Genomic DNA, 108,251 nt, shown 5'->3' on the forward strand with positions numbered 1-108,251 from the left:
GTGCTCTTCCGATCTCGCCGCACCGGCGCGCTGGTCCTCGCCGTCGCCGGGCTCGTCTCGGCGGCGAGCCCCGCGGTCGTGCCGGGCGCCATCGGCAGCGCGAGCGCGGGCACGTCCGCCTTCCTGCTCGTCGGGGCGGCTGCCCTCGCCGGCCCGGTGCTGGTGGGGTGGACCTTCGGGCGGATCCCGTCGCTGCGCGGCGCCGCCGCGTGGCTCGCGCTCGCCAACACACGGGGCTTCGCGCGGCGCCTGACCACGGCCGTCGTCCCCCTGGCCCTCGCCCTGACGGCGGGCACCGCGCAGACCACGGTCGACAGCACGATCGCCCGGGCCGCCACGACCCAGCTCGCCGACGGCCTGCGCGGCGACCTCGTCGTGCCCGTGGACCCGACTGGCTCGTCGGCCGCGCTCCGAGCCGTCCCGGGCGTCACGGCGACCGCCACGTCGGCGTCGGTGCAGGCCTCCGTCCGCACGGACTCCGACGAGGACGTCCCCGCGCTCGAGGCCCTGTCCTGGGAACCGGTCCGGATCCGCGTCGTCGACGGGCTGGTCGACCCCGGCGTCGTCGCGGGATCGCTGACCGGCCTCGACCGGCCCGGCACCGTCTCGGTCAGCCGCGACGCCGCGCTCGAGGTGGGTGGGCTCGGCAGCACGGTCGCCGTCCGGTATGGCGACGACCCGTCGGCACCCACCACCTCGGCCACGGTCGTGGCGGTGCACGATCGCGGGCTGGGCCTCGGCGACTACCTCGTCGGGCCGGCCACCGCCCGCGCCAACGACCTCACCCCGTCGGTCGACGCCGTCCTGCTGCGGGTCGCACCCGGCTCGGAGCGGTCCGTCACCGAGGCGGTCGGCGCCGTCACGCCCGAGACCTATGCCGGTCGTGCCGCCGACGGCGGCGGCGCCCAGCGTCTCTCCACGGCGCTCCTGCTCGCGCTGCTGGGCTTCGTCGTGCTGGCGGCGGCGAACACGCTGGTCATGACCACGGCCCGCCGACGCGACGAGCTCACCCTGCTGGGACGCACCGGCACGACCCGGCGTCAGCTGCTGGCCATGTCGGCGATCGAGGCCGCGATCACGGGGGTCACCGCCTGGGCGATCGGCACGGCGGCGGTCCTCCCCGCCGTGCTCGGCGTCAGCGCCGGCCTCCTGGGCGCGGTGCTGCCACCGGTGGATCTCCCGGCATACGGCCTGATCAGCCTGGTCGTCCTCCTGGTGCCGATGGTCACGGTGCTGCCCTCGGTGCTCCTCGCCACCCGCCCCGGCGTCCGGGGCGGACGTATCGTGGTGGCATGAGGACCGTGATCCGCTTCCTGCGCAGGCGTCCCGCCGTCGAGCCGCTGTGGCGCGAGGCGGTCGGTGGCGTCATCCGCGACGAACGTCACGACCAGGGTCAGCGCATCGTCGACCTGGCCGAGCGAGCCGGCATCGCGCCGCAGTACCTCTCCGAGATCGAGCGGGGCCGCAAGGACCCGTCCTCGGAGGTGCTGGGCGCGGTCGCCGGGGCGCTCGACCTCACGGTCGGCGAGGTGGCGTCCCGCGCGGCGAGCACCATGAGCCGCGCGCCGTCTGCCGGCCCGTTCTGCCTCGCGGCCTGATCAGTCGGGCGTCCGCGCCATGACGAGGGCGTCCACCACGCCGTAGTCCAGCGCGCCCTGCGCCGTCAGGATGAGGTCCCGCTCGGTGTCCTCGCGGATCTGCTCGCGCGACCGCCCGGTGTGCAGGGCGAGGATCTCCTCGAGCATCGTTCGCACGCGGGCGATCTCGTCCGCCTCGAGGATGAGGTCGGGCACCGCGCCACGTCCCTCGCCGGCCGGCGCGTGGATCACGACGCGGCCGTGGGGGAGGATCGAGCGGTGCCCGGCGGCGCCGCCCGCGAGGAGCACGGCCGCCGTCGACGCGGCCTGGCCGACGCACGTGGTGTGCACCGCCGGCCGGACGTACTGCATCGCGTCGTAGATCGCGAGCATCGCCGGGATCGAGCCGCCGGGGGAGTTGATGTAGAGGTCCACCGGTCGGTCCGGGCTGTCGGACTCGAGGTGGATCAGCTGCGCGATGACGGCGTTGGCGACGCCGTCGTCGATCCCGGTGCCGAGATAGATGATCCGCTCGCCCAGCAGCCGGGAGTAGATGTCGACGGTGCGCTCGCCCTGGTTGGTCCGGGTGGTGACGTAGGGGATCGTGTAGCTGCTCATCGCCGCTCACCTGCCTGCCGGGCACCGACGGCACCAGCGCCGACCAGACCGGGACCCTCGAGACCGACCGGCCGTCGCGTGGCCGGCAGCACCTGCTCGATCGAGGTCACGACGTGGTCGACGAAGCCGTAGTCCAGCGCGGCCTGCGCGTCGAACCACCGGTCGCGCCGCGAGTCCCGCTCGACGGTCTCGACGTCCTGCCCGGTGTCCTCCGCGACGAGGGCGATCACGGTGTCGCGCGTGTGCCGCAGGTCGTCGGCCTGGATGGCGATGTCCATGGCCGTCCCGCCGATCCCCGCCGACCCCTGGTGCAGCAGGACCTTGGAGTGTGGCATGGCATAGCGCCGACCGCGCGTGCCGGAGCTGAGCAGGAACTGACCTGCGCTGTAGGCCATCCCGACGTTGACGGTCACCACGTCGCACGGGATCGCGCGCATGCAGTCGCGGATGGCGAGCATGCCCGGCACCGACCCTCCGGGGGAGTTGATGAGCAGCCGTATGTCGGCGGCCGGGTCCTCCGCGGCGAGCAGCACGAGGCCGTTGCACAGGCGGTTGGCGTTCCAGTCCTCGAGGGGCTCCCCGAGGAGCAGGGTGCGGCGGTCGAAGAGGCGGCGGTAGAGGTCTTCGTCGAGGGTGCGCCCGGCGGGCGGGGATTCGGTGGTCATGCGTCCACGGTGCGCCCGCCCGGGAGGCGGTCGCCTCAGATGCTGCCGAGGGCAGCGCTGCCCTGAGCAGCGCGGTCGAAGGCGGACAGGTCGCCCTCGATGGTGGCGCACACCTGGGCCCCCTCGTAGAGCTGGTGCACGATCGCGCCCCGCTGCTCGGACCCGGTCAGGTCGGTGAGCAGCGCTCGCATCCAGGCCTTCTCCTCGCGCACGACGTCGGCCGCCGCTCCGGCGTGGTCCCCGAGCTCGGCCCACGCGTTGACGAACGCGCAGCCGCGGCGGTGGGTGCTCGCGCGCTCGCGGGCGATGGCGAACACCTCGGCGACCCTGTCGTCAGGGTCCGTGATGCCGTCCAGGCCCTCGAGCAGGTGGGTCTGCCAGTCGTGCGCCCGCCCGGCGAGATAGGCCGCGACGAGCCCGTCCTTGGACCCGAACCGTTGGTAGAGCGTGCGTTTCGTCGTCTCCGCCTCCTCGCACACCAGGTCGACGCCCGTGGCGGTGATGCCCCGCTCGTAGAAGAGGCGGCTGCCGGCGTCGAGGATCCGTCGCCCCACGGCGGTCGTCTCGGGGGCGGGCATGACGGGGCGTCGCAGCGGGTCCATGGCCGCTCCTCTCGATGTCGGTGCACTGACAGTATACCGACCGGTATGTTTACCTGCGGGCATGACAAAGGTTCTCCTCGGTGCCGCGTTCGTCGTGTGCTGGAGCTCGGGTTTCGTCGGTGCGGCGCTCGCCGCCGGCTCGGCCGCGCCCGCACCCCTGCTCGCGTGGCGCTACCTGATCACCGCGTTGCTCCTGGTGGCGGTCGTGGCCCCGACCCGCACGCGGCTGACCCGCGCGCGGCTGACCCGCACCGAGCTGTGGCAGCAGGCCACGCTGGGGCTGCTCGCCCACGTCGTCTTCCTGGGCGGGGTCTTCGGCGCCGCGGCGGCGGGCGTGGATGCGGGCACGACCGCTCTGGTGTGCGCCCTGCAGCCGATGCTGGTGGCCGTCGCGGGGCAGCTGGCCTGGGGAGATCGTCTGGGGGCAGGTGGCTGGGCCGCCCTGACGCTGGGCCTGGCGGCGGTCGCGCTGACCACGGGTGGGGCTGCGCTCGCGGGTGGTGGTGCCGCGCTGCTCCTGCCGGTCGCCAGCGTGCTCGGCCTGTCGGGGTCGGCCCTGCTCGAGCGGCGGTGGCGACCACGGACGGGCATCCTGCCGTCGCTGACGGCACAGGTCGTCCTGGCCGCGGGGGCGTTCACGGCATACGCGCTGGCCACCACCGGTCTGAGGGTGGAGGTCGACGGTCGTCTCCTGGTCGCGCTGGCCTGGCTCGTGGTGCTGTCGGGGCTGGGTGGCTATGCCTCGTATGTCGCCTGCCTGCGGCAGCTCGGGGCCACCGCCACCAGCACCCTGCTCTATCTCACGCCGCCCGTCACGGCGGTGTGGGCCTGGCTGATGCTCGGCGAGGTGCTGTCGGCGCAGCAGGTGGGCGGTCTGGCCCTGAGCCTGCTCGCCGTCGGGCTGGCGGTGCCGGGGTGGCGCGTGTGGTCACGCGCGGGGGCGCGTGCGGCGGCACGGCCAGGGCCTGCACCGGCCGACCCTCGTGGGCCGAGCGCATGATGCCCTGCCAGATCGGCCCGGGGATGCGAAAGGCCTGCGCCCGCACCGTGCGTGCCCGCCCGGTCGCGTCGTGCAGGGTCGGGTAGGTCCAGTCGCGGCGGTTCTCGTCGGGGGTGCCCGCCCACACGGACGTGGCGTAGTCCGGGGTGGCGCCGGTGAACCACGTCTCGTTGTCCTCGTCGGTGCCGGTCTTGCCGATGGCGGGGCGGCCCAGCTGGACGGCGCGGCCGGTCCCCTCGGTCATGACGGACGTGAAGACGTCGGCGGCCTGGTCGGCGACCCGCTCGTCGAGGACGCGGCGGCACCCCGCCTGGCGCAGGTCCAGCGGCGTGCCGTCGCTGCCGGTGACGGACTCGATCGGGGTGGCGGGGCAGGAGATGCCACGGTTGGCGACGGCGGCATACATCTGCGCCATGGTCGTGGGGCTCGCGTCCGCACCGAGCAGGATGATCGGCGCCACGGACGACAGGGGTCGTCCGTCGGTGGCGGTGCGGTCGGCGCCGGTGGACGTGTGCATACCCATGGCGAGCGCGGTGTCGCGAATCCGGCACGTGCCGATCTCGGACGCGAGGGCGACGAAGGCCGTGTTGACCGACTGAGCCGTCGCCTCGCGCAGGCTCAGCTGCGGGGCGTCGGACTCGCCCTCGGCGTTCTTGACCGGCCAGCCGGCGGGCCCGACCGAGCAGCCTGGCTGGAAGTCGTGCGGGTACCACCGGCTGTGCTCCGGGCGGATGCCGGTGATGACGTGGTCGGGGGACAGCCCCTGGCGGACGGCCTCCACGACGGCGAAGAGCTTCATCGTCGAGCCGACGCTGAACCCGCCCGACCCGCCGTGCCGGAAGTCGGTCGCCCAGTTCACCTGCGTCGCACCGGGTTCAGTGCGCCCTGACCTGCCGTAGCGCGCCGACTGCACCATGGACCGCACCTTGCCCGTGCGGGTCTCGAGCGTGACGGCGGCGGCGCCATACCGGGGGTAGTCCCGGGCCGTGATGGTCTCGGCCATCGCTGTGGTCGCCGAGGACTGCAGCCGCGGATCGAGCGTCGTGACGATACGAAGACCGCCGGTGCGGACCCGGCCCTCCCGCTCCTGCGGGGTCCGGCCGAGGGCCGGCTGCTCGCGCAACCAGCTCAGGACGTAGTCGCACCAGAAGGGATAGGGGGAGGCCGCGCAGCTGTTGCGTGGCGGCGCGGCACGGACGACACCGAGCGGTGCTGCGCGAGCGCTCCGCAGCCCGGCGGCGTCGAGGTAGCCGTAGCGATGCATCTCGCCGAGCACCGTGTTGCGGCGGGCCAGCGCCGCACGCGGGTTGTGGACCGGGTCGTTGGCGCCGGGCTGCTGCACCACCCCGGCGAGGGTCGCGGCCTGGGGGACGGTCAACCGTGCCGCGGTCGTGCCGAAGTAGTGCCGCGCGGCCGCTTCGACGCCGTACGCGCCGTCGCCGAAGTACGCGAGGTTGAGGTAGTTCTGCAGGATCTGGTCCTTGCTCAGCCGGCGCTCGACGGCGACGGCGTACTTCAGCTCCTGGACCTTGCGGGCCGCGCTGACCTCCGTGGCAGCCCGGGCGGCGGCCTGGTCCCCGCGACGCCGGGCCGCGGTCTCGAGGGTGACCTTGACGTACTGCTGCGTGAGGGTGGACGCACCCCGGGCCGTTCCGCCCATCGCGGCCCCGGCCACGGCCGAGCCGATGCCCTCGAGGTCGACGCCTCCGTGCTCGTAGAAGCGGTGGTCCTCGATCGCCACCTGCGCGTGACGCATCGCCGGGGCGACGGCGGTGAGCGGCACGACGATGCGGTTCTCGTTGTAGAGCGTGGCGATCACGGTCCGGCCGTCGGCGGCGAGGAGCTGGGACTGCTGGTCGGGGACGACGGACGTGAGCTCGGAGGGGAGGGCGTCGTAGAGCTCGGTGCCCGACCTCGCCACGGTGCCCAGCCCGGCCAGGGGCGGTATGACGAGACCCGCCGCCAGCACCCCCATCACGAGGGAGGTGGTCACGAACGCCGCCAGGAGGCGCGTCACCGTCAGCGCCGTCATGACCCGCCCCTGCCTCATCGTGCCGCGCCCACGTCGAGCAGGAACCGCTCCAGGACCGGGCCCGCAGTGTGCGCGCCTCCCGCCCCGTCCTCGACGAAGACGGCGACGGCCAGGTCGCCCTGGACCGCCACCATCCAGGCGTGCGTGCGCGGTGGTGCCTCGCTGCCGTACTCCGCCGTCCCCGTCTTGGACAGCACAGGCGCGCCGGGGACGTCCGCGAGGAGCCGGCCGCTGCCCTCGGTCGTGGTGCGGCGCATCAGGTCTTGCAGCGCGGACGCCTCCGTCTCGGTCAGGGGGTGCCGCGGTGCGTCGCCCGCGGGGTCCGGCGCATCCAGGACCAGGCGGGGCCGCACGACGCGGCCGGCGGCGACGCTCGCGACCACGGTGGCCATGCCGAGCGGGGTGGTCTGCACCTTGCCCTGACCGATGAGGGAGGCGGCGTGCTCGGTGCCGACCGCCTCGCGGGGCACGGACCCGAGCGACGCGGGCACGCCCAGTGCCGGATCGGTCCCCAGGCCCAGGGCGACCGCGGCATCGGCGAGGCTCTGCTGGGTCGCCTTGTCCCGCAACGAGATCAGGCTGGTGTTGCACGAGCTGGCGAACGCCGTGCGCAGGCTGATGTCGCCGAGACGGTCGGCCGGGTAGTCGTCGTAGTTCTTGAAGCTGCGTCCGTCGACGGTGGCCCGCTGGGAGCACGGTGTCGTGGTCTCGGGGGTGACCCCGGCCCGCAGCAGGGCGAGCGCAGTGGCGACCTTGAAGGTCGAGCCGGGGGCATAGAGCCCCAGCGTCGCGGTCGGCGCGCCTTTGCTGCCGGGGCCCGTCGCGACGGCGCGCACCTCGCCCGTCGACGGTTGTATGGCGACCACGGCGGCCGCCGGGTCGACGTCGGCGAGGGCACGCTCGGCCGCCAGCTGGGCGGTGGCGTCGAGCGTGGTGCGCAGCGGCCGGCCCGGCTCGGGCTTCACCGTGTGCAGCGGCTCGGTGACGCCGTTCTCGTGGACGCGCTCGATCTCGTAGCCCGCGCGGCCCCGCAGCTCGGCGTCCCGCTTGGCCTGCAGGCCGTCGAGACCCACCAGGTCCCCGGCGGAGACGGCAACCTGAGAACCCTGCGAACCCTGCGAACCCTGCGAACCCTGGAGACTCTGTGAGTGCTGCACGACCTCCGCCGTCGCCGGACCCACCCGGCCGATGATCGTCGAGGCGAATCCCGGCGTGGGAGCGAGCGGTCGGGTCTCCTTGATGGTGCTGGCGCCGGGGATCGTGGACAGGTCGGTGCCGTCGCCGCCCTCGGGGTCCTGGCCGACGCGCAGCACCAGCGCCTCGACGAAGGCCTGCGGGCCGGCGGCCGTCACGCGTCCGGCATACGGCTCAGGGTCGATCCCGACGGCGGCCGCGAGCCGGCGGGCGGACGAGGCCGCCTCTGCCGCGGGGACCTTCGCGCGATCGATGCCCACGCGGAGCACCGGCCGGTCGACCACGAGGGGCTGCCCTCCGGCGCCGAGGACCTCGCCGCGTGGAGCAGCCAGCCGCAACGCCCGCACGCGTTGGCGGGCGTCCAGCCCCAGCACCACCGCCGACGGGGTCCACCGCACCCGCCAGCCGTCGTCGGTGCGGACGACGGGCACGGTCGCGACATAGCTCCACGGGGGCAGTCCGTCGCGGATCTGCCACGTGTATCGCACCTGCGCATCCAGGCGCGTGACGCCGTCGCCGACGGGCCTCTCGACGCTCACGACGGCGACGCCGGGGCGGCGGTCGCCGAGGCCGGCCAGGATCAGCGGCGTCTCGCTGGCGGCCCGGTCCCGGCTGTCGCGGGTGAGGCTCTCCGTCTCGACCTGGCCGGTCGCCATCCCCGCGGCGAAGCGCTCCACGGCGTCGCGGGCTCGGTCCTGCTCCGACGGCAGGATCGTCGAGCACGCGGAGAGGGCTGCCACGGAGGCTGTCAGGGCGCCCAGCGCGAGGCCGGCCGCCCTGGTCGCGGCCGATCGGTGGTCGAGCCTCGTCATGACGTCCCCCTGGGTTGCTGGCCGGCCCCCGAGCTGGGTGGTGGTCAGGCCATCAGCGCACCAGGTGGCGAGGCATCAGGTCCAATAGGGCTATCAATCGTTATCGATAGCCAAGTAGTCTGGATCCGTGGACCTGGTGCGGCACCTGCGGTACTTCGTGGCCGTCGCGGACGAGCTGCACTTCTCGCGCGCCGCCGACCGCCTGGGCATCGCTCAGCCCCCGCTGAGCCAGGCCATCCGCCGCCTCGAGGACGAGCTCCAGGTCACGCTCTTTCGCCGGACCTCGCGCTCGGTGCGGCTGACCCCGGAGGGCGCCGCCCTCGTGCCTCGGGCGCACGCCATCCTGGAGGCGCTCGACGAGCTCCGAGAGGTCGTCGGCGCCACGCCGGGGCAGCCCGACCGGCTTCGCGTGGCACTGCCGCCGGGGATTCCCTCAGACCTGCTGGTGCCGGCGCTCGAGGATCTCGCCGGGAGGGTGGGCGCCCCCGTCGATCCGGTCATCGCGGCGGCCCCAGACCGGGCGCGGGCCCTCGACAGCGGTGAGGTCGACGCGGCGGTGCTGCCACCCGGATCCCCCGCGTCCGGCCCGCCGCCGAGCCGGAGCGTGGCGCGACTCGGCGTGACCGGGCTGAGGCACGTCGACGCCGTGGCCCACCCGAGTGACCTGCGTGACCTGCCCGTCGCCCTCGACCCCGAGGACGTGGCGACCCAGCACGGCAAGCGGCTGCTCGAGCTGCTGGACCGCTTCGGGCTGCCCGCGGAGAGCGTCGACGTCTCGCTCGACCACGCCACCGCCACGACCCGGGCCCGTCTCGGCACGCTGCACCTGATCACGACGCGGCTGACGGCCGACGACGCTGGGGTGATCTGGTGCCCGCTGAGCGGTGATCAGATGGTCCGGACGAGCGTGTTGCGGTGCGGGGCACCGTGGTTGCACCCGGTCGCGACCGACGAGGTGGCCCGGTGGTGGGCGGACCTGGCCGGTCAGGACTCCCTGGCGGACACCACCACCGTCGTCGAGCGCGGGCAGTGGGGGATCTGATGACCATCGAGCAGCAGGTCCGGAGCGCGTTCGACGCCGTGCAGGTCGACGGGTCGGTCACCGCTGTGGACCTCACGACCGGGGCCGGCGTCGACGTGGACGCGTCGACGCCCCGCCCCCTCGCGTCGGTCGCGAAGCTGCCCCTCGTCTGGGTGCTGCTGACGCTGCACCACGAGGGGGAGCTCGACGCCTCGACGGCGCTCGTCCTCGACCCGGCCCACCGCACGATCGGACCGGTCGGCACCGGCCGCCTCCGCGACCCCATCACGATGAGTGCCCGCGACGCTGCGTACTACGCGATGTCCTTGAGCGACAACGGCGCCGCGGACGCGATCTGGGACTTCGTCGGCGCTGAGCGGGTGCAGGAGACCCTCGCCCGGCTGGGCCTCCCGGACCTGCGGCTGCGCGCGCCGATGCGACGGATCTTCGAGCTCCTCGAGGACCAGCGCCGTCGCGAGCGGCTCGACGACGCGGCGCTGCTGCGGACGGATCCGCGGACCCTGGACCCGCTCGACCCCGCACGCGTCAGCAGCGGCACGACCGCGGCGCTCACGCGCTTCCTGGCCGAGATGCATGGCCGCGCGGCCGGCGGGTCGCAGGCCGACCGCGAGGTCGTCGACCTCATGGGGGCCCAGCTGGTCCGCAACCGCCTCGCCTCGGGCTTCCCGGCTGCGGACCTCGACGTGCGAGGCAAGACGGGGACCCTGCTCGCCGTGCGCCACGAGGTCGGCTACGTCACCTATCCGGACGGGCGGGCGTACGCCGCGTCGGTCCTCACCTTTTCCCGGAGCCTGCAGATCCACCACCGCGTCGACGCGGTGATCGGCGAGGTGGCGCGGGCGGCGGTGCTCCACCTGCGTCGGTGAGGTGCGCCCCGCCGAACCGCGCGGCGACCTGGCGCAGGGCGGCGGCCAGCTCTGGGGGCTGGACGTCATACAGCTGGGTGTCGAAGGTGACGTAGAGGCCGGCCACCCCGGCCCAGGACCAGGCGCCGACGACGGGCCGGCAGCGGCCGTCGGTGAGGTCCTCGACCACGGACCCGCCGGGCGCCCAGCGCGCCACCAGCGTGGCCGGGAGCTCGAGCACGGCGCTGCCGACGCACGGCCACTGCGCGGCGGTGTCGCCCCGGGAGGGCGGGTCGAGACGGGTATCGCCAGGGCCTCCCTGGCGGTCGACGCGGCGACCTACGGTGGAGGACGTGAATCCCAAGGACGACATCCGCGACTTCCTCGCCACCCGGCGGGCCCGGCTCACGCCCGACCAGGCGGGGCTGCCGATCTACGGCGCCAACCGGCGCGTGACGGGCCTACGACGCGAGGAGGTGGCGCTGCTCGCGGGGATCAGCGTCGAGTACTACACGCGCCTCGAGCGGGGCAACGTCGGATCCGTGTCGGAGAGCGTCCTCGAGGGCGTCGCGCACGCCCTGCAGCTCGACGAGGCCGAGCGCGACCACCTCTATCGCCTCGTGCGAACGGCCAGCACCCGCAAGCCCTCTCGGCGCACGACCAGCCGCACGCGGGTGCGCCCCACCATCCAGCGGATGCTCGACCTCATGCCGGCGCCGGCCTACCTGCGCAACGGGCGGTTCGACGTGCTCGCCGCCAACGCGATCGGACGGGCGCTCTACAGCCCCCTGTATGACGAGAGCGACCACCCCAACAGCGCGCGGTTCGCGTTCCTGAATCCCGCTGCGGCGGAGTTCTTCACGGACTACGACAAGGTGCTGGACGACTCGGTCGCCTTCCTGCGGGTCGAGGCCGGGCGCGACCCCTACGACAAGGACCTGCAGGACCTGATCGGCGAGCTGTCCACGCGCAGCGAGCGATTCAGGCAGCGGTGGGCCTCGCACGACGTGCGCTACCACCGCAGGGGGAGCAAGCGCCTGCACCACCCGCTCGTCGGGGACCTGACCCTCGACTTCGAGTCCTTCGAGCTGCCGGGCGACGCCGGGCAGCGGCTCAACGTCTACACCGCGCCGCCGGACTCGCCGACCGCCGAGGCGCTCGCGCTGCTCGCGAGCTGGTCCACCCCGGCGGCCGGCTCGCTCACCGAGCCGCGGCCGCGGCCGCGTCGGGCCTAGACCTCGTCCATGCCTGGCAGCACCGCAACCGCCCGGGCCAGCGTGGACACGATCGACGTGCGCGCAGCCCGGCCCTCCGGGCTCGGGGTGAGGGGATAGACGTGCACGAGCCCCTCCCGCTCGTGGAGGTCGACCTCGACGCCCGCCTCGCGCGCCCGGGCGACCAGCACCCGTGCGTCGGGCCACAGGATGTCCCGGGTGCCGACATACAGGCTGATCGGGCCCAGCCCCGCGAGGTCCGCCGCGATCGGGCTGACCAGCGGGTCGTCGAAGGGCAGCCCGTCGCGCCATAGGTCGATGTGGACGCGCGTGCCCTCGCGACCGAGCCAGGGGTCGCGGGGGAGCACCGCGTCGATCTCGGGGTTCGTCAGCGACAGGTCCAGGGCGGGGGCGATCAGGAGCGTCCGCGGCAGGATCCGAGCATCCCTGTCCCGCAGCAGGATCGCCGCCGACAGCGCGATCTGGCCACCGGCGGAGTCGCCCGCGAGCGCGGTGGTGCCCCAGCGCTCCTGGCTGCGCAGGACCAGGTCGGCGAAGCCCGGCACCACCTGCGCCGCGGTCCCGTAGGGCACGAGCGGATAGATCGGCACGGTCACCGCCACCTGCGCCTCGGCGGCCACCTGCGCGGTGAGCTCCCAGTGCTGGCGGGCGATCTCGCCGTACCACCCGCCGCCGTGGGCGTAGACGACGCCGCCCACCGGCTCGCCGGACCGCGGACGGATCGTGTAGACCGGCCAGCCGTCGACCCGCTCCACGTCGATGCGAACGTCCTTGCGCAGCAGGCGCGGTGGGCCATAGGCCTGAGGCCGGGTGGTCACCTCCGCCAGGCGCCGCCGGGCGCCCTGCTCGGTGAGGAACGGCCGGTTGGCGCGCATCGCGCGCAGGAGGAGCGGCACGACGGTCCGGGACATCAGCGACGGCATGTCCTCACCGTATGCCGAACCTCCTGCGCGGTGGCGGGATCTCAGTCCCCCAGGCGGCGATAGGTGCGGACGGACAGGGGCAGGAAGGCCGCCGTCAGCAGCGCCGGCCACACCACCGCGAGCACCATGGCGTGCTCCGTGGCCCAGGTCGAGCCGACGATCGTGGAGGCGCCGCACAGCTCGCGCACCGCCGTGACGGTGGCCGACAGGGGGTTGAGCTCGGCGACCAGCCCCAGCCAGGTCGGCATGGTGGTCGGGTCGACGTACGCGGTGGACAGCATGCTGATCGGCCACACGAGGATCTGCACGGCGGCGACCGACTCGGGGCCACGGGCCGTGAGCCCACCGTAGATCCCGACCCAGAGCAGGCCGATGCGCAGCCACAGCAGCAGGACCGCCGCGACGGCCAGGCCGGCGAAGGATCCGGGGCGCCAGCCCAGCGCGAGCCCGCCGAGGACCACGAGCGCGAGACCGATCACCGAGGCCGCCACGTCCGCCAGGCCGCGTCCGCCGAGCACCGACAGGGCGCGGATCGGCAAGGAGCGCAACCGATCCGTGACGGACGTCGCCGCGTCGCCGGCCACCGCGATCATGGTCGTCTCCAGGCCGAAGAGCATCGTGACCGCAAGGATCCCGGGCACCGCGAGCTGCAGGTAGGAGCGGGTTCCGCCGGCGATGGCGCCCCCGAGCAGCCCGGTCATGAGCAGCAGGACCAGCAGCGGGAAGGCGGCGGTCAGGAGGAAGGCCCCGGGCTGGGCGCGCCAGTGGCGGGCGGTGCGCCCGGCCAGCAGGGTGGACTCGTGGACGAGGCTGGTCATGCCGTCACCTCCGTCGCGGTGAGGGTGAGATAGACGTCCTCGAGGCTCGGTTCGCGCAGCTCCATCCTGGGTTCGCCCGCCAGGCGCCGGATCTCGCCGATGGTGCCGGCCGCGACGACCCGCCCCTGGCGCAGGATGACGACGTCGTCGGCGAGGGCGTCGGCCTCCTCGAGGTGCTGCGTCGTGAGCAGGATCGTCGTGCCCGCGTCGGCGAGGGCGCGCAGGTCGTGCCACAGGTCGCGCCGGGCCCGCGGGTCGAGGCCGGTGCTGGGCTCGTCGACGAAGAGCACGGTGGGGTCGTCCACCAGGGCCGCCGCGAGGTCGAGCTTGCGACGCATCCCGCCGGAGTAGGTCCGCACCGGCCGGCCCGCCGCGTCGCTCAGGCCGAACCGCTCGAGCAGCTCGCCGGCGCGGGCGGTCGCCGACGCCTTGTCCCGGCCGCGGAGCCGGGCGAAGAGCACGAGGTTGTCCCTGCCGCTGAGTCTTTCGTCGACCGAGGCGGCCTGTCCGACCAGGGCCGTGTGCCGGCGGACGGCGTCCGGCTGGGTCACCACGTCGTGCCCGGCGATGCTGGCGATGCCCGACGTCGGCCTGGTGAGGGTGCTGAGCATGCGCACCAGCGTCGTCTTGCCGGCGCCGTTGTGGCCGAGGAGGGCGCACACGCGCCCTCGCCGGACCGTGAGGGTCACGCCGTCGACCACGGCGGTTCCGTCATACGTCCTGGTCAGGTCCTGCGTGCAGATGGTGGGATCCATGGCTGCCGACCACTCCTTCGTACGTTGTACGTTTATCGTACAACGTACGAACACCATGGGCTGCCAGGATGTTCCCCATGCCCAGGAAGGCCACCCGCCCCGGAGACCCCACAGCCCTGCTCGCGCTCCTGTGGGCGTCCGACCAGCCCCCGGGGCGGGGCGCGACCTCGGTGCCGGCGATCACCGACGCGGCCCTGGCGATCGCGGACGAGAGCGGCCTCGACGCCGTCACGATGCGCAGCGTCGCCGACCGGCTGGGCGTGGGTGCGATGACGCTCTACGGCTACGTGCCCGGACGGGCCGAGCTCGTGGAGCTGATGGTCGACCGCCTGGCGGCGCGGACGTATGCCGGGCAGCGCGCGCCCGCCGACGTCGGCGACTGGCGCGAGGCGGCGCGACACATCGCTCGTCGCACCTACGAGCACGCGCTGGCCCACCCGTGGTCGGTCGACGTCACGCCCGCGCGTCCCGTGCTGGGGCCCGGGGTCCTCGTGAAGTACGACCAGGAGCTGGCGGCCCTGGACGGGATCGGGCTGAGCGACGTCGCCATGGATCGGCTGCTCTCCTCGATCACGAATCTCGCCGCGGGTGCTGCCCGCTGGCAGATCGGCATGCAGCGCACGCGCGCGGCCAGCGGCCTGACCGACGAGCAGTGGTGGGAGCGCATGGGCCCCGCGCTCGCGGAGGCCATGGGTGACCTGCGGGTCCCGGTGGCCGACCGGGTGGGCTCGGCGGCGGCCAATGCCGGCGACCCCACGGGCTCGCTCACGTTCGCGCTCGAGGCGCTGCTCGACGGGGTGGCCCAGCAGCTCCCGCGTTGACCGGTCTGGGGCGACCCGAGATCGGGGCTGCTTCTGGTGGTCATGACCACCAGGAGTGGCCCCGATCTGCCGGTGCAGGGTCGTCGCCTGCACGGAGCCGGTGACGGTGGAGCCGGGGGCGGCGCGACGCGATCGAGGGCGCTGGTAGGTTGCTAGCATGACAGCGAGCCGTACGACGAAGAGCCAGTTCAACGTCTACCTGCCCCCCGAGCTGGTGCGTGAGGTCAAGCACCACGCGATCGACGACGGCGTCAGCCTGAGCCGGCTCGTGGAGGCCGCGCTGCGCGAGCACCTGTCCTGGCACACCGGGTCCGACTCGGGCTCCTCCGCGGGGGGCTCCGGCCCCGGGGCCGGACGCCCGGCGTACGCCTGATGACCTCCGAGAGCCTCTGGCGGGACCCGGACTTCGTCCGCTACTGGGCGTCCCGCGCGGTGTCCATGCTGGGCTCGGCGATCACCTACGTCGCCCTGCCGGTGCTCGTCTATCGCCTCACCGGGTCGGCGACCTGGACGGGCGTGGTGACCGCGATGGACACGCTGCCCTTCGTGTTCTTCGGGCTGCTCGGAGGGGCCCTCGGGGACCGGCTCGACCGGCGCGCGCTCATGGTCGGCGCCGACGTCGTGGCGGCGCTCGCCATCGGCTCGATCGTCGTCGCCCACCTGCTCGGGAACCTGTCGATCGCGCACCTGCTCGTGGCGGCCTTCGTGTCCGCTTCTGCCGCAACGATCTTCGACGGCGCCAACTGGGGTGCCCTGCCGACGCTGGTGGGGTGGGCGCGGCTGCCGGAGGCGAACGCCAAGGTCTACGGCACCGTGTCGGTCTTCGACGCGGCCGGTCCAGCGGTCGTCGGTCTGCTGCTCGCCGTGGTCGAGCCCGGCACGCTGCTGATCGTCGACGCCGCCAGCTTCGCTGCGAGCGCCCTGCTGATCCGGGGCATCTCGCGCGCGCTGTCACCGTCACGGCCCGGTGGCCGGGTGGGGGCGCGCCAGCTCGGCCGCGACGTGGGGGAGGGGCTGGCCTACCCGGCCCGCCATCCTCTGCTGCGGCCCATGACGATCGTCGCGATCTTCGGATCCGCCGGTGCCGCAAGCATCCTCGCCGTGACGGTGGTGTGGTGCGACCGGGTGCTCGGCATCGGGACGTCGGGGTGGAGGTTCGGACTCCTGTATGCCGCATGGGGGCTCGGCGCGCTCCTGTCGTCCTTCGTGCTGGCCCGGGCCATGGGCGCGCTCGGCGCCATCCGGCTGACGCGGCGCCTGCTCCCCGTGGTGACGCTGCTGGCCCTCGTGCTCGCGTCGGTCGACCGGTTCGCGCTCGCGGTGCCGATCCTGCTGTCCTACGTGGGGATCCACACGCTGCAGTACACCTCGGTCGTGACCTGGCGGCAGCAGGTGATCCCCGACGAGCTCCTGTCCCGCGTCTCGAGCGCGGCACGGCTGATCGGCTGGGGAGCGGCGGCGTCGGTTGGCGCCCTCGTGGCCGGCCCGGTCGCCCAGCACTGGGGCGTGCGGACCGCGATCCTCCTCGCGGCGAGCCTGCACGCCTGCGGCGCCGCCCTCACGTGGGTGCCGGCACTGCGGCGGGCCGAGCCGGCGAGCAGCGCGACGCCGGCCTAGGCACGACACCGGCCGGGCCGGTCTGCTCGGCTCGTTCGTCGCGTGCGGGCCCAGGCGCCTGGCATCCGTGCGCTGGGAGCTCACAAAAGTGCGGATCGGGGCGTCCTCGGCGGGCGTTCGTGCGCTGGGAGCTCACAAAAGTGCGGCGCGGGGCTCCCTCGGCGGACGTTCGCGCGCTGGGAGCTCACAAAAGTGCGGTTCGGGACGGCCTCGGCGAGCGTTCGTGCGCTGGGGGCTCACGAACGCCGCGTCCGCGCCCGCCGGCACGTGGCAAAGGTGCGTCCGCAGCTCAGCCTGACCCGCCGACGCCGCGTGGGCTCACGTGTCCGCTCGGCTCCGTCCCAGAGCTTCGGGTTCTAGGCCGTTGGTCCGACCCGATCCGAGAGGAGCTCGACCACCCGTCGCGCGACGGGCTTGAGCATCGCCGACCCGTGCACGAACGCCACGATCCGTCGTTCCGGGGTGGGGGACACCAGGGGTCGTGCCACGGCGCCCGGCGGCAGCGTCGTCGCCGCCAGTCGCGCCATGACGGCGATCCCGAGCCCGGCGGCCACGAACGCGACGGCGCCGTGGTGGTCTCCGGCATACGCCACGAACCGCGGGCGGATGCCGCACGAGCTGGCTGCCATCCGCACGACCCGGCCGCAGGTCGTGTCGCCGGGGTCGTTGTCGATCCAGGGCACGTCGCCCAGCTCCCCGAAGCGGATCTCGTCCTGCTGGGCGAGCGGGTGGTCGCGGGGGAGGACGACGACGTACGGCTCGGTGGTGAGGACCTGGCGCTCGTAGCCCGTCATCGAGGTGGGCGGCTCGTCGAGGAACTCGCTGCGGATGTCGATGTCCGCGGACACGACCTCCGTGGTCTCGACCTCGTTGAGCCGGAACGTGAACTGCACGTCGGGGAACTCTTGGAGCACCGCCGCCGCGACGCCGGGGAGCCACTCCTCGGCCGCGGACGCGAAGGACGAGACGGAGAGGGAGTCGGTGCGCCCCTCGCGCAGGTCCTCGATGACCCCGTCGAGGCGGGTCAGGCTGCCGATGAGATCGTCGCTGCGCGAGGCGAGCTCGAGGCCGACGGGGGTGGGGGCGATGCCGCGGCCGTTGCGCTCGACGAGGGTCAGCCGCGTCTCGCGCTGCAGGGTGGCGAGGTGCTGGCTGACGGCTGACGGGGTGTAGCCGAGGTGCTGCGCGGCGGCGTTGACCGACCCGCTCGCGACCACGGCGCGAAAGACCCTGAGGCGGTTGACGTCGACCATTCCACGAACATACAGCAACACTGCACGGTCGTGAAGAAACGTTCGCTTGTGCTAAGGGGTTGAGCGGGCGACCGTTGATGACATGAACACCATGACCAGCCGCTATCCCGACGACCGTGACCTCGCCCGCGTGCAGCAGGAGCTCGACGTCCTGCGGGTGCCCGTGGCGGCGGAGTACTCACGTCAGGCGCCGTCCGCACGTCTACCTGACATGAGGCCCACCGCTCCTGCCCGCGACGTGATCGACCGGTCCCGGGCCGGCCGCCCCTCCCACGGCACCCGCGCCTCCAGCAGCACGCGCCGGCCCTCCTGGGTGGCGCGACTGCTGCACCACGGCGTCGTCCCGCCTACGGGCTGCTGAGGTGACCGGCGGGCAGCTCGTCCACACGCAGGCCGGACGCGGAGAGGGCCGTGCACCCCGCGGGGGTGAGCTCGACCGAGCGACGGTGCGATCGACGCTCGAGCCAGCCGAGATCCAAGGCGTGCTGCGCGAATCCGTCCGCCGCCAGGCCCGCCACGTGCTCGCGCCGCTCGGTCCAGTCCAGGCACGGACGCACCAGCGGACGCCGGGCCGCCGCGGGGCACTCGACGCCGACGCCGTCCAGCCAGGCGCGACCGACGTTGGTGAGCTCCCAGTCGTCCGAGACGATCTCGAGCCGCAGCCACTCGTCCGTGAGCCACACCCCGAGGCGGCCCGCGAGGTGCCGGTAGCACGTGCGGCCGGCCTGCAGCTCGGCGTCCACGCGCTGCCCGCTCAGCGACGCGGTCGCGGGTCGCACGCGCGGGCTCAGCGCGGCGAGCGCCTCGACGGCGTCGGCCACCTGGGCGTCCCGCAGGCGCACGTAGCGGTGCCGCCCCTGCCGCAGCTCCGACACCAGTCCCGCCGCAACGAGCTGGTCGACGTGCGCCGAGGCCGTCGACCGGGCCACCCCGGCGTGGGACGCGAGCTCGCCTGCGGTCCAGGCTCGCCCGTCCAGCAGCGCCAACACCATCGAGGCCCGCGACTCGTCGGCCAGGGCCCGCGTGACGAGGGCGAGGTCGGGGTGGGCGGGCGTCGTCATACGGCCCATCGAAGCACCGCGACCGTGCGCCCGGCACTGAACCGTCGACCGACCACCCTGGACGCGAGAGCGTCCGTCACCGACCCGAGGGAGATGATCAGACCGTGACCGCACCGACCATCGAGACGACGCGCGACCAGGCCAACGAGCCCCGCGTCCTGCTCGCCGCCGCCGCGACCGTCGTCCTGTGGGCGTCGTCGTTCATCGTGATCCGATATGCCGGGCCGCACTACGACGCGGGGTCGATGGCTCTGCTGCGCATGCTCGTCGGCAGCGTCGTGCTCGGCCTCATCGCCGCCCGCTCGGGGATCCGTTGGCCCCCAAGGAGATCCGTGCCGCTGGTGATCGCGTGGGGTGTCGGGTGGTTCTGCCTCTATCTCCTCGCGCTCAACGTCGCCGAGCAGACCGTCGACGCGGGGACCGCCGCGATGATCGTCAACCTCGCGCCGCTGATGGTCGTGGTGTTCGCGGGACTCTTTCTCGGAGAAGGGTTTCCGCGCGGGCTGCTGATCGGCGCGCCCGTGTCCTTCCTCGGCGTGGTGCTGATCGGCCTGCAGTCCTCCGGCGGCCACCTCGCGATCACGGGACTGCTGCTGGCGCTCGCCGCGGCCGTCCTCTATGCCGGCGCCACGCTGGTGCAGAAGCACCTGATGCGCACCGTCGACTCCACGACCCTCACCTGGCTCGGGGCGACCGCCGGCGCCGTGGCGCTGCTGCCCTGGTCGGGACGACTGGCCCACGACCTCGTGACGGCACCCCTTGGCGCGACCCTGAGCATCGTCTACATGGGTGTGCTGCCAACGGCTTTCGCGTTCACGACCTGGGCCTACGTGCTGATGCGGACCTCCGCCGGGCGCACCTCGGCCACCACGTATGTCGTCCCGGCCGTCGCCATCGTGCTGTCCTGGCTGCTGCTGGGCGAGGCCCCGACGCCCGTGATGCTGCTCGGCGGCGCACTGTGCCTGCTCGGCGTCGCGATCACGCGGATGATGCGGCGCTGACGGGGTCGTCCTGTCGCCATACGTCCGCCAGGGCCAGGGCCCCGAGGCTGATGCCGTCCCGCAGCCGACCCTCGGCGATCAGTCCGCGGACCTCGTCGCGGGTGAACCACCGCGTCGCGTCGACCTCCGGTTCGTCCTCGTCCTGTCCCTCGCCCTGCCGGACGAACGCCGCCAGCACCACGGCAACCGACCCCGCGAACACCCCTGTGTCCGGATAGATCTCGCCGAGCTCGGCCTCGAGCGAGGCCACCATGCCGGTCTCCTCGGCGAGCTCGCGCAAGGCGGCCTCGGCCGGGGAGGCGTCGTCGGGATCAACCATGCCGCGCGGGATCTCCCACAGCCGCACCCCTGGCGCGGGCCGCTGCTGGTCGACCAGGAGGACCCGCGGCTGGTCCCCGTCGCGGCGGACGCACACGCAGGCCGCACCGGTGAGACGGCGGTCCTCGTCTCCGAGCTGCAGGCGCAGGTTGGGCCGCGTCCAGCCGTCCGTCTCGCGGGTCGCGGCCTGGACCTGCCAGCCGCCGTGCCGCTCGTCCTCCCAGAGCGTGCTCCAGTCCAGCTGCTCGCTGGGCGGGGACGTGCGCTGCCAGTCGTCGCGGGTCACGGGGCCTCCTTGGTGCGCAGGTGGGTCAGGTGGGCAGCGTCTCACCTGGCCGAGCCCCTGCGGGGACTTGCGACCCTGGCGCCCGAGGCACGCGACTGCTAACGTCGACGCATGGCTAACGATCGTTCGCTACCCACGCGGGAGCGCCTGCTCGCGGCGGCCCTGGAGCGCTTCTCGCGCGACGGCTGGGGTGGGACGTCGATCCGCGACCTGGCCCGCGACGTCGGGATCCGCGAGAGCTCGGTCTACAAGCACTTCGGGTCCAAGCAGGAGCTCTTCGACGCCCTGCTCGAGCGCGCTGACGCCCGCCTGGCCACGGTCGCGAGCGGGCTGGGCGTCGTCGTCGACTCACCTCCGGCCGCCGTGCCCGCCTATGTCGGCATCACGGAGCAGCGGCTGGTCGAGGTCGCCGACGGCTTCTTCACGGCGGTGCTGCACGATGCTGAGCTCGCGGCTCTCCGCCGGTTGTTCGTCGTCAACCAGTACCGCGACCCCGAGATCGGCCGCCGCCTGCGGGACTACTGGATCGGCAGGCCGGTGGCCTTCCAGAGCGCGGTGTTCACCGAGCTGATCTCCACGGGCGAGCTCCGTCCCGGCCTCGACCCCGAGATGGTCGCGCTGTCGTTCTTCGGCCCTGTCCTCGCGCTGATCCAGCTGGCCGAGACCGGTGAGGCGGACGAGCAGCGCGCGCGGGCGATGCTCGCCGCGCACGTCCGGCACTTCCGGTCGACCCATCTGCGGGAGAGCTGATGCGCCGCTACGGGATCGTCGTCCGGTGGGTCTTCGCCACGGTCTTCCTCGGCGGCGGCGTCGCCCACCTGGTCCAGGGGCGTGCGGCACCCGAGGGCTATGCCGTCTACGGATCGACAGCCCTGTGGCGCCCCCTGGAGGACCTGTGGGAGGGCTTCGTCATGCCGCACATCGCCGGGCTGACGCTGGTGCTGGCGGCCTGGGAGGTGGGGGTGGGCGTGTGCCTCCTGCTGGGTGGACGCAGCACTCGGGTGGCTGTCGTCGCCATCCTCGGCTTCTTCGCCTTCCTCCTTGTTCTCGGCTACGGCTGGCCCGCCGCGAGCCCTGTCGAGGACATCCTCAAGAACAGGGCGTTCACCGTGGTCATGGCGGGGATGCTCCTGCCCGTCCTCGCGCAGGCCGATCCTCCAAGCGCGTTCACCAGGTGGGGAGGTCGCCGTCGCCGGGCGTGACGCGCAGGTCGCTCTCGTCGATGGGCGCGTCGTTGATCGAGGCTTCGCGCCGCCGCATGTAGCCCAGCTCGTCGAACTCCCACAGCTCGTTGCCGTACGCCCGCCACCACTGCCCGTCGACGTCGCGCCACTCGTACTGGAAGCGCACCGCGATCCGGTCGTCCGTGAACGCCCAGAGGTTCTTGCGGAGGCGGTAGTCGAGCTCCCGCTCCCACTTGCGGGTGAGGAACGCGATGACCTCCTCGCGGCCGTGCAGGTGCTCGTCGCGGTTCCGCCATGCGGTGTCGACGGTGTAGGCGCCGGCGACCCGCTCGGGGTCTCGCGTGTTCCACGCATCCTCTGCGGCCTGCACCTTGCGCAGAGCGGTCTCGCGGGTGAACGGCGGGACGGGCTGGCGGGGTTCCATGGGGACCTCCACGGGGAGACGGGGTGTCCCGGCTCACGCTATCGCCCCGGGGCCCGACATCCGGCCCTGATGTGGACCCTGTCCCGTCACCGGCGGCTGACGACGAGGTAACGCTCGTCGGCGACCTCCTTGCCCCAGTAGACGGCGTCGGGGAGGTGCTGGACGGTGGCCTCCGCCCGGACGGACCTGACGATCCGCACCGTCTCGTCAGCGGTGAGGCCGGCGCCCGTCGTCCAGCTCCCCTCGACCAGGACGACCGCTCCGCCGGGGCGCAGCAGAGCCACCCAGCGTGCGAGGGCTGCGACGGGATCCGGCAGTGCCCACAGGACGTGACGGCACAGGACCACGTCATACGCACCGCGTGTCAGGGAAGGTGCCGCGGCGTCCCCCACGACGAAGGTCGCCTCCGGCACCTTGGTCCTCGCCCGCTCGATCATGGCGGGGGAAAGGTCCAGGCCGTCGACGTCGTACCCCTCGTCCATGAGGAGGCGTGACAGGGTGCCCGTGCCGCACCCGATGTCGGCGATCCGCGCTGGCGCCGGTGGCAGCACCGACAGCAGCAGGTCCCGCCAGGCCGCCCGCGTCGTCTCGTCGCGCAACCCGTGATCCGGCTCGTCGTCGAAGGTCTCGGCCTTCCCGTCCCACTGCTCGCTGGTCATGCCGACAACCTAGTGACCACGACCGACAACGCCCCGAACCCCCCGTTGCGTATCACCGGTGATACGCTCGTGGCATGGACAGCGTCACGGTGAGGGACCTGCGCAACCGCAGCGCCGACGTGCTGTCTCGCGTCGTGCGGGGCGAGAGCCTGACCGTGACGCGCGACGGCGAACCGGTCGCTACCGTCGCGCCTCTGCCACGCCGGCGTCTGACCGCGACGGAGCTGGTGCGGCGACGGCAAGCCCTTCCGCACGTCGACGCCCGGTCGCTGCAGGCCGACATCGACGCGCTCCTGGACCCCAGCCTGTGAGCGGAACCGACCCGCGCGGAGTCCTGGACACCTCCGCGGTCATCGACCTGGCTTCGCTGGACCCCGCGTCCCTGCCGGACGAGCCGGTCATCACCGCGATCACGCTCGCGGAGCTGTCGGTCGGACCGCTCGTCGCGCGCACCTCGGAGCAGCGGGCAGCGCGTCAGGCACACCTGCAGCAGGCCGAGGCGGACTTCGACCCACTGCCCTTCGATGCATCCGCGGCGAGAGCGTTCGGTCGGATCGCGGCGAGTCTGCGGTCTGCCGGGCGCAAGCCCTCGGCCAGGGCCTACGACGCCCTGATCGCCGCCACCGCGCTGGCCAGCGGCCTGCCCGTCTACACGGCCAACCCAGCCGACTTCGAGGCGATCGAGGGGCTCGACGTGCGCGTGGTGAAGCGGCACCTGGATTGATCGGCGCGTCGCGGCGTCGGTGCTTTCATGACCGTATGACGACCCGGCCGCTCGACGAGGTGACGGTCGGCATCCGCCGGCGCCTGGCCCTGCCGGGGGCGGTCCTGCTGCTCGCGGAGGCGGACGGGGTGGCCGCGGGGTTCGCTCTCGTGGCGCCGCAGGGGGACGCGCTCGAGCTGTTCTATCTCGCCGTTGATCCGGGGGCTTGGGGGAGGGGGATCGCGCCCGCGCTCCTGGGGGCGGTCGACGAGCAGGGCCGCACCGGCGGGTGGACCCGGCTCGAGCTCCTCGTCATCGATGCCAACGACCGCGCCAAGCGGGCCTACGAGCGCGCTGGCTGGCGGCCGACGGACGAGACCGTCCTCGACGCCGACTCGGGTCGCATCGAGTGGCGTTTCGTCCGGAGCATCACGCTGCGTCGATCCACCGACGCATAGGGTCAAACATGGACAAATAACTCCAAAGACCCTTCATTTTCGAGTCCCCTTTCGATATTCTGACCGTATGACGTACATCGACGTGCTCGACGCGAGGGGCTCCCTGATCGGAGCTCTCGACGCGCTGCGCACGATCGGTGGGGGGCTGCCGTCCGTCCAGGGTCAGGACCTGGCCGCTCTGGCCGTCGAGCTGTCGGAGCTGATGGTGGTCGCCCGCGGGGCGTTGGTCGCGACCACGGCCGAGGCAAAGACCCGTGGCGTGGTGCTGGAGTCCGGCTCGCGCACCCCGGCGCAGTGGCTCGTGGACGCCGGCGCCGCGGTCAAGCACAACGAGGCCGCCCTGATCGCCCGGGCCATCGACGCCACCACCCCCGCATCCCACGCCTCCTTGCGTGACGGGATGACGAGCGGCGAGGTCACCCCGGGGGACGCGATCACCGCCGCAGAGTGCATCGCCGAGCTGTTCGGAGCGACCGAGCCGGCCACGCACGACGCGATCGTCGAGGGTGCGGTGCAGCTCGCCCGGGGCTCGATGAGCCGCCGAGACCTGCGGGAGTTCCACGACGAGATGCTCGCCCGGTTCGGCACCCGCCCCAGCGAGGACCGGGAGCACGAGCGCCAGCAGTCCCGACGCGCGGTGACGGCATTCCGGCCCCTGGCGGACGGCATGTGGCGCCTGGAGGCGACGCTGCCACCCGCGGACAAGGCGATCGTCGACGCGGCACTCACGGCACTCGCCGCCCCCAGCCCCGACCCCGACACCGGGGCGCGAGACCTGCGCACGGCGGGCCAGCGTCGCGCGGACGCTCTGGTCGCTGCGTTCGCCAGGGTCGCAGGACTGGGCGAGACCGGCCCCCTCGGTGCCTCCACCCAGGTCGCCCTGATCCTGCCGATCGAGGCGCTGCACCGCGCGTGCGAGCACCAGGCCCGCGACAGCTTCGGTCGACCCCTGCCCGGCCAGGACTGCGACTGCGAACGCCCCGTCGCCGGTCGTGACGAGCTCGGCACCACCCTGCTGCCCCAGGACACCCGCCTGCTGGCGTGCGGCGCCGACCTGACCCGGGTCTACGTCGGCAAGGACGGGCAGCCCCTGGTGGTCGGGCGCACCGAGCGCACGGCCAAGCCTTGGCAACGCACGGCGCTGTGCGTCCGCGACCGCGGCTGCACCTTCCCGGGCTGCCAGTCCCCGCCCTCCTGGTCCCAGGCGCACCACATCACCCACTGGGCCGACGGCGGCGCGACCGACCTGGACAACCTCGCCCTGGTCTGCCACTACCACCACACGTTCATCCACCACCACGACATCACCGGCCGCGTCACCCCCGACGGGACGCGCGTGGAGTGGGACGTCACCCGCGTCGGCGCGAGCTGGCGCCCCAGGCCTCCCGAATCGTCCTCGTCAGGGCCCCTCCCGCACGAGGTCAGCCCACCGGACGTCGACCCTCCCGACCCCGGACGGCCTGACCCCGCCCCTCGCAACCCCGAACCGCCTGACCCCGGAGAGCCCGGCCCGAAGCATCACCTCACGGCCTGAGCGAGTCGCCGCGCTGTGCACCCGGTGGCGCTGTGCACCGGGTGGCGCTGTGCATCCGGTGGCACAGTGGTCCGCATGGACGACCTCTCGCGCTTCGTGCAGGCCCAGGATGCGAACGGCACCTACGACCAGGCCCTGGCCGAGCTGCGCCGCGGTCGCAAGACCAGTCACTGGATGTGGTTCGTGCTGCCCCAGGTTCGCGGGCTGGGTCACAGCGGCATGGCCGTCCGCTACGGCATCGCGGACCTCGACGAGGCCAGCGCCTACCTCGCGCATTCCGTCCTCGGGTCTCGACTGCACGAGTGCTGTGGGGCCCTCCTGGCCCTGCCTCAGGAGGCGACCGCCGACTCCGTGATGGGTGGCATCGACGCCATGAAGCTGCGCTCGTCCATGACCCTCTTCCATCGCGCAGACCCGCAGGACCCGGCCTTCTCCGCCGTGCTGGAGCGCTACTTCGGTGGCGCGACGGACGACGCCACGGATGCCCTGCTCACCTGACCTCCATCAGCGGCACCGCTGCTGGAGCCACGTCTGCGCTGCCTCATGGGCTGTGTCGACGGGAGCGACCTGGTCGGGAGCGATCGGGCCGCCATAGGTCTTGCCGTGGCGGTCCGTGTCGAGCGCGGTGGTCAGCAGCATCTGCGTCCCGTCATACAGCCTGACGGTCTGGTTGGCCGACGAGTAGCCCGCCGTCGGCGCTCCGAAGGACCGTGCGCCCGGCGCACCCTTGAAGGCCAGCACGACGACCTCGCCCGAGCTGCCGTTGTCGGGGCCCTGCAGGACGGCGACGGGCTTGGTGGACTTCGGGCGCGACTCGGCGGACATGGCGTCCGCACCGCCCACGCGGATCGTGCCACCGGCGACGGTCACGTCGGTCGTGCCGCCCGTCCGCGTCACGAAGCCCGCGATCTTGCCGTCTGCCAGCAGCGGGGACAGCCCGGCCAGCATCGGGCGCATGTCGCCACCGTGGTTGTGGCGGGCGTCGACGATCCAGCCGCACGTCGTGGCGGCGTCGGCGCCGGCGATCCCGTGGGTGAGGGTCTTGGCGTAGCGCTGCTGGAAGCCTTGGTCCTCGGCGCTCACCTTGGGGACGGTGATCGTGGTCACCGGGCCGGTCCGCGTCACGGTCGGCAGCGGGCGGTCCTTGTCGACGGACGACAGCGACTCGCCCGCAGGGAAGATCTTCGAGTGCCTGCCGCCGGCGACGGCCACGGCCTCCCGCAGCGCGGGCAGCGTGTCGGCATGGCTCGACGCGTCCCGGGTGTCGCGCACGGCCTTGGCTCGCGCTGCCTCCCACGCCGGGCCCTGCGCGTAGTAGCCCTGGTCCATCTTCTGCAGGGCGTCGTCGGCGTACGCGGCCGGGGACGGCGGCACGAGGTAGAGCCCGTAGCGGGGGCCCAGCTGCCAGATCGCCAGCAGCACGAGCAGGGAGACAACGAGGAGGGACGCACCGAGGCGGATCAGGACTCGACGGCCTCGGCGGCCTCGGCGAGGGTGCGGGGTGGTGTGTGCCATGCCCCCAGACTCGCCAGAGGCCGAGGTCGGCGGCATCGGCCTCAGGTCGACACCTCGTCAGACCGTGGTAGGACGCCGGGCACGGGCAGACTGGGGGCATGAGCGTCGACCCGACCTATGACGTCGTCGTCCTCGGGGGCGGCCCCGTGGGCGAGAACATCGCCCAATACGCCACGGAGGACTCCGGTCTGACGGCCGTCCTGGTGGAGCGCGAGCTGGTGGGAGGCGAGTGCTCCTACTACGCGTGCATGCCCAGCAAGGCGTTGCTCCGACCCATCGAGGTGGCGTCCACCGCGGCCCACCTCGGTGGTGTGGCCCGTCCCCACCTCGACGTCACGGCGCTGCTGGCGCGGCGGGACGAGTGGGTGTCGCACTACGACGACTCGGGGCAGGTCGACTGGGCCGAGGGCGCGGGCATCGACGTGGTGCGCGGACATGGCCGCATCACCGGTCCCCGCACCGTGGAGGTCGCGCGGGAGGGACAGGCGCCGCTGGTGCTGCACGCCCGCCACGCCGTCGTGATCGCCACCGGCAGCAGCCCCGTCGTGCCCGAGCCGTATGCCGCCGCCCAGCCGTGGGGTTCTCGGGACGCCACGGGCGTGGTGGAGGTGCCCGAACGGCTGGTGATCGTGGGTGGCGGTGTCGTCGCGTGCGAGGCCGCGACCTGGATGGCGGCCCTGGGCTCGCGCGTCACGATGCTGGTCCGCGGCGACCGGCTGCTCGGCGGTGCCGAGCCCTTCGCGTCCGACGCCGTGCTCGAGACCCTGCGCGGGGCCGGCGTCGACGTGCGCCCGGGCGTCGAGGTGACGGAGTGCCGCCGTGACGACGCCGAGGACACGGGCCTCGGCCGCGTCCACGGCGGGACCGTTCGCCTCACGATCGGCGGTGAGGCCGAGGAGGTGGTGGCCGACGATCTGCTGCTCGCCACGGGACGACGCCCGCGCCTCGACGACGTCGGGCTCGAGACGGTGGGGCTGGACGCGGACGCCCTTCTCCGTCATACGAGCTCGTCCTCGGACGGCAGCCGGGGAGAGGTGCCTGACTGGCTCCTGGCTGTGGGCGATGCCAGCGGGGAGGCGCCGCTCACGCACTGGGGCAAGTACCGCGCCCGCGTCCTCGGCCAGCGGCTGGCCGCCCGCGCCACCGGCGCAGAGCCCGAGCCCGAGCCGGACGAGGTGCCCGTGCCGCAGGTGGTGTTCACCGATCCGCAGGTGGCCTGGGTGGGCCTCACCGCGGCCCAGGCCCGGGAGCGCTACGGCGAGGCTGAGGTCGAGGTCGTCGAGGTCCCCTTCACGGGGGCGGCCGGCGCGGCCCTGCTCCGCGACGACGCCTCCGGCACAGCCTCCCTCGTCGTCGACCGCGGCTCACGGACGGTGGTGGGTGCGACCTTCGTGGGTCCGGACGCGGGTGAGCTGCTTCACGCGGCGACCATCGCCATCGCCGGCCGGGTCCCCGTGTCGGTGCTGCGGCACGCCGTCCCCAGCTATCCCACCGCCAGTGAGCTCTGGCTGCGACTGCTCGAGGAGCTGCCGCGAGACCTGCGCCGCTGAGGGTCACCCCCACGGCACCGGACGCCGATCGACCGCAGCCCTCGGTAGGCTCCTTGCCTGGTGCGCATGCTGCTGGATCCGGTCGAGGTCCCCTTCGCCGCCGAGGTGTGGCACTGGCGCGGGCCCGCCCCGTTCCACGTCGTGTCCGTTCCGGCAGGGCTGGCCGACGTGCTCGGCGAGGTCGCACCCCTCGTCAGCTACGGCTGGGGATGGACGCGCGCTGACGACCCCCGCTGGAGGTGCCTCGGCTGACACACTGGTTGACGGATCAACCCCACTACCAGGAGCGCACCGTGAAGATCGGCATCATCATCGGATCCATCCGCGAGGGCCGCAAGGCCGAGGCCGTCGCCCGCTGGGTGCTCGAGGGCGCCCAGGCTCGCGGCGACGCGGACTACGAGTTGATCGACCTCAAGGCCTTCGACGTCCCGCTGCTCACCAGCGCCGCCGTCCCCGGCGCGGCCAAGAGGCAGTACGACGACGAGCGGGTCACGCGCTGGAGCCAGGCGATCGACGCCTGCGACGGTTTCGTCTTCGTCACCCCGGAGTACAACCACTCGGTGCCGGGCGCGTTCAAGAACGCCTTCGACAGCCTGGGTGGCGAGTGGATCGGCAAGGCGGTCGGTTTCGTGTCGTACGGCGCCGACGGCGGTGTGCGTGCGGTCGAGCACTGGCGCACCTCGGTCGCCAACTTCCAGATGGTCGGGGTGCGGGCGCAGGTCGCGCTCGGGCTGTTCACCGACTTCGGCGACGACGGCCTGGCCCCGCTCGACCGGCGCCCGGCCGAGCTCGCCGGCATGCTCGACCAGCTCGTCCCTATGACTGGGAAGCTTCGCGGCTGAGCGAGGGGGCGTTTGCACCCAGTGCATTTGGTGCACTGGGTGCAAGGAGCGTAGGCTCGTCTCGTGCAGAACCGACGCGACCTCGCCAAGCGAGAGACTCGGGCTGCCCTGGTCGACGCAGCGATCGAGATCGCTCGGGCAGAAGGCCTGGGTGCCCTTACCGCCGACGCCGTCGCAGACCGCGCGGGCGTCTCCCGGCGCACCTTCTTCAACTACTTCCCGACGACGGACGCCGTCCTCGCGGTTCCGTCCCTCGACTTCCTCGCGCGGGCGATCTCGGACTTCGAGGCCCGGCCATGGGACGAGCCTGTGCCGGCCGCGGCCGCCGAGGCCCTGCTGCACGACGCCGACCCCGGGGAGCTGGCTCGCCTGGCCGACGTCGTCAACCTGTGCCGCGGCGACGAGGGTGCCCTCCGGGTCGAGCGCGACGTGTGGGGATCGGCGGAGGAGCGCATCGCCGAGGCCCTGGCCTCGCGCCTTCCCGACGGAGCAGAGCCTCTGCGTGTGCGCGTGCAGGCCTCGATGATCGCGGCGGCCGGCCGTGCGGCCGTGCAGGCGTGGGCCGACGAGATCGAGGGTGTCGATCCTCACCGCCTGCCCTCGGGCGCTGTCGATCGTTTGCGCGCCCTCCTCCTCCAGGCCATGGGCTACCTCGCCGACGGCTTCCACGACGGACGCTGACGCGCCCGCGACCGTCCTCCCGCTGACCCTCCTCACGATCGAAGGTTCCACACATGGCCACCCTGCTCTACCGCCTGGGCCTCCTCTCGGCCCGCAAGCCCTGGGCCGTGATCATCGCCTGGCTGCTGCTGCTCGGCGGTGTGTCCGGGGCGGCCGCGGCCTTCCGTACGCCCCTCAGCAGCACCATGACCGTCGAAGGGCTGGAGTTCCAGCAGACCCTCGACACCCTCAAGCGGGAGATCCCCGACGCGGCGGGCGGTATCGGGACGGTCGTCTTCCGCACCGAGTCCGGGCGCTTCACCCCCGCCCAGCAGGCCGCCGTCGCCAAGGCCGTCACCGACTGGGAGGCGCTCCCGCAGGTGGCGGACGCTATCGACCCCTTCGCCACGCAGAAGCAGCTCGACGAGGCGCAGCGCAAGACGGCCGACGGCCAGAAGCAGCTCGAAGCCAGCGAGAGCAGGCTGCGCGCCGGCGAGGCCGAGCTGGCCAAGGGTCAGGGTCAGGTCGACGGGGCCGCCAGGCTCGGGCTGCTCAAGGGCCAACAGCTGACGGACGCGCGGGCCAAGCTCGCGGCCAGCACCAAGCAGCTCGCCGACGGACGCGCCCAGCTCGAGCGCGGCAAGCGCGAGCTGGCCCTCGGACAGCGGCAGGTCGCCCTGACCAAGGACACGAGGTTCGTCTCCGCGGACGGCACCGCCGCCATGACGCAGGTGCGCTTCAAGGACGAGATCCACAGCGTCTCCCCCGATCAGCGGCAGCAGGTCACGGCCCTCGAGGGGCAGCTGGCCAAGACCGGCGTCAAGACCTACTTCGGCAAGGAGCTCGTCGAGGACGTCTCCAGCGTCATCGGCCCCGGCGAGATCATCGGCATCGTCATCGCCGCCATCGTCCTGATGGTCATGCTCGGCACCCTCGTCGCGGCGGGCCTGCCCCTGCTCATGGCCATCGGCGGGGTCGCGCTGGGCACCGGCGCCACCCTGGCGCTGAGCAAGGTCGTCGAGCTCAACTCCGTGACACCTGCCCTCGGCCTGATGATCGGTATCGCCGTCGGCATCGACTACGCGCTCTTCATCGTCAACCGGCACCGCGAGCAGCTCAAGACCGGAATGGGTCGGACCGAGTCCATCGCGCTCGCCGTCGGGACCGCCGGCAACGCAGTGACCTTCGCGGGGATGACGGTGTTCATCGCGCTGGCCGCGCTCGCCGTGACGGGTATCGGCTTCCTCGGCACCATGGGCTTCGCCGCGGCGGGGACCGTGGCCTGCGCCGTCCTCATCAACCTCACCCTGCTGCCGGCCCTGATGTCGCTCGCGGGCCACCGCATGCTGCCGCGGCGGACGTGGCGCAAGCACGGCTTCAACGCCCGCGGCGCGTCGCTGACGGACGAGCACCCGCGCGACGCCGAGCACGCCGACCGTGGGTGGGGGGCGATCGTCACGCGTCACCCCTGGCCCGCGATCGTGGCCGGTCTGGCTCTCGTGGCCTTCCTGGCTGCCCCGGCCGCCGGCTTGCGCCTCGGTCTCCCGGACGGGGGGTCGGAGCCTCAGTCGTCCACCGGCTACCAGGCCTACGCCACCATCGGCGAGAAGTTCGGCGAGGGCGCCAACGGACCCATCGTCGCCGTCGCCACGCTGCCCGCCGGGCTCGACGAGCTGGCCGCCAAGGACCGCCAGCTCGACGTCGCCGAGGCTCTCAAGCTCAACTCCGGCCTGGTCAGCGTGATGCCCGCCGGCCTCAGCAAGGACGGGCGCACCGCGGTCTACCAGGCCATCCCCAAGAAGGGCCCGGCCGACCAGGCGACGGTGGACGCCGTCCACCAGATCCGCGAGGACGCGCCCTTCATCAAGGAGGTCACCGGGGCCGACGTCAAGGTGACCGGGCAGACCGTCGCCAACATCGACATCTCCCAGAAGCTCGCCGACGCGCTGCCGCCCTACCTGCTGATCGTCGTCGGACTGTCGCTGGTGCTGCTGCTCATGGTGTTCCGCTCGGTGGTGGTCCCCCTCATCGCGACCGGAGGCTTCCTGCTCTCGCTGGCCGCGGCGTTCGGCGGCGTGGTCGCCGTCTACCAGGAAGGGACGCTCGGGTCGATCTTCGGGGTCACCAACCCCGGCGCCATCCTCAGCTTCCTGCCCATCCTGCTCATCGGGGTGCTGTTCGGCCTGGCGATGGACTACCAGATGTTCCTCGTCTCGGGGATGCGCGAGTCCCACGTCCACGGCGAGGACGCACGCCGGGCCGTGCGGACGGGCTTCAGCCACGCGGCCGCGGTCGTGACGGCGGCGGCGATCATCATGGTGTCGGTCTTCGCGGGCTTCGTGCACGCCGAGCTGACGATGATCCGCCCGATCGGCTTCGGCCTGGCCCTGGGCGTCCTCATCGACGCCTTCCTGATCCGGATGACGCTGACGCCCGCCGTCATGCACCTGCTCGGCGAGCGCGCGTGGTGGATGCCTCGCTGGCTCGACCGGATCGTGCCGGACGTCGACGTCGAGGGCGTCAAGCTCGTCGACAAGGTGCAGGGGCACCCTCACGCCTGATGCGGGGGCCGGTGCGCGAGCGGCCGGGGGCGGTTGAGACCATGGAGTCTCGACCGCCCCCGGCGCATCCACCCCTAGGAGCGTGAGCCCCCATGCGCACCCGAGCCCTCACCGTCGCCGCCCTCTCGCTGGCCCTCGCCCTCGCGGGATGCTCGAGCCAGACCGCCCAGAACGCCTCCTCCCAGAACGCCGCGACCGCGACCCCCAGCGCGGCTGCGTCGTCGTCAGCGTCGGGGTCGACCCAGGGATCCGGCGCGGCGGCCGGTGACGCCCAGGCCTTCCTGGCCCGCAACGGCCTCGCCGGCAAGGACGTCAAGGCGATCGTGTCCGAGCTGGACCGCAGCCAGGACGACAAGGCCAAGGGGCTCAAGGGCTCGGTCCGCCAGGGTGAGCTGCAGCTGACCGACGCCTCCGGCGCCACCGCCGCGCTGCCGATCCCCAGCGACTCCTTCTACCTCTCGATGGCGCCCTACGTCTCGCAGACGCACGAGTGCTTCTACCACCACCTCACCGGCTGCCAGGGCGAGCTCGCCGGCAAGGCCATGAAGGTCACCATCACCGACGCGGCCGGCAAGGCCCTCGTGGACGAGCAGGTCACGACCTACGCCAACGGGTTCGTGGGCTTCTGGCTGCCCCGCGACGTCACCGGCACCATCACGGTGGCGTATGACGGAAAGACGGTGAAGGCACCCTTCGCCACCGACGGCACGAGCCCCACCTGCGTCGCGACGCTCCAGCTCGCCTGAGGCCCCCACCAGCACCGCGCCGCGGTCGAGGCGCTGGAGCCATGTGAGCCGTCGGACCCTCGGGGCCACGTGAGTCGCGTGAGGCGCTCGCGGCGTGCGTCCGGTCGCCCGTCGTAGGTCCCGGTCAGCGGATCGTCGCCGAGCCAGGCCGTGACCCGGGTGCCGCGCTCGCCCCGTGGCGGCCCCAGCCCAGCTCCCGGGGCCGTCGCCCGGCGCGGGGACCACCACCCGCGCCCGTCGCAGGTCGAGGACGGGCAGCTCGGTCATGCCTCATCCTCTCAGGCGCGATGGGGGCAGGTACGGCCGCGCAGTAGCGTGGACCCCACGCACCCCGACCTCCCGGAGGCTCCCGATGATCCACCCCGTCAAGGCCGCTGCCCGTCTGATGCTGGGCTCTCTGTTCGTCATGGGAGGTCTCAACCAGCTCAAGGACCAGACCTACACCGGCGGGCTGCTCGACGCGGCCCGGCAGCGCTACGGGCTGCCCGACCTCGCCGCCCCGGCCGACCTCGTGCGGCTCAACGGCGCCGCCATGATCACCTGCGGTGCGTCCTTGGCCCTGGGCATCGCGCCGCGTGCCTCGGCGCTCGCACTCGCGGCCCTGCTGCAGCCCACCAACGTCGTGGGCCACGCGTTCTGGTCGATGGACGACCCGCGCAAGGCCTTCGTCGAGCGCAACCACTTCATGTCCAACGTCGCGATCACCGGCGGTCTGCTGGCCGTCGCCGCGGACTGACGACCGCTCGTCCCGGAGACGTCGAAGGGCCCCCGAGCAGCGTGCTCGGGGGCCCTTTCGCCGACGCTTGGCGCCAGGGCTCGACCTCGGTCAGGCGAGGGCCGTCTCGGCGGGGAGGTCCGGCTCGCCGTGGCGGCGCCGGTCGCGTCGCGCGAGCGTGTCGACGACGTGCGCGATGGCCCCGTCTCCGGTGACGTTGGTGGCCGTGCCGAAGGAGTCGATCGCGATGTAGGTCGCGATCATCAGGCCGACCTGCCCCTCGTTGAACCCGAGCTGGCTCTGCAGCAGCGCCGTGGCCGTCATGATCGCGCCGCCGGGGACGCCCGGGGCGGCGACCATCATGATGCCCAGCAGCATGATGAAGCCGATGATGGTCCCGGTGTGGATGGGGAGGCCGTAGAGGAGCATCACGGCGAGCGAGAAGCAGGTGATCTTGAGCGTCGAGCCGGCCAGGTGGATGGTCGCGCACAGGGGGATGACGAACGATGCCACGGGCTCCGAGACGCCGGAGCGGATGGTCTGGCGCAGCGTCACGGGGATCGTCGCGGCGGAGGACGAGGTGCCGAGGGCGGTGGCGTAGGCCGGGAGCAGCTCTCGCAGCATCCGCAGCGAGTTGCGGTGGGCGATGGCTCCCGCGACGGAGTACTGGATGAGCAGGAGGACCACCGTCAGGGCGAAGACCATGAGGATCACGCCGAGGAAGGTCGTGATGACGTTGAAGGTCTCGCCCGCCGCGGTCATGTTGAGGAAGATGCCGAAGATGTAGAGCGGCAGCAGCGGGATGATGATCGCGGTGATGACCTTGTTGATGATCTCGCGGAACTCGACGAAGCCGCGGTGGATGACGTCGCCCTTGATCGTGGTGAGCGCGACACCGATCACGAAGGCCAGCAGCAGGGCGGTCATGACGCCGAAGGCCGGGGCCATCTCGACCTTGAAGTACGGCGCCAGCAGGGAGTCCTCGGGGTTGGTGACCGAGCCGACCTTCTTGTCCGCCAGCAGGCCGGGCAGCACCGCCATGCTCACCCCGAAGCCGAGGAGCCCGGCGAACAGGGTGGAGCCATAGGCGATCGCGGTGGTGACGGCGAGCCACTTGCCGGCGCCCGCGCCGAGCTCGGAGATGGCCGGGGCGATGAGCCCGAGGATGATCAGCGGGATCACGAAGCCCAGGAAGTTGCCGAACAGCCCGTTGACGGTCACGAAGACCCGGGTCAGCCAGTCGGGGAAGAAGAGCCCGCAGACGATGCCGAGCACGATGGCGATGATGATCTTGGGTAGCAGGCCGATGCGGCGGCCGGGTGACGCGGTCATGCGCCGAGCCTAGGCCGGGTCGGTCGGCGTCTGCGCGCGGGGCGAGGGTCAGGGGCTGAGCAGCTGGTGGAGCGCGGATCGGGTGGCGTCCGGGTCCAGCTCGACCTGGCCCGTCATGAGGTGGAGGATCGTCCCGTCCATGAGCGCCGACACCGTCATCGCGACCCGGAAGGGCGCCGGGGTGCCCACCGCCTCCACGAGCTCGGCGAGGCCTGCGACCTGACGGCGACGGTGCTCGGAGAGGTCGACGACCCCGTCGGAGGCGAGGGCGAGGCGGGCCCGCGTGTGGACGCCGCCGTCCTCGAGGGCGGCCACCCGGATGAACTCGACCAGGAAGGTCACGAGGTGGTCCACATCCTGGACATCGGATCCGGGGGCGATCTGGTAGTAGGCCTGGAGGTCCCGCGCCTCGATCTGCAGCAGGATCGCGTCCACCAGGGACTGCCGCGTCGGGAAGTAGTTAGCGGTGCTGCCCAACGGGATTCGCAGCGCCCGGTCGATGGAGCGGTGAGACAGCCCCCTGGTGCCGCCCTGGGCGAGGAGCTGGATGGCGGCCTCCAGTACGGAGGTACGACGATCGGGCATGGACCCATTATCGGCACAACGGGTGTTGTATCCTATCCCGAGAGCCGGGCTTCCCAGGAGGACGCCCGGTCGGGCGCGCGAGGGGGAGGCGCCCGGCCGGGTCCTTCACGGGGAGCCCGGTCGACTGCGTCCTGAGGGCCGGCGTGTGGATGCTGTCGGCTGGATCTCGGCGCCGGAGAACCGGTTACGGGCGGGGCGGGAGCCGCAACGAGGAGTCCGCGAAGCGATCCTCCAAGAACCTGCTCCTGGCGGCGAGCGTCTCCGCGTCACCGGCATAGATGGCCGCGGCGATCTGCTCGATCTGGGTCTCGATGATGCCGAGCTGGTGGAGGAGCTCCTCGTGGGCCGTCCGCCGCCCCTCGGCGCGGTGCCGCATGGCGAAGGACCGCGGCAGGTTGGCATAGGTCTCGAGCGCGGCCGGCAGGTAGTCGTCGACGATGCGGCCGACGACGAAGAACCGGTCGGACTCCGCGGTGAGCGAGTCCGCGCGGACCAGCACCTCGGACAGCCCCTCCTCGATCCGGCCGTATGCCGTGAGCACGTCGTCGGGCAGGCGATTGTCGTAGCGGCGCACGCGCGCTCCGAGCTCGGCGAGGTGCCCTTGGAGCTCCGCGGCCTGGGCCCGGGTCGACGCGAACCCGGACGGCGCGAAGCTGGCGCGCTCGCGCGGGCTCAGCAGCGCCCCGATCCCGTAGGTCCCCGCGACCACGAGGGGCCACACCGGTCCTGCGACGCCCGTGGGGACGGTGGCGCCGAGCGCGCCGAGGGCTGCGACCGACCCGACGATGTTGCGCGTCGAGCCCAGGTAGCGGGCGAACCGGGAGCCGAGGTTCTCGGACCTACTGGTAGCCACGGATCTCCTTGAAGATGGCGGGCAGCGACGAGGTGCGGGCGTCGAACACCTTGCCGTGCGTGCGGGTGGCGATCTCGCGCAGCTCGTCGGCGTCGGACTCCCCGAAGAGCACGGTGAACGTCGGGACGGCCTTCGCCTCGTCCGGGAGGCCGTCATACGTGCGCAGGAACTGCGCCGCGTCGATCCCTGCGGTCTTCTCGCCGTCGGTCATCAGCACCACCGACGTGAACGTGTCGGGGTTGGCCCGCACCTGCTCGCGCGCCGTCTGGTACGCCCGGTCCAGGGCGGAGTAGATCGCCGTGCCCCCGGCGGGTTGCAGCGCCGAGACCTCACGGTTGATGGCCCCGAGCTGAGCCTTGGGGTCACGGGGGTCGAGCTGCACCGACTCGGCCTGTCGGGCCTCGTCGCTGAACGGGATCACGGTCACCCGCTCGCGGGGGCGGAAGGTCGTGAACTGCTCGGTGCCGGTCACGTCCTGCCCGGACAGGGTGGCGAACGCGCGCTTGAGCTGGGTGATCCGGTCACCGTTCATGGACCCCGACACGTCCAGGACGTAGATCGTCTGGCTGGGTCGCCGCACCTCGTCGAGGTAGGTGGCGATGAGCCCGTCCGCGGTGCTGCGCTGGGCCGGGAACGGCAGCTCCACGAGCAGCTGCCGACCGAAGGCGGGGTCGAGCGGCACGCCCGGCACGACGGGTCGACGGTGCGTGCGCTGCATGATCGCCCGCTGGGCGTCCGGGGTGCGCAGCCAGTCCGCGAGCTTCTGGTAGGCGCCGCGCTTGGCCTGGGCCGTGGTCAGGAGGGACAGCGGGTAGTCGGCTGACACGACCCCGTCCTTGGGGCGGACGAGGGTGAGCCGGCTGGACGCCGTGCTCTCGCCCTCGCCCAGGCCCAGCAGCACCGACTCGTAGTTGATCAGTCCGTCCACGGACCGGCTCGAGCCGCCGGAGCCGCTCTGCCCGTTCGCGCTCTGCTCGAGGAAGCGCTCGGCGAGCCAGCCCGACGACCCCGAGGTAAGCCTCTGCCCGGAGAAGAACTGGGTCAGCTGCGGCTTGACGGCCGCGACCCGTCGGCCGTCGATCGCCGATCCGCCCCCGGCGAGCGCCGTGGCGACACCGACCAGCGCGGAGAAGCCGCTGTTGGAGGTGGCGGGGTTGGTCATGCCGTAGGTGAACTTCTTGGCCGCGGCGGCCTGGGAGATCTGCGCCCAGGTCGGCGGCGTGCGGTCCCACCCGAGCTCGGTGGCCTTGGCGGGGCGGACGCCGAGGACCACGGGGGAGGCCATGACCTTGGTCGAGGACGCCAGCGCCTGGTTGCCGCCGGGCAGCAGCCCGAGGTAGCGGTTGGAGGAGAACCAGGTGGCGTCGTACGACCGGCCCGCGGCGCCGGAGGCGACCTGCTCGGCGCCGTCGAGGGTGCCTGCGTAGTGGAGCTCGACGGTGACTCCGGTGGCCTGCCGCGCCTCCTCCAGGATCGGGGCCATGTCCTTGACCTCCGATCCCGCCAGGACGCGCAGGGTCGAGGGGTCGGCGGCGGAGGCCGACGAGGCGCTGGCCGTCGACCCGGTGAGGTCCGGCGTGGACTCGCAGGCAGCGAGACCGAGCGAGCCGACGACGCCCACGACGAGGACGGCGGCGGTGCCTGCTGCGCGATGGAACCTGTGCATCGTCGATCCCCCTCAGCCGTAGAGCTTCTCGACGCCGGTGATGAGCGACTCGAGCACCTCGTAGGTCGGGGGCTCGATGACGTCGACCAGGTCGGGGGGCGGCGCCACCCCGGCCTCCTTGAGCACCGAGGTGAGCACGGCGCGCTGCTGCGGCCGGAAGCCGTAGCGGGCGGCGGCCCGGACCAGCTCGGGGTCCGAGGTCAGCAGGCGGCCGACCTGGCTCCCGGTGTCCCCCAGGGCGACCAGCGTGTGCTTGGACAGCACGTCAGGGGTGGGATACAGCAGGACCATGTCGGGGGTGATCGAGCCGTCCTTGCGGATCTGGCGGTCGAGGAACTGCGACTCGTAGATGAGCACCATCGGCGTCTTGCCCATGCCGGCCGACAGGTAGTCCTCGAAGGGTCCCTCGCTCGACCCGCCGACATACCCCTGGTCGAGGAAGAGCGGCGACACCTTGGGCACGACCTGGGCCGCGGCCGTCGAGGACGGGACCACGCGCCCGCCGTTCGCCACGTAGCTGGTGAGGGCGAGGTACATCGCGGCGGAGTTGGACCGCCGGACGTCCGTGGTGGTGATGAGGACGTTCTTGCCGGCGGGGTAGGCGTCGTTGCCGGGGATCTGGTCCCAGCGGGTGCCCTTCTGCGCCAGCGCGTAGTACTTGGCCATGCTGATCGTCTGGGCGCCTCCCGGCCCGCTGGTGACGATGCCCTGGCGGCGCAGGACGTCCACGATCGGTCGGTAGGACGCCACCGCGATGGGCGAGAAGAACGGGGAGTAGGTGCCCTTGGACTTGCCTGCACGACGGATCCGGTCGGCCGCCGGGACCGACGAGGGGAACGCGAAGTCGTAGGTGGCCAGGTCCGTCATGGCCGCGATGTCACGTGATCCCACCGGGGTCACCTGGACGTCGAGCCCGTGCCGGGCGAAGGCCTGACGCACCGTGGCGTCACGGAAGAAGGCCTCCTTCTCGGACCCCACGGCGCCACGGACCGTCCTGAGCCCCGAGGTGGTCGCGCCGGCAGCTCCCGCCCCGTTGCCGGATCCCGCCCCCGGGTCGTCCCGGCCGATCCGGGGCCCGAGGACGACCGCGAGCACCACCCCCACCGCCAGCAGCGCAGCCAGCGCCACGCCCACCATGCGCTTCATGCGGGTCCCCCTGCCCGTCGTGCCCCCCGGGGCGATGTCCGTGCTGGTCATGCCCGTGGGACGCCATGCTGTCGGACTTCGCCCCGCAGGGGCAGGGGGGTTCACTCAGAGTTCATCCGGTTGACAGGTCCCGCCGCCGGTAGCCGACCAGGCCGACGGCCATCAGGGCCAGGGCGACGAGCAGGCTCACGACGATCGGCGTCCACGCCAGCTGCTCTACGGGCAGGCGGGGGAGCGGGGCGAACGGCGTGGCTCGGACGAGCGCCTCGGGCAGGCCCATCACCTCCCCCAACCAGGACATGGCCAGCGACCAGCCGACGACGAGCCAGGGAACCAGGCCGAGCCGGGGCAGCCAGCCGTGGAGGGCGACGGCCAGCCCCAGGACGAGGAGGACCCCGGGCAGCTGGGCCAGGCCCGCCCCGGCGAGGGTGACGGCGAGACCGAGCCCGTCGCCGGCGACGACCTGCGGCAGCGCCATGAAGAAGCCGAGCCCGACCAGGACGAGGGTGGGGACGAGCACGGCTGCGGCGACGTGGCTGACGAGCAGCTGCGGGCGGGAGACCGCCGTCGACAGGAGCAGCTCGGCGTGGCCGCGCTCCTCCTCGCGGCGCAGGACACCGAACAGCTGCAGGGCGAGCAGCGCGACGATCGGCACGAGGATGCCGATCATGGCGACGTAGAACGCGTCCTGCAGGTCCTGCGCCCCGGCGCCCATCCTGCGGAATCGCTCGGCGAGCACGGGGTTGTCGGCGAGCAGCGTGCTGAGGCTGGACGCGAGGGTCCCCATGCCGTAGGCGAAGATCGCCAGCCCGATCGACCACGAGACGACGGTGGTGCGGTCGAGCCGCCAGGTCAACGACGGGGCGTCGCGCAGGGAGCGCGAGGCGTCGGCCGGCCCAAGGGCAGCCGGTCGCAGCCCCGCGCCGTGGTCTCGCCGTCCCTCGAGGACGAACGCCAGGGCCACCAGGGCAGCCGTGAGGGCGGCCGGCAGCAGCAGGACGAGCCAGCGCTCGTCGGCATACGGTCGGGACAGGGCCGGCCAGTCCAGCGGGCTGGCCCACTGGAGCCCGGTGATCATCGGGTCGGAGCCGTCGGCGACGGCTCGCAGGCCGTATGCCGCGCCCAGCGCTCCGAGGGCGAGACCTCTTGCGCCTCGCGCCGACTCGGTGACCTGCGCGGCGACCGCGGCGACGCCGACCCACACCGCGGCACCCAGTCCCACCGCGAGGCCGAGGGCGACCGACCCGATGACGTCGCCGCTGGGACCGGCCATCGCGGCACCGGCCAGCAGCCCGACGGCTGCGCACCCGGCGAGCGAGACGAGGGCGGACGCGGCGAGCGGGGCGTGCCGACCGACGGCTCCCGACCGCAGGAGCTCGAGGCGACCGTCCTCCTCCTCGGCGCGGGTGCCCTTGACCACGCCCAGGATCGCCATGATCCCGGCGAGCGCGATCGCGAAGGTGCCGACCCGCCACATGACGAACGGGCCGACGTTCAACAGGTCGAACGGCGGACCGAGGATGGCCCGCATGGTCGGGTTGGCGGCCAGGGTGCGCGCCATCTCGGCGCCCGCCGCGGTGTCGGGCACCGACTGGCGGTAGGCGCCGGCCGTGGCGGGGAAGATCGCGACCAGGCAGACGATCCAGGCGAGCCACGACCAGCGGGTCCGGCGCACGAGCGCGCGCGCGAGCAGCGAGGTGCCGGTGATCGCGGTGTCGCCGCCACGGCCCTGGCGCGGCGTCCGTTGCGTGCGGTGCCGCGGCGGGAGGGTGGCGGTGCTCATCGCTCGGCCCCCTCGTAGTGGCGCAGGAAGAGCTCCTCGAGCGTGGGGGGCGTGCTGGTGAGGGCGCGGACGCCGAGCGGGCCGAGGCGCGCCAGCAGGTCGGACAGGGCGTGGTCGTCCACCTGGCAGGTGAGGCGGTCGCCCTCGACGACGGGGTCGTGAACCCCGGGCATGACGGAGAGGTTGCCGTGGTCGAGCATCTCGGGGTGCTCGACCACCGCCGTGACCTGGGTGCGGGTGAGGTGCCGCAGGTCGGCGAGGGTGCCGGACTCGACGATGCGGCCGGCCTTGATGATGCTGACGTGGTCGCAGAGGAGCTCGACCTCGGACAGGATGTGGCTCGACAGGAGCACTGTCCTGCCGCGCTGACGCTCGTCGCGGATCTCGTCGGTGAACACGCGCTCCATCAAGGGGTCGAGGCCGCTCGTCGGCTCGTCCAGCAGGAGCAGCTCGACGTCGGAGGCGAGGGCGGCGACGAGGGCGACCTTCTGCCGGTTGCCCTTGGAGTAGGTGCGGCACCGCTTGCGCGGGTCGAGCTCGAAGCGCTCCAGCAGGTCGGCCTTGCGCCGCGGGTCCAGGCCCCCGCGGGCCCGCCCGAGCAGGTCGATGGCCTCGCCGCCCGACAGGCCGGGCCAGAGGCTGACGTCTCCGGGGACGTAGGCGAGGCGCCGGTGCAGGGCGGGTGCGTCCTGCCACGGGTCCATCCCGAGGACGCGGCTGGCCCCGGAGTCTGCGCGGAGCAGGCCGAGCAGGACCCGGATCGTGGTGGACTTGCCGGCGCCGTTGGGCCCGAGGAAGCCGTGGACCTGACCTGTGGCGACGGTCAGGCAGAGACCGTCGAGCGCGGTCGTGGGGCCGAAGGTCTTGGTGAGGTCCACGACCTCGAGGGCTGGTGCTGGGGTGATCTCGTCACCGCTCATTGCTGACTTCTCCCTAGAGGTCCGGGAACGGACCGATGACTCGACACTACTCATCATTCAGATGTTTGTGAAGTCTCAGTTATATATGTATGAGTTGAAGGCTTCGGGTAGTGTGGGGCTGTGACAGACATGAGGGCACGAGACGAGTTCGTGGACCGGCTGGCGGATGTCGGAGCGTCGGCGGGCATGCCCCGGATGTCGGCTCGCGTGCTGGCGCACCTGCTGACCCTGGACGACGGCAGGGCGACGTCGAGCGAGCTGTCCCAGTCCCTCCAGGCCAGCCCGGCGGCGGTGTCCGGGGCGGTGCGATATCTCGAGCAGCTGACCCTGGTGCGCCGGACCCGGGAGCGCGGGTCGAGACGCGACCACTTCGTGCTGGACCGGGGCATGTGGGCCGGCTACATGGTGCGCGGGCTGGAGGTCCTGGACCTGTGGTCCAGCGTGCTGAGGTCCGGCGCCGAGGCGGTCGGGCAGCGCAGCCCTGCAGGATCCCAGCTGGCCGAGGACGCGGAGCTGTTCACCTACCTCGGAGCCGAGCTCAAGGACGCGATGCGGCGCTGGCAGGAGACCCACCCGCGCTGACGGGGGCTCCTGCCGGGGCTCCTGACCGGGGGCTGCTGGCGGGGGCTTCGGTCAGGTGCCGGGCTCGCGGGCCACCTGCGCGCCACCGCGCTGCTTGGCGAGGTACATCAGCTGGTCGGCGCGGTCGAGGCCGTGCTGGAAGTCGCCGTCGCGCACCGTCGTCACGCCGATGCTGGCGCGCACGGGCTCACCGTCCCGCACGGCTCCGAGCCGGGTGAGACTCTCGAGGTCGTCCGCGAGCGATCCACCGACCCCGGCGGGACGCACGACCACGAACTCGTCGCCGCCGTAGCGGGCACACAGGTCCTCGGGCCTCGCCGCGGCGCGCAGGGCCGCCGCGAACTGCCGCAGCACGGCGTCGCCGGTCGCGTGCCCCCGGCTGTCGTTGACGGCCTTGAACCCGTCGAGGTCCGCCAGCGCCACCTGCGCGGCCGGCTGGTCCGGCGGCGTCGCCGTCATCTGCTCGCCCACGTCCCACAGGTGCAGCCGGTTGTGCAGCCCGGTGAGGACGTCCCGGGTCGTCATCTCCCGCACCTGCTCGTGGTTGCGGCGCAGGTCGGCCATGGCCGCGCGCAGGCCGTCGGCCCGCTTGGTGGCCTGCCGCGCGAGCTCCTCCGCGTCGCGGGTCCGGTGCCACACCTCGAGGGCGAGCACAGCGGTGCGGGCCTGCGAGGCGTGACAGGTGAGGATCGCCTCGGAAAGCCGCCGCGATGCCTCCAGGGCCCCCCGCAGGTCGCCAGCGCTCTCCCGCAGCCCCACGAGGTCATCCAGCAGCTCGATCTGGAAGGGGAGGGACACCCGGGGGAGGACGGCGTCGATCAGGGCGCACCCCCCTTCGGGGTGACCCTGCACGCCGCTGATCACGGCTCGGGTGCGGACCACGCTGATGGCGTTGGTGACATCGCGCATGGAGGCGGGGTCCGGCAGGTCCCGGGCCAGCTCGAGGGCGCCCTCCGTCTCGCCGAGCTCCAGCCGCGTGCGCACGCGCACCGCGCGGATGTGGTGCCCCAGCTCGGGCCAGCCCTTGCGCGCGAGCTCCTCGGCCGTCGCTAGGCCGGGGATCTCGGGCGCGAGGCGGATGCCGTGGCGCAGCTGCACGTCGTGCAGGTTGCTGATGGCCAGCGCCTCCATGGCCATGGACTCGGTGCTCGCCGACGGCGTGTGCTCCTCGCGGAAGGTCCGCGCCAGCTCAATCGCCTCGAGGTAGAAGTGGCGGGACTGGTCGGGGCTCGCGAACTCGAACGCGTTGCCCAGGTTGGTCAGCCCGCGGGCCAGGCCCACGGTGTCGTCCTCCTCCTCCGCGAGGCGGCACTGCTCCCGGTGGGCGGCCACGCCCTCCTCGACGAGGCCCAGCTCGACCAGCACGACGCCCTGGACGCCCCTGGCACGGGAGCGCCAGCCCCAGGCGAGGTGCGGGGTCTCCAGGATCTGCGACACCATCGTCAGCGCCTCGTCGAGCCGCTGCTCCCGCCAGGCGAGGAAGGCCTCGAGGACGAGCCTCTCCGGCGAGTGGGGGACGATCGCGAGGCCGTCGGCGAACGCCGCAGGATCGACGTACCTCCAGGACCAGACGCGCTCGAGACGTCGGACGTCGTCGGGGCTCGCTGACATGCGGACAGAATAGGTTGAGCCTTCATCGACGTCCCGGTGATGTCCGCACCTGGTGCTGGGAGCTGACGCGAACACCCTGTCGGTGCCGCTGGCTAGGCTGGGACCGACGGCACGGCCACCGTGGTTCGTGCCTTCGCCGGAGGAGATCCGCATGACCGAGCACACGACACCCTGGCCGGCGGGCACCCCCTGCTGGGTCGACCTGATGGCGATCGACCTGCACCGGACCCAGCGCTTCTACGGCCAGCTGCTGGGCTGGGAGTTCACGGACTCCGACGAGCAGTACGGCGGCTACGGCAACGCGACCGTGCAGGGGCAGCCCGTGGCCGGGCTGTCGCCGACCATGCCGGGCCTCGAGGCCTCCCCGCACGTGTGGACCGTCTCCCTGGCCACCGACGACGTCGAGGCCACCGGCGGTCGCGTCCAGGAGGCCGGCGCCACGACGATCTTCGAGCCCATGCAGGTGGGCCCGTTCGGCCGGATGGGCCTGTGGAGCGATCCCACGGGCGCCGCCTTCGGGGCGTGGGAGTCGTTGGAGCACAAGGGTTTCCGGATCCTTGACGTGCACGGAGCCCCGACCTGGCTCGACCTCATGACCCCCGACTACGTGGCGGCCCAGGACTTCTACTCGCGGACCTTCGGGTTCACCTACGAGGAGATCGGGATGGGCGACGGCGCGTACTCCATGTTCAGCGTCCCCGGCGGCGAGCGTCCCGCCGGTGGCATCGGCCAGACGGGTGCGGACCAGACCGGCGGCGGCGAGGGTGTGCCCTCGGCCTGGACCGTCTGCTTCCAGCACGACGACGTCGACGGCGCCGCGGCACTGCTGCCCGAGATCGGTGGCTCCGTGCTGCAGGAGCCCTGGGACTTCGAGCACGGGCGGCTGGTCGCCGCGGCCGGCCCCGACGGCGAGATCTTCACGCTGCTCACCCCTCCTCGTGACTGAGCTTCGCCCGGACTGCTCGCGCTGCGCCGGCCTGTGCTGCGTCGCGCTGCCCTTCTCGCGCGGTGCGGACTTCCCCGTCGACAAGCCCGGCGGCGTGCCGTGCGGCAACCTGCTCATCGACGACCGCTGCGGCATCCACGACCGGCTGGCCGAGACGGGCTGGCGCGGCTGCGTGACCTTCGACTGCTTCGGCGCGGGTCAGCGCGTCATGCAGGAGACCTTTCGCGGACGCACGTGGCGGGACGACCCCGACCCGGGTCTGCCGGCGCGGATGTTCTCGGTCCTCCCGGTCGTGCACCAGCTCCACGAGATGAGCTATCTCCTCGCGCAGGCGATCTCGTATGCCGTCGCGCCCGACCTCACGCGCCGGTGCAGGCAGCTCGCGGCGGAGGTGGACGCCCTCGCCGGCGGCACGGCGCAGGACCTCCTCGCGCTCGACGTGACCGCGGTGCGCGCGCGCGTGGGCCCGGCCCTGCGTGACGTCAGCGTCGCCGTGCGCCGGGCGGGGCGAAGCCCTCGGCATACGAACAGCCGGGGGAGTGCCCGAGCCGACCGCCGGCTCAGACCCGGCGCCGACGGCCGGAGCGGGACCGGCGCCGACCGCCGGATCAGGCCGGGGGCCGACCTGGTCCGGGCGGCACTGGCCGGGTCGGACCTGCGCGGCGCGGACCTGAGGGGAGTGCTGCTGATCGCGGCCGACCTGCGCGACGCCGACCTGGCGCGCGCGGACCTGCTGGGTGCCGACCTGCGGGACGCCGACCTGCGCGGGGCCAGGGTGGCGGAGGCTCTGTTCGTGACCCCGCCGCAGCTGGCCGCGGCCAGGACCGACGAAAGCACCACTCGCCCGCCAGGTGTGAGCGGGACTCACGCGGGGTAGGTTCGGGGGAACCGGTCGTCACGGACCGGGCCAGTCGAACGAAAGGGAAACCTCATGGGTCTCGACGACAAGATGGACAACAAGGGTCAGGACGTGTCCGGCAAGGCCAAGGAGGCCACGGGCAAGGTCACCGGCGACGAGGAGCTGCAGGCCGAGGGCAAGGGCGACCAGATGGGCGCCAACCTCAAGCAGGCCGGCGAGAAGGTCAAGGACGCCTTCAAGAACTGAGCCGCCGAGCAGCTCTCGCACCGCCGCCGCACCTCCGCCTGCCGTTCGTCGGCCACGCGGGTGCGGCGGCGGTGGCCTGTCCGGGTCCGGTCAGGCCACCGCCGGCCGACTCAGGCCAGCGCTCGCGCCAGCTCTCGCACCACCATCGGCCCGTGCAGCGCGAACGCCGTGTAGACCTGCACCAGCGAGGCCCCGGCGTCACGCATGGCCAGGGCGTCGTCCGCCGAGCGGAGCCCGCCCACCCCGATGATCGGCAGCGCGCCGGCCGTCTCGTCGTGCACGAACCTCACCACCTCGACCGCACGAGCGCGGAGCGGAGCACCCGAGAGGCCGCCCGGCTGCGCGGCATACGACAGCTCGGTCTGGTCCAGGCCGGAGCGGGACAGGGTGGTGTTGGTCGCGATGATCCCGGCCACCCCCACGTCCAGGCAGACCGCGAGCAGCTCGGCCAGTGCGGGCTCGGTGAGGTCGGGCGCGACCTTGACCCAGATCGGCACCGCGTGCGCTGCGTCGTGTGCCTCGTGCCCCAGATCGCGCCCCGCCTCCCGCCCGACCGCGGCGCTGTCGCTGCGCAGCGCGGACAGGATCTCGCGCAGCGCGCCCTTGTCCTGCAGCTCGCGCAGGCCCGGGGTGTTGGGCGAGGACACGTTGATGGCGACGTAGTCCGCGTGCCGCGCCAGCCGGCCGAAGGAGTAGCGGTAGTCCTCCACCGCCTCCCCGAGCGGCGTGACCTTGGACTTGCCGATGCTGATGCCGAGCGTGACCGCGGGGCGGTGGGCGTCGAGGCGGTCGGCCAGGGCGTCGGCCCCGGCGTTGTTGAAGCCCATCCGGTTGATCACGGCGTCCGACTTCGGCAGGGTGAACAGCCGGGGCCGGTCGTTGCCGGGCTGCGGGTGCCGCGTGACGGTCCCCACCTCGACGAAGCCGAACCCGAGGGCTGGCCACACCGACAGCGCGCGCCCGTCCTTGTCCATGCCGGCGGCCAGACCCACGCGGTTGCCGAAGCGCACCCCGCCCACCTCGACCGGGGCGTCGGTCGCCCACCTCGACCGCAGCGGCGCGAGCAGCTCGGGCCGGCGCTCGGCGAGGGCCATCAGGCGCAGCGTGCGCGCGTGGACCTGCTCGGCGTCGCCGCCCGAGACGGAGTAGAGGGCGGGGCGCAGGAGATCGTCATACAGGCGGGAGAGGAGGGGCACGCGCCCATTGTCGCAAAGGGCGGGGGCTAGTCTCTGGCAGGTGAACGAGCAGCAGCCCCGAGAGCCCCTCATCCTCGTCGAGGGGGAGCCCGTCGCCATCCGCTTCAGCAAGTGGGACGGGGGCCCGCACTGGAGGTATGACGGGTCCTACCTCGGCCGCGACGAGCACGGCCACTGGGTCGCGGTGCCGGTGGGCGCCCCGATCACCCGCCCCGGGCGATCCTTCGACAACGAGCACCACAGCGTGGTGTGCGTCCCGCGCCAGTCCGGGCACGTCCTCACCACCAACGCGGATCCGCACAAGGTGCGGCACTACGTGGACATCACGACGGTGCCCCTGTGGTCACGTGTGGACGGGGTGGCGACCGTCTCGATGGTGGACCTCGACCTGGACGTCGTGGAGCGCCGCAACGGGCGCATCTTCGTCGACGACGAGGACGAGTTCGCCGACCACCAGGTCGAGTTCGCGTACCCGCCGGAGCTGGTCACGTCGGCCGAGGCGGAGGCGCGACGGATGCTCGTGCTCGTCGAGACCCAGGCCGAGCCGTTCGCGACCGTGGCAGAAGCCTGGCTCCACCGGCCGACCGCCGGCCCCGCGGCGCCCTAGGACGCCGCGGCTCGCAGAGCGGGCCGGCCGTCAGCGGTTGGCCGGCGGCGGATGGTGATCAGCCGTCGGTGATCAGCGGTCGGCGCGCGGGGTGTCCTCGCGCTCGATGCTGACGACCTCCTTGGCGAGCTCCTCCTCGACGACCTGCTCACGGGTCACCCGGTCCACGAAGACCCGGACACGCTCGATCGGCACGACCCGCGTGACGACCTGCTCCTCGTGGAGCACGATCTCGATGGCGGCGTCCTGCTGCAGCTCGCCGTCGTCGTCGCGGTGGCCCTGCGGGCGGTGTGGCTCGCCCGCGGCCAGGGCTGCCTCCTTGGCCGGGTTGCCCCGCCCCTGTGCGTCGCGGTCTCCCCAGCCGTCCCTGTCTTCGCCGTCGGCACGGTCACCGGCGCCGGTCACACCGTCGTGGTCTGCAGGCAGGGACGCCCGCGCCGGCAGCTCCTCCACCACGAGCTCCTCGCGGCGCACGGTGATGGTCCGCTCCTCGGTGACGACGCGCTTGGACACTCGCACCCGGCCGCTCTCGACCGGGCGGGTGGTGACGAAGAGCTCCTCCTCGCTGCGGGTGACCGTGGCCAGGGCGTCTTGGCGATCGCTCTCCTGGCGGCCGAGGCCCTCGTGGGATCGTTCGGTGCGCAGATCGTGCTGGTCGCTCATGGTGGCTCCCTTGGCTCGCGGCGACGGATATCTCCGCTCACCTACCCCTCGCCCCCGCGACCTATGCGCGTGGGCGGTCGCCCCCGACTCGTGAGACCGACCGCGTGCAGGGGTTCCGCGCACGCCTGACGGGGTATCCGGGCGTCGACGAACCAACGCAGGGGCACGCGTGATCCGGACCCCTGCTCACTGGCGGTCGGCCGAGGCACGTATGCCGTCGGACCGACCGCGCCGCTGCACGAGAGGACGAGCCCATGCCACCGCGCGTGCGCAACCTGGACGAGGTCGACAAGACCGTGATGGTGCCGTGGGACGCGACGTCCGCCGAGCAGGCTCGGGCCGAGCTGCGCGCCAGCCTTGCGGACGAGCGCGTCGCCGACACGACGCTGGACGAGGCCGTCCAGGCCATCTCGGAGCTCGTCGCCAACGCCGTGCAGCACGCCGGTCCGATGCCGGGCGACGTCTTGCGGGTGCACTGGACCCTGCGCAAGGGGGTGGTCGAGGTGGACGTCACCGACGGGGGGTCCTCGTCCACGCCCCACCCCGTGCGGCAGACCCCCTGGCAGACCCGCGGTCGCGGGCTGCGGATCGTGCGTGCCTTCGCCCACGAGTGGGGCTACCTCGACCAGCCCAACGGCTCCCGCACGGTCTGGGCCGCGCTGGGTGGCCCGTCCCGACGCCGCACCCGCTGACACCGGCCGGCACCCTGGCGCCCCGCTAGGGTGGCCTGCATGGGCAAGGCATCTCGTCGCAAGGGCGACACCAAGAAGACCCGTCCGGCACCTTTCGCGCGCCGCCCCTTCGAGGGCCTGGTGGGCGAGACCGACCTCGTGGCGATGCGCGAGATCGTGCCCGCCGCGATGGCCACGGTGACGCTGCGCGAGCCGGTGGCCGACGTGTCGACCGCGACGCTCGTGACGGTGCTGCCCCTCGCCTGGCCCGGCCTGCGCCGCGCGGACGGTGAGGTCCTGGCGGGCCTGCAGTCCGGGACGAGCAGCGGCGACGCCAGCCGCGACCTCGCCCAGGTGCTCCTGGCCGCCGCCGAGACCGAGCCCGGCAGCCCGGTCGCGACGCTGCCCCTCGCCACCGAGGACACCCCCCGCCTGCAGGACCTCCTCGACCCGTCCGCCCCCCTCGACATCACGGTGCACGAGGGCTTCGACTTCTGGGTCGGTGACGGCGACCTCGACGAAGAGGGGCGCGAGTCGCTGCAGCGCGCCAACGACAGCGCCATCCCCACCGTCAAGCTGGACGGCGTGCGGTCCGCCTACTGGTGCCTCATCGGCGACCGTGCCTATGTCCGCCAGGTGCTCCCCGACGACGAGGATGCCGCCACCGACGCACTCGCCCGCCTGCACGCGCGCGGCGAGAGCGCCCTGACCGACACCCACCGCCTGCTCGGCGCCTTCCGCGCCTGCGGGCTGCTCATCCCCGTCTGGGAGGTCGACCCCGAGGCGGACCCCGCCTCCTTCTCCGACCCCGCCCAGCAGATGCAGCAGCGGTATGCCGAGGCCCTGGCCGGCAGCACGCCGCTGTCGGCGGACGAGCGACGGGCTCGCTCGGGTCTGCTCAGCCGCCAGATCACCCTGCGCTGACGGAGGGTCCGCCGTGAGCGGTGACCACGCACGGCCGGTGGCGGTCGTCATCCCGGCCAAGGACGAGTCCGCGCGGATCGCCTCGACGATCCGGGCCGCGTCCGCCATCCCCGGCGTCGACCTGGTCGTCGTCGTCGACGACGGGTCGCGCGACGGCACGCAGTCCATCGCCCATGGCGCAGGCGCCGTGGTCGCCCGGCACACCCGCAACCGCGGCAAGGCCGCCGCCCTGCAGACCGGGGCGGCCGTGGTCGAGCGCCGCGACGAGCACGAGGGCCGGACCGGGACGGCCCGGCGGCTGCTGCTGCTCGTCGACGCGGACCTCGAGGACTCCGCCGCCGAGGTGGGGGTGCTCGTGCCGCCCGTGGCCGGCGGCGAGGCCGACCTCGCCATCGCGATCCTGCCCCCGCAGCGCTCCGCCGGTGGGGGTCACGGGTTCGTGGTGCGGCTGGCTCGTGAGGGCATCCGGTCGCTGACGGGCTGGACGCCCACGCAGCCCCTGTCGGGGATGCGCTGCCTGACCCGCGAGGCCTACGACGCGGCGCAACCCCTGGCGGCCGGGTGGGGCGTCGAGACGGCGATGACGATCGACGTGCTCGCCGCCGGACTGCGGGTGGTCGAGGTGCCGTGCGCGGTGCACCACCGCGTCACCGGCTCGGACTGGCGTGGCCAGCTGCACCGGGCCGCGCAGTACCGCGACGTGTGGCGGGCGCTCGCCGTGCGGCGCCTGCGGGCCCGCCGCGCTGCCCGACCGAGCGCCTGAGCTGTTGCCCGACCGAGCGCCTGAGCTGCCTGGCCCTCACGGGTGGGCGAGCAGCGTCCGTGACCAGCAGTCCACGAGATGCGCCCCGAATCTCTGTGTGCTCCAGCCGCGTTCGTCGACGAGCAGGGTCCAGTACTCCGGGGCGTTCATGCTCCAGATGATGTCGGCGACCTCGTCGTCGTCCAGGTCCGCCCGCAGCTCGCCCGTCGCCCTGAGGTCTCGTGCGAAGTCACGCATGTTGCCCGCCCGACGCTGCGTGATCTCGCCCCACAGATCCGCCGACTCGGGGTCTGTGGCGGCGGCGTCGCGCAGCGCGAGCACGACCGGCGCCAGGCGCGGCTGCAGGAGCAGGAGCCCGTCGACGTAGGCCGCCAGCTTGGCCCGCGCGGTCGGGGCCGCCCGCACGGCCCTGACGTAGTCGCGGTCCTCGGGGGCCACGGCGGTGTCCGTGCCCGAGATGGCCGTCTCCAGCACCTGCCGCAGCAGCTCCGGCTTGCGGCCCACCGCCGCGTAGACCGTGTCGACCGCCACCCCGGCGCGCGCGGCCACCTGCGAGACGGTGGTGGCGGCATACCCCTGCTCGACGACGAGGTGACGTGCCGCGTCGACGATCCGGTCGCGGGTGGCGGCCGCCTGCTCGGTGCGCCTCGACGAGCGGTAGCGCCGGGGCGAGGTGGCGTCGGCCGACGCGCTCATGCGGCTCCTGAGAGTGGGGGTCGTGCTGCGCGGTCAGCCTAGGCGCTCGAGCACCCCCGACTGGGCCAGCATGGCGAACCGGTCCGGGACGCCCCAGTGCTCGACGATGCGGCCGTCGACGACCCGGGCGACGTCCACCACGGTGAAGTCCAGCGGCCGTCTGCTCGGCGGGTCGAAGAAGGGTCCGGTCGCCGTGCCCTGCGCCCGCACGCGGACCCAGATGGTGTCGCCGTCCTTGACCTCGTCCTCGATGGTGAAGGCGATGTCGGGCACGGCCGTGTGGACGGCCCGCATCGCGGCCTTGACGTGCTCGATGGCCTGCTGGCCGGTGCCGGCGAGGCCGAACTGGTGCTCGACCAGGTCGGGGGAGCAGAGCTCGTCGACGATGGCCCCCTCGCCGGTGGCGAAGCCTTCGTCGAAGATGCGGGACATGACGATGCTGGCGGGAGGTGCGCTGGTGCCCATGAGGACTCCTCGGCTGGTATGCCCGCCGATGGTTGGCCCGGGGGGCGGTGCACTTTGATCCGAAGGGCATTCGGATCAATACATCGATCGTACGCCGTGCACGTCGCGCCGTCGACCCCTGACGGGTGCCCGTCGCCGAACGGCGTCCGGTCATCTCTCAGGTCGCGGTGCGACGGTGGGGCTGCACGCTGACAAGGGGAGGGAACCACGTCATGCAGAGCGATCGCGGCTGGATCCGCAGCTACGCCAAGGCCGCCATCCTGGCGGGGCTGGCCCTGCTAGGGGCGGCGCTGTGGGCCGTCGGCTGCTCCATCGGGATGGACCTCGCCGACGCCGGGTCCAGCGGGCCACCGGCCTGGACGATGGTGATGACCTGGGGTGGCCTCGCCCTGGCGCTGGTCACCGGCATCTGGGCGATCGTCGAGCTGGTCCGGTCGCACGAGCGCGTGCGCTGGAGCCGCTGGGCGCAGCAGGTCGGGCCTCACTCGGGCTGAGCGACCTCGTCGTTGGTGCCCGGGCTCACCGGGGTCGGCCCGGCTGCTGGGGTTGCTGGGGTCGCCCGCGTTGCTCGGTGGTGGGCGATGGCGCCCGTCGTGCTGATCGCCAGTCCGGCTGCGCCGACGACCAGGTATGCCGTCCGCGGCCCCACCAGCAGGTTGAGCGTCCCGCCGAGCGCGAGCGCCGCCACCGTGCAGGCGCGTGCCGCCCCTTCGACCGCCGCCAGGACCCGGCCGCGCTCGCGGTCCGGGATCTCGGCGAGGAGGACGGCGATGAGCCACGTGTTGGTGGCGCCGAGGAGGCCGCCGACCACGCATCCCAGGACGACGAAGACTCCCACCGAGATCGCCAGTCCCTGCCCGGCCTGGGTGGCCGCGACGAGCACCAGCGTCCCCAGGAGCAGCCGGGCCCGCCGTGAGGAGGTGGTGACGGTTCCGGCCAGCAGGGCTCCGACGGTGGCGCTGACCCCGGCGGCAGCCTCGGCCCATCCGTAGTCGGCCGCGTTCGCGTGCAGCACGTCCCGCAGCAGGGAGACCTCGACGGCGTTGACGGACTCCAGGGTCAGGATGAACGGCAGCACGGCCGCCACGAGGATGCCGGTCGTCGGGTGGCCGCGCAGGATCCGGAGCGCCGGCCCCGGGGAGGCCGAGAGGCGATCCGGCTGTGCGGCCCGCCGGCGGCGGGTGCGCAGCAGGAGCGCCGCGACGGTCAGGGCGAGGAAGCTCGCGGCGTCGATGGCCAGGGCTGCCGACGCGCCCTGGTGCTGGACGAGCAGCCCGCCAGCGGCCGCGCCGACGGGGGTGGAGGCCGTGCGCAGGCCCTGGCGCAGCGAGACGAGGACACCGGCCAGCTCGTCCCCGGCGACCAGCGGCAGCAGGCTCGTCCACAGGGGGCTGGTGAAGGCGAACGCCGTCTGCAGGAGGGCGACGAGGACGAGCGTCGCGGCGTAGTCGGTGGTGAGCGCCAGCCCCCCGGCGGCCGCTGCCTGGACCAGGCTGCCGGTGACGAGGACGGTGCGCGAGTCCGCGCGGTCCGCGACGGATCCAGCGATCCCCATGGTCAGCACCAGGGGCAGGGCGAAGCACACGAGGAGGCCGGCCACGGCATACGGCCCGGCCTGGGTGTCGTGCGTCCGCAGCGTGAGGGCGACCAGCGCCATGGCGTCACCGACCGTCGACAGGGCTCCGGCGGCGAGCAGGATGACCGCGTCCCGGTGCGAGAAGGCAGCGACATAGGTGTGAAGGATTTGTTTCACATATGTGAAGGTACTGCTTCATGATGAGCCCGGCAACTAGCCTGGCCTCATGGCCGGCCGACCCGACGCGCTCACGATCACCGATCCGCAGGCTCTGCGAGCCATCGCGCACCCCGCACGCCAGCGGCTGATCGCCGAGCTGTATGCCGGGGAGGTGCTGACCGCCACGGAGGCATCGCGTCTCGTGGGCCTGACCCCGTCGGCCACGAGCTATCACCTGCGCGCCCTGGAGCGGTGGGGGATCGCGACCCGCGACGAGACCACCGGCGACCGTCGTGAGCGGCCGTGGCGCAGCGCCGCCACCTCGATCGCCATCACGCCGGAGGCGCACCGGCTGGCCGGATCCACCACCAGCCGACGATCGCTGTCCTCCTGGTTCGAGGACCTCCAGGCCGGGGTTCATCGCATGCTGGCGCGCGCCGATCAGGGGTCCGACGAGGTCGGCATGGTGTCGCGGGAGCGCCTGTGGCTCACGCCCGAGGAGGGCGCGGAGCTCCAGGAGCGGCTGCAGGCGGTGGTCCGCGAGTACGGGTCGCGCTCGGGTAGGTCCCGGTGGAGTCACCCTGAGGGGGTGGCCCCGTGGGAGGCGTACGTGTTCCTCATGCCTGCGCAGGACGATCCGGAGAAGGCGCCGGGTCGCGGCCCCAGGTCCTCGGAGGTCGAATGAGCGTGCTACCTGGGTAGTAATCGCGATGCTATCCGGGTAGTGTCGTGGCATGAAGGTGAGTGTGAGTCTCAGCGCCCAGGATCTCGCGGCCCTCGACCGGTATGTCGAGCAGTCCGGGCTCGAGTCGAGGTCGGCCGGCGTCCAGCAGGCCATTCGCCGTCTCCAGGACCCGCAGCTGGAGGCCGCCTATGCCGCCGCCTGGGAAGAATGGGCCGTCCTGGGTGACGAGGATGCGTGGGCTCCGGCCTCGTCGGACGGGCTCACCGATGTTGCGGGGTGAGATCGTCCTGGTCGACCTCGAACCGGTGCGCGGCAGCGAGGCCGACAAGCGTCGCCCTGCTGTCCTCGTCAGCAACGACCGGGCCAACACGACGGCACGACGGCTCGGTCGCGGAGCGGTGACCGTCGTGCCGGTCACCAGCAACGTCGAGCGGGTCTTTCCGTTCCAGGTGCTGCTCGCGGCGAGCGAGACCGGCCTCCGGGTGGACTCCAAGGCTCAGGCCGAGCAGGTGTGCTCGATCGCCGTCGAGCGTGTGGGGTCGGCGGTGGGCCGGGTCCCCGCGCACCTCATGGCCGCCGTCGACGAGGCCCTGCGCCTGCACCTGCAGCTGTGACGCGCAGAGGCGGTCCCGCTCCACCTGATCATGGTGCCGTCGAGCAGGAGCCGGCCCTCGGGTGCTGGCAACCGCGTCGTGCCGCCCTCGTGGCTCGACGAGACGAGCTCGGTCACGCGCGGCCGGTCAGCCTCTCGGCGGCCTCCCAGAGCTGCCGTTCACGGGCCGGGTCGTAGGACTGAGGCGAGGAGCGGGCGACCCGGTCGCGGTCGACGTAGGCGCCGGCCGGGGCGTCGAGTCGCCCCAGGGCGAGGTCGGCCAGCTGACGTCCGGCGCCCTGAACCGTGCCGACGACCGGAGTCCTGGCCAGCAGGGGGAGCACGTGCTGCATCGCGTAGCGGGTGAGCGGGCCCGCATCGCGAGCAAGTCCGGTGGCGGGCACGAAGCCCGGGTTGTAGCCGAGGACGACCCGCTCGGGGTAGCGGCGGGCGTACTCGTGCATCAGGTGGATCGCTGCCAGCTTGCTGGTCGAGTACGCGGTGCGGCCGGCCCGCAGGGTGCCCGGCCGGTCGAAAGCGCCGGGCCTGGCCAGGACGTGGGGATCTCGCCACTGCGGGCCTGGGACCATGCCCAGGTTGTGCCTCAGGTCGCCGAAGTGGGTGTCGCTGACGGTGATCACCACCCGCCCCCTTGGCTGGAGCCGATCGGCCAAGCTCCTCACGAGGACGTGGTTGGCCAGGACGTTGACCGCGAACGTCGGCTCGAAGCCATCCTCGGTGCGGCCGTTCGCATCCACGCGCTGGATGCCGGCGTTGAGCACCATCGTCGAGATCGGGGGCACCTCGCCGCTGTCGACGAGGCGAGCGATGTGCTGAGCGGCAGAAGCGACGTCGGGCAGCCTGGCCAGATCTGCCTCGACGAGCCGAACCTCGTCGAACGCTGACGCCCAGGCCTGTCGCGCCGCGTCTCGGACGACGACCAGCACGTGCGCGCCTGGGGCGGCATCGACGATCCTCGCGAGGGCCTCTCCCGCGATGCCCCGGCTCGCACCCGTCATCACCATGGTCTGCACGACAGGCCCCCAGATCATCGTGAGGAGAGTGTCTCTCGCGATGCGCGAGACCATCCCACCCTAGGTCACTGACTTCGCCTCTCAGCCCGGCGAGCGCCTAGGCATGCTGTAGATCGGCGTTCAGAGGGTCTTGTCGGGGTTGCCTATATCGTAATACGATTTGATGATGGAGACAGTCAACGGGGTGCCGGTCACCGACGAGATGATCCAGGCCTGGGCTGATGAGGCGGAACGCGGCTATGACGTCGAGGCGCTGCGCAAGCGTGGCCGCAAGTCGAAGGGCGATGGTCCGGGTCGCGTCGTCCCCGTCCGGCTCGACGTCTCGCTCATCGGAGCCCTCGATGAGCGTGCGGAGCACGAGAACACGAGCCGCTCGGACATCATCCGAGCGGCGATCCGCGCTTACGTCGCGTGAGGGTCAACCATTCGGCCCTCAAGCACGGCATCGGCGAGAAAGATATCCTGCACGCCGTCGCTCATCGTGCGTACGAGAGTGAGCCGGACGACGACATCCCTGCCAAGCAATTCGTGCTGGTGTTCGACCGCCATGGACGCCTTCTCGAGCTCGTGATCGTGACCTTCGACAGCGGCAACCAGCTCGTCATCCACGCCATGAGGGCGCGCCGCCAGTTCCTCGGCCTCCTCGATTGAATCTGCGGTCGGTCCTTCGTGCGTCCAGCACGGCAGCGATCAGCAGTGGCACGAGCACCGTAGCGCCGACGGCGGGGATGGCGGTGCCGGAGTCGTTCATGACGAAGCCGATCAACCACATGACGACGATGCAGATCAGCCCGGTGCGCAGCAGCGGGACGCGGTCGTAGGCCGGCAGCAGGGGCCGACCCAGCGCTGAGTGCGGGCGCAGCAGGGCCACGATCACGAGGACCAGGCCGACCGGGATCAGCATCGCCAGGGGAGAGCCGGTGAGCATGTCGAGGTTCTGCTGGGCCTTGCGGGTGATCACGTCCAGCGCGCCGCCGTCGAGCACGGTCTGGACGAACCGTCCGAGGTGCGTGCGGGACGACGCGGGCCGCAGGTAGTCCACGACCGCCAGCCCGACGAGGGCGAGGACCGTCACGAGGCCGACCATCAGGACCCGTCCCCAGCCGAGGCGCAGCCCGAGCGCCACGACGACCAGACCAGCGACGGCGGGCAGGAGTGCGGCGGGCCCGCCGAGGTCGGCTCCCCAGGTGGGAGACCCGTCGACCACGACGGCGACCAGACCGATCGCCAGCGCGGCGAGGGCGCCGGCTCGCGGACGGCCGCGACGCGCGCCCAGGTCGGCCACCGCGACGCAGAGCAGCAGGACCGACGTGGCCAGGAGCGCGAACGCCACGTTGCCGAGGCCGTAGAACCGGCCCCCGATCGTCGGCTGCTCGCCCATGAGCGTGGAGAGCGTGAGGCGCGAGCCGGTGACGGCGTCGCCGGCGATGACGAGGGCGGTGATGGCGGCCACCGCGGCCGGCGACCCGAGCGGGTGGCGCCGCCAGGGGCCGGCCAGCGCCATGGATCCGAGCACGAGGGCGACGGCGGCCACGACGGCGCTGAGCGTGAGGAGCGGCGGCCCCACCCGCCACCAGGGGACGAGCGCCGCGAGATAGGTGGCGGCGGGGACGCATGCCGCGACCACGGCCACCGCGCGCACGCCACGCGCCAGCCGCCTGCGCGTCGCGTCGCCGGTAGACGAGCGTCGCGCGAGCAGAAGCGCCCCGAGGTAGAGCACCAGCTGCCCGATCGCCCAGGTCTTGAAGAAGGGGTCGGCGAGCGGTTGCACCTGGTGCGCCGCCTGCGCCGTGTCGACCATCGTCTCCCGGCGCGCCGCCGCCGTGCCGTCGTCGGGCAGGACGGTCCACGCGTCGCCGGTCCAGGACGCCGGCCCGCTGCCTCCGCGCAGCGCGACGACCTCGGGGGCCAGGTCCGTCAGCAGGACCATGCCGTCCTGCCGGGTCGCCGAGGACCGCAGCGTGCCGGGCGCGATGCCCGGACCCCTCTCGAGCACGACGCGCACGCGCTCGGCGGGCCCGTCGTCGGCCAGCCCCGCGACGATCACGGTGGCGTTCTCGGGCGTGGCGGCCAGCACCTCGCCGAGCCGGGCGTCGAGCCCCGCCAGCTGGGTCGCCCGCGCACCCCGGTCGCGGGTCGTCAGCCCGCCCGGGTCGACGAGCGTCACCGGGCACCGGGCCAGGTCGGCCGGCAACGTCGAGGGCTCGTATGCCGTCGCGCTCCCCACCCGGCCGTCGCCGTCGGCGGCGCCGACCGCCGCACCAGGCCCGATCGCCGCGACGCAGTCGCCCCGCTGTCCCAGCGTCGCCGCGAGGCTGCCGAGCCGACTGTCCTGGCGGGTGCGGGACGCCGCCTCGACATAGCGTTGCCACCCCGTCATCACGCCGTCCGACCCGACCGAGGGGAGGGCTGAGCAGGGCGGACGCGGGTCGTCGCCCTGGTCGGGCTGCGCCGCGCGCCCGCCCGCGCCGAGAGTCAGCCACCCGTCGACCGGGCAGGTCGTGAGGTGCACGGACCGCACGATCAGCGAGGACGATGCGCCACCCTCCAGCATCGACCACAGGGAGGGCGTGCGGGCGGGGTCGAGGTCGTGGGCGTCCAGCCCGGGCAGGCCCACCACGACGACCGGGCCGGGGCCCGGCCGCTCGGTGGGCGGCCGTTCGCCGGCCGGCCGGACGGAGGCGGTAGCGCGAGGAGCGCCCGCGGCGACCCCGGCCCCGGTGACCACGCCGAGCAGCAGGAGGCACAGGGCCGTCATACCGCCCAGCAGGGCGATCAGGCGGGAGGGGGTGGTCACGGCGTCAGCCTAGGACGCACCCCTGACAGACCCGCTCAGGCGCAGCGCGTCCGCCCGCCTCAGCGCCACTCGCCCCCGCAACCGGCCGACCGCCCGGGCTATCGGCCGACCGACCGGGCTATCGGCCAGATCGACCAGTCGTCCAGATCGGACAGCAGGGGCGGGTCCTTCTCCGCCTCGAGAGGGAGGTGGTCCGTCGGTGCTCGCCCCTAGGATCTCGCCCATGGCCACCACCCTGACCGCCGCGGGCGAGCGCATCCGTGCGTTCTTCGCCGTCGACGACCTGTGGGAGCGTCCAGGGCCGACGGCGTCCCAACGCCGCAACGACCTGTGGATCGCCCTGGCGCTGTGGGTCTGGGGCGCGCTCGGCATGGAGCTCGTCCGCAGCATCGCGGATCCCCGCTACGTCGACCACCCGGTCTGGGTCCAGCACCTGCTCATCGCGCTCGGCACGCTGCCGCTCGTCTGGCGGCGCAGCCACCCGCTGCTCGTCATGGGGCTCCTGCAGCTGCACATGTTCCTCGTCGGCATCACGGTGAGCGAGGTCATGCGGGGGTTCACGATGCAGTGCGTCTACGTCTTCGCGCTGTTCACCGGGGTGGCGTGGGCGCGCTCGCGGCGGGCCATGCTCGGGCTGGTCGGGGCCGTCCTCGTCCTGATGTTCGGCTGGATCGCCTGGCAGTACGCCCTCGGCACGGCGGTGCAGGAGATCCTCGACCGTCGCGACGACGTCCGGCCCGCCCAGGGGCTGTTCCCGATCGTCCAGGCCTCCGTCGTCTTCGACGTCGTGACCAACCTCGTCTACTTCGGCGGCGGCATCGTCGGCGGCCAGGCCGCCTGGCGGCAGGCGCGCTCGCGGGACCTGCTCGAGCGTCAGTCGGTCCAGCTCGCGCAGCAGGCCGACGAGCTGGCCGACCGCAAGGTCGTCGAGGAGCGGCTGCGGATCGCTCGCGAGCTGCACGACGTCGTCGCCCACCACGTCTCGGTCATGGGGGTCCAGGCTGCGGCTGCCCGCCGTGTGCTGGACCGCAACCCCGAGGCGGCGGCCGCGGCGCTGGGCCAGGTCGAGGAGTCCTCGCGGCAGGCCGTCGGCGAGATGCGCGGGCTGCTCGGCACCCTGCGCCGCACGGACCGGCCGACCGGGGGCGACCCCGGTGCAGCGGCCACCGACGACGCGGCTGCAGACCGCGACCGCGCTCCCCAGCCGGGGGTCGACCAGGTCGCCGAGCTGGTCAACGCCGCGTCGCGCCCGGGGTTCACCGTCACCTACCAGGTCGTCGAGGACCGGCCGGGTGCGCTCACCGAGGTCCCGATGCCGGTCGGGCTGTCGATCTATCGCACCGTCCAGGAGGCGCTCGCCAACGTCCGCCGCCACTCGACCGCGCACGCCGCGGGGGTGGTCGTGCGCATCGACCGCGAGGGTGAGCGGAGGTTCGTCGAGGCGGAGGTGCTCGACGAGGGGCGACCGCGGCCCGGCACCTCCGGGTCGGGGCTGGGGCTGCTCGGCATGCGCGAGCGCATCGCCTCCCACGGCGGCACCTCCGAGATCGGCCCCCGGGCCACGGGCGGCTATCGCGTCCGGGTCCGCTTCCCGCTGACCTCCGGCTCGTGACCGGGGCCGCGCGGCCGGGGGCACGTGACCCCTGCCAGCGAGGACTGGGGACACCTGCGTCCGAGCAGGTCGCTAGGGTGTCGGCCATGGGGGACGACCGGGGGAACGACATGGTGGGCGGCGCGCAGGTCCTGCGGGTGCTGCTCGCGGACGACCAGGCACTGGTGCGCAACGGGTTCCGGCTGATGCTGTCGGTCGAGGACGACCTCGAGGTCGTCGGCGAGGCCGCCAACGGCGCGGTCGCCGTCGACCAGGCCCGCAGCCTGCACCCCGACGTGGTCCTGATGGACGTGCAGATGCCGGTCATGGACGGGATCGAGGCGACCCGCGTGATCGCCGCCGAGGACCTCGCCAAGGTCCTCATCCTCACCACCTTCGACAACGACGACTACCTCTTCGACGGGCTGCGCGCCGGCGCCAGCGGCTTCCTGCTCAAGAACGCCGACCCCGACCAGCTCGTCGACGCCGTCCGCGCGGTCGGCCACGGGCACGCCCTCCTCGCTCCCGAGGTCACCCGCCGGGTCATCGCCCAGATGGCGGCGGCCGAGGGTCCCGCACCCGCCGAGACGGCGGCCGGCTCCCGGCATACGGCCGCCCTGGCCACCCTGACCGAGCGGGAGCGCGAGGTGCTCGTCCTCGTGGGCCGCGGGCTCTCCAACGCCGAGATCGCCCGCGAGCTCTTCGTCGGCGAGGCGACGGTCAAGACGCACGTGTCCAGCTGCCTGGCCAAGCTGCACCTGCGGGACCGGGTGCAGGCCGTGGTCCTCGCCTACGAGTCGGGCCTCATCCAGCCGGGGGAGTAGCCCCGCGACGAGATCATCCTCGCGGGGGAGGTGCGCCCCCTCGCGACCTCCTAGGTTGGGTGGTGCGAGCAGGCCGTATGCCGGAAGAACCGCTTCCGGGGCCACCCGCACGAGGAGGGGTGAGACGTGATCGAGGTCCAGGACCTGACGCGGCGGTTCGGCGACCACACCGCCGTGGACCACGTGTCGTTCGCGGTGCCGAGGGGGCAGCTGATCGGCTTCGTGGGCGGCAACGGCGCCGGCAAGACGACGACCATGCGGATGATCATGGGCCTGCTGCAGATCCACGAGGGCGAGGTGCGCTGGGACGGTCATGAGGTGACCACCGCGGACCGCCGCACGTTCGGCTACATGCCCGAGGAGCGCGGCCTCTACCCCAAGCAGGGGATCGCCGACCAGCTCGTCTACCTCGGTCGGCTGCACGGGATGTCGCGCCCGGACGCCCAGCAGGCGACGGACCAGCACCTCGAGCGGTTCGGCCTCGGTGACCGCGCCAAGGACAAGCTCGAGTCGCTGTCGCTCGGCAACCAGCAGCGCGTGCAGATCGCCGCGGCCGTGATGAGCCGGCCCCGCGTGATGATCCTGGACGAGCCGTTCTCCGGGCTCGACCCGGCCAGCGTCGACACGATGGTCGACCTCCTGCGAGAGCACACCCGCACCGGCGTGCCCGTGCTCTTCTCCAGCCACCAGCTCGACCTCGTGGACCGTCTGTGCGACGGCCTGGTCGTGCTGAGCAAGGGCCGCGTCGTCGCCCAGGGCACCGCCGACGAGCTGCGGTCGAGGGGGCCGCAGCGTCATCGCATCGTCCTGGGCGGCGACGCCGGATGGGTGCGGTCCCAGCCGGGGCTGCACGTGGTCGACGTCGACGGCCCGTCGGCCCTGGTCGAGCTGCTCGAGGCCGGCGCCGACCGCCGGCTGCTGACCGAGGCCCTCGCACGCGGCACGGTCACCGAGTTCGCCCGCGTGCGCCCCAGCCTGAGCGAGATCTACCGAGAGGTGACGGCATGAGCACCCAGATGGCCCCCGACACGCATCCCTCCCCGTCGACGCCGGCAGGTCAGGGCGCCGCGGCACCGGGCGGGGGCCGCGCGCCCCGCAACGCCTGGCAGCTGGTCGCCGCCCGGGAGATGGCGGTCAAGCTGCGCGACAAGAACTTCATCATCGGCACCGTCATCACCATGGTCCTGCTGATCGGGATCACCGGGTTCCAGGGCTGGATGGCGAGCCGCACCAGCGCCACGACGGTCGCCGTGGCCTCGGCCGAGGGCCGGACGCTCGCGGAGGCGGTGGGTCGGACCATGTCGGCCCGCGACGACTCCGACGAGGTCAAGGTCACCCAGGTCGCCGACCAGGCGGCCGCCGAGCGCCTGGTCCAGGACGGTGATGCTGACGTCCTGCTCGCCCGCTCCGGCGAGGGCTGGCAGATCACCAGCAACGAGACCGCGCCGACCGACCTGACCTCGGCCACCCGTCAGGTGCTCACCTCGCAGACGCTCGCCACCACGGCGGCCAGGGCGGGCACGACCCCCGAGGCCATCAGCCGGCAGACCGCGGTGACCACCCGCACGTTGTCCGGGACCGACGTGTCCAAGGAGGTCACCGCCAAGGTCGTCGGAGGCGTGTTCGCCATGCTCTTCTACTTCGCGGCGCTGATGTTCGGCATGCAGATCGCCCAGTCGGTGATCGAGGAGAAGCAGTCGCGCATCGTCGAGATCCTCGCCTCGGCCATCCCCGTGCGGCAGCTGCTCGCGGGCAAGGTCATCGGCAACACCGTGATCGCGGTCGGCCAGATCGTGCTCTACCTCGCGGTCGGGCTCGTCGGGATCAGCTTCACCCCGTTCAAGGAGATGCTCGGCGGGGTGGCGACCGCGGCGATCTGGTACGTCCTGTTCTTCCTCGCGGGCTTCCTCGCCCTGGCCTGCATCTGGGCGGTCGCGGGCTCTCTCGCGACCCGCAACGAGGACCTCCAGCAGACCACGACCCCGCTGACGATGGTGCTGATCATCGGCTTCTTCGCCTCCTTCATGGCGGCGGGGGCGTGGCGGGTGGCGCTGTCCTACGTGCCGGTGCTCTCCTCGATGCTCATGCCCACGCGCCTCATGGACGGCTCGGCGCAGTGGTGGGAGGGCGTCATCGCCCTGGCGCTCACCCTGGCCTTCGCCGCCGTCGCGATGGTCCTCGGCGAGCGGATGTACCGCCGCTCGCTCATGCAGACCTCGTCTCGCATGACGTTCAGGCAGGCGCTGACCGCGTCGGACTGAGCCATGATCGTGGACGCCTGCCCCCGCACCCGCGGCGGCGGGCGTCCACCCGCGTCGAGGGAGTCCGCATGCGCTACGCCTATCTGGGTCCGGCCGGGACCTTCACCGAGCAGGCCCTGCTGCAGCGGCCCGAGGCGTCCGCGCCCGACGCCGAGCGGGTGCCTCACGGCTCGGTCGACTCGGCCCTCGCGGCCCTGCGCGCGGGCGAGGTCGACGCGGCCGTCGTCCCGATCGAGAACTCCGTCGAGGGCGGCGTCAGCGCCACCCTGGACGCCCTCGCCACCGGCGACCCGCTCGTGGTGGTCGCCGAGATGCTCGTCCCCATCACCTTCGTCCTCGCGGCACCGGCGGGCGTGACGCTCGCGGACGTCCGCGCCGTCGGCACCCACTCCCATGCCTGGGCCCAGGTCCGCGGCTGGATGTCCACGCGGCTCCCCGAGGCGGCATACGTGCCGACCCTGTCGACGGCGGCGGCCGCGGCCGGCCTCGGTGGGCCGACCGAGGACCAGACCCCGTATGACGCAGCCGTGTGCGCGCCCGTCGCCGCCACCGTGCACGGCCTGGAGCTGCTGGCCGGCGACATCGGCGACAACCGAGCCGCCGTCACGCGCTTCGTGCTGGTGTCCCGGCCGGGCAGCGGTCCGGCGCCCACCGGCGCCGACAAGTCGACGATGGTCCTCTACCAGCACGAGGACCACCCGGGCGGGCTGCTCGGGCTGCTCGAGCAGTTCTCGGTGCGGGGGATCAACCTCACCCGGCTCGAGTCCCGCCCGACCGGGGAGGGCATGGGCCGCTACTGCTTCAGCATCGACATCGAGGGGCACGTCGACGACGAGCGGGTCGGCGAGGCGCTGATGGGCCTGCGGAGGGTGTGCGCGGACGTGCGCTTCCTCGGCAGCTATCCGCGCGCGGACCGGCTCGCCGCGACCGTCGCCGCGGGCACGCAGGACGCGGACTTCCAGCACGCGCGGTCCTGGCTGCGCTCGCTGCGCACCCCCTGAGCGCCGAGGTGTGGGGCGTCTCACCCGGGCCGGAGCAACCCCTGCCGCGCGACGACCGGGACCGCTGACTAGGGTCGAGGCATGACGCACATCCTCTGCATGGGTGGCGGCGGCTTCTCGATGTCGCCCGACAACGCGGCCACGGCCCTCGACCGGTACGCCCTGGAGCTGACGGGCAGGTCCAACCCCCTCGTCTGCTTCGCGCCCACAGCGTCGGCCGACGACCCGGAGTACGTCCACCGCTTCCTCACGGCCTTCGGCGGCCTGGGCGTGCAGACGATGGTGCTCACGCTGTGGCAGGACGCCCGGCACGCCCTCGAGCGGTTCGGGGACATCGACCTGCTGTATGTCGGGGGCGGTTCGACCGTCAACCTCATGGCGCTGTGGGACGCGCACGGGGTCAGCCAGGCGGTGCGGGACCTGCGGGCCGAGCGTGACGTGGTGTTCGCCGGCACGAGTGCCGGGGCCAACGTCTGGTGCGAGGCGTGCACGACCGACTCGTTCGGCGGCATCGACCCCTGGCGCGGCGGCCTGGGCTTCGTGCGCGGGTCCTTCTCGCCGCACTTCGACAGCGAGGCGGAGCGCGCCCCGCACTACCTGTCGTGGGTGCGCGAGGGCGAGCTGCCGGTGGGCTGGGCGGCCGACGACGGCGCGGCGCTGCACGTCCTCGACGGCAAGGTCCAGGCGTGCGTGACCGAGCGCGACGACGCCAAGGTCTATCGGGTGGACCGCAGCGGGATCACTGCTCAGCAGATGACGCGTCTGGCCTGACGGCGAGGTACTTGCGCAGCCCCTGCTCGCCCGCCCGCATCATGTGCGTGTGGTTGATCCGCAGCAGACGGTGGCTGGTCACCGGCATGCGCTCGAGGTGCTGGTTGGTGAGATAGACGTCCTGGGTCCAGCGGGCGGCGGTGGTGGTGTCGCCCTGCCAGGACAGGTCCCACTGGGCATAGCCCACGAGGTCCTGGGCGAGGCCGACGCGCAGCACGCCGTTGTCGCGGTCGAGGATCTGCTTGGTGGCGACGATCTTGAGCGTCACCGGGATCAGCGAGCGCACCGACAGGCGTCGGGCGTCCCCGGGCAGCGGCTCGGTGGCCCGGATCTGGGGCCACCACTGCGCGTAGCGGTCGACGTCGAGCAGGACGTCGTAGGCCTCGCCGAGCGGCAGCGGCACCTGCCACACGTGGTCGAAGTGGTAGTGGTGCGGGGCCATCATGACGAACGAGCCTCCTTGCGGCGCAACCAGAGCCAGGCCATCAGCGCGCACAGGACACCGTTGAGCATGCCTACGACGATGTCGATGACGTGGTGCATCCCACGGTAGGCCCTGGCGTAGGCCACGAGGAACGGGATCAGGACGCACACGAACTGGACGAGGCGGCGCAGGACGACGTTGTCGATCCGGTGCGCCATGAAGGCGAGGGAGAGGTAGAGCGCGGTGGCCGCGCCGACGTGCCCGCTGGGGTAGGACGAGGTCGGGGGCGCCGGGTCGAGCTTGCTGACCTCGGGCCGGGGGCGGCCGGTGAGCTCGGTCGCGGCGACGAAGATGCTGGCCTGCAGCGCGATGGCGATGCCGGGGATCACGGCATACCACCACTCCTTGGTGCGCCACCAGACCAGGGCGATGATGATCAGGCAGGACCCGATGATGTACTCCGTGTTGCCGATGTGCGACCACACCATCGTGACGGAGTTCCACAGGCTGGTGCGACCCGACTCGAGGTCCTTGTTGATCGGCTCCTCGGCGGTGTCCCAGCTCTTGAGCGGGCCCATCAGGGCCAGGCCGAAGCCGTAGATCGCGAGGAACAGCACGATGCCCGGCGCGATGGCGCGCACGAGGAGATCCTTGAACGCCGCTCCTGCCCTGGGGCGGGAGCTGTCGAGGTCGTAGCGCAGCAGGAAGGGCATGTCAGGTTCTCCTCGTGCCGAGCGCCTCGGTGCGCTCGGTGCTGGGGTCGGTGGGGTCGGTGGGGTCGGCCGGGTTGGCCGGTATGCCGTGCTCGCCGGTCGCCGGCACGTGGACGAAGCCGCGCCACGAGCCGTAGACGAAGGCCGCCGCGAGGAGCAGGCCGGCGGTCACGTCGGAGGGGAAGTGGACGCCGAGGTAGACGCGGTCGAGCAGGACCGTGACCGTCGCCACCGCGGCGAGCACGACGGCGACGACGCGCTGGGCGCGGGTCCGCAGGAGCGGCCACAGCAGGACCACCAGGACCATGCAGATGGCTGCGGTGTTGGCGGCGTGCCCGGACGGGAAGCTGTAGCCCGGCGCGTGGGACACCGGGTCGTCGACGACCGGCCTCGCTCGCTGGACGAGCAGCTTGACCTGCAAGAACAGGTTCCAGCCCAGCATCATCGTGATCCACGCCCACCAGGAGCGGGCGGTCATGCCGCGAGCGCGCCAGGTCCACAGGCACACCAGCGTCGCGGCGAGGTAGGCCCGCCACGGCTGCCAGATCTCCTGCCACAGGACGAGCGCCGAGCGCAGGTCGGGGTGCGCACGGGTGACGTCCGTGGCGGCGACGATCGCGCGCTGGTCCAGCTCCATGAGCGGGGCGAACCGCTGCTGCACGAGCACGGCGAGGGCGATGACCGGTGCGCTGAGCACCACGGCGGTCAGCACGGCGCGGGCGAGCTGGCGCGCATGGTGGCGCCGCAGCCGTCCTCGCAGGCTGGTCCGCCGGGTGGGGCTCACGCGGCGACGTCCCCCTTGGAGGCGCCCGAGGCCGGGGTGGCGGAGGCGGTGGCGGAGGCGACGCGGACCCGCAGGGCTGCGGGCAGGACGTGGGCGCTGATGGACGTGCGCTCGCCGATGGTGTCGCCGTCGAGCTGGACCTGGACCGCGCGGCTGGCGTTGACGGTGATGTTGCGCGTGGTGTGGTGCGTGACGCGGTGGTGACCCTTGCGCTTGGCGGTGACCAGGCGCAGGAGCACCGCGCCCCAGCCAATGCCACCGTCGGGGGACAGCATGAGGGCGTCCAGCTTGCCGTCGTCGACCTGGGCCTCGGGCATGAGCGCCAGGCCCTGGATCTTGCCGCAGTTGCCGATGATGACGCTGCGCGTGCGCCGGGAGAAGGTCTCGGTGTCGGTCGTGACCTGGGCCTTGAACTGGGAGCCCCACAGGTGCTTGGCGCCGGACACGAGGTAGGCGGCCCAGCCCACCTTGGACTTCAGGCCCTCGGGCGCGTCGGCCATGATGTCCGCGTCGAAGCCCATGCCGGCCATGACCAGGAAGTGCAGCTCCTCGGGGCCGGTGTCCTCCGGGGCCAGCGCCTCGGCGTCGACGGGCTGGTCATCGACCTCGCCCTCGCCGTCCATCGGGGCAGGGTTGACGCGGAGCACGCCGACGTCGATGACGCGCTCCTCGCCGGTCAGGGCGATGGCCAGGGCGTCGCGCAGCGAGTCGACCGGCAGGTCGAGGTTGCGGGCCAGCAGGTTGCCGGTGCCGCCGGGCAGCAGGCCGATCGGGACCTCGGAGCGGGCGCGGGCCATCTCGCTCCCGACCGTGCGCACGGTCCCGTCGCCGCCGAGCGGGCAGATCACGTCGACCCCCGCGTCGAGCGCCTCCTTGGTCTGGCCCGAGCCCGGGTCGTCCTCGGTCGTCTCCAGCCAGAGCGGCTCGTCCCAGCCGGTCTCCTGGCACAGCGCGCGGACCTCGTCGCGGACCTTGGCGACGTCGTCGAACTTCGTGGGGTTGACGATCACCGCGGCGCGGGGGAGCGGCTCCGGCTCGGGGGTGGTCTCGCTCGCGACGCCGGTCGAGGCGCCAGCAGCCCTGTCGGTGGTGTCGGTGCTGTCGGAGCTGCCGGCCGCGTCCGACGGCCGCGCTGCACCCGATCGTCCCCGGGTGGCGAGGACGAGCACGAGCAGCAGGACGGCGACGGCGACGCCGATGACGAGGATCCACATGTCTGGCACGCCTGAACGGTACCCGTGCGAATGCCTGGGCTAACCCCGTTTGGGCCCGATCGGTGCCGCCTCGTGGCCCCGGGTCGTATGCCGCGTCCGGCCACCGGGGCCGAGGCGGCGACCACGCGAGCGCCCGGCCCGTCCGGCATACGAGGTGGAGGGGTGTCGTCGCAGGCCACTAGGCTGAATCCGTGATCGACATCAAGCTGCTGCGCGACGACCCCGAGCGGGTCAGGAAGTCGCAACGTGCCCGCGGCGAGGACGACACCCTCGTCGACCAGATCCTCGAGTTGGATCAGGAGGTGCGTGCCCTCCGCACTCACGTCGAGTCCACGCAAGCTGAACAGAACCGCATCTCGAAGGAGGTCGGTCGGCTCGTGGGCATGGCGAAGCGGGCCGACAAGGGAGGGGACCTGGAGGCCGCACAGCGGTTCATGGCGGAGTCCAAGGCGATGCGCGATCAGAACCACCACGGCCCGAGGGCCCTCGGAGAGGCTAGGGGCCAATTGGCCCTCGCGCAGGAGCAGTTTGCCAAGGAAATGCGCCGCATCGGCAATGTCATCGTCGACGGTGTGCCCACCGGCGGCGAGGAGGACTTCGAGCTGCGCCAGACCGTCGGTACGCCACGGGACTTCGCGGCCGAGGGGATCGACGTCAAGGACCACGTCGAGCTCGGCACGGCGCTCGGGATCATCGACCTGGAGCGCGGGGCCAAGGTCGCGGGCAGCCGTTTCTACTACCTCAAGGGCGACGGGGCGCGGCTGGAGTACGCCCTCATGGGGCTCTGTCAGCAGATCGCCGCCGAGGAGGGCTTCGTCCCGCTCGTCGTCCCCAACCTGGTCAAGGGGCAGACGATGGCGGGCGCCGGCTTCCTCGACAGCCACGCCGACGAGGTCTACCAGCTGCCCGCCGACGAGCTCTACCTCACCGGCACCTCCGAGGTCGGCCTCGCGGGCTACCACCTCGACGAGATCATCGACCTGTCGGACGGCCCGCTGCGCTACACCGCGACCTCGACCTGCTACCGCCGCGAGGCGGGCAGCCACGGCAAGGACACCAAGGGCATCTTTCGCGTGCACCAGTTCCAAAAGACCGAGATGTTCGTCTACTGCCGGCCCGAGGACGCCGAGGCCGAGCACGACAACCTCCTGCGCATCGAGCGGCGGATCCTCGACGCGCTCGAGCTGCCCTACCGCATTATCGACGTCGCGGCCGGCGACCTCGGTGGCCCGGCGGCGCGCAAGTTCGACTGCGAGGCGTGGGTGCCGAGCCAGGAGCGCTACCGCGAGCTGACGTCGACGTCCAACTGCACCACCTTTCAGGCGCGCCGGCTCGGCATCCGGGAGCGCGACCCCCAGGGCAGCGGCACCCGCGTCGTCGCGACGCTCAACGGCACGATGGCCACCAACACCCGGCCCATCGTCGCCCTCCTGGAGAACCACCAGCAGGCCGACGGGTCCGTGCGTGTGCCCGACGCCTTGCGGCCGTGGCTCGGTGGCCGCGAGGCCCTGACGGCATCGGGTCGCTGACCCGTGCGCCACGGCCCCCGGATGGTCAGCCTCGACATCGACGGCACCACCATCAACCACGCCCGTGAGCTGTCCCCCGCCGTCCAGGAGGCCGTCCAGGCCGTGGCGGACGCCGGGGTGCACGTCGTCATGGCGACCGGACGCGCCTGCGTCGCCACGATGCCGATCATCCGCGCGCTCGGGATCGAGCAGGGTCGCGCCGTGTGCTCCAACGGCGCCGTCACCCTCAAGCTCGACCCGCACAAGCGCAAGGGCTACAAGTTCACCGAGGTCGTGACCTTCGACCCCGGCCCGTCGCTGCGGCTGCTGCGCGACAAGATGCCCGGCGCCCTGGCCGCGGTCGAGGAGCTGGGCAAGGGCTTCAAGGTCAACGCGCCCTTTCCCGACGGCGAGCTGGACGGCAAGATCCGCGTCGTCGGCTGGGACGAGCTCATCGACACCCCCGCCACCCGCGTGACCCTGCGCCAGCCCGAGACCCCGGTCGAGGACTTCCTCGCCCAGGTGCACGCCGTGGGTCTGCACGGGGTCTCGTATGCCGTGGGCTTCTCGGCCTGGCTCGACATCGCGCCGGAGGGCGTCTCCAAGGCGTCCGCCCTGGAGCTCGTACGCCGCAAGCTCGGCGTCGACCCCTCCGACACGGTCGCCGTCGGGGACCAGCGCAACGACCTCGAGATGCTGTCCTGGGCCGCCCGCGGCGTGGCGATGGGCAACGCGCCCGACGAGGTCAAGGCCGCCGCGGACGAGGTCACCGGGCACGTCGACGACGACGGGCTCGTGCCCGTCCTGCGCTCCCTCATCGACTGACACCTCTCGACTGACGCCTCGCCGTCGACCGGGCGGCCCCCGGACCGTCGGACGGTCTGACGGTCCGACGGGCACTCGTCGAGCTGGTCTCAGAGCGGTGCAACCTTCTGACGTGACTGTGCGTGTGTCTATCATCGACCGAAAGTCAGGTTGGGGGACCGATGATGCGCCGTTCAGCAGCACTCGCCATGGCCGCCGTGCTCGTGCCTGCCGCAGGCGCGCTCGGGGTGGCCCCGTCCGCCTGGGCGCTCGCGGGCAGCACACCGGCCCCGGCGCCGAGCAGCCTGCCGGCTGGCAGCTCCCTGCCCGGCGCACCGACCCGCCCTGCCTCTGCCGACGACCCGGCCACCGCCGCGCCGACCACCTCGGCCCCGACGAGCGAGGCGCCAGGTGCTCCCGTCGGCGCACCCACGAGCACGACCCCGCCGGCGCCGCCGCCCTCGCCGAGGCCCACCGCGCCGCGCACCCACGACAGCCAGCAGGTGCGAGTGTCGCTGCGGTGCGCGGGATGCGGAGGGTGGGACTGGGTGGCCGGCGTCGGGCAGACCCGGGTCGTCGGCATGGTCCTGCCGGCCCGGGCCGGCACGCCCGTGCGGATCCTGCGCAAGGCGCCGGGTGCGGCGGCATACGTGCAGGTCGCGACCGCGACCACCGGGACGAGCGGCGCGTTCTCGTGGACCGGCCCGATGGGGGCCATGGGCACGAGCAGCTATCAGGCCGTGGTCGAGGGTGCACCCGCGTCGGCTCAGGTGGCGCGCGCGGTGGTCGCTCCGTCGGTGACCATGACGGTGCCGCCCGCGACCGACACGCTCAAGAACCCGCCCGTGACCGGCGTCGTCTCGCCGCGGATCGCGGGCATCCGGGTCCGAACCGAGGTGCTCACGCCAGCCGGGTGGCGCACCTCCCAGATCGGCACGACGCGCGCAGGGGGCGCCTTCACGCTCCCGTTGACCTACGGCCAGGGAGCGGTCGGCGTCGTCACCGTGCGGACGGCCATCACCGTGCCCAACGGCGTCGTCGCGGCCAGCCCGTCCCGCGGCATCAACCGCGTCGCGGTGATGGACCCGGTCGTGCGCGGGACGGTCGCCGCCGACGTGCCGCGCACCCATCGCGCGGGATGCCCCGTCGGGCCGGCCAGCCTGCGCACCATCGACATGAACCACTGGGGCTTCGACGGGCGGATCCACCGCGGGCGCCTCGTCATCCGGACCGCGAACGTCACCCCGATCCTCAACAGCTTCCAGACGGCGTTCAACGGGAGGTTCCCGATCCGGGAGATGCGCGACGCCAGCGTCTACGGCGGCGACGACATCATCTCGATGGAGCACGACAACACCAACGGCTTCAACTGCCGGCGCGTGACGGGCAACCCCTACCGGATGTCCCCGCACAGCTACGGCACCTCCGTCGACATCAACACCGTCGAGAACCCCTACCGCATCCCGTCCGGCGTCTGGCTGCCCAAGAACGGCCAGGCCTACGTCGCGCGCACGCCCTACCGCCCCGGGATGCTGACCCCGTCGACGCCGTTCACCAAGGCGCTGCTGGGCAACGGGTTCACCTGGTTGAGCGGCTTCGACTGGCAGCACTTCCAGCGATGACCGGTCGTATGCCGGCCCGCTGCCTCGCGGCGCTGGGGCTGGCGGCGCTGCTGGGCCCGGTAGCCGCCTGCTCGAGCGGGTCACCGACACCCTCCGGGTCGCCGACAACCTCTGGGGCAGTGGCGTCCGCAGGGGCAGCGACCACCGCTGCGGCGCAAGCGCCCTCGTCCACCGGAGGAGTTTCAGCGCCGGGGTCGGCGGCGGCCACCTCGTCTCCCACTTCAGCGGGAACCGCCCCTCCGACCTCGCCCGCGACCTCGCCCCCCGAGCCGGTCGTGGTCGAGCCGCCGCTGCCGACCGCCCCCGCCGCCACCAGGGCCGGGGCGCTCGACCAGCGCGCCCTGCCGACCCCGTCCGGCTGGACGACGGCCGTCGGGGACGGCGCGGACGGCGCCTACATCCCGAACGGCACCTGGGTCAACGCGCGCGACCCACGGTCCACCGCGCACGAGCTGCTCGGGCTGGGGTGCCAGGAGGTGCCCGCCGGCTATCCCGTGCCGACCGCGGCCCTCGAGGGGACCTATCGCGGACCCGGCGGCGCGTCGGGCACCACCGTGACGGTCGAGCTCCCCGACGAGGCCGCGGCCCGCCGGCTCGTCGACCTCTACCGCGGCCAGGCCGAGTCGTGCCGCGGCAGGGGCGACGCCCCGTTCACCTACGAGCCGCTGCGCGCCAGCCCCGACCTCGTGGACCGGCGCACCTTCGCGGGTGAGACGGCGACCTGGCTCGAGGTGGTCGGCGTCCGTGGCCGCCGGGCGACCTTCCTGCTGCTGCAGGAAGGGGCCGGTCGCCTCTCGGGGCGCCAGATCGACAGCGTCGTCGCCTCCCTCCGCTGACACCCGTCGATGGGGGCGGGCGGTTCCGGCATACGGCCGGGTGGGGCTGCCCCGGTCACCCGAGGTGGGCGACGACCTCCTCGGCGGTGGGGTTGCGCAGGACGGCCGAGCCCACGAGGACCGTCGGCGTGTATTCGTCCCCGCCGTTCAGGTCCCTGACGGCCTGGTTGGCGTCGGGGTCCCGCCAGACGTTGACCCAGGTCACGCGCTCGTCCGCTCCGAGGGCGCGGAGCAGGCGCTCGCAGTAGCGGCAGCCGGGCTTCCACAGGACGACCGCGTGGCCGTCCCGGACGGACCCGCGAGCCTCGGCCCAGGGAGTATGCCGTCCCCCGCGCAACGACCACCACCCATAGGCGGCGACGAGCCCGAGCGCGACGACGCCGGTCCCCAACCCCGCGACCAGACCGGACCTCGCCCCGATCCAGGCGGCGACCGCCACCGCCACGACGGCGAGGACGGCGATGCTGGCGCGGACCTGGTTCTGCACGTTCTCTCCTGCGTCGGTCGGGGTGATCGGTGATCCGTGTGATCCGTTGTCGGGGACGGTCAGCGGGCCTGCAGGGCGTCGAGCGCCACGGCCATCGCGGCGCCCACGCGCCAGTCCAGCTGCCAGCCGTTGGGGGCGACGGGGAGGGTGACGGCATACCGGTCGCGCACCGACAGCTTGCGCTCGGACGTCAGGACCGGGGTGCCGTCACCGGCGGTGAAGTCGAAGTGGAACACCCACGGGATGGGGAACGCGTCGACGACGGGCAGGTTCTCCATCAGGCGGCGCGCGATGGCGATGCCCTGGCTGCGCTCGGTGCCGGTGGCCTCGAGGCCGTCCGCGGTGCCGAGGTGCCAGGTCGAGCGGAGCAGCGACCTCGCGAAGTCCTTGCGGAACCACCCGATCTGGGCCCCGGAGGCGTCGGTGACGTCATAGGTCGCACCCAGGTCGATGCGTTGGCGGGCGCGGAAGGCGAACACCGGCGTCGATCGCGACTCGTCGGTGTAGAAGGTGACCAGCTCCTTGAGCGCGATCCGCTTCTGCTGCGCGAGGGCGAGGAGCTCACCCTCGTTGCCGGCGTCGTCGAGCCGGCGGATCTCGTAGCGGTTGACGATCGGCGTGATCCGCTGGCGGACGGCGAATCGGGTCATCGGCGCAGGGCGGCTCGTCATGGACTCCACTCTCCCACCTGCGCGACCACGCTCGGGGGCGCCTCACCGGGTCGGCGTCCCGCGTGGCATGCTGTGTGCCCTATGCACGAGCTCGTCATCACCTCCCCGGCCAACCCACGGCTGCGCGCCCTGACCGGGCTGCGTCGTCGGCGTGCCCGCGAGGAGAGCGGGGTGACGCTCCTCGAGGGCTACGAAGAGCTCGAGCTCGCGCTGTCGGCGGGGGTGCGGCCGCAGACGCTCTTCTACTGCCCGGAGCTGATGCTCGACCCCGACCGCCAGACGCGCGTCGTCCGGGACGTGCAGGCCGGCGGCGCAGAGGTGGTGCGGCTGGGTCGCGTCGCGTTCGAGAAGGTCGCCTACCGCGAGGGCCCGGACGGGTTCCTCGCGGTCGTGCGGTCGGTGGGGCGCGGGTTCGAGGAGCTGACGCTGCCGGCCGACCCCTTCCTGCTCGTGTGCCAGGGCGTCGAGAAGCCCGGCAACCTCGGTGCCATGCTGCGCACCGCCGACGCCGCGGGGATCCACGCCGTCGTCGCGGCCGACCCGGTCACCGACTGGGGCAACCCCAACCTCGTGCGGTCGAGCAAGGGCACGGTGTTCTCCGTGCCGGTCGCGTCGGCATCGACGCAGGAGACCTTGGCCGTATGCCGCGACCGGGGCGTGCTCGTGGTCGCCGCCACCCCGGACACCGACGTCGAGCACACCGACGTCGACTACACCGGACCGGTCGCGATCGCCGTCGGCACGGAGAAGGCCGGCCTCACCGAGGACTTCATGGCCGCGGCCGACGTGCGCGTCCGCATCCCCATGACGGGGCGGGCCAACTCCCTCAACGTGGCGACGTCGGCGGCCATCGTGATCTACGAGGCCGTGCGCCAGCGCCGGGCTGCCACCGGCTGACCTGGGTTCAAGGGCACGGCATGACCTGTGTCACGATGTGGCCATGCGCGTCGACCACGTCTCCTATGCCGCCGAGCCGGATGGCTCCATCGCGACCGCCGAGCGTCTGGCGGCCCGCCTCGGGGTGGAGCCGGTCTACGGCGGGGTGCACCCCCGCTTCGGCACCCGCAACATCGTCCTGCCCCTCGCGCACGAGCGCTACGTCGAGGTCGTCGAGGTCCTCGACCACCCGGTGACCGACAAGGCCCCCTTCGGGCAGGCGGTGCGGCTGCGCTCCGAGCAGGGTGGCGGCTGGATGGGCTGGGTGATCCGGGTCGACGACATCGCCCAGGTCGAGCAGCGCGTGGGCCGCGAGGCCGTGTCCGGCAACCGCACCCGCCCGGACGGCGTCACCCACACCTGGCGCCAGCTCGGCGTCAAGGGCCTGATCGCCGACCCGCAGCTGCCGTTCTTCGTGCAGTGGGACGAGGGCAGCGTGCACCCGTCGGCCGCCGCCACCAGCGAGGTCACCATCAAGCACCTGACCATCGGTGGGTCGCCTGACCGCGTGCGGGACTGGCTGGGCATGGACGCCGACGCGACGTCGTCGGTCATCGACTTCGAGTTCGTGGCGCCGGCCGGGAGCGCCGGCCTGCTGGCCGTGACCTTCCAGACCCCCACCGGCGACGTCACCATCTGACCTACCTCAGGTCGTCACACCCGCCTGGGTTCGCACCGCGGGCCGACGTGTCCAACCCCGGCTGATGGCCCTACCCCCGGCGGATGCATCGGCCGGGCTTCGTTCGCCAGGCTGATGCCTTTACCCCCGGCGGGTTCGGCCGTATGACGAGAAAGAGCCCCCGCCACCAGACCTCACGTCTGGTGGCGGGGGGCTCTCGGCATACGAGCTCCCTCGCGGGCTCAGGTCAGGTGCGCGCCCGACCAAAAGCCTTGAGCCGCAGGCTGTTGGTCACCACGAGCACGCTGGACAGGGCCATGGCCGCGCCCGACACCATCGGGTCGAGCAGGCCGAGCACGGCCAGCGGGATCGCGACGACGTTGTAGCCGAACGCCCAGGCGAGGTTCTGCTTGACGATCGCCAGCGTGCGCCGGGACAGGCCGATGGCGTCGGCCACGGCCCCGATCTCGGGGCGCACCAGCACGATGTCCGCGGAGTCGATCGCGACGTCCGTGCCGCTGCCCATCGCCAGCCCGAGGTCGGCCTGGGCCAGGGCGGCGGCGTCGTTGACCCCGTCGCCGACCATGGCCACGACCCGGCCCTCGCGCTGCAGCCGGGCGATCGCCTCGTGCTTGTCGCTCGGCAGCACCTCGGCGATGACGTCGGCCGGGTTGATGCCGACCTCCTCGGCCACCTGACGGGCCGTCCGCTTGTTGTCGCCGGTGAGGAGCATGGTGCGCAGGCCGAGGTCGCGCAGCGCCTCGAGCGAGGCGGGGGACGTCGGGCGGACCTCGTCGGCGACGGTGAGGGCGGCGTACGCGACGCCACCCCACCCGACGTGGACGGTGGTGCCCACGCGGTCCAGACCCTCGAGGTCGCCGGGGACGACGTCGAACAGGCTGGCCTTGCCGACGGTCACCTCGGTGCCCTTGATGGTGGCGCGCGCCCCCATGCCGGGCAGGTTGGTGAAGTCGGTGATCGGGCGCAGCTCGATGTCGCGCTGCTGGGCGGCGCGGACGATCGCCTGGGCGACGGGGTGCTCGGAGCCGGCCTCGACGGAGGCGGCGGCCTGCAGGGCGGCGGTCGGGGTCAGCCGTCCGCTCGGCGTCACGTCGACGAGGGTGGCCTTGCCGGTCGTGACGGTGCCGGTCTTGTCGAGCACGACGGTGTCGATGCGGCGGGTGGACTCGAGGATCTCCGGGCCCTTGATGAGCACGCCCATCTCGGCGCCACGACCGGTGCCGACGAGCAGCGCCGTGGGGGTGGCGAGACCGAGCGCGCAGGGGCACGCGACGACGAGGACCGACACGGCGGCCGACAGCGCAGCGGCCGCGCCCTGCCCGGCGACCAGCCACCCGGCGAAGGTCAGCACCGCGATGACCAGCACCACCGGCACGAAGACCGCGGAGATCCGGTCGGCCAGCCGCTGCACCGGGGCCTTGCCGGTCTGGGCGGCCTCGACGAGGCGGGTGATCGACGCGAGCGTCGTCTCGGAGCCCACGCGGGTCGCGCGGACGATGAGTCGGCCGTGCGCGTTGGTGGTGCCGCCGGTGACCTCGTCGCCGGGCGTCACGTCCACGGGGATCGACTCGCCGGTCACGACCGAGCGGTCCAGCGCGGAGCTGCCGTCGACGACGATGCCGTCGGTGGCGACCTTCTCGCCGGGGCGGACGACGAACTGGTCACCGACCTGCAGCTCCTCGATCGGCACGCGGACCTCGCGGGTGACGCGGGTCTGCGGGTCGATGCGCTGCACCGCGACGTCCTTGGCGCCCAGCTCGAGCAGGCTGGTGAGCGCCGATCGCCCGGCGGTGCGGGCCCGGTGCTCGGCGACGCGACCGGCCAGCAGGAAGGTCGTGACGACCGCCGCGACCTCGTAGTACATGTGCCCGGTGCTGCCCGCGAACGTCGCGACGACCGACCACAAGAAGGCCGCGGTCACGCCGATCGACACCAGCGTGTCCATGGTCGAGGCCTTGTGGCGGGCGTTGATCACGGCGGACCGGTGGAACGGCCACGCCGCCCAGATCGCGACGGGGATCGTCAGCACCAGCTCGGCCCACGGCCGCACGCCGCCCAGCAGGTGGTGCGCCGCCGGAACCATCGCCATGACGACGACGAACACGGTCAGCGGCAGGGCGATCTCGAGCCGGGTGCGCAGGGACGCGCGGCTCATCACCTGGTCGATGGCGTATGCCGGGCCGCTGCCGGCCTGGGCCCCCGTCTCGGTCTCGGCGAGGCCCTCGCCGGACCCCGCTCGACGCCCCGCCCGCAGCTCGGAGGCGGTGTAGCCCGTCTGCTCCACGACCTTGACCAGGTCGGCGACGCTGAGGGCGGTCGGATAGGTGACGTGGGCCTTCTCGGTGGCGAGGTTGACGCTCGCCTGCACCCCGTCGAGCTTGTTGAGCTTGCGCTCCACCCGGCTCGAGCAGGAGGCGCAGGTCATGCCGCCGATCGCGAGGTCGACCGTGCGTTCGGCCTGCTGCTCGTCGGGCGGGCTGGTCGTCATACGGGTCGCGGTCACGAGACCACCGTGTAGCCCGCCTCGTCCACGGCAGCCGTGATCGCGGCCGGGTCGACGGGACCCTCGCTGGTGATGGTGACCGGGGAGTCGCCGCCCGCGACGAGGTCGATCGCGACGTCGGTGACGCCCTGGATCTCCTTGAGCTCGGAGGTGACGGCGCTCGTGCAGTGGCCGCAGGTCATGCCGTTGACGGTGATGGTGGTGGTCTGGCTCATGTCGGATCTCCTTGTCGTCCCAGGATCGTGAGTGTTTCGTCCGGCATTCTCGGGTGGAACGCTCACGTTGTCGGGGGTGGGGTGGGTGGTGCGGTCAGCTCTTGACGAGACGGGCGATGGCGGCGGAGGCCTCGGCGACCTTGGCGGCGGCGGCCTCGTCGGACTCACGGGCGGCGCCGACGACGCAGTGCCCGATGTGGTCCTCGAGCAGGCCGAGGCTGACGGCCTGCAGCGCCTTGGTGATCGCCGAGATCTGGGTGAGGACGTCGATGCAGTAGGTGTCCTCGTCGACCATGCGCTGCACGCCGCGGACCTGGCCCTCGATGCGCTTGAGGCGCTTGAGGTAGGCGTCCTTGTGGTCGCTCTCGACGTAGGCCGGGGCGGGCGGGTGCGGGCACGTGTCGCTGCTCATGATGGGATCAACTGTATACCCCCACGGGGTATTCCCCGCGGCGGGGTGCGACTCGGGTGGCAGCGCGTCGGGGCGCGGGTCAGTCGGCCGGTCGCTGCAGGACGCGTCGGACGTTGCGGGACACCAGGTCGTAGGCCTGGCCGTCGCGGTCCTCGGCGACCGAGGTCTGCGGCGACGAGCTCTCGTGCACCTGCCACCCGGCATACACCTGCTCGAGGATCGCGCACGCGTCGTCGTGGCCCAGGTCCAGCTCGACCCGGGCCGCCCGGGTCTCGCCGTCGACGACCTCGCGCCGGTCGGTCGCGATCACCAGCACGTGGACGCCGCCCGGGGCGGTCGCGTCGCGCATCCGCTCCAGCAGGGCCACGAAGGCGTCCCGGCTGGACACGTGCTCCAGCGTCGAGACCCCGAGGACGAGATCGGCTGGGCCACGGTCGAACTCGTACGTCTCCTGGTCGGCGACCACGGGGATCACCACGTCGCCCACCGACTCGTGGGCGGCGCGCTCCTTGAGCTGCTGGATCGGGATGTCGAGCAGGTCGACCGCCACCACGCGCGAGCCCGCGGGCAGTGCCCTCGCCAGCGGTATGGCGTGCCGCCCCGATCCGGCGCCCAGGTCATAGACGCGGACGGGGCGCGTCCGGTCGAGGTGCGCGAGCGCGTCCATCACGATCGGCGCCGGCCGGTTGAGCCAGGCGTCAGGATCGTGCGCCTCAGGCGCGGAGTAGAGCTCCTCGTGGTAGCGGATGGTCTCGTCGCGGCCCTCGTCGAATCCCATGAGGACGAGCCTAGTTCCGCCACCGCCGCGTTGGGGCGCGGCGTTCGTGAGCTGGGAGCGCTCAGATGTCTGGTGGGGGTGGCCCGGATGCGACCTTCGTGAGCTGGGAGCGCTCAGATGTCTGGTGGGGGTGGCCCGGACGCGACCTTCGTGAGCTCGGAGCGCACGTCCGCACGCGCCGGGGATGGAGGTGCGGTCAGGCGTCGCTGCGCAGCCGCTCCAGGCGGGCCCCGAGCAGGGGACGGCGGTGGGCGTTGCCGTGGAGGGCGACATACCGCTCGCCGAAGGCCCACAGCAGCGCGTCGTCGAGGCGGCGGACCGCCCCGGGCGGGTAGTGGTAGGCCATCCGCGCCTCGATGGCGGCGTGGTCGACGCCGCGCAGGACGTCGCGCAGCTCGGCGAGCGAGGTGATGCCGAGCTCGAGCAGCAGCCCCGAGACCCACGAGTAGTGGTCGGTGCGGGACCAGCCGGCCTCGGCGAACTGCCCGGCGAGGAAGGCCGCGAGGTCCGACCCGCTGATGCGTGGGTCGTCCTCGTCGGTCTCGGTGGAGGGGCCGCCGGCGTCGCGGAGGCGCTCGCGGATCGTGGAGAACTCCTGGTCGGCGAGCTCGAGCAGGCCCGCGGCGAGGGTGAAGCGACGGTCGAGGTCGGGGCCGTGCTCCTCGGGGACCGAGCCCTTGTAGCGGATGTCGTGCTCGAACTCGGCCCACGCGTGCTGCAGGACGGTGCGGACCTGCACCGAGGCCTTGCGCCCGGCCATCGGTCCGCCGGCGCTCTCGCGGGCGGGGTCGAGCTGCACCAGCAGGTGCCGGCTCGAGTAGCCGAACCGGCCCTGGGCGGCGGTCTCCTGACCCATGTCGCGGTCGTCGAGCAGGACGAGCTGGGCGCCGAGCAGCTGGGCCACGGCCTCCACGTCGGCCAGGACATACGTCACGACGCGCACGCCGACCTGGTCGGTGATCTCGGTCTCGGGGTGGCGGTGGACGAGCCGGCCGCCGACACGACGCGCGGCCTTGGCGGCATAGGACTCGACGGACTTGGCCCGCCCGGTCACGGCGAGGTAGTTGATGCCGGCGTCGTCGAGCAGCTGGGTCACCAGCGCGACGTACTCGTCCGTCGCCGCCTGGACCTGGGGGAGGTCCTTCGCGTACCGCGCGATGACCCTGCTGAGTCGCTGCGCCTGCTTGCCTGCCATGGGACCAGCCTGCACCACGCGGGCCCCGCGGCCCCAGGCTGTCCGGGCGGCGCCGGGCACCAGTCCTGTTCGCGAGTCCCATGGGCGGCAGTCAGGGCCGCGGGATCTCGCAGAAGCTCTCGTAGTGGTCGGCCGTGTAGTACCAGTGCAGCGGGCTGCGCGCCGCGCCGCCGCCGGTGATGATCCTGCGGGCGCCGCGGGTCGAGGCACCGGGCGTGGGCACGGTGTACTCCCGGTAGTAGCCGCGCTGCTCCAGCGGCAGCAGGCGCTCGCGGTTGCCGAAGGTCACGCCGTCGTTGCGCGGGTGCCGGAACGGGCCGCCCGCGCGGATCGCCTCGATCACCGGGGGCACCTGGGCGGGCAGCTCCTGCGGCGAGCAGGGTGGGATCGACCGGCCCGTCGACCGGGGGCTGTTCGACCGGGGACTGGTCGAGCGGGGACTGGTCGAGCGGGGACTGGTCGAGCGGGGACTGGTGGTGCCGGCCGTGCTGGTCGTGCTGGTCGTGGGGGTCGCAGGCCGTATGCCGGTGGCCGCCGTCGTCGTCGGGTCGCCGTCACCGCCCGGGGTGGCCGGAGTCGTGCACCCCGCGAGCAGCACGCCGCCGCCGAGCAGCAGGGCTGCGAGGCGGCGAGCGGACGGCATACGGCTCACTGGATCGCGGGATCCGTGGGGTCCATCCGCGCGGCGTCGGTGGCGGGGACGAGGACGGTCTCGAGGACGCGTTCGTGCTCGTCGCCGGTGACGGCGGCGTCACGCTCGGAGCGCCACAGTCCTTGGTGCGCCTCGGACAGGACCGACACGAGCTCGTCGAAGCCGGCCGGGTCCGCCTCGCGCAGCACGTGGGCCTCGGACCAGAGCAGGACGATGCGGCGGGTGCGCGGCCACCACAGGTCGAGGTCGCGCAGGGCGTCGACCAGTCCGTCGAGGTTGACGGCGGCCGACCCGGGCAGGCGCAGCGCGGCGGCGACGGCGGCCTGGCCCTGCCTCATCGTCGTGAGGTGGTCACCCTTGATCGGCACGACGGCGAAGTCGTCGTCGAGCAGCAGCGCGCGCGCGCGTGAGGCGTCGACCGCCTCGTGACCGATCCACCACACGCCGGGCGCCAGCACCTCGGCGTAGCGGCGCAGGCGGCGAGGCACCGTGACCCACGTGTCGATCGGGTTGGTGGACATGAGGAACCTCCTAGCGCGGACACCGGCCGGGCCCGTGGCCTGATCTTCTCGTCAGTGTGCCCCCGGCGGCGGCGCACGTGCGGGACCTGCCCGCCATGCGGCCCGTGGCACCCCCAACCAGGTGATCACGGGACATCGGGGCTACTGCTGGTGGCTTTCACCACCAGGAGTAGCCCCGATGCCGGTGCGGGGCGTCCCGCCATACGACGCTGGGTGCGGGGGCGGTCAGCCGCCGACGCCGGCCTTGCTCTGGTCGGTCGTCTCCTCGATGGGGAGGCCGGCCTTCTGCGAGCTGCCGAGCACGGCCGAGACGAGCGCCTCGGTGGCGGCGATCGAGCTCAGGTCACCCTTGGTGATCTGGTCCTTCATGGTGGTGGTCTGGTCCTTGAGCCTGCCGAGCGGTCCGCCGATCGCCTGGCAGAGCTGCGGGTCGGCCTTCACGTTCTCGTAGGCGTTGCTGATCAGCTTGACGTCGAGCGCGGCCACGGCGACGGCCTTGGCGATCGCGGTCCGGCGTCCCTGCGCGCCCTGCTGGAAGGCGCCCTCCTGGTAGGGCTTGTAGATCCAGCGGTGGAAGGTCCCGGCCGCGAGACCCACGTCGGCGACGAAGCGCGTCTTGGCAAACTTTCGCGTGGCCTCGGTCGGACAGTCCGCGGGCGCGCTCGTCGGCGTCGCGGTCCCGGTCGCCGCGCTGGACGATGCGGCCGAGGCGGACGGCGACGCGCCGGCGGCTGCGCTCGTCGTGCTGGTGCCAGCGGTCGTGGACGTGCCGCCGCCGCACGCCGACAGGGCCAGCACGGAGGCGCAGACGGGGGCGAGGACGGGCGCGGCGAGGCGCAGGCTGCTACGGGTCATGACGCCCATCCTGTCAGCCGAGGCGGTCGACCAGCTCCGAGGCGTGGCCGACATAGGTCTGCGGGGTCATGGCGGCGAGCCGCTCCTCGACCTCCGTGGGCAGCCCCAGCCCGCGCACGAACTCCACGAGCTCGGTCTGCCCGATGCGGCGCCCGCGGGTCAGCTCCTTGAGCCGCTCGTAGGGGTTGTCCATCCCCGCGACGCCCTGCGCCCCGAGCGCCCGCATCGCCGACTGGACCGGCTCGCCGAGAACCTCCCAGTTGCCGTCGAGGTCGGCGGCCATGCGGGCCGGGACCGCGTCCAGACCGGCGAGGCCGCGAGCGACGTTGTCCAGGGCCAGCATCGAGTGGCCGTATGCCGTCCCGACGTTGCGCTGCATGGAGGAGTCGGTCAGGTCACGCTGCAGCCGCGACTGCACCAGCGTGGACCCCAGCACGTCGAGCAGCGCGCACGACACCTCGAGGTTGGCCTCGGCGTTCTCGAAGCGGATCGGGTTGACCTTGTGCGGCATCGTGCTCGACCCGACCGTGCCCTGACCGCGCACCTGGGCGTAGTAGCCCATGGAGATGTAGGTCCAGAAGTCGGTGCACACGTTGTGCAGGATCCGGTTGAAGCGGGCGGTGTCGGCATACAGCTCGGCCTGCCAGTCGTGGCTCTCGATCTGCGTGGTGAGGGGGTTCCACGTGAGGCCGAGGCCCTCGACGAAGCTCTCGGAGATCGCGGCCCAGTCGGCCTCGGGGACGGCGGCGAGGTGGGCGCCGAACGTGCCGGTCGCGCCGTTGAGCTTGCCGAGGAACTCCTGCCCCTCGATCCGCCGCAGCTGCCGACCGAGGCGGTGCGCCATGACGGCGATCTCCTTGCCCATGGTCGTGGGCGTGGCCGGCTGGCCGTGCGTGTGGGCGAGCAGCGGGACGTCGCGCAGCTCGCGCGCCATCTCGGCGAGCTGGTCCACGACGGAGCGGGCCTTGGGCAGCCACACGTCCTGCACCGCACCCTTGACCATGAGGGCATAGCTGAGGTTGTTGATGTCCTCGCTCGTGCAGCAGAAGTGGATGAGCTGCTTGAGCTGGGCGGCGTCCTCGGGCGCGATCCGGTCGACGCGACGCTGCAGGTAGTATTCGACCGCCTTGACGTCGTGGACGGTCTCGCGCTCGATCTCGCCGAGCTCGGTGATGTCCTCGGCCCCGAAGTCCCCGACGATCGCCCGCAGCTGCGCGACCTCGGCGTCGGTGAGCTGCCGGACGCCGGGCACGACCTGGTGCTGCGTGAGGTGGATCAGCCACTCGATCTCGACGTGCACGCGCGTCCGGTTGAGCGCGGCCTCGGACAGGTGGTCGACCAGCGGCGCGACGGCCTTGCGATAGCGACCGTCGAGGGCGCCGAGGGCGATGGGAGGGGTCACGTCAGCGAGGGAGGCCATGGTCGTCATTCTGCCAGCCAGGCCGTATGCCGCCCGCCGCTCAGTCCTCGTCGGGCAGCTCCCGGCGGTCGGACTCCTCGAGCTGGGCGCGAGCGGCCTTGCGCCGGCGGGCGTTGTCGATCAGCATCCACACGGTGCCGACGAGTCCTCCGCCGACGGCGCCGACCAGCATCGATCGGAGCCAGCCCCGCTGGTCGCCGCTCCCGGCGGGTGTGCTGAGGTCCGGAGACCAGTTCACGGGCAGCACGCCGTGGCCGTTCGTGACCCAGTAGTAGGTCGCGAGGACCCAGACCAGCACGGTGCCGAAGCTCGCGATGGTCGCCCACGTCGTCAGCCGCCCCGACCCTCGGCTCCCGAGCGCCTGGATGTCGACCCCCTTGGCCTTGGCGTAGCCCGTCATCGTGAGGGAGATCAGCACGGCCAGGATCCACAGGGCGAAGCCGACGGTGGGCAGTCCCGTGAGGGCCAGCAGGATCGTGAAGGCCATGAGCGCGACCAGGCCGACGGAGAAGGCGAGGGACGAGGCCGCGAGGACGACCGCGCGCTCGCGCTCGTCGCCGTAGGTCGGCGAGTCCAGGTTGAGGAACCGGTCGCCGAGCCGCTCGAGCCGGCCGGGCCGTGTGCTGCGCTGGGTCATGCGTGGTCCTCCTGGTCGAGGGTGAAGATCTCCTCCACCGTGGTGTGCAGGGCGCGGGCGGTGCGGAGGGCGAGATAGACGCTGGGTGCGTAGTCGCCGCGCTCCATCGCCACGACGGTCTGCCGCGAGACGCCGACGCTCGCGGCCAGGTCGGCCTGCGTGAGGCCGGCGGCCTGGCGGTGCGTCCGCAGCGGGCTGTCGGGCATCGCCCCTCCTGATCGCCGATGTCAAGGATACTTGACTTATCGACCGTATGCCGGGGGCACCTCGCGTGTCAAGGATCCTTGTCATCCGCCGGACCTACCTGAGGTAGTCACACTCGCCTGGCGTGCTAACCCCGGTCGATGTGACTACCTGGGGTAGGTCCGCATGCAGCAGGGGCGCCGACGGTTTCGTCGGCGCCCCTGGCGCTGGTGCTCTCGAGGAGGTCCGCAGCGGGTGCGCTGCCGGCTGGTCCGCCGCTCGGCCTCGTGGGCGTCGCGCCGTTCCTCTCGGGTCGACGCTCGTGGTGGTGAGGCCGGCCCGGGTCGTCGAGATGGTGTCCCGTCGACCCTGCTGACCTCGATCAGACCGTATGACGATCAACCTGCGCAACAGCCAACACCGTCATTGGTCGATATGATCGATCCGCGCGCTGCGAGGTGCGCAACATCGATCAGACCGACCACCGCGCGAGGGCGTGGTGGGACAGGAGGCGTTCATGGCCCTGGACGAGACCGACCGTCGGATCGTGCTGGCGCTCGACGAGGACCCCCGCATGACGGTGATGCTGCTCGCGCAGCGCACCGGCCTCGCCCGCGGCACGGTGCAGGCCCGGCTCGAGCGGCTGCGCGAGGACGGGGTCCTGCGACGGCACTCGTCCCGCGTCACGCCGGAGTCGTTGGGCTACGGCGTCTCGGCGCACGTGGCGGCCGAGCTCGACCAGCACCAGATCGACGCCGCCATCGCGTCGCTCAGCCGCATCCCCGAGGTCGTCGAGTGCATGGCGCCGGCCGGCGAGACGGACCTGCTGGTCCGCGTGGTGGCCACCGGCCCCGACGACCTCTATCGCGTCTCGGAGCTGATCCGCCTGTCGCCCGGCGTGATTCGCACCTCCACCACGATCTACCTGCGCGAGGTGATCCCCTATCGCACCGACCTGCTCGTGGCCCAGGGCGTCGCAGCGCAGCATCGCCCGCGCCGTGGCCGGGCCACCGGGCGGCGACCCCCGACGCGGTAGGCCCCTCCGCCATACGGCCCAGGATCCCCAACCGCCCGATCAGGCCTTCACCATTGGTCACCAGTGACGTTGTGGATCGTTCAATCGGGCCCCGGGACGTCATTGGTGACCAATGGCGCGTGGAGGGGCGACGAGCAGGGCTCCGCGCGGTGCGGGTGGCAGGATGGCGGCATGCCAGCCGAGTCGTTCTACAGCGCCTACCACCACGGCTTCGCGCGCGTGGCCGCCTGCACCGCACCGACCGCGATCGCCGATCCCGCCCGCAACGCCGACTCGATCGTCGCCGTGGCGCGCGAGCTGCACGACGACGGTGTGGCGCTCGGCGTCTTCCCCGAGCTCGCGGTGTCGGGCTATGCGCTCGAGGACCTGCTCCTGCAGCAGCCCCTCCTCGAGGCGGTGGGTCGCGAGCTCACCCGCATCGTCGACGAGACCGCTTCGCTGACACCGGTGCTCGTCGTCGGCGCCCCGCTCGCCTGGCGCAACCGGCTCTACAACTGCGCCGTCGTCATCCACCGCGGACGCGTCCTCGGCGTCGCCCCCAAGTCCAACCTGCCGACCTACCGCGAGTTCTACGAGCGGCGGCACTTCGCACCCGGCGACGACGTCCGCGGCGAGATCGAGGTCGCAGGCGTCCGCCTGCCGTTCGGCCCGGACCTGCTCTTCGACGCGACCGACGTGCCGGGCTTCGTGCTGCACGTCGAGGTGTGCGAGGACATGTGGGTGCCCGTGCCGCCGTCGGCCGAGGCCGCGCTCGCCGGCGCCACGATCCTCGCCAACCTGTCCGGATCCCCGATCACGGTGGCCCGCGCCGAGGACCGCAAGCTCCTCGCGCGCTCCGCCTCGTCGCGGTGCCTGGCGGCATACCTGTATGCCGCGGCCGGCGGAGGTGAGTCGACCACCGACCTGTCCTGGGACGGGCAGACCTTCGTCTACGAGAACGGCGACCTGCTCGGCGAGTCCGAGCGCTTCCCGGCCGGCCCGGCCCGCTCCGTGGCCGACGTCGACCTGGAGCGGCTCGTGGCGGAGCGGCTGCGGCAGGGCACCTTCGACGACAACCGCCGCACCCACGCCGACCGCGTGTCCGCCTTCCGCACGGTCGAGTTCGCGCTCGAGCCGCCCACCGGCGACATCGGCCTGCGGCGCAAGGTCGACCGCTTCCCGTTCGTCCCGGACGAGGCGGAGCGGCTGGCGCTGGACTGCTACGAGGCCTACAACATCCAGGTGTCCGGGCTCGAGCAGCGGATGCGGGCGATCGGTCAGCCCAAGGCCGTGATCGGGGTCTCGGGCGGCCTGGACTCGACCCACGCGCTGCTCGTGTGCGCGCAGGCGATGGACCGGCTCGGGCGTCCGCGCAGCGACATCCTGGCCTACACGATGCCGGGGTTCGCGACGACCGAGCACACCAAGACCAACGCGCAGCGCCTCTCCGAGCAGCTCGGGGTGACCTTCGCCGAGCTCGACATCCGGCCGGCCGCCACGCAGATGCTGACGGACTTGGGCCACCCCTTCGGGCGCGGCGAGGAGGTCTACGACGTCACGTTCGAGAACGTCCAGGCTGGGCTGCGCTACGACTACCTCTTCCGCCTCGCCAACCACCAGGGCGGCATCGTCGTGGGCACGGGCGACCTGTCCGAGCTCGCGCTCGGCTGGTGCACCTACGGCGTCGGCGACCAGATGTCCCACTACGGCGTCAACACCGGCGTGCCCAAGACGCTGATGCAGCACCTCATCCGCTGGGTCGTGACGTCGGGCCAGTTCTCGGACGAGGTGGGGGAGACCCTGACGTCGATCCTCGGCACCGAGATCACGCCGGAGCTCGTGCCGACGCGCGAGGGCGAGAAGCCCCAGTCGACCGAGGCATCCATCGGCCCCTATGCGCTGCAGGACTTCTCGCTCTACCACGTGCTGCGGCGCGGCTACCGCCCGTCCAAGATCGCGTTCCTCGCGTGGCACGCCTGGCACGACGCCGAGGCAGGGGAGTGGCCGCCCGGGTTCCCCGAGGACCAGCGGGTCGCCTACGACCTGGCCGAGATCCGGCGCTGGCTCGAGGTGTTCTGCAAGCGGTTCGTGACGCAGCAGTTCAAGCGCTCGGCGCTGCCCAACGGCCCCAAGGTCGTCAACGGCGGCTCGCTGTCACCGCGCGGCGACTGGCGCATGCCCTCCGACGCCTCGCCGCGCCTCTGGCTGACCGAGCTGGAGGCCAACGTCCCCACCTCCTGACCTACCTCAGGTAGTCACATCGACCTGGGTTGGCACGCCAGGTCGATGTGTCGAACCCAGGCGGATCCCTGGCGCGTCCTCGTCGGGTGGAGAACGCCACCCATCACGGTGGCCGAATCCACCCGTTCCCTGGCTCGTCGTCATCGGGTGGAGAACGCCACCCATCACGGTGGCCGAGTCCACCCGATCGTGCGGGCGGGCCGGTCCTGACCCCTCCAGCCCGTATGGCGAGCCGCCCGCCGCCCCTCGTGGCCACCGCATGACGCGAGCCCGCGCCTCGGGTGCGCTGGGAGCGCTGGGAGCGCTGACTGTGCACGGTGCGGGGCGTGGGGGGCGTGCGGGGGCCGCGCTGGGAGCGCTGACTCTGCACGGCGCCGGCGTCGTGAACGTGCAGATGTGCGCTCCGAGCTCACGAACGTCCGATTTCGGCGCCTGAGACCGGCAGTTCGTGAGCTGCGAGCGCACGAACGCTGTCGGGAGCGCTCCGGGCAGGCGGGCGGCCTGACGTCGGCGAGATGTCCGGCCGGCACCGCGGCCAGGTCAGTCGTCCCCGGTGATCGACAGGCCGCGCAGGCGGTATGCCGCCCACGCGGTCCCCGCCACGAGCACCACGCCCGACGCGATCCAGGCATAGCCGAGGGGCGCGCTGTCGACGCTGATCACCGACATGTCGCCCGCCCAGCCGGCGATGCGGGTGCTCCACGACCGGATGCTGAGCCAGGAGATGCCCTCGAGCAGGGTGGCGAGGGCACCCTCCCAGACGAGGAGGTACATCAGGCCCCACACGACAGAGTGCTTGGTCATCGACGACAGCGCGAGGAACAGCGCCGAGTAGGCCACGGACGCCACCGCCGCACCCACCCCCCACCCGAGCGCCTTGCCGAGGTCGGTGTGGTCGAGGACCAGCGAGGCGAGCATCATCGGCACCGCCCCGAGCAGCAGCGTCGCCGTGATCGCGGTGATGAGCTTGCTGACGACGATGTGCCAGCGGGGGATCGGCTTGGACAGCAGGTAGGCGATGGTGCCGTCGTCCATCTCGTTGCCGAGCAGCTGGGCGGCGACGAGCAGGGCCAGCATGGGGACGACGACGGCGAGCCCGAGCCCGGACATGACGGCGCGTCCGAGGGTGCCGTCGGTGGACTGCGGCTCCCCGCCGGCCAGCCGGGCGAGCAGGCAGACCGCGAGGAGCACGAGCGGCAGCGCGAGCAGCCCGAGGGATCGGCTGCGGCCGAGCAGGGAGGAGAAGGCGAGGCGGATCACGGTGGGATTCATGAGGACACCAGGTAGGAGAAGACGCTCTCCAGCGACTCGTCGGTGGGGCTGACCTCGATCAGGCGGACCGAGAGGTCGCGCGAGACGCGGGGCAGCACGTGGGTGAACCGGCCGAAGTCGACGGCCTCGACGTCCAGACCGCCCTTGGGCCGCAACGAGACTCCGCGGACGCACGGGTCGGCGACCAGGGCGGCGGCGAGCCGGCGGTCGTCCGACGAGCGGACGACATAGTGGTTGGGTCGGTCGGTCATGAGACGCCGTATGGCGCCGAAGTCGCCGCTCGCCGCGTGGCGTCCGGCCACCACGACCTCGATCTGCCGGGCGACCTGCTCGACTTCCTCGAGGATGTGCGAGCTGAACAGCACGGTCCGGCCCTCGGACCCCATGCGCCGCAGGAGCTCCATGAGGTGCATCCGCTGGCGTGGGTCCATGCCGTTGAAGGGTTCGTCGAGCAGCAGCACGGCCGGGTCGTGGACGAGCGCGCTGGCCATCTTGATGCGCTGGCGCATGCCCTTGGAGTAGGTCCGGATGACCCGCGACGCCGGGTCGTTCATCTCGACGAGCTCCATCGCGGCCTCGGCGGCGGCGCCGGGGTCGGGCAGGCCGTGCAGCTCGGCGTTGGCCCGCACGAACGCCCGCCCCGTCAGGTGCTCCATGACGGACTCGCGCTCGGGCACGAGCCCGAGGTGGCGGTAGACGCCGGGGTTGCGCCAGGTGGGCTCGCCGTCGAGCGTCACCGACCCCGCCGAGGGGGACAGGAAGCCCGACATGAGCGCGATCAGGGTGGACTTGCCGGCGCCGTTGGGGCCGAGCAGGCCCGTGACTCCGGGTCCGATGTCCATCGTGATGTCGTTGACGGCGACGAGGTCGCCGAACCAGCGCGAGACCTGGTGCAGGGCGAGGGTGCTCATGCCGACCCCACCTTCGCGTAGCGGCGCAGGAGCAGCGCCGTCCCACCGAGGATCACGAGGGCCGCGACCCCGAGATAGACGGCCCCGTCGGCGAGGTCGCGCGGGGGTGCGAGGTTGGGCGCGAAGTCGAACCACCAGGTGCCGAGACCGCCCACCAGCGTCCACGGGCTCAGCGCGCCGGCCCACACGCCTTGGATGGGGGTGGAGCCGTCGGCGGACTGGGCGATGGCGGCGATCGAGTTGGCGACCCCCGAGCTGACGAACAGCGTGGCGACGATGGCCACGACGGCGATCCCGCGCCGGGTCGTGAGGCTCGACAGGAGCCCCCCGATCGCCGCGAGGAGGGCGGCCAGGAGCACCAGCAGGGGCAGGGTCTTGAGCATGTCGGTGGTCTGGGCCTGCCAGGGGAGCCGGCCGAGCAGGGCGCCCAGCCACAGCACGATCACCGGCAGCGTGACCACGATCAGGATGGCGGTGAACAGCGACGCCAGCCGGGTCAGGACATAGGTGCTGCGCCGCATCGGCCGGGCGAGGTAGAGCGGGAGGGTGCGGAACCGCAGGTCCCGCGAGAACAGCACGGGGGCCTGCGCGGCGACGAAGATCGCGGTGATCGTCTGCATGGTGTCGGCGTAGCGGTCGTAGGTCATCGGCAGCCGGTCCAGCTTGATGAAGACCGTGATCGCGACCATCACCAGCGCCGGGAGCACGGAGACGGCCAGCAGGCCGAGGGGCAGCAGGCGGGATTTCATCGACCGGCCGAGGCCGAACGCGTGCCGCAGCCCGAGCACGTAGAGCGAGCGGGCGACGGCCCCCTCGTCGAGGCGCTCGCCGTCGTAGCCGCGGTAGCCGAGGTCGTGGATGCGGGCGGTCATGGCTGCGGCACCTCCTCGCGGATGGCGAAGACGTCCTGGATCCGGTGCCGTCCCTCCTGGATGCGCACCAGCCCCAGGTCGAGATCGATCACCGTGTCGCGCACCAGGTCTCGTATGTCGACCCCGCCGACCTCACCGCTGGGTGGCGGCACGACCTCGACGGCGTTGTCGACGGGGTGGCACTGCAGGCCACGCTCGGCGAGGGCCTGGCCGAGCCGGTCGCGGTCGGTCGCGGTGCCCAGCACCTCGACCAGCAGGGTGCCCGTCGCCTCGGTGAACTCCGACGTCGCCGAGGACCGCAGCAGCCGCCCGCCGTCCAGGACGATCACGTGGTCGCTGACCCGCTCGAGCTCGCCGAGCAGGTGGCTCGTGACGAGCACCGAGATGCCGAAGTCCGTCCCGATCCGCCGCACCAGGTCGAGCATGTCGTCCCGGCTGGCGGGGTCGAGGCCGTTGGTCGGCTCGTCGAGCAGGACGAGGTCGGGGTCGTGCACGAGCGCCTGGGCGAGCTTGGCCCGCTGCTTCATGCCGGTGGAGTAGCCGCCCATCACGCGGTAGCGCTCCTCGGCCAGCCCCACGTGCCGCAGCACGTCGGCCGCCCGTTCCCGGGCCACCGTGTGGGGCAGGCCCGACATACGGCCCATGTGCACGACGAACTCGCTGGCGCTCACGTCGGCCGGCAGGCAGTCGTGCTCGGGCATGTAGCCGACGCGGGCCCGGATCGACGCGCCCTCCGAGCGCACGTCGTGGCCGAGCACCTGCGCGTCGCCGCTCGTCGGGGGCAGCAGCCCCAGCAGCACCTTGATGAGGGTCGACTTGCCGGCGCCGTTGGCGCCCACCAGGCCCGTGACCCCGTCGCCCACGTCGAGATCCAGATCGTCCAGCGCCCGGACCCGGGGGTACTCCATGGTGATGCCGCGTGTGCGGATCACCGGGGTCCCCCGGGCGACGCTCTCCCCCTCGGCTGTCATGCTCCTCACCCTAGGTGGGGCTCCTGGGGGCGGCCTATGGGTGATCCCCCTGACCCGCCGCGGGCCGAGGCATCGACCGGCCCTGGTTCCCCAGGCTGATGATCCCGCCGGGGGTAGGTCAAAGGGGTGGCGGGGCGACCCGGCGGGCTGCGAGGGTGGCGAGGTGGGACACGTCGACCTCAACCAGATCTCCTTCACCCTCCCCGACGGGCGGCCGTTGCTGGACGAGGTGAGCTTCCGGGTCGGCGACGGGGCGGTCGTGGCGCTCATCGGCCCCAACGGCACCGGCAAGACCACCCTGCTGCGGATCATCGCGGGGGACCTCGACCCGCACGGCGGCGCGGTGACGCGCAGCGGCGGGCTGGGCGTGATGCGGCAGTTCATCGGGTCGGTGCGTGACGACTCGACCGTCCGGGACCTCCTGGTCGGCGTCGCGCCCCAGCGAATCCGCCTGGCAGCACAGGCGGTCGACGCCGCCGAGCTGCGGATCATGGAGGTCGACGACGAGCCGGCGCAGATGGCCTACGCCCAGGCGCTCGCCGACTGGGGCGACGCCGGCGGCTACGAGCACGAAACCGTCTGGGACACAGTCACGGTCGCGGTGCTGGGCGTGGGCTTCGAGCAGGCGCAGTGGCGTTCGGCGTCGACGTTGTCCGGCGGCGAGCAGAAGCGGCTGGTCCTCGAGGCCCTGCTGCGGGGCCCCGACGAGGTGCTCCTGCTCGACGAGCCCGACAACTACCTCGACGTGCCGGGCAAGCGGTGGCTCGAGCTGCGACTGCGCGAGACCGCCAAGACGGTGCTGCTCGTCAGCCACGACCGAGAGCTGTTGAGCCAGGCGGCGACTCGCGTCGTCACGCTCGAGCCCGGCGCGGCGGGAGCCAGCTCCTGGACGCACCCGGCGAGCTTCGCCACCTGGCACGAGGCCCGGGCCGAGCGCAACGCCCGCCTCGAGGAGCAGCTCAAGCGCTGGGACGAGGAGCATGCCAAGCTCCGGCAGCTCGTCCTCATGTACAAGCAGAAGGCGGCCTACAACTCGGACATGGCCGCGCGCTACCAGGCGGCGCAGACGCGACTGCGCCGCTTCGAGGACGCCGGGCCTCCCGAGAAGGTCGCCCGCGACCAGAACGTCCGCATGCGACTCACCGGCGGGCGCACCGCCAAGCGCGCCGTCATCTGCGAGCGGCTCGAGCTCCTCGCGCCGGATCCGCAGGCAGACCAGGCGGATTCGCTCATGAAGCCGTTCGACCTCGAGGTCTGGTACGGCGAGCGCGTGGCCGTCCTCGGCTCCAACGGCTCCGGCAAGTCGCACTTCCTGCGGCTGCTGGCGGCCGGCGGATCCGATCCTGACGTCGAGCACCGCCCGGTCGGCGACGCGCGACCGCCCAGGGTCCGTCATACCGGCGTCGCACGGCTCGGATCCCGGGTGCGCCCAGGGTGGTTCGCGCAGACGCACGAGCACCACGCGTATGCCGGACGCACCCTGCTCGACATCCTCCACCGAGGCGACGACCACCGTCAGGGTCGCACCCGCGACGAGGCGGCCCGCGTGCTCGACCGCTACGAGCTCGCGAGATCCTCCGAGCAGACCTTCGACTCGCTGAGCGGTGGGCAGCAGGCGCGCTTCCAGATCCTGATGCTCGAGCTGTCCGGGGCCACCTTGCTGCTGCTCGACGAGCCGACCGACAACCTCGACCTGCACTCGGCGGAGGCGCTCGAGGAGGGCCTCGCGGCGTTCGACGGCACGGTGCTCGCGGTGACGCACGACCGGTGGTTCGCGCGCGGCTTCGACCGGTTCCTGGTGTTCGGCGCGGACGGTGAGGTCTACGAGTCGGACGAGCCGGTGTGGGACGAGACGCGGGTCCGCCGCCGCCGTTGACCCGGTCGTGTGCCGCGAGGCCCCGGCACCCCGGGGTGGGTCAGGGGCAGAGCTGCTGCGCCAGGAAGCCGCGCGCCGGGGCGGCCTCGCCGTCGACGTGCAGCGCCTCCCGGCTGTTGCGACCCCACAGCGCGAGATAGAGCTCCACCGCCTCGCCGCGGATCTCGGCGACCGACTCGCCCTCCTCGCCGCGCCCCGCCGACACGACCCCGTCCGCCTCCTGCACCCACCACACCGATCCCGTGTCGGTGGCGCGGATCTGCAGCGGCAGGGGCAGCGCGGTCTGCGGGTCCTCGATCCGGCGCGGCACGAAGAGGTGCAGCAGCTCGTCGATCCCGTCGTCGGCGACGTGGTCGCTGATCTCGGCCTCGATGCCGTGGGCGCGCGCCAGGTCGACCCAGTGGATCGTCGTCTCGTGCAGCTGCCGCCGGATCCAGAATCCCACCGTGCGGTCGTCGCGGTCGAAGGTCCAGCACCCGGCGGCGGGGTCGGCCTCGCGCAGCCGGTCCAGCATGCGGCGGCCGCAGTCGGCATACCACTCGCCCAGGGTCAGGTTTCCCTGCTCCCGCTCGCCCATCGATGGGCGCTCGGTGCCGCGGGTGGCCTCGACGGTCCAGAGATAGACCCGGCCCAGGTGGTCGACGACGTCCTCGACCGTCCACCCGGGACAGGTGGAGCACTCGACCTCGGCGGCCAGGTTGGTCCCGTTGGCCGAGATGGCATCGACGGCGGCCGTGAGGGCCGTGAGGCGCTGCGCTGCATCCATGGCCCTGACCCTAGTCAGTTCGCGCCGGACCTGCCGCCGGTCGACCGGACTTTCCTGCCTGGACGGGTTCGGTCGGGGGTCAGTCCTCGTCGACGTGGTCCGGGCGGATGACGCTGAACACCTCGCCCTGCGGGCCCTCGAGCACGGCCAGCTGCCCGAACGGCCCGTCGACCACGTCCATCAGCACCCGCCCGCCGAGCCGCTGGACGGCCGAGACGGTGGCGGCGGGCACGTCGCTCATGAAGTAGGTCATCCAGTGGGGGCGGAACTGGTCGCCGTACTCGTCGCCGATGCGCCCCAGCCCGCACACCAGCCGCTCGTCGGCGGTCACCACCTGCGCGTAGGCGAAGGACCCGTCGTCCTCCTCGATCACCTCGTAGGAGTGGCCGAAGACCTCGCCGTAGAAGCCCATCGCCTCCTCGTGGTCGCGCACCATCAGCTCGTTCCACACCAGGGACCCGTGCTCGTTGTAGCGCTCGGCCCCGACGAGGCCGCCCGCCTGCCACAGCCCGTGGTGGGCGCCGGCGGGGTCGACCAGGAGGGCGATCCGCGCCTGGCCCGGGATGTCGGTCGGGGCGAGGAGCTGCTCGGCACCGTGCTCCCGCTCGAGGGCGGCGACGCGGTCGGTGTCGTCGACGGCGAGGTAGGTCGTCCACACCGCGGGCCACGGCGCGGTCGGCGGCTTGGGCCCGATCCCCGCGACCCGCCTGCCGTCACGCAGCGCGAGCAGGTAGCCGTCGTGCCCCTCCTCGATCTCCCACCCGAAGAGCGTCGCGTAGGTCCGCGCCGCCGCCCTCGGGTCGTCGCACATCAGGTCCGGCCAGCAGGGCGTGCCGAGCGGCCAGGGGGTCTCGCGGACGGACATGGGTGCTCCTCGGCAGTCTGGCTGGTCCAGTTGTTCTGGCGGTCTGGTCTGACGGGTGGCCGGGCGGGTCGGTCGGTGGCGACGGGGTCCAGTCCAGCAGAGCGGGTGCGGCTTGTCAGGCAGATCGAGCCCGTATGACGCCGCGCGCCGCCGCACCGAGGGGTCGCATAGTCGCGCGACACGCCGTGATTCCCGGCATCTGCGACCCCTCGGCGTCCGGCGAGTGGGCGTCCGGCGCCGTTGCCGCCCGGCGAGTGCGCGACCGGTGCCGGCCCGCGGCTCAGGCGTCGAGCTGCTCGCGCACGTGCTCGACGACGCCGCGCATCGCCGCCTCGACCTCGTCCCGGCACCGGTCGAAGCCCGCCGCGTCGCCGTAGTAGGGGTCGTCGACCTCCAGCGTCCCCGCCGCGACCGCGTCGTCGTCGAACTCCCGCATCAGCCGGACCTTGTCGCGGTCCTGCTCGGTCGGGGCGTGCCGCCGCAGCTCGCGCTCGTGCCCGCGGTCGGCGACGAGGACGAGGTCGCGGTCGGCGTACCACGCGTGCTGCCACTGGCGGGCGCGGTGGGCGGAGCCGTCATACCCGCCGCTGGTCAGCGAGGTGAGGGTGCGCGGGTCGGCGCCGTCGCCCTCGTGCCAGCCGCCGGTGCCGGCCGAGTCGACCTCGACGCGGTCACCCAGCCCGGCCTCGTCGAGCAGCTGGCGCAGGATCACCTCGCCCATGGGGGAGCGGCAGATGTTGCCCGAGCAGATGACGCAGATGCGGTAGTCGGCCATGCCTGCCAGTATCTCGCGGTTCTTTGTGCTGCCCTATTGACACAAAGGCGTAGCAGGCGCACAGTTCTTTGTGTCAAACATCTGACACAACCGGGAGGTCGTCATGCTGGCTCTCTATCCCCTGCTGGTCGTGGTCGTCGTCCTGGTGGGCGCCTGCCTGCTGGCCGCGCTGGCCCTGACCCTCGGCGGTCGCGCGGTGGTCGTCGACGGCCATCTCGGACGCTTGCTGCGTGCGCAGGACCTCGTGCGTCGCTCCCGTGTCCTGGCCGTCCTGCTCGGCTTGCTCGCGGTGGTGGCGCTGGCCGCCACGGGCCGCGGCCGGCTGATCGCGACGGCGCCGGTGGCCGGGGTGGTCGTCGGGCTGCTCACCCTGGTCCTCGGTCAGCTCTCCATCGGTCGTATGGCGACCGGCCCCGCCGCGGGGCTCGAGCACCGGCGGGTCAGGGACTACGTCCCGCGCGGGCAGGCGGTGGTGTCGGGGGTCCTCGCACTCGCCGTGCTCGGGGCCGCGACGATCGGGCTGCGGCTCCAGGATGCCGACGGGCAGCAGCTGTCCTACGCCTGCACGACGCCCGAGGGCTGGGCCGCGAGCGGGGGCTCGAGCCCGTGGTTCGGGTCGTTCTATCTCGCCCCGGCGCTGCTGGTCTGGCTCGTCGGTCTCGCCGCCACGGCCTGGGGCCTGCGCCTCGTCGCCGGGCGGCCGCGTGACGGCAGCGACGCCGACCTGGTGCGGGCGGACGACGCGCTGCGACGGTGGTCGTCCGGGGCGCTGGTCGCGGGCGCCGGGCTGGCCTCGGGGGCGCTCGCGGTGCCGGCCCTGCTGATCTCCTGGATGCGTCTGGCCCACGCCGGGGACGGGATGTGCGCGACCAACCCCTTCGGCGCATCCGGGACCGTCGTCGGTGCCGTCGCCGCGGTCGTGGGTGTGCTGACCCTGTGGAGCCTCGTGAGGGTCCTTGCCCCGCACCGGGACTCGCTGGTGGCGCGCCCTGCCACCGAGGTGTCGGCATGAGCGTGGGTCTGCGGGTCGACGCGGCCGACCCCACGCCGCCCTACGAGCAGCTGCGGCGTCAGGTGCTGGTGCACGTGGCGAGCGGCGTCGTGACCGAGGGGGCCCGGATGCCGCCCGTGCGGCAGCTGGCCGCCGACCTCGGGGTGGCGGCCGGGACGGTGGCGCGGACCTACAAGGAGCTGGAGGCGTCCGGGATCGTGCGGACGGCCCGCCGCGCCGGGACGACGGTCGCTGCCGGTGCCGCAGAGCTCGCCCGCTCGTCGCTGGTGGTGGCCGACTCGGGGCCCGGGCTGGACGAGCTGGCGCTGGGTTTCGTCGCCACGGCGCGCGCCGCGGGTGCGGACGACGGGGTTATCGAGGCGGCCGTGCGGTCCGCCCTCGCGCGTCCCTGACCCCCCGCGCAACCACGAAGATCGTGAGTGTTTCGTCCAACATTCTTGGACGAAACACTCACGATCTGGGGGTTAGGCAGGGGTTTTGGGGCAGAGGCGGCGGGGTCGGGATCGGCTCAGCCGAGGCGCAGCTCGCGGTCGAAGCCGTCCACGGCGTCCTCGCGGTGGCTGACCATCACCAGGGTGCGACCCCCACGAGCCGCGAGCAGGTCGTCGAGCACCTCGGTGGCCGTGGCGTGGTCGAGGTGGGCGACGGGCTCGTCGAGAAGCATCACCGGCCGCCCGGAGAGGATCGCGCGGGCCAGCCCGAGGCGGGCCCGCTCGCCGCCCGAGACCCCGCGATGGCCGGTGCCGAGCAGGGTGTCGAGCCCCTCCGGCAGCGCGCGCAGCCACCCGCCGAGCCCAGCTCGTCCCAGCGCCACGGTCACCTCCTCGTCCGAGGCGGAGGGGCGCGCCAGCCGGAGGTTCTCGCGCACGGTCGAGGCGAAGACGTGCGGCTCGTCGTCCAGCACCGCCACCCGCGCGCGCAGGGACTCGACAGAGGCGGAGCGGCTGTCGACCGCGTCGAGGCGATAGCTGCCCGAGGCCGGGTCGAGGTGGGTCGCGAGCACCGCCAGCAGCGTGGACTTGCCGGATCCGTTGGGGCCGGTGATCACCACGGACTCGCCGGGCTCGACCACGGCCGTCACGGGTCCGACGGCGTCGCGGTCCGCCGCCCAGCGTGCCGTCACCTCGTCGACCGTCAACCGCGGGGGTATGCCGCAAGCCCCCGGCGCCTCGACGGACCCGTGCTCCCCGAGGGGCAGGTCCTGGGCGAGGAGCGCGTCGAGCCGGACCCGGCTGCCCTCGGCGCGGGCCCAGGCGCCCATGGCGTCCGGCAACGGCGTGAACGCGTCCGCCGCCGCCACGGGGGTCAGCACGAGCAGGGCCGCGAGGGCGTCGTTGAACCCACCCGCCACGAGCCCGTGCGCGTGCACCGCCATGGCGACCGTGCCGGCACCGCAGGCGATCCCGGTGAGGGTCATGCCGAGCGCCCGGCCCCGGGCGCGTCGGGCGTTGGCCGCCGCCAGCCGGGCCTGCGCGGCCTCGATCCACGTCTCCGACGCCGAGGTCGCCCCGATCGCCTGCAGCTCCAGCGCGTTGGCGGTGACGAGGCCGGCGACGCGGGCCACCTCGGCCCGGGCGTTCAGCCAGTCCCGTTGCGCCGCGCGCTCGCTCGCGAGGACGAGCCAGGCGACGAGCCCGCAGGCCACGAGCACGGCCGCGACGATCATCGCCCCCACGTAGGAGAACAGCGCCGTCGCCAGCACCGTCAGGAGCCCCGCCACGACGGACCCGAGCACGGGGACGACGACGCGGATCTCGGCATACACCCGGTCCTCGAGGTCGTCGACGGCGCCGCCAAGCACCTCGCTGCGGGACCGCCGTCCGAGCCGGGCGGGGGTGAGGGGCACGAGCGCGTCATAGGCCGCGACCCGCTGGTCCGCCAGGTCACCGAGCGCGGCGTCGTGCGACCGCACCCGCTCCCAGTAGCGGAACACCGGCCGCGCCATCCCGAACGCCCGCACCGCCACGATCGCCGCCATCAGCGTGAGGATCTGCGGACGGTGGGAGGCGGCGACGATCAGCCAGCCGGAGGTCGTCGTGAGCGCGATCCCGCTGGCGGTGGCCAGCCCGCCGATGATCGCGGAGCCCCGGATGCCGGGGGGCGTTCGCCATACCGAGCTCATCGCGCGACCTCCTGGGCGACGGGGGAGAGGGTGACGTGCTGGTCGGCGTGCGCGACGAGACTGGGGCGGTGCGTGACGACGACGACCGCCCGGTCGCGCGCGAGCGAGCGCACGACGTCGTCGACGAGCGCGGTGGACGCGGGGTCGAGGTGTGCGGTGGGCTCGTCGAGGGCCACGAGCGGCGCCGTCGACAGCAGGGCCCGCGCCATCCCGAGGCGCGCCCGCTGGCCCGCCGACAGCCCGAACCCGTCGTCCCCAAGCGGCGTGCCGAGCCCGTCCGGCAGCCCACGGACCAGGTCCTCGAGCCCGACCTGCCGGAGCACCGACCAGAGCCGGTCGTCGTCCGCCTCGTCGGCGAGGGTGAGGTTGGTCCGGATGGAGCCAGCGGTCAGGAAGGGGCGCTGCGTCACCAGGCGCGACGGGACGAGGGAGGCTGTGCCCGTGGTGGGTTCGCGCAGCCCGCAGAGGAGCTCGAGGGCGGTGGTCTTGCCCGTTCCCGACGGCCCGGTGATCACCGTCAGGCCCGGCGCCGCCGTGAGGGTGAGGTCGTGCAGGACGTCCCGCGTGGTCCCGGGATAGCGGTAGGTCACGCCCTCCAGCCGGGCGACCCCCGTGCCGGGACGTGACCGCTCGGCGGTGGTGGCGGCCGTCGCCGTGAGGATGTCGTCGAGCGCCTGCGCCCCGTCCGCGGCCGAGTGGAACTCCTGACCCACGCGCCGGATCGGCCAGTACGCCTCGGGCGCCAGCAGGATCGCCGCCAGCCCCGTGCCGAGGCCGATGTCGCCCCAGGTCAGGCGGATGCCGACCGCGACCGCCACCAGCGCCACCGAGATCGTGGCGAGCAGCTCGAGGGCCGCCGACGACAGGAAGGCCAGCTTGAGCGTCGCCACGGTCGCGGTCCGGTGCCGCTGCGACACCTCGCGGATCGTGGCACTCTGCCGGCTCGCCCGGCCGTAGGCCGACAGCGTCGGCAGCCCCCGCATCATGTCCACGAAGTGCCCGGCGAGGGTGGCCAGGGCCCGCCACCGCTTGTCGGAGGCGTCGGCGGTCGCCTTGCCGATCAGCGCGGCGAACAGCGGCAGCAGCGGCAGCGTCAGCACGACGATGAGCGCCGACCACAGGTCCACGAAGGCCAGCGTCACGACCGCCAGCACCGGCAGCACGGCGGCGGCCACGAGTGCGGGCAGGTAGCGCGCGACATACGTCTCGACGCTGGTCGCCCCCTGGGTGGCGAGGGTCTGAGCCGCGGCCGGCTCGGGTCGCTGGTCGGCGGACCGGGCCAGCCACGTGCGCAGCAGCAGCGTGCGCAGGCCGGCGCTGACCTCGGTGCCGGCCCAGGACGAGACGAGCTCGGTCGCGCCGGTGAGCAGGGCGCGCACCACGAGCACGGCGGCCAGGAGTCCGAGGGGTCCCCACAGGGCCGTATGCCGTGCCACCGCCACCACGACCGCCGCCACCGCGAAGGCCTGCACGATGGCCGCGACGCCCTGCGCCACCCCGATGGCGCCGAGGGCCAGGACGGGTCGCCGGGCACCGGGCAGCAGCCGTAGCAGGCGGGCGTCGAACGGCTTCACGTGGTCGTGCTCCTCGTCGTCTCATCCCCCACAACGATCGTGAGGGTTTCCTCCAACATTGTTGGACGAAACCCTCACGATCCTGGGGAGGTCCGGGCGGACTCAGCGGTCGCGGTGCTCGCCCCCGGCGACGTGGTCGTCCCCGGTCGTGCGCGTCCCGCCCGCAGCCGCCGCCTGCGCCTCCAGCTCGCCCACTTCGCGCGGCTCGTGCGCCGGTGGGATGTGGTGGGTGGAGATGCGCCTGCGGAAGATCCAGTAGGTCCACGCGGTGTAGGCGAGCACGATCGGCGTGAAGACCACGGCGGCGCCCGTCATGATCTTGAGCGTCAGGTCGGTGCTGGCGGCGTTCTCGTGGGTGAGGCTCCAGGCCGGGTTGGTCGAGGAGGGCATCACGTCGGGGAACAGCGCGGTGAACAGCGCCCACACGGCGAGCGCGATCGCGGCGGCGGTGCCGGTGAAGGCCACCCCGTCACGGCCGAGGCGCGTCATGAGCAGGCCCACGACGAGCGCCACGGCGGCGAGGACCGCGAGGATCCACGAGCCGGTGTTGCCGGTCAGCATCATCACCCAGACGAGGAAGACGACGGCGACGACGGCCGCGGCGATGCCGACCTTCCAGGCTAGGGCCCGCGCCTCCTCACGGATCTCGCCGCTCGTCTTGAGCGCGACGAAGACCGCACCGTGGGTGAGGAAGAGCAGCAAGGTGGTCACGCCGCCGAGCAGCCCGAGCGGGTTGAGCAGGGTGAACAGGTTGCCGGTGTACTCCTTGTCGGCGTTGATCGGGACGCCCGCCACGATGTTGGCGAACGCGACGCCCCACAGCAGCGCGGGCAGGAACGAGCCGACGATGATGCACAGGTCCCAGTTGCGACGCCACTGGTCGTCGTCGCGCTTGTGGCGGTACTCGAAGCCCATGTTGCGGATGATCAGGGCGACCAGGATCAGCAGCAGCGGCAGGTAGAACCCGGAGAACAGCGTGGCGTACCAGTGCGGGAAGGCCGCGAAGGTGGCGCCGCCCGCCGTGAGGACCCACACCTCGTTGCCGTCCCAGTGCGGGCCGATGGTGTTGAGCAGGACGCGGCGGCGGTTGTCGGTGTCGAGCTCGTCGCGGCCCTTGCCGAGGATCGGCAGGAGCATGCCGACGCCGAAGTCGAAGCCCTCGAGGACGAAGTAGCCGGTCCACAGGACGGCGATGAGGATGAACCAGATGACGGTGAGTTCCATGGTGTCTCTCCAACGTCCTCAGTAGGCGAAGACGAGGGGCTTGTCCTCGCCGCTCTCGGCCGGGGTGTCGGTGTCGGCCGGCTCCGCGCCGACGCGGGTGTACTTCAGGAAGAGCTTGACCTCGACGACCATGAGTGCGGCATACAGCAGGGTGTAGACGGCCATCGAGACGAGCACGGACCAGGCGGGCACGGACGGGCTGACGCCGTTGGCCGTCGTCATCTCGCCGAAGACGATCCACGGCTGGCGACCCACCTCGGTGAAGATCCAGCCGAACGAGATCGCGAACACCGGCAGCAGCGGGCTCCAGATCACGACGTGCCGCCACCAGCGGCCGCTCGGCGGGGTCGTGCCCTTGCGGGTCGCCCACAGCGCCAGCGCCGACAGCGCCATCGACACGAACCCGACGCCCATCATCAGGCGGAAGGTCCAGTAGGTCGTCGGGATGTTGGGGACGTAGTTGGTGGCCTGGTCCGCGGTGCGCGGGTTGCCGGCGTACTTCTGCTGGTAGTCGGCCTGGACGTCGCGGATGCCCTTGACCTCGCCGCCGAACGACCCGGTCCCGAGGAAACTGAGCAGGCCGGGGACCTCGATGACGCGGGTGGCGTTCTGCCCGTCGAGGGAGCCGATCGTCAGGATCGAGAACGGCGCGGACTTCTCCGTGCGGTAGAGGCCTTCGGCGGCCGCCATCTTCATGGGCTGCACCTCGGTCATGACCTTGCCCTGCAGGTCGCCGGTGACGACGACGCCGAGCGAGGCGACGAGGGAGACGATCGCGCCGACGCGGACGGCCTTGCGGTACATCTCGCGGTCACGGTCGGCGATCGGGCCCCGCCGCAGGTAGTGCCACAGCGCCACGCCGACGACGACGGCGCCGCCGGTCATGTAGGAGCTGAGGATCACGTGCGGAAAGGTCACGAGCTGGACCTTGTTGACCAGCACCGCGACGAAGTCGGCCATCTCAGCGCGCCCCGACTCGGGGTTGAACCGGTAGCCGACGGGGTTCTGCATGAACGAGTTGGCGGCGAGGATGAAGTAGGCGGACAGCACGGTGCCGATGTGGACGATCCACATCGTCCACGCGTGCAGCCGCTCCGGGATCCGGCCCCAGCCAAAGATCCACAGGCCGAGGAAGGTCGACTCGAGGAAGAACGCGAGCAGCGCCTCGAACGCCAGCGGGGCGCCGAAGATGTCGCCGACGAACCGCGAGTAGTCCGACCAGTTCATCCCGAACTGGAACTCCTGGACGATGCCGGTGACGAGACCGAGGGCGAAGTTGATGGTGAACAGCTTGCCCAGCCACTTGGTGAGCCGGAGGTACTCCGGCTTGCGGGTGCGCACCCAGGCGCTGTGGTAGCCGGCGACGATCGCCGACAGGCCGATGGTGATCGGCACGAAGAGGAAGTGATAGACGGTGGTGATGGCGAACTGCCATCGCGCAAGGTCCAGGTTGTCCATGACATCTCCGGAGGTCAGACCTTTTGGTTACCCGTCGAGCCTACCCACGGCTACTGGCGGGTCGGACCCGGTCGTGCCTTTGCAACCTGGCCGTGACCTGCGGTTTTTGACAACACGGGCGTTGTGCAAATCGGCGCCGAGCCCGTATGCCGGTCCGCCCGTGAGGTATTCGCGGCACCGCCAACCCCAACGACCCGGGGCCTCGGAGACCGCTTGTGACAGAGTTCACAAGCGCCAGGAGGTATGCCGGGCCCGCACCCTCTCGCTAGCGGCCCGGGCTCGCGACAGAGTGGTCGCGAACCCGACGTCAAGGGGTCGTAGACGTCGGATATGTGACCACTCTGCAGCCCCCGCCGCCGGCACGCGCCGGAGAGACCAGTCAGCTGGGGTAGCCCTCGGGGTTGCCGGACTGCCAGCGCCACGTGTCGGCGCACATGTCGTCGACGGTCCGGGTGGCCTGCCACCCGAGCTCGCGGTTGGCGCGAGAGGGGTCGGCATACGAGGCTGCGATGTCGCCGGGGCGACGAGGGGCGACCTGGTAGGGGAGGTCGCGGCCGACGGCGCGGCTGAAGGCCGCGAGCATCTCCTTGACCGAGGTGCCGTGCCCGGTGCCGAGGTTCCAGGTGGAGACGGCGTCGTCGACCTGGCCGAGGCGGTTGAGGGCGGCGACGTGGCCGGCGGCGAGGTCCTCGACGTGGATGTAGTCGCGCAGGCCGGTGCCGTCGGGGGTGTCGTAGTCGTCGCCGAAGATGTTGAGGTGCTCGCGCCGCCCGACGGCGACCTGGGCGATGAAGGGAACGAGGTTGTTGGGGATGCCCTGCGGGTCCTCGCCGATCGTGCCGGACGGGTGGGCGCCCACCGGGTTGAAGTAGCGCAGCAGCGCGATCCGCATCTGCGGGTCCGCGACGGCGACGTCGCGCAGGATCTGCTCGATCATCACCTTGGTCCAGCCATAGGGGTTGGTGGCCGACGTCGGGAAGTCCTCCTTCATCGGGACGGGCGCGTCCTCGCCGTACACCGTTGCGCTGGAGGAGAACACGAGCTTCTTGACGCCGTGGCGCTGCATCGCGCGCACGAGGGAGAAGGTCGAGTCGAGGTTGTTCTCGTAGTACTCGAGCGGCTTCTCGACCGACTCGCCCACGGCCTTGAACCCCGCGAAGTGGATGACCGCGTCGAACTGCTCGGTGGCGAACAGGTGCTCGGTCTTGTCGCGGTCGGTCAGGTCGAAGCCGTGGACCTCGATCGGCTGCCCCGCGAGGGCCTCGAGCCGGGCCATCACGGACGGCTTGGCGTTGGAGAAGTTGTCGACCACGACCACGTCGTGGCCGGCGGCAAGGACCTGGAGGGTGGTGTGCGAGCCGATGTAGCCGGCACCACCGCTGACGAGAACGCGCATGGCTCCCACCCTAGGGGTCCCGCTGACGGCCGCGCTGTGCGATGGGTCGAACGATAGGGATAAGGTGTGCCTAACTTAGGCAACCCTGATCGACGATTGGACCCGCTTTGTCTCTGTCTCGCCGCTCCCTGCTGGTGCTCACGTCCGCCACGCTCGCCCTGGCCGCGTGCGGCTCCGGCTCAGGCGGCTCCGGCGCTGGAGCCGAGTCCGGCCAGGCCTCGTCCGGCGCCGCGTCGCTGGGCTCGGGCGGCGCCGAGCAGGGTGCCTTCCCGGTGACGCTCAAGCACAGCTTTGGTGAGACCACGATCACCAAGGAGCCCACCAAGGTCGCGACCGTCGGCTGGGTGGACCAGGACATGGCCGTGTCCCTCGGCGTCGTGCCCGTCGGCGCCACCGCGATGACCTGGGGCGGCAACGCCGCCAAGTCCACGGACTGGTTCGACGCGGCCGTCGCCAAGCTCGGTGGCAAGGCGCCCACGCGCTACGACGACACCGACGGCATCCCCGTCACCGAGATCGCCAAGCTCGCGCCCGACGTCATCCTGGCCACGGGCTCGGGGCTGACCAAGGCGGACTACGACACGCTGTCCAAGGTCGCCCCGGTCGTCGCCCAGCCCGGCGCGCCCTGGGTGACCCCCTGGACCACCTCCCTGGACATGGTGGGCAAGGCCCTCGGCCGCCCGACCAAGGCCACCGCCGTCCGCGCCCAGACCGACAAGGTCGTGGCCGACGCCAAGACGGCCCACCCCGAGCTGGCCGGCAAATCCATGGTCTTCGCCTACCTCGCCACGACAGACCTGTCGCAGATCGGCATCTACGGCAAGGAGGACAACCGCGTCCGCGCCCTCGAGTCGTTCGGCCTCACGAGCGCGCCGATCGTCGGCACCGCCGTCAAGCCCGGCCAGTTCTACGGCAACGTCTCCGCCGAGCAGGCCTCGACGATCCAGTCCGACGTGCTCCTCACGTATGCCGACAAGCCCGCCGACATCGCCTCGTTCAAGGCCAACCCGCTGATCGGCCAGATCCCGGCGCTGAAGTCGGGGCACGCCTATGCCGAGGTGGACAAGCAGATCGGCCTGTCGGTCACCAACCCCAGCCCGCTGTCGATGCCGTTCATCGTCGACAAGTACCTCCCCGGCGTGGTCAAGGCCGTCAAGGGCGCATGAGCCGGGCCGTCCCCGCGCCGGTCGCCGTCCGGGCCCTCTCACCGCTGCTGGTCCTGCTGGTCGCGCTCGCCGCGTCGCTGCTCGTCGGCTCGCGGGCGGTGGCACCCAGCGCCCTGCTCGACCCGGCCGACCCGCTGCACGCGATCGCGATGGCGCGCGTCGACCGGACGGTGCTGGCGGTCGTCGTGGGCGCGGCGCTCGGGCTCTCGGGGGCCTGCTTCCAGGGGCTGACGCGCAACCCCCTGGCGGACCCCGGGATCCTCGGGGTGTCCGCCGGGGCGTCGCTCGCGATGGTGGTGGCGATCAGCATCGGCGGGCTGTCCGCGCCGCTGGCGCACGTGGGCGCCGCGTTCGTGGGGGCAGCGGTCGCCGCGATCGTCGTGCACCTGCTGGCGGCGGTGTCGCGCGGGGGCCTGCGGCCGGGCTCGGTCACCATCGCCGGCGCGGCCGTGACCGCCGCGCTCACCTCGGTGTCGACGGCCCTGCTGCTGGGGGACCACGGGACGCTGCAGGCGTTCCGCTTCTGGCAGGTGGGGACCATCGGTGGGCGCGACCTCGCTCTGCTCGCCGCCGTCGGTCCCGTGCTGGTCGTGGGGGCGGTGCTGTCGCTGGTCCTCGCTCGGCGGCTCGACGCGCTGGCGCTCGGTGACGACGCCGCCGCGGCCCTCGGCACCCACCCCACCCGCACCCGCTGGGCCGTGGGTGCGGTCGCCGTGCTGCTGGCCGCCGGTGCCACCGCCCTCGCCGGGCCCGTGGGCTTCGTGGGTCTGCTGGTCCCGCACGCCGCACGGTCCGTCGTCGGCCCGGCCCACGGTCGCGTGCTGCCGCTCAGCGCCGTGCTGGGGGCGGCGCTGGTGGCCGCCGCCGACACCGTGGGACGCGTGGTGCTGCCGC

The 108,251-nt window shown here is 72.6% G+C and carries 115 protein-coding genes and 1 pseudogene (1 of these 116 running past the window's edge); 58 read left to right on the forward strand and 58 right to left on the reverse strand.

What is annotated here, in order from left to right; all coding sequences use genetic code 11:
- Both B4K29_RS06810 and B4K29_RS06815 read left to right on the forward strand, forming a co-directional pair.
- Positions 1-1,296 (forward strand): FtsX-like permease family protein (locus B4K29_RS06810; protein ID WP_349680240.1); only part of this gene is annotated, 1,296 nt, incomplete at its 5' end.
- Positions 1,293-1,598, forward strand: coding sequence for a helix-turn-helix domain-containing protein (locus B4K29_RS06815; protein WP_286960731.1), 306 nt, complete (start codon positions 1,293-1,295; stop codon positions 1,596-1,598). The genes B4K29_RS06810 and B4K29_RS06815, both read left to right, overlap by 4 nt.
- Here the strand turns inward: B4K29_RS06815 and B4K29_RS06820 are convergent, their stop codons facing one another.
- The 3 genes from B4K29_RS06820 to B4K29_RS06830 are packed head-to-tail and all read right to left on the reverse strand — an operon-like array spanning position 1,599 to position 3,462.
- Complete coding sequence (locus B4K29_RS06820) at positions 1,599-2,195, reverse strand: ClpP family protease (RefSeq protein WP_286960732.1); 597 nt, start codon at positions 2,193-2,195, stop codon at positions 1,599-1,601.
- Positions 2,192-2,860 carry a ClpP family protease gene (locus B4K29_RS06825; protein WP_286966791.1) on the reverse strand — a complete coding sequence of 223 codons (669 nt, stop codon included), beginning with the start codon at positions 2,858-2,860 and terminating at the stop codon, positions 2,192-2,194. Before B4K29_RS06825 ends, B4K29_RS06820 begins: the two co-directional genes overlap by 4 nt.
- A gap of 35 nt (positions 2,861-2,895) precedes the next feature.
- Positions 2,896-3,462, reverse strand: a complete 567-nt coding sequence (locus tag B4K29_RS06830) for a TetR/AcrR family transcriptional regulator (protein WP_286966793.1) — start codon at positions 3,460-3,462, stop codon at positions 2,896-2,898.
- A 61-nt stretch (positions 3,463-3,523) separates the two neighbouring features.
- On the opposite strand from B4K29_RS06830, the gene B4K29_RS06835 reads away from it, so the two are divergent.
- Positions 3,524-4,462 carry a DMT family transporter gene (locus tag B4K29_RS06835; protein ID WP_286966795.1) on the forward strand — a complete coding sequence of 313 codons (939 nt, stop codon included), beginning with the start codon at positions 3,524-3,526 and terminating at the stop codon, positions 4,460-4,462.
- 145 nt (positions 4,463-4,607) lie between these two features.
- Here the strand turns inward: B4K29_RS06835 and B4K29_RS06840 are convergent.
- Both B4K29_RS06840 and B4K29_RS06845 read right to left on the reverse strand, forming a co-directional pair.
- Positions 4,608-6,512, reverse strand: a pseudogene (locus tag B4K29_RS06840) (transglycosylase domain-containing protein); the annotation flags it as partial.
- Positions 6,509-8,500, reverse strand: a complete 1,992-nt coding sequence (locus B4K29_RS06845) for a penicillin-binding transpeptidase domain-containing protein (RefSeq protein WP_286966796.1) — start codon at positions 8,498-8,500, stop codon at positions 6,509-6,511. The pseudogene B4K29_RS06840 and the gene B4K29_RS06845, both read right to left, overlap by 4 nt.
- A gap of 127 nt (positions 8,501-8,627) precedes the next feature.
- Between B4K29_RS06845 and B4K29_RS06850 the strand changes: the two genes are divergently transcribed.
- The 3 genes from B4K29_RS06850 to B4K29_RS06860 all read left to right on the forward strand — a co-directional run bounded on the left by B4K29_RS06850 (position 8,628) and on the right by B4K29_RS06860 (position 11,622).
- Positions 8,628-9,542, forward strand: a complete 915-nt coding sequence (locus tag B4K29_RS06850; RefSeq protein ID WP_029210246.1) for a LysR family transcriptional regulator — start codon at positions 8,628-8,630, stop codon at positions 9,540-9,542.
- Positions 9,542-10,408, forward strand: coding sequence for a serine hydrolase (locus B4K29_RS06855; RefSeq protein ID WP_286960739.1), 867 nt, complete (start codon positions 9,542-9,544; stop codon positions 10,406-10,408). The genes B4K29_RS06850 and B4K29_RS06855 overlap by 1 nt, the downstream gene beginning before the upstream one ends.
- Before the next feature lie 332 nt (positions 10,409-10,740).
- A complete protein-coding gene (locus tag B4K29_RS06860) occupies positions 10,741-11,622 on the forward strand; it encodes a helix-turn-helix transcriptional regulator (protein WP_286966797.1) in 882 nt (293 codons plus the stop codon).
- On the opposite strand, the gene B4K29_RS06865 is transcribed toward B4K29_RS06860, so the two are convergent.
- From B4K29_RS06865 to B4K29_RS06875, 3 genes are read right to left on the reverse strand one after another with little or no spacing between them, the layout of a single operon-like run.
- Complete coding sequence (locus B4K29_RS06865; RefSeq protein ID WP_286966799.1) at positions 11,619-12,545, reverse strand: alpha/beta hydrolase fold domain-containing protein; 927 nt, start codon at positions 12,543-12,545, stop codon at positions 11,619-11,621. The genes B4K29_RS06860 and B4K29_RS06865 overlap by 4 nt on opposite strands.
- Positions 12,546-12,586: 41 nt before the next feature.
- Positions 12,587-13,363, reverse strand: coding sequence for an ABC transporter permease (locus tag B4K29_RS06870; RefSeq protein ID WP_286966801.1), 777 nt, complete (start codon positions 13,361-13,363; stop codon positions 12,587-12,589).
- Positions 13,360-14,118: an ABC transporter ATP-binding protein gene (locus B4K29_RS06875; RefSeq protein ID WP_286961761.1), complete on the reverse strand. Its 759-nt coding sequence runs from the start codon at positions 14,116-14,118 to the stop codon at positions 13,360-13,362. Before B4K29_RS06875 ends, B4K29_RS06870 begins: the two co-directional genes overlap by 4 nt.
- Positions 14,119-14,195: 77 nt before the next feature.
- On the opposite strand from B4K29_RS06875, the gene B4K29_RS06880 reads away from it, so the two are divergent.
- The 3 genes from B4K29_RS06880 to B4K29_RS06890 all read left to right on the forward strand — a co-directional run bounded on the left by B4K29_RS06880 (position 14,196) and on the right by B4K29_RS06890 (position 16,556).
- Positions 14,196-14,939 carry a TetR/AcrR family transcriptional regulator gene (locus tag B4K29_RS06880; protein ID WP_019287395.1) on the forward strand — a complete coding sequence of 248 codons (744 nt, stop codon included), beginning with the start codon at positions 14,196-14,198 and terminating at the stop codon, positions 14,937-14,939.
- A 157-nt stretch (positions 14,940-15,096) separates the two neighbouring features.
- Positions 15,097-15,312, forward strand: coding sequence for a CopG family transcriptional regulator (locus B4K29_RS06885; protein WP_019287396.1), 216 nt, complete (start codon positions 15,097-15,099; stop codon positions 15,310-15,312).
- Positions 15,312-16,556 (forward strand): MFS transporter, encoded by a 1,245-nt coding sequence (locus tag B4K29_RS06890; protein WP_286966803.1) that lies wholly within the window; start codon positions 15,312-15,314, stop codon positions 16,554-16,556. Before B4K29_RS06885 ends, B4K29_RS06890 begins: the two co-directional genes overlap by 1 nt.
- A gap of 356 nt (positions 16,557-16,912) precedes the next feature.
- On the opposite strand, the gene B4K29_RS06895 is transcribed toward B4K29_RS06890, so the two are convergent.
- A complete protein-coding gene (locus tag B4K29_RS06895; protein WP_286966804.1) occupies positions 16,913-17,809 on the reverse strand; it encodes a LysR family transcriptional regulator in 897 nt (298 codons plus the stop codon).
- Between the two features lie 82 nt (positions 17,810-17,891).
- Between B4K29_RS06895 and B4K29_RS06900 the strand changes: the two genes are divergently transcribed.
- On the forward strand, positions 17,892-18,170 hold the full coding sequence (locus tag B4K29_RS06900) for a hypothetical protein (protein WP_019287399.1): 279 nt from the start codon (positions 17,892-17,894) through the stop codon (positions 18,168-18,170).
- On the opposite strand, the gene B4K29_RS06905 is transcribed toward B4K29_RS06900, so the two are convergent.
- Entirely contained in the window at positions 18,157-18,870 is a 714-nt protein-coding gene (locus B4K29_RS06905; protein ID WP_286966805.1) for an ArsR/SmtB family transcription factor, read from the reverse strand. The two genes, B4K29_RS06900 and B4K29_RS06905, sit on opposite strands and share 14 nt — an antisense overlap.
- 104 nt (positions 18,871-18,974) lie before the next feature.
- On the opposite strand from B4K29_RS06905, the gene B4K29_RS06910 reads away from it, so the two are divergent.
- Entirely contained in the window at positions 18,975-19,871 is an 897-nt protein-coding gene (locus B4K29_RS06910) for a DMT family transporter (protein ID WP_239264633.1), read from the forward strand.
- Here the strand turns inward: B4K29_RS06910 and B4K29_RS06915 are convergent.
- A complete protein-coding gene (locus B4K29_RS06915) occupies positions 19,849-20,475 on the reverse strand; it encodes an NUDIX hydrolase (RefSeq protein WP_286958701.1) in 627 nt (208 codons plus the stop codon). The genes B4K29_RS06910 and B4K29_RS06915 overlap by 23 nt on opposite strands.
- Before the next feature lie 111 nt (positions 20,476-20,586).
- Between B4K29_RS06915 and B4K29_RS06920 the strand changes: the two genes are divergently transcribed.
- Both B4K29_RS06920 and B4K29_RS06925 read left to right on the forward strand, forming a co-directional pair.
- Positions 20,587-21,225 (forward strand): TetR/AcrR family transcriptional regulator, encoded by a 639-nt coding sequence (locus tag B4K29_RS06920; RefSeq protein ID WP_286955751.1) that lies wholly within the window; start codon positions 20,587-20,589, stop codon positions 21,223-21,225.
- A complete protein-coding gene (locus B4K29_RS06925) occupies positions 21,225-21,677 on the forward strand; it encodes a hypothetical protein (RefSeq protein ID WP_286966807.1) in 453 nt (150 codons plus the stop codon). Before B4K29_RS06920 ends, B4K29_RS06925 begins: the two co-directional genes overlap by 1 nt.
- Here the strand turns inward: B4K29_RS06925 and B4K29_RS06930 are convergent.
- Together B4K29_RS06930 and B4K29_RS06935 are read right to left on the reverse strand one after the other, a co-directional pair.
- A complete protein-coding gene (locus tag B4K29_RS06930) occupies positions 21,643-22,083 on the reverse strand; it encodes a nuclear transport factor 2 family protein (RefSeq protein ID WP_286966808.1) in 441 nt (146 codons plus the stop codon). The two genes, B4K29_RS06925 and B4K29_RS06930, sit on opposite strands and share 35 nt — an antisense overlap.
- Before the next feature lie 86 nt (positions 22,084-22,169).
- Complete coding sequence (locus B4K29_RS06935) at positions 22,170-22,742, reverse strand: class I SAM-dependent methyltransferase (protein ID WP_286966809.1); 573 nt, start codon at positions 22,740-22,742, stop codon at positions 22,170-22,172.
- A gap of 74 nt (positions 22,743-22,816) precedes the next feature.
- Here B4K29_RS06935 and B4K29_RS06940 point away from each other — a divergent pair, with 74 nt between their 5' ends.
- From B4K29_RS06940 to B4K29_RS06960, 5 genes are all read left to right on the forward strand, one after another.
- The gene (locus B4K29_RS06940; protein ID WP_286966811.1) at positions 22,817-23,053 is read left to right on the forward strand and encodes a type II toxin-antitoxin system Phd/YefM family antitoxin; all 237 of its coding nucleotides are present in this window, start codon (positions 22,817-22,819) and stop codon (positions 23,051-23,053) included.
- Entirely contained in the window at positions 23,050-23,466 is a 417-nt protein-coding gene (locus tag B4K29_RS06945; protein WP_019287407.1) for a type II toxin-antitoxin system VapC family toxin, read from the forward strand. The genes B4K29_RS06940 and B4K29_RS06945 overlap by 4 nt, the downstream gene beginning before the upstream one ends.
- A 35-nt stretch (positions 23,467-23,501) precedes the next feature.
- Positions 23,502-23,903, forward strand: a complete 402-nt coding sequence (locus B4K29_RS06950; protein ID WP_286966813.1) for a GNAT family N-acetyltransferase — start codon at positions 23,502-23,504, stop codon at positions 23,901-23,903.
- A gap of 67 nt (positions 23,904-23,970) precedes the next feature.
- Positions 23,971-25,437: an HNH endonuclease signature motif containing protein gene (locus B4K29_RS06955; RefSeq protein WP_286955745.1), complete on the forward strand. Its 1,467-nt coding sequence runs from the start codon at positions 23,971-23,973 to the stop codon at positions 25,435-25,437.
- Between the two features lie 75 nt (positions 25,438-25,512).
- Positions 25,513-25,935 (forward strand): DUF1810 domain-containing protein, encoded by a 423-nt coding sequence (locus B4K29_RS06960; RefSeq protein ID WP_286955744.1) that lies wholly within the window; start codon positions 25,513-25,515, stop codon positions 25,933-25,935.
- A gap of 6 nt (positions 25,936-25,941) precedes the next feature.
- Here B4K29_RS06960 and B4K29_RS06965 read toward each other — a convergent pair whose 3' ends face one another.
- On the reverse strand, positions 25,942-26,952 hold the full coding sequence (locus B4K29_RS06965) for a S41 family peptidase (RefSeq protein ID WP_286955743.1): 1,011 nt from the start codon (positions 26,950-26,952) through the stop codon (positions 25,942-25,944).
- Positions 26,953-27,050: 98 nt separating this feature from the next.
- Between B4K29_RS06965 and B4K29_RS06970 the strand changes: the two genes are divergently transcribed.
- The 7 genes from B4K29_RS06970 to B4K29_RS07000 all read left to right on the forward strand — a co-directional run bounded on the left by B4K29_RS06970 (position 27,051) and on the right by B4K29_RS07000 (position 34,047).
- The gene (locus tag B4K29_RS06970) at positions 27,051-28,502 is read left to right on the forward strand and encodes a dihydrolipoyl dehydrogenase family protein (RefSeq protein WP_286966816.1); all 1,452 of its coding nucleotides are present in this window, start codon (positions 27,051-27,053) and stop codon (positions 28,500-28,502) included.
- 66 nt (positions 28,503-28,568) lie between these two features.
- The gene (locus B4K29_RS06975) at positions 28,569-28,754 is read left to right on the forward strand and encodes a DUF1905 domain-containing protein (protein WP_286966818.1); all 186 of its coding nucleotides are present in this window, start codon (positions 28,569-28,571) and stop codon (positions 28,752-28,754) included.
- Between the two features lie 41 nt (positions 28,755-28,795).
- On the forward strand, positions 28,796-29,344 hold the full coding sequence (locus B4K29_RS06980) for an NADPH-dependent FMN reductase (protein WP_239265853.1): 549 nt from the start codon (positions 28,796-28,798) through the stop codon (positions 29,342-29,344).
- A gap of 63 nt (positions 29,345-29,407) precedes the next feature.
- A complete protein-coding gene (locus B4K29_RS06985) occupies positions 29,408-30,025 on the forward strand; it encodes a TetR/AcrR family transcriptional regulator (RefSeq protein ID WP_019285420.1) in 618 nt (205 codons plus the stop codon).
- Between the two features lie 53 nt (positions 30,026-30,078).
- Positions 30,079-32,565 (forward strand): MMPL family transporter, encoded by a 2,487-nt coding sequence (locus B4K29_RS06990; RefSeq protein WP_286966821.1) that lies wholly within the window; start codon positions 30,079-30,081, stop codon positions 32,563-32,565.
- Between the two features lie 92 nt (positions 32,566-32,657).
- Entirely contained in the window at positions 32,658-33,311 is a 654-nt protein-coding gene (locus B4K29_RS06995; RefSeq protein ID WP_286958695.1) for a CueP family metal-binding protein, read from the forward strand.
- A 352-nt stretch (positions 33,312-33,663) separates the two neighbouring features.
- Positions 33,664-34,047 carry a DoxX family protein gene (locus B4K29_RS07000; protein WP_239265862.1) on the forward strand — a complete coding sequence of 128 codons (384 nt, stop codon included), beginning with the start codon at positions 33,664-33,666 and terminating at the stop codon, positions 34,045-34,047.
- 90 nt (positions 34,048-34,137) lie between these two features.
- Here the strand turns inward: B4K29_RS07000 and B4K29_RS07005 are convergent, their stop codons facing one another.
- The 7 genes from B4K29_RS07005 to B4K29_RS07035 all read right to left on the reverse strand — a co-directional run bounded on the left by B4K29_RS07005 (position 34,138) and on the right by B4K29_RS07035 (position 42,311).
- Positions 34,138-35,358, reverse strand: a complete 1,221-nt coding sequence (locus B4K29_RS07005; protein WP_286966823.1) for a dicarboxylate/amino acid:cation symporter — start codon at positions 35,356-35,358, stop codon at positions 34,138-34,140.
- A gap of 48 nt (positions 35,359-35,406) precedes the next feature.
- On the reverse strand, positions 35,407-35,943 hold the full coding sequence (locus B4K29_RS07010; RefSeq protein ID WP_019285414.1) for a TetR/AcrR family transcriptional regulator: 537 nt from the start codon (positions 35,941-35,943) through the stop codon (positions 35,407-35,409).
- Positions 35,944-36,127: 184 nt separating this feature from the next.
- Positions 36,128-36,796 carry a hypothetical protein gene (locus tag B4K29_RS07015; RefSeq protein WP_029210215.1) on the reverse strand — a complete coding sequence of 223 codons (669 nt, stop codon included), beginning with the start codon at positions 36,794-36,796 and terminating at the stop codon, positions 36,128-36,130.
- Positions 36,783-38,462, reverse strand: a complete 1,680-nt coding sequence (locus B4K29_RS07020; RefSeq protein ID WP_286966826.1) for a vWA domain-containing protein — start codon at positions 38,460-38,462, stop codon at positions 36,783-36,785. Before B4K29_RS07020 ends, B4K29_RS07015 begins: the two co-directional genes overlap by 14 nt.
- A 12-nt stretch (positions 38,463-38,474) precedes the next feature.
- Positions 38,475-39,659 (reverse strand): hypothetical protein, encoded by a 1,185-nt coding sequence (locus tag B4K29_RS07025; RefSeq protein WP_205621787.1) that lies wholly within the window; start codon positions 39,657-39,659, stop codon positions 38,475-38,477.
- A gap of 61 nt (positions 39,660-39,720) precedes the next feature.
- Positions 39,721-41,391 (reverse strand): ABC transporter permease, encoded by a 1,671-nt coding sequence (locus B4K29_RS07030; protein ID WP_029210213.1) that lies wholly within the window; start codon positions 41,389-41,391, stop codon positions 39,721-39,723.
- A complete protein-coding gene (locus tag B4K29_RS07035; protein ID WP_286955732.1) occupies positions 41,388-42,311 on the reverse strand; it encodes an ABC transporter ATP-binding protein in 924 nt (307 codons plus the stop codon). Before B4K29_RS07035 ends, B4K29_RS07030 begins: the two co-directional genes overlap by 4 nt.
- A 129-nt stretch (positions 42,312-42,440) precedes the next feature.
- Between B4K29_RS07035 and B4K29_RS07040 the strand changes: the two genes are divergently transcribed.
- The gene (locus B4K29_RS07040) at positions 42,441-42,893 is read left to right on the forward strand and encodes a GbsR/MarR family transcriptional regulator (protein ID WP_029210211.1); all 453 of its coding nucleotides are present in this window, start codon (positions 42,441-42,443) and stop codon (positions 42,891-42,893) included.
- A gap of 51 nt (positions 42,894-42,944) precedes the next feature.
- Here B4K29_RS07040 and B4K29_RS07045 read toward each other — a convergent pair whose 3' ends face one another.
- Positions 42,945-44,504, reverse strand: a complete 1,560-nt coding sequence (locus B4K29_RS07045) for a GGDEF domain-containing protein (RefSeq protein ID WP_029210210.1) — start codon at positions 44,502-44,504, stop codon at positions 42,945-42,947.
- A 151-nt stretch (positions 44,505-44,655) separates the two neighbouring features.
- Here B4K29_RS07045 and B4K29_RS07050 point away from each other — a divergent pair, with 151 nt between their 5' ends.
- From B4K29_RS07050 to B4K29_RS07060, 3 genes are read left to right on the forward strand one after another with little or no spacing between them, the layout of a single operon-like run.
- Entirely contained in the window at positions 44,656-45,450 is a 795-nt protein-coding gene (locus B4K29_RS07050) for a VOC family protein (protein ID WP_286966828.1), read from the forward strand.
- Positions 45,443-46,327 carry a pentapeptide repeat-containing protein gene (locus B4K29_RS07055; RefSeq protein ID WP_019285405.1) on the forward strand — a complete coding sequence of 295 codons (885 nt, stop codon included), beginning with the start codon at positions 45,443-45,445 and terminating at the stop codon, positions 46,325-46,327. Before B4K29_RS07050 ends, B4K29_RS07055 begins: the two co-directional genes overlap by 8 nt.
- Before the next feature lie 54 nt (positions 46,328-46,381).
- Positions 46,382-46,555 (forward strand): CsbD family protein, encoded by a 174-nt coding sequence (locus B4K29_RS07060; RefSeq protein WP_019285404.1) that lies wholly within the window; start codon positions 46,382-46,384, stop codon positions 46,553-46,555.
- Positions 46,556-46,665: 110 nt separating this feature from the next.
- Here B4K29_RS07060 and B4K29_RS07065 read toward each other — a convergent pair whose 3' ends face one another.
- Positions 46,666-47,751: a quinone-dependent dihydroorotate dehydrogenase gene (locus B4K29_RS07065; protein ID WP_286966830.1), complete on the reverse strand. Its 1,086-nt coding sequence runs from the start codon at positions 47,749-47,751 to the stop codon at positions 46,666-46,668.
- Positions 47,752-47,791: 40 nt separating this feature from the next.
- Here B4K29_RS07065 and B4K29_RS07070 point away from each other — a divergent pair, with 40 nt between their 5' ends.
- The gene (locus B4K29_RS07070; RefSeq protein WP_286966832.1) at positions 47,792-48,358 is read left to right on the forward strand and encodes a DUF402 domain-containing protein; all 567 of its coding nucleotides are present in this window, start codon (positions 47,792-47,794) and stop codon (positions 48,356-48,358) included.
- 72 nt (positions 48,359-48,430) lie between these two features.
- On the opposite strand, the gene B4K29_RS07075 is transcribed toward B4K29_RS07070, so the two are convergent.
- Positions 48,431-49,021 (reverse strand): DUF2382 domain-containing protein, encoded by a 591-nt coding sequence (locus tag B4K29_RS07075; protein ID WP_286966834.1) that lies wholly within the window; start codon positions 49,019-49,021, stop codon positions 48,431-48,433.
- A 254-nt stretch (positions 49,022-49,275) separates the two neighbouring features.
- On the opposite strand from B4K29_RS07075, the gene B4K29_RS07080 reads away from it, so the two are divergent.
- Genes B4K29_RS07080 through B4K29_RS07090 form a run of 3 tightly spaced genes read left to right on the forward strand, consistent with a single transcriptional unit; the run spans position 49,276 to position 51,379 of the window.
- Complete coding sequence (locus B4K29_RS07080) at positions 49,276-49,713, forward strand: ATP-binding protein (RefSeq protein WP_286960131.1); 438 nt, start codon at positions 49,276-49,278, stop codon at positions 49,711-49,713.
- A 39-nt stretch (positions 49,714-49,752) separates the two neighbouring features.
- Complete coding sequence (locus B4K29_RS07085; RefSeq protein ID WP_286966836.1) at positions 49,753-50,616, forward strand: DUF5926 family protein; 864 nt, start codon at positions 49,753-49,755, stop codon at positions 50,614-50,616.
- Positions 50,617-50,629: 13 nt separating this feature from the next.
- Positions 50,630-51,379 carry a glycosyltransferase gene (locus B4K29_RS07090; protein WP_029210204.1) on the forward strand — a complete coding sequence of 250 codons (750 nt, stop codon included), beginning with the start codon at positions 50,630-50,632 and terminating at the stop codon, positions 51,377-51,379.
- 36 nt (positions 51,380-51,415) lie between these two features.
- Here the strand turns inward: B4K29_RS07090 and B4K29_RS07095 are convergent, their stop codons facing one another.
- A complete protein-coding gene (locus tag B4K29_RS07095; RefSeq protein WP_286958685.1) occupies positions 51,416-52,075 on the reverse strand; it encodes a TetR/AcrR family transcriptional regulator in 660 nt (219 codons plus the stop codon).
- Between the two features lie 33 nt (positions 52,076-52,108).
- Positions 52,109-52,540, reverse strand: coding sequence for an ester cyclase (locus tag B4K29_RS07100; protein WP_286966838.1), 432 nt, complete (start codon positions 52,538-52,540; stop codon positions 52,109-52,111).
- 212 nt (positions 52,541-52,752) lie between these two features.
- Between B4K29_RS07100 and B4K29_RS07105 the strand changes: the two genes are divergently transcribed.
- Positions 52,753-53,034: a hypothetical protein gene (locus tag B4K29_RS07105; RefSeq protein ID WP_019285395.1), complete on the forward strand. Its 282-nt coding sequence runs from the start codon at positions 52,753-52,755 to the stop codon at positions 53,032-53,034.
- Here the strand turns inward: B4K29_RS07105 and B4K29_RS07110 are convergent.
- Positions 53,022-54,293: an MFS transporter gene (locus B4K29_RS07110; RefSeq protein WP_286958683.1), complete on the reverse strand. Its 1,272-nt coding sequence runs from the start codon at positions 54,291-54,293 to the stop codon at positions 53,022-53,024. The genes B4K29_RS07105 and B4K29_RS07110 overlap by 13 nt on opposite strands.
- 49 nt (positions 54,294-54,342) lie before the next feature.
- Here B4K29_RS07110 and B4K29_RS07115 point away from each other — a divergent pair, with 49 nt between their 5' ends.
- The 3 genes from B4K29_RS07115 to B4K29_RS07125 are packed head-to-tail and all read left to right on the forward strand — an operon-like array spanning position 54,343 to position 55,574.
- Positions 54,343-54,960, forward strand: coding sequence for a winged helix-turn-helix domain-containing protein (locus B4K29_RS07115; protein ID WP_029210200.1), 618 nt, complete (start codon positions 54,343-54,345; stop codon positions 54,958-54,960).
- A 49-nt stretch (positions 54,961-55,009) separates the two neighbouring features.
- Positions 55,010-55,240, forward strand: coding sequence for a ribbon-helix-helix domain-containing protein (locus B4K29_RS07120; protein WP_019285392.1), 231 nt, complete (start codon positions 55,010-55,012; stop codon positions 55,238-55,240).
- Positions 55,227-55,574: a type II toxin-antitoxin system PemK/MazF family toxin gene (locus B4K29_RS07125; RefSeq protein ID WP_029210199.1), complete on the forward strand. Its 348-nt coding sequence runs from the start codon at positions 55,227-55,229 to the stop codon at positions 55,572-55,574. The genes B4K29_RS07120 and B4K29_RS07125 overlap by 14 nt, the downstream gene beginning before the upstream one ends.
- A 112-nt stretch (positions 55,575-55,686) precedes the next feature.
- On the opposite strand, the gene B4K29_RS07130 is transcribed toward B4K29_RS07125, so the two are convergent.
- Positions 55,687-56,604 carry an SDR family NAD(P)-dependent oxidoreductase gene (locus B4K29_RS07130; protein WP_286966840.1) on the reverse strand — a complete coding sequence of 306 codons (918 nt, stop codon included), beginning with the start codon at positions 56,602-56,604 and terminating at the stop codon, positions 55,687-55,689.
- Between the two features lie 166 nt (positions 56,605-56,770).
- Between B4K29_RS07130 and B4K29_RS07135 the strand changes: the two genes are divergently transcribed.
- A complete protein-coding gene (locus B4K29_RS07135; protein WP_308191443.1) occupies positions 56,771-57,001 on the forward strand; it encodes a ribbon-helix-helix domain-containing protein in 231 nt (76 codons plus the stop codon).
- Positions 56,998-57,237: a toxin gene (locus B4K29_RS07140; protein WP_286966842.1), complete on the forward strand. Its 240-nt coding sequence runs from the start codon at positions 56,998-57,000 to the stop codon at positions 57,235-57,237. Before B4K29_RS07135 ends, B4K29_RS07140 begins: the two co-directional genes overlap by 4 nt.
- Here B4K29_RS07140 and B4K29_RS07145 read toward each other — a convergent pair.
- On the reverse strand, positions 57,188-59,383 hold the full coding sequence (locus B4K29_RS07145) for a hypothetical protein (protein ID WP_286966843.1): 2,196 nt from the start codon (positions 59,381-59,383) through the stop codon (positions 57,188-57,190). The genes B4K29_RS07140 and B4K29_RS07145 overlap by 50 nt on opposite strands.
- A gap of 223 nt (positions 59,384-59,606) precedes the next feature.
- Here B4K29_RS07145 and B4K29_RS07150 point away from each other — a divergent pair, with 223 nt between their 5' ends.
- The 6 genes from B4K29_RS07150 to B4K29_RS07175 all read left to right on the forward strand — a co-directional run bounded on the left by B4K29_RS07150 (position 59,607) and on the right by B4K29_RS07175 (position 65,831).
- The gene (locus tag B4K29_RS07150; RefSeq protein WP_286966845.1) at positions 59,607-60,995 is read left to right on the forward strand and encodes a sensor histidine kinase; all 1,389 of its coding nucleotides are present in this window, start codon (positions 59,607-59,609) and stop codon (positions 60,993-60,995) included.
- A gap of 86 nt (positions 60,996-61,081) precedes the next feature.
- Complete coding sequence (locus B4K29_RS07155) at positions 61,082-61,798, forward strand: response regulator (protein ID WP_240483917.1); 717 nt, start codon at positions 61,082-61,084, stop codon at positions 61,796-61,798.
- A gap of 126 nt (positions 61,799-61,924) precedes the next feature.
- Positions 61,925-62,806 carry an ABC transporter ATP-binding protein gene (locus B4K29_RS07160; protein WP_019285383.1) on the forward strand — a complete coding sequence of 294 codons (882 nt, stop codon included), beginning with the start codon at positions 61,925-61,927 and terminating at the stop codon, positions 62,804-62,806.
- On the forward strand, positions 62,803-64,059 hold the full coding sequence (locus tag B4K29_RS07165; protein WP_286966847.1) for an ABC transporter permease: 1,257 nt from the start codon (positions 62,803-62,805) through the stop codon (positions 64,057-64,059). Before B4K29_RS07160 ends, B4K29_RS07165 begins: the two co-directional genes overlap by 4 nt.
- A gap of 68 nt (positions 64,060-64,127) precedes the next feature.
- Positions 64,128-65,060: a prephenate dehydratase gene (gene pheA / locus B4K29_RS07170; protein ID WP_029210192.1), complete on the forward strand. Its 933-nt coding sequence runs from the start codon at positions 64,128-64,130 to the stop codon at positions 65,058-65,060.
- An 81-nt stretch (positions 65,061-65,141) separates the two neighbouring features.
- A complete protein-coding gene (locus B4K29_RS07175) occupies positions 65,142-65,831 on the forward strand; it encodes a peptidase E (RefSeq protein WP_019285380.1) in 690 nt (229 codons plus the stop codon).
- Here B4K29_RS07175 and B4K29_RS07180 read toward each other — a convergent pair.
- Genes B4K29_RS07180 through B4K29_RS07195 form a run of 4 tightly spaced genes read right to left on the reverse strand, consistent with a single transcriptional unit; the run spans position 65,800 to position 68,966 of the window.
- Positions 65,800-66,276 (reverse strand): SRPBCC family protein, encoded by a 477-nt coding sequence (locus B4K29_RS07180; RefSeq protein WP_029210191.1) that lies wholly within the window; start codon positions 66,274-66,276, stop codon positions 65,800-65,802. The genes B4K29_RS07175 and B4K29_RS07180 overlap by 32 nt on opposite strands.
- Positions 66,273-66,968, reverse strand: a complete 696-nt coding sequence (locus B4K29_RS07185; protein WP_019285378.1) for a phosphatase PAP2 family protein — start codon at positions 66,966-66,968, stop codon at positions 66,273-66,275. Before B4K29_RS07185 ends, B4K29_RS07180 begins: the two co-directional genes overlap by 4 nt.
- A gap of 1 nt (position 66,969) precedes the next feature.
- Entirely contained in the window at positions 66,970-67,752 is a 783-nt protein-coding gene (locus B4K29_RS07190) for a phosphatase PAP2 family protein (RefSeq protein WP_156911095.1), read from the reverse strand.
- Positions 67,749-68,966, reverse strand: coding sequence for a diacylglycerol/lipid kinase family protein (locus B4K29_RS07195; protein WP_286966980.1), 1,218 nt, complete (start codon positions 68,964-68,966; stop codon positions 67,749-67,751). The genes B4K29_RS07190 and B4K29_RS07195 overlap by 4 nt, the downstream gene beginning before the upstream one ends.
- Positions 68,967-69,157: 191 nt before the next feature.
- On the opposite strand from B4K29_RS07195, the gene serS reads away from it, so the two are divergent.
- The 4 genes from serS (at position 69,158) to B4K29_RS07215 (ending at position 73,736) form a co-directional block, all read left to right on the forward strand.
- The gene (serS, locus tag B4K29_RS07200) at positions 69,158-70,495 is read left to right on the forward strand and encodes a serine--tRNA ligase (RefSeq protein WP_286966852.1); all 1,338 of its coding nucleotides are present in this window, start codon (positions 69,158-69,160) and stop codon (positions 70,493-70,495) included.
- A 21-nt stretch (positions 70,496-70,516) separates the two neighbouring features.
- A complete protein-coding gene (locus tag B4K29_RS07205) occupies positions 70,517-71,299 on the forward strand; it encodes an HAD family hydrolase (protein ID WP_286966853.1) in 783 nt (260 codons plus the stop codon).
- Between the two features lie 161 nt (positions 71,300-71,460).
- Entirely contained in the window at positions 71,461-72,900 is a 1,440-nt protein-coding gene (locus B4K29_RS07210) for a M15 family metallopeptidase (protein ID WP_286966854.1), read from the forward strand.
- 275 nt (positions 72,901-73,175) lie between these two features.
- On the forward strand, positions 73,176-73,736 hold the full coding sequence (locus B4K29_RS07215; protein ID WP_029210184.1) for a hypothetical protein: 561 nt from the start codon (positions 73,176-73,178) through the stop codon (positions 73,734-73,736).
- Between the two features lie 55 nt (positions 73,737-73,791).
- Here the strand turns inward: B4K29_RS07215 and B4K29_RS07220 are convergent, their stop codons facing one another.
- Both B4K29_RS07220 and B4K29_RS07225 read right to left on the reverse strand, forming a co-directional pair.
- Positions 73,792-74,223, reverse strand: coding sequence for a glutaredoxin family protein (locus tag B4K29_RS07220; protein WP_029210183.1), 432 nt, complete (start codon positions 74,221-74,223; stop codon positions 73,792-73,794).
- Between the two features lie 59 nt (positions 74,224-74,282).
- Positions 74,283-74,894, reverse strand: a complete 612-nt coding sequence (locus B4K29_RS07225) for a hypothetical protein (RefSeq protein ID WP_029210182.1) — start codon at positions 74,892-74,894, stop codon at positions 74,283-74,285.
- Positions 74,895-74,975: 81 nt separating this feature from the next.
- Between B4K29_RS07225 and B4K29_RS07230 the strand changes: the two genes are divergently transcribed.
- Together B4K29_RS07230 and B4K29_RS07235 are read left to right on the forward strand one after the other, a co-directional pair.
- Entirely contained in the window at positions 74,976-75,791 is an 816-nt protein-coding gene (locus B4K29_RS07230) for an RNA methyltransferase (RefSeq protein ID WP_019285370.1), read from the forward strand.
- A 43-nt stretch (positions 75,792-75,834) separates the two neighbouring features.
- Entirely contained in the window at positions 75,835-76,470 is a 636-nt protein-coding gene (locus tag B4K29_RS07235) for a VOC family protein (protein WP_029210181.1), read from the forward strand.
- Between the two features lie 226 nt (positions 76,471-76,696).
- Here B4K29_RS07235 and B4K29_RS07240 read toward each other — a convergent pair whose 3' ends face one another.
- The 11 genes from B4K29_RS07240 to B4K29_RS07290 all read right to left on the reverse strand — a co-directional run bounded on the left by B4K29_RS07240 (position 76,697) and on the right by B4K29_RS07290 (position 85,864).
- On the reverse strand, positions 76,697-78,958 hold the full coding sequence (locus B4K29_RS07240; RefSeq protein ID WP_286966981.1) for a heavy metal translocating P-type ATPase: 2,262 nt from the start codon (positions 78,956-78,958) through the stop codon (positions 76,697-76,699).
- Between the two features lie 11 nt (positions 78,959-78,969).
- Positions 78,970-79,188, reverse strand: coding sequence for a heavy-metal-associated domain-containing protein (locus B4K29_RS07245; RefSeq protein WP_019285366.1), 219 nt, complete (start codon positions 79,186-79,188; stop codon positions 78,970-78,972).
- A gap of 94 nt (positions 79,189-79,282) precedes the next feature.
- Positions 79,283-79,600, reverse strand: a complete 318-nt coding sequence (locus tag B4K29_RS07250; protein WP_019285365.1) for a metal-sensitive transcriptional regulator — start codon at positions 79,598-79,600, stop codon at positions 79,283-79,285.
- 79 nt (positions 79,601-79,679) lie between these two features.
- The gene (locus B4K29_RS07255) at positions 79,680-80,378 is read right to left on the reverse strand and encodes a class I SAM-dependent methyltransferase (protein ID WP_029210179.1); all 699 of its coding nucleotides are present in this window, start codon (positions 80,376-80,378) and stop codon (positions 79,680-79,682) included.
- 196 nt (positions 80,379-80,574) lie between these two features.
- Positions 80,575-81,573: a GTP pyrophosphokinase gene (locus B4K29_RS07260; protein ID WP_019285363.1), complete on the reverse strand. Its 999-nt coding sequence runs from the start codon at positions 81,571-81,573 to the stop codon at positions 80,575-80,577.
- A gap of 91 nt (positions 81,574-81,664) precedes the next feature.
- Complete coding sequence (locus B4K29_RS07265) at positions 81,665-82,216, reverse strand: ribonuclease domain-containing protein (RefSeq protein WP_286958666.1); 552 nt, start codon at positions 82,214-82,216, stop codon at positions 81,665-81,667.
- 5 nt (positions 82,217-82,221) lie between these two features.
- Positions 82,222-82,746, reverse strand: a complete 525-nt coding sequence (locus B4K29_RS07270) for a barstar family protein (RefSeq protein ID WP_029210177.1) — start codon at positions 82,744-82,746, stop codon at positions 82,222-82,224.
- A gap of 225 nt (positions 82,747-82,971) precedes the next feature.
- Positions 82,972-83,601, reverse strand: a complete 630-nt coding sequence (locus tag B4K29_RS07275; RefSeq protein WP_239265283.1) for a hypothetical protein — start codon at positions 83,599-83,601, stop codon at positions 82,972-82,974.
- 13 nt (positions 83,602-83,614) lie between these two features.
- Positions 83,615-85,030 carry an adenylosuccinate lyase gene (purB, locus tag B4K29_RS07280; RefSeq protein WP_376786845.1) on the reverse strand — a complete coding sequence of 472 codons (1,416 nt, stop codon included), beginning with the start codon at positions 85,028-85,030 and terminating at the stop codon, positions 83,615-83,617.
- A gap of 31 nt (positions 85,031-85,061) precedes the next feature.
- Complete coding sequence (locus B4K29_RS07285) at positions 85,062-85,658, reverse strand: hypothetical protein (protein WP_286966859.1); 597 nt, start codon at positions 85,656-85,658, stop codon at positions 85,062-85,064.
- Positions 85,655-85,864 (reverse strand): helix-turn-helix transcriptional regulator, encoded by a 210-nt coding sequence (locus B4K29_RS07290; protein WP_286966861.1) that lies wholly within the window; start codon positions 85,862-85,864, stop codon positions 85,655-85,657. Before B4K29_RS07290 ends, B4K29_RS07285 begins: the two co-directional genes overlap by 4 nt.
- Before the next feature lie 494 nt (positions 85,865-86,358).
- Here B4K29_RS07290 and B4K29_RS07295 point away from each other — a divergent pair, with 494 nt between their 5' ends.
- Complete coding sequence (locus tag B4K29_RS07295; RefSeq protein ID WP_286958375.1) at positions 86,359-86,877, forward strand: Lrp/AsnC family transcriptional regulator; 519 nt, start codon at positions 86,359-86,361, stop codon at positions 86,875-86,877.
- Positions 86,878-87,048: 171 nt separating this feature from the next.
- Positions 87,049-89,097, forward strand: a complete 2,049-nt coding sequence (locus B4K29_RS07300) for an NAD(+) synthase (RefSeq protein ID WP_286966864.1) — start codon at positions 87,049-87,051, stop codon at positions 89,095-89,097.
- 540 nt (positions 89,098-89,637) lie between these two features.
- Here B4K29_RS07300 and B4K29_RS07305 read toward each other — a convergent pair.
- The 4 genes from B4K29_RS07305 to B4K29_RS07320 are packed head-to-tail and all read right to left on the reverse strand — an operon-like array spanning position 89,638 to position 93,123.
- Positions 89,638-90,369: an ABC transporter permease subunit gene (locus B4K29_RS07305; protein WP_029210172.1), complete on the reverse strand. Its 732-nt coding sequence runs from the start codon at positions 90,367-90,369 to the stop codon at positions 89,638-89,640.
- Complete coding sequence (locus B4K29_RS07310) at positions 90,366-91,280, reverse strand: ABC transporter ATP-binding protein (RefSeq protein WP_029210171.1); 915 nt, start codon at positions 91,278-91,280, stop codon at positions 90,366-90,368. Before B4K29_RS07310 ends, B4K29_RS07305 begins: the two co-directional genes overlap by 4 nt.
- The gene (locus B4K29_RS07315; protein ID WP_019285351.1) at positions 91,277-92,152 is read right to left on the reverse strand and encodes a hypothetical protein; all 876 of its coding nucleotides are present in this window, start codon (positions 92,150-92,152) and stop codon (positions 91,277-91,279) included. The genes B4K29_RS07310 and B4K29_RS07315 overlap by 4 nt, the downstream gene beginning before the upstream one ends.
- On the reverse strand, positions 92,149-93,123 hold the full coding sequence (locus B4K29_RS07320) for an ABC transporter ATP-binding protein (protein WP_239265293.1): 975 nt from the start codon (positions 93,121-93,123) through the stop codon (positions 92,149-92,151). Before B4K29_RS07320 ends, B4K29_RS07315 begins: the two co-directional genes overlap by 4 nt.
- Positions 93,124-93,286: 163 nt before the next feature.
- Here B4K29_RS07320 and B4K29_RS07325 point away from each other — a divergent pair, with 163 nt between their 5' ends.
- Positions 93,287-94,999 carry an ABC-F family ATP-binding cassette domain-containing protein gene (locus B4K29_RS07325; RefSeq protein ID WP_286966866.1) on the forward strand — a complete coding sequence of 571 codons (1,713 nt, stop codon included), beginning with the start codon at positions 93,287-93,289 and terminating at the stop codon, positions 94,997-94,999.
- A 40-nt stretch (positions 95,000-95,039) separates the two neighbouring features.
- Here the strand turns inward: B4K29_RS07325 and B4K29_RS07330 are convergent, their stop codons facing one another.
- From B4K29_RS07330 to B4K29_RS07340, 3 genes are all read right to left on the reverse strand, one after another.
- Complete coding sequence (locus B4K29_RS07330; RefSeq protein WP_286966868.1) at positions 95,040-95,765, reverse strand: maleylpyruvate isomerase family mycothiol-dependent enzyme; 726 nt, start codon at positions 95,763-95,765, stop codon at positions 95,040-95,042.
- A gap of 79 nt (positions 95,766-95,844) precedes the next feature.
- Complete coding sequence (locus tag B4K29_RS07335; RefSeq protein ID WP_029210164.1) at positions 95,845-96,630, reverse strand: VOC family protein; 786 nt, start codon at positions 96,628-96,630, stop codon at positions 95,845-95,847.
- Positions 96,631-96,910: 280 nt separating this feature from the next.
- Complete coding sequence (locus B4K29_RS07340) at positions 96,911-97,405, reverse strand: low molecular weight protein-tyrosine-phosphatase (RefSeq protein WP_286961067.1); 495 nt, start codon at positions 97,403-97,405, stop codon at positions 96,911-96,913.
- Positions 97,406-97,508: 103 nt separating this feature from the next.
- On the opposite strand from B4K29_RS07340, the gene B4K29_RS07345 reads away from it, so the two are divergent.
- The gene (locus tag B4K29_RS07345; protein ID WP_286966870.1) at positions 97,509-98,417 is read left to right on the forward strand and encodes a hypothetical protein; all 909 of its coding nucleotides are present in this window, start codon (positions 97,509-97,511) and stop codon (positions 98,415-98,417) included.
- A complete protein-coding gene (locus B4K29_RS07350; RefSeq protein WP_029210161.1) occupies positions 98,414-98,809 on the forward strand; it encodes a GntR family transcriptional regulator in 396 nt (131 codons plus the stop codon). The genes B4K29_RS07345 and B4K29_RS07350 overlap by 4 nt, the downstream gene beginning before the upstream one ends.
- 116 nt (positions 98,810-98,925) lie before the next feature.
- Here B4K29_RS07350 and cydC read toward each other — a convergent pair whose 3' ends face one another.
- The 5 genes from cydC to galE form a co-directional block, all read right to left on the reverse strand.
- Positions 98,926-100,539, reverse strand: coding sequence for a thiol reductant ABC exporter subunit CydC (gene cydC, locus B4K29_RS07355; RefSeq protein ID WP_286966873.1), 1,614 nt, complete (start codon positions 100,537-100,539; stop codon positions 98,926-98,928).
- Positions 100,536-102,113 carry a thiol reductant ABC exporter subunit CydD gene (cydD, locus tag B4K29_RS07360; RefSeq protein ID WP_286966875.1) on the reverse strand — a complete coding sequence of 526 codons (1,578 nt, stop codon included), beginning with the start codon at positions 102,111-102,113 and terminating at the stop codon, positions 100,536-100,538. The genes cydC and cydD overlap by 4 nt, the downstream gene beginning before the upstream one ends.
- 102 nt (positions 102,114-102,215) lie before the next feature.
- Positions 102,216-103,337 (reverse strand): cytochrome d ubiquinol oxidase subunit II, encoded by a 1,122-nt coding sequence (gene cydB / locus B4K29_RS07365; RefSeq protein ID WP_286966877.1) that lies wholly within the window; start codon positions 103,335-103,337, stop codon positions 102,216-102,218.
- Between the two features lie 18 nt (positions 103,338-103,355).
- Positions 103,356-104,795 (reverse strand): cytochrome ubiquinol oxidase subunit I, encoded by a 1,440-nt coding sequence (locus B4K29_RS07370; RefSeq protein WP_286966879.1) that lies wholly within the window; start codon positions 104,793-104,795, stop codon positions 103,356-103,358.
- Positions 104,796-105,174: 379 nt separating this feature from the next.
- A complete protein-coding gene (gene galE, locus B4K29_RS07375) occupies positions 105,175-106,191 on the reverse strand; it encodes a UDP-glucose 4-epimerase GalE (protein ID WP_286958310.1) in 1,017 nt (338 codons plus the stop codon).
- Positions 106,192-106,298: 107 nt separating this feature from the next.
- Here galE and B4K29_RS07380 point away from each other — a divergent pair, with 107 nt between their 5' ends.
- Both B4K29_RS07380 and B4K29_RS07385 read left to right on the forward strand, forming a co-directional pair.
- Entirely contained in the window at positions 106,299-107,357 is a 1,059-nt protein-coding gene (locus B4K29_RS07380; RefSeq protein WP_239265590.1) for an iron-siderophore ABC transporter substrate-binding protein, read from the forward strand.
- On the forward strand, positions 107,354-108,251 hold the 5' portion of the coding sequence (locus tag B4K29_RS07385) for a FecCD family ABC transporter permease (protein ID WP_286958301.1). 83 nt of this gene lie beyond the right edge of the window; 898 of the gene's 981 nt are visible here — the first part of the coding sequence; the start codon lies at positions 107,354-107,356; its stop codon lies off the right edge, out of view. The genes B4K29_RS07380 and B4K29_RS07385 overlap by 4 nt, the downstream gene beginning before the upstream one ends.

The organism is Arsenicicoccus sp. UBA6765 (genome assembly GCF_002453335.1).
GTDB classification, from domain to species: domain Bacteria; phylum Actinomycetota; class Actinomycetes; order Actinomycetales; family Dermatophilaceae; genus Arsenicicoccus; species Arsenicicoccus bolidensis.

Excerpts from the sequence above, each read along its gene's own strand:
- B4K29_RS07255 (WP_029210179.1), bottom strand. The coding sequence starts at position 80,378 with ATGGGATTCGACGAGGGCCGCGACGAGACCATCCGCTACCACGAGGAG.
- B4K29_RS06925 (WP_286966807.1), top strand. The coding sequence starts at position 21,225 with ATGCGCCGCTACGGGATCGTCGTCCGGTGGGTCTTCGCCACGGTCTTC.
- B4K29_RS06970 (WP_286966816.1), top strand. The coding sequence starts at position 27,051 with ATGAGCGTCGACCCGACCTATGACGTCGTCGTCCTCGGGGGCGGCCCC.
- B4K29_RS06960 (WP_286955744.1), top strand. The coding sequence starts at position 25,513 with ATGGACGACCTCTCGCGCTTCGTGCAGGCCCAGGATGCGAACGGCACC.
- B4K29_RS07350 (WP_029210161.1), top strand. The coding sequence starts at position 98,414 with ATGAGCGTGGGTCTGCGGGTCGACGCGGCCGACCCCACGCCGCCCTAC.
- B4K29_RS07300 (WP_286966864.1), top strand. The coding sequence starts at position 87,049 with ATGCCAGCCGAGTCGTTCTACAGCGCCTACCACCACGGCTTCGCGCGC.
- cydC (WP_286966873.1), bottom strand. The coding sequence starts at position 100,539 with ATGAGCTCGGTATGGCGAACGCCCCCCGGCATCCGGGGCTCCGCGATC.
- B4K29_RS07340 (WP_286961067.1), bottom strand. The coding sequence starts at position 97,405 with ATGGCCGACTACCGCATCTGCGTCATCTGCTCGGGCAACATCTGCCGC.
- B4K29_RS07230 (WP_019285370.1), top strand. The coding sequence starts at position 74,976 with ATGCACGAGCTCGTCATCACCTCCCCGGCCAACCCACGGCTGCGCGCC.
- B4K29_RS07025 (WP_205621787.1), bottom strand. The coding sequence starts at position 39,659 with ATGACCAGCACGGACATCGCCCCGGGGGGCACGACGGGCAGGGGGACC.
- B4K29_RS07085 (WP_286966836.1), top strand. The coding sequence starts at position 49,753 with ATGGGCAAGGCATCTCGTCGCAAGGGCGACACCAAGAAGACCCGTCCG.
- B4K29_RS06830 (WP_286966793.1), bottom strand. The coding sequence starts at position 3,462 with ATGGACCCGCTGCGACGCCCCGTCATGCCCGCCCCCGAGACGACCGCC.
- B4K29_RS07155 (WP_240483917.1), top strand. The coding sequence starts at position 61,082 with ATGGGGGACGACCGGGGGAACGACATGGTGGGCGGCGCGCAGGTCCTG.
- B4K29_RS07045 (WP_029210210.1), bottom strand. The coding sequence starts at position 44,504 with ATGTCAGCGAGCCCCGACGACGTCCGACGTCTCGAGCGCGTCTGGTCC.
- B4K29_RS06905 (WP_286966805.1), bottom strand. The coding sequence starts at position 18,870 with ATGACGACGCCCGCCCACCCCGACCTCGCCCTCGTCACGCGGGCCCTG.
- B4K29_RS06990 (WP_286966821.1), top strand. The coding sequence starts at position 30,079 with ATGGCCACCCTGCTCTACCGCCTGGGCCTCCTCTCGGCCCGCAAGCCC.
- B4K29_RS06975 (WP_286966818.1), top strand. The coding sequence starts at position 28,569 with ATGCTGCTGGATCCGGTCGAGGTCCCCTTCGCCGCCGAGGTGTGGCAC.
- B4K29_RS07120 (WP_019285392.1), top strand. The coding sequence starts at position 55,010 with ATGAAGGTGAGTGTGAGTCTCAGCGCCCAGGATCTCGCGGCCCTCGAC.
- pheA (WP_029210192.1), top strand. The coding sequence starts at position 64,128 with ATGCGCTACGCCTATCTGGGTCCGGCCGGGACCTTCACCGAGCAGGCC.
- B4K29_RS06880 (WP_019287395.1), top strand. The coding sequence starts at position 14,196 with ATGCCCAGGAAGGCCACCCGCCCCGGAGACCCCACAGCCCTGCTCGCG.
- B4K29_RS07310 (WP_029210171.1), bottom strand. The coding sequence starts at position 91,280 with ATGAGCACCCTCGCCCTGCACCAGGTCTCGCGCTGGTTCGGCGACCTC.
- B4K29_RS07030 (WP_029210213.1), bottom strand. The coding sequence starts at position 41,391 with ATGAGCACCGCCACCCTCCCGCCGCGGCACCGCACGCAACGGACGCCG.
- B4K29_RS06825 (WP_286966791.1), bottom strand. The coding sequence starts at position 2,860 with ATGACCACCGAATCCCCGCCCGCCGGGCGCACCCTCGACGAAGACCTC.
- B4K29_RS07330 (WP_286966868.1), bottom strand. The coding sequence starts at position 95,765 with ATGGATGCAGCGCAGCGCCTCACGGCCCTCACGGCCGCCGTCGATGCC.
- B4K29_RS07115 (WP_029210200.1), top strand. The coding sequence starts at position 54,343 with ATGGCCGGCCGACCCGACGCGCTCACGATCACCGATCCGCAGGCTCTG.
- B4K29_RS07185 (WP_019285378.1), bottom strand. The coding sequence starts at position 66,968 with ATGCCCTTCCTGCTGCGCTACGACCTCGACAGCTCCCGCCCCAGGGCA.
- B4K29_RS06950 (WP_286966813.1), top strand. The coding sequence starts at position 23,502 with ATGACGACCCGGCCGCTCGACGAGGTGACGGTCGGCATCCGCCGGCGC.
- B4K29_RS07205 (WP_286966853.1), top strand. The coding sequence starts at position 70,517 with ATGGTCAGCCTCGACATCGACGGCACCACCATCAACCACGCCCGTGAG.
- B4K29_RS06865 (WP_286966799.1), bottom strand. The coding sequence starts at position 12,545 with ATGCCGTCGCTGATGTCCCGGACCGTCGTGCCGCTCCTCCTGCGCGCG.
- B4K29_RS07040 (WP_029210211.1), top strand. The coding sequence starts at position 42,441 with ATGAGGGCACGAGACGAGTTCGTGGACCGGCTGGCGGATGTCGGAGCG.
- B4K29_RS07275 (WP_239265283.1), bottom strand. The coding sequence starts at position 83,601 with ATGACCCGTAGCAGCCTGCGCCTCGCCGCGCCCGTCCTCGCCCCCGTC.
- B4K29_RS07285 (WP_286966859.1), bottom strand. The coding sequence starts at position 85,658 with ATGACCCAGCGCAGCACACGGCCCGGCCGGCTCGAGCGGCTCGGCGAC.
- B4K29_RS06940 (WP_286966811.1), top strand. The coding sequence starts at position 22,817 with ATGGACAGCGTCACGGTGAGGGACCTGCGCAACCGCAGCGCCGACGTG.
- B4K29_RS07320 (WP_239265293.1), bottom strand. The coding sequence starts at position 93,123 with ATGACAGCCGAGGGGGAGAGCGTCGCCCGGGGGACCCCGGTGATCCGC.
- B4K29_RS07010 (WP_019285414.1), bottom strand. The coding sequence starts at position 35,943 with ATGCCCGATCGTCGTACCTCCGTACTGGAGGCCGCCATCCAGCTCCTC.
- B4K29_RS07245 (WP_019285366.1), bottom strand. The coding sequence starts at position 79,188 with ATGAGCCAGACCACCACCATCACCGTCAACGGCATGACCTGCGGCCAC.
- B4K29_RS06820 (WP_286960732.1), bottom strand. The coding sequence starts at position 2,195 with ATGAGCAGCTACACGATCCCCTACGTCACCACCCGGACCAACCAGGGC.
- B4K29_RS07080 (WP_286960131.1), top strand. The coding sequence starts at position 49,276 with ATGCCACCGCGCGTGCGCAACCTGGACGAGGTCGACAAGACCGTGATG.
- B4K29_RS07240 (WP_286966981.1), bottom strand. The coding sequence starts at position 78,958 with ATGACGACCAGCCCGCCCGACGAGCAGCAGGCCGAACGCACGGTCGAC.
- B4K29_RS07260 (WP_019285363.1), bottom strand. The coding sequence starts at position 81,573 with ATGGCAGGCAAGCAGGCGCAGCGACTCAGCAGGGTCATCGCGCGGTAC.
- B4K29_RS07060 (WP_019285404.1), top strand. The coding sequence starts at position 46,382 with ATGGGTCTCGACGACAAGATGGACAACAAGGGTCAGGACGTGTCCGGC.
- B4K29_RS06835 (WP_286966795.1), top strand. The coding sequence starts at position 3,524 with ATGACAAAGGTTCTCCTCGGTGCCGCGTTCGTCGTGTGCTGGAGCTCG.
- B4K29_RS07270 (WP_029210177.1), bottom strand. The coding sequence starts at position 82,746 with ATGTCCACCAACCCGATCGACACGTGGGTCACGGTGCCTCGCCGCCTG.
- B4K29_RS06875 (WP_286961761.1), bottom strand. The coding sequence starts at position 14,118 with ATGGATCCCACCATCTGCACGCAGGACCTGACCAGGACGTATGACGGA.
- B4K29_RS06965 (WP_286955743.1), bottom strand. The coding sequence starts at position 26,952 with ATGGCACACACCACCCCGCACCCTCGCCGAGGCCGCCGAGGCCGTCGA.
- B4K29_RS07020 (WP_286966826.1), bottom strand. The coding sequence starts at position 38,462 with ATGCACAGGTTCCATCGCGCAGCAGGCACCGCCGCCGTCCTCGTCGTG.
- B4K29_RS07210 (WP_286966854.1), top strand. The coding sequence starts at position 71,461 with ATGATGCGCCGTTCAGCAGCACTCGCCATGGCCGCCGTGCTCGTGCCT.
- B4K29_RS07370 (WP_286966879.1), bottom strand. The coding sequence starts at position 104,795 with ATGGACAACCTGGACCTTGCGCGATGGCAGTTCGCCATCACCACCGTC.
- B4K29_RS06855 (WP_286960739.1), top strand. The coding sequence starts at position 9,542 with ATGACCATCGAGCAGCAGGTCCGGAGCGCGTTCGACGCCGTGCAGGTC.
- B4K29_RS06995 (WP_286958695.1), top strand. The coding sequence starts at position 32,658 with ATGCGCACCCGAGCCCTCACCGTCGCCGCCCTCTCGCTGGCCCTCGCC.
- B4K29_RS07130 (WP_286966840.1), bottom strand. The coding sequence starts at position 56,604 with ATGATCTGGGGGCCTGTCGTGCAGACCATGGTGATGACGGGTGCGAGC.
- B4K29_RS06895 (WP_286966804.1), bottom strand. The coding sequence starts at position 17,809 with ATGGTCGACGTCAACCGCCTCAGGGTCTTTCGCGCCGTGGTCGCGAGC.
- B4K29_RS06930 (WP_286966808.1), bottom strand. The coding sequence starts at position 22,083 with ATGGAACCCCGCCAGCCCGTCCCGCCGTTCACCCGCGAGACCGCTCTG.
- B4K29_RS07095 (WP_286958685.1), bottom strand. The coding sequence starts at position 52,075 with ATGAGCGCGTCGGCCGACGCCACCTCGCCCCGGCGCTACCGCTCGTCG.
- B4K29_RS07250 (WP_019285365.1), bottom strand. The coding sequence starts at position 79,600 with ATGAGCAGCGACACGTGCCCGCACCCGCCCGCCCCGGCCTACGTCGAG.
- B4K29_RS07180 (WP_029210191.1), bottom strand. The coding sequence starts at position 66,276 with ATGATGGCCCCGCACCACTACCACTTCGACCACGTGTGGCAGGTGCCG.
- B4K29_RS07035 (WP_286955732.1), bottom strand. The coding sequence starts at position 42,311 with ATGAGCGGTGACGAGATCACCCCAGCACCAGCCCTCGAGGTCGTGGAC.
- B4K29_RS07295 (WP_286958375.1), top strand. The coding sequence starts at position 86,359 with ATGGCCCTGGACGAGACCGACCGTCGGATCGTGCTGGCGCTCGACGAG.
- B4K29_RS07195 (WP_286966980.1), bottom strand. The coding sequence starts at position 68,966 with ATGTGGATCCTCGTCATCGGCGTCGCCGTCGCCGTCCTGCTGCTCGTG.
- B4K29_RS06885 (WP_019287396.1), top strand. The coding sequence starts at position 15,097 with ATGACAGCGAGCCGTACGACGAAGAGCCAGTTCAACGTCTACCTGCCC.
- B4K29_RS07005 (WP_286966823.1), bottom strand. The coding sequence starts at position 35,358 with ATGACCGCGTCACCCGGCCGCCGCATCGGCCTGCTACCCAAGATCATC.
- B4K29_RS07225 (WP_029210182.1), bottom strand. The coding sequence starts at position 74,894 with ATGACGAGCCGCCCTGCGCCGATGACCCGATTCGCCGTCCGCCAGCGG.
- purB (WP_376786845.1), bottom strand. The coding sequence starts at position 85,030 with ATGACGACCATGGCCTCCCTCGCTGACGTGACCCCTCCCATCGCCCTC.
- B4K29_RS07125 (WP_029210199.1), top strand. The coding sequence starts at position 55,227 with ATGTTGCGGGGTGAGATCGTCCTGGTCGACCTCGAACCGGTGCGCGGC.
- B4K29_RS06955 (WP_286955745.1), top strand. The coding sequence starts at position 23,971 with ATGACGTACATCGACGTGCTCGACGCGAGGGGCTCCCTGATCGGAGCT.
- B4K29_RS07150 (WP_286966845.1), top strand. The coding sequence starts at position 59,607 with ATGGCCACCACCCTGACCGCCGCGGGCGAGCGCATCCGTGCGTTCTTC.
- B4K29_RS07335 (WP_029210164.1), bottom strand. The coding sequence starts at position 96,630 with ATGTCCGTCCGCGAGACCCCCTGGCCGCTCGGCACGCCCTGCTGGCCG.
- B4K29_RS07075 (WP_286966834.1), bottom strand. The coding sequence starts at position 49,021 with ATGAGCGACCAGCACGATCTGCGCACCGAACGATCCCACGAGGGCCTC.
- B4K29_RS06900 (WP_019287399.1), top strand. The coding sequence starts at position 17,892 with ATGAACACCATGACCAGCCGCTATCCCGACGACCGTGACCTCGCCCGC.
- B4K29_RS06920 (WP_286955751.1), top strand. The coding sequence starts at position 20,587 with ATGGCTAACGATCGTTCGCTACCCACGCGGGAGCGCCTGCTCGCGGCG.
- B4K29_RS07000 (WP_239265862.1), top strand. The coding sequence starts at position 33,664 with ATGATCCACCCCGTCAAGGCCGCTGCCCGTCTGATGCTGGGCTCTCTG.
- B4K29_RS07105 (WP_019285395.1), top strand. The coding sequence starts at position 52,753 with ATGCAGAGCGATCGCGGCTGGATCCGCAGCTACGCCAAGGCCGCCATC.
- B4K29_RS06935 (WP_286966809.1), bottom strand. The coding sequence starts at position 22,742 with ATGACCAGCGAGCAGTGGGACGGGAAGGCCGAGACCTTCGACGACGAG.
- B4K29_RS07345 (WP_286966870.1), top strand. The coding sequence starts at position 97,509 with ATGCTGGCTCTCTATCCCCTGCTGGTCGTGGTCGTCGTCCTGGTGGGC.
- B4K29_RS07235 (WP_029210181.1), top strand. The coding sequence starts at position 75,835 with ATGCGCGTCGACCACGTCTCCTATGCCGCCGAGCCGGATGGCTCCATC.
- B4K29_RS06815 (WP_286960731.1), top strand. The coding sequence starts at position 1,293 with ATGAGGACCGTGATCCGCTTCCTGCGCAGGCGTCCCGCCGTCGAGCCG.
- B4K29_RS07290 (WP_286966861.1), bottom strand. The coding sequence starts at position 85,864 with ATGCCCGACAGCCCGCTGCGGACGCACCGCCAGGCCGCCGGCCTCACG.
- B4K29_RS07315 (WP_019285351.1), bottom strand. The coding sequence starts at position 92,152 with ATGACCGCCCGCATCCACGACCTCGGCTACCGCGGCTACGACGGCGAG.
- B4K29_RS07050 (WP_286966828.1), top strand. The coding sequence starts at position 44,656 with ATGACCGAGCACACGACACCCTGGCCGGCGGGCACCCCCTGCTGGGTC.
- B4K29_RS07265 (WP_286958666.1), bottom strand. The coding sequence starts at position 82,216 with ATGCCGTCCGCTCGCCGCCTCGCAGCCCTGCTGCTCGGCGGCGGCGTG.
- cydB (WP_286966877.1), bottom strand. The coding sequence starts at position 103,337 with ATGGAACTCACCGTCATCTGGTTCATCCTCATCGCCGTCCTGTGGACC.
- B4K29_RS06845 (WP_286966796.1), bottom strand. The coding sequence starts at position 8,500 with ATGACGAGGCTCGACCACCGATCGGCCGCGACCAGGGCGGCCGGCCTC.
- B4K29_RS06890 (WP_286966803.1), top strand. The coding sequence starts at position 15,312 with ATGACCTCCGAGAGCCTCTGGCGGGACCCGGACTTCGTCCGCTACTGG.
- B4K29_RS07100 (WP_286966838.1), bottom strand. The coding sequence starts at position 52,540 with ATGGGCACCAGCGCACCTCCCGCCAGCATCGTCATGTCCCGCATCTTC.
- B4K29_RS06870 (WP_286966801.1), bottom strand. The coding sequence starts at position 13,363 with ATGACCAGCCTCGTCCACGAGTCCACCCTGCTGGCCGGGCGCACCGCC.
- galE (WP_286958310.1), bottom strand. The coding sequence starts at position 106,191 with ATGCGCGTTCTCGTCAGCGGTGGTGCCGGCTACATCGGCTCGCACACC.
- B4K29_RS07175 (WP_019285380.1), top strand. The coding sequence starts at position 65,142 with ATGACGCACATCCTCTGCATGGGTGGCGGCGGCTTCTCGATGTCGCCC.
- B4K29_RS07165 (WP_286966847.1), top strand. The coding sequence starts at position 62,803 with ATGAGCACCCAGATGGCCCCCGACACGCATCCCTCCCCGTCGACGCCG.
- B4K29_RS07305 (WP_029210172.1), bottom strand. The coding sequence starts at position 90,369 with ATGAATCCCACCGTGATCCGCCTCGCCTTCTCCTCCCTGCTCGGCCGC.